Annotated in this window: 98 protein-coding genes, 3 pseudogenes and 1 riboswitch (2 of these 102 running past the window's edge); of the genes and pseudogenes, 71 read left to right on the top strand and 30 right to left on the bottom strand. The window is 73.6% G+C overall.

Features of this window, described 5'->3' with window-relative positions; translation table 11 throughout:
- On the top strand, positions 1-110 hold the end of the coding sequence (locus VM636_RS12950; RefSeq protein WP_030420606.1) for an FMN reductase. It extends 520 nt beyond the left edge of the window; the window shows 110 of its 630 coding nt (coding positions 521-630); its start codon lies beyond the left edge, outside the window; it ends in the stop codon at positions 108-110.
- An 813-nt stretch (positions 111-923) separates the two neighbouring features.
- Here the strand turns inward: VM636_RS12950 and VM636_RS12945 are convergent.
- Positions 924-2,057, bottom strand: coding sequence for a glutathione-independent formaldehyde dehydrogenase (locus VM636_RS12945; protein ID WP_030420605.1), 1,134 nt, complete (start codon positions 2,055-2,057; stop codon positions 924-926).
- A 372-nt stretch (positions 2,058-2,429) separates the two neighbouring features.
- Here VM636_RS12945 and VM636_RS12940 point away from each other — a divergent pair, with 372 nt between their 5' ends.
- The gene (locus VM636_RS12940; protein WP_030420604.1) at positions 2,430-2,621 is read left to right on the top strand and encodes a hypothetical protein; all 192 of its coding nucleotides are present in this window, start codon (positions 2,430-2,432) and stop codon (positions 2,619-2,621) included.
- Positions 2,622-2,645: 24 nt separating this feature from the next.
- Here the strand turns inward: VM636_RS12940 and glpK are convergent, their stop codons facing one another.
- From glpK to VM636_RS12925, 3 genes are all read right to left on the bottom strand, one after another.
- Positions 2,646-4,163, bottom strand: a complete 1,518-nt coding sequence (glpK, locus tag VM636_RS12935) for a glycerol kinase GlpK (protein WP_030420603.1) — start codon at positions 4,161-4,163, stop codon at positions 2,646-2,648.
- 78 nt (positions 4,164-4,241) lie between these two features.
- On the bottom strand, positions 4,242-5,078 hold the full coding sequence (locus tag VM636_RS12930; RefSeq protein ID WP_199809389.1) for an MIP/aquaporin family protein: 837 nt from the start codon (positions 5,076-5,078) through the stop codon (positions 4,242-4,244).
- A 591-nt stretch (positions 5,079-5,669) separates the two neighbouring features.
- A complete protein-coding gene (locus tag VM636_RS12925; RefSeq protein ID WP_030420601.1) occupies positions 5,670-6,431 on the bottom strand; it encodes a DeoR/GlpR family DNA-binding transcription regulator in 762 nt (253 codons plus the stop codon).
- Between the two features lie 458 nt (positions 6,432-6,889).
- On the opposite strand from VM636_RS12925, the gene VM636_RS12920 reads away from it, so the two are divergent.
- The 4 genes from VM636_RS12920 to VM636_RS12905 are packed head-to-tail and all read left to right on the top strand — an operon-like array spanning position 6,890 to position 12,622.
- Positions 6,890-8,458, top strand: coding sequence for an amino acid permease (locus VM636_RS12920; protein ID WP_051821354.1), 1,569 nt, complete (start codon positions 6,890-6,892; stop codon positions 8,456-8,458).
- Entirely contained in the window at positions 8,455-9,888 is a 1,434-nt protein-coding gene (locus VM636_RS12915; protein ID WP_338484478.1) for an FGGY family carbohydrate kinase, read from the top strand. Before VM636_RS12920 ends, VM636_RS12915 begins: the two co-directional genes overlap by 4 nt.
- Positions 9,885-11,375, top strand: a complete 1,491-nt coding sequence (locus VM636_RS12910) for an NAD(P)/FAD-dependent oxidoreductase (protein ID WP_051821353.1) — start codon at positions 9,885-9,887, stop codon at positions 11,373-11,375. Before VM636_RS12915 ends, VM636_RS12910 begins: the two co-directional genes overlap by 4 nt.
- On the top strand, positions 11,372-12,622 hold the full coding sequence (locus VM636_RS12905) for an FAD-dependent oxidoreductase (RefSeq protein WP_338484474.1): 1,251 nt from the start codon (positions 11,372-11,374) through the stop codon (positions 12,620-12,622). Before VM636_RS12910 ends, VM636_RS12905 begins: the two co-directional genes overlap by 4 nt.
- Positions 12,623-12,814: 192 nt before the next feature.
- Here VM636_RS12905 and VM636_RS12900 read toward each other — a convergent pair whose 3' ends face one another.
- A complete protein-coding gene (locus VM636_RS12900; RefSeq protein WP_338486365.1) occupies positions 12,815-13,228 on the bottom strand; it encodes an arsenate reductase ArsC in 414 nt (137 codons plus the stop codon).
- A 95-nt stretch (positions 13,229-13,323) separates the two neighbouring features.
- Between VM636_RS12900 and VM636_RS12895 the strand changes: the two genes are divergently transcribed.
- From VM636_RS12895 to VM636_RS12880, 4 genes and pseudogenes are all read left to right on the top strand, one after another.
- Positions 13,324-13,632: a metalloregulator ArsR/SmtB family transcription factor gene (locus VM636_RS12895; protein WP_030420595.1), complete on the top strand. Its 309-nt coding sequence runs from the start codon at positions 13,324-13,326 to the stop codon at positions 13,630-13,632.
- Positions 13,629-14,738 carry an ACR3 family arsenite efflux transporter gene (gene arsB / locus VM636_RS12890; protein ID WP_030420594.1) on the top strand — a complete coding sequence of 370 codons (1,110 nt, stop codon included), beginning with the start codon at positions 13,629-13,631 and terminating at the stop codon, positions 14,736-14,738. Before VM636_RS12895 ends, arsB begins: the two co-directional genes overlap by 4 nt.
- Positions 14,735-15,059, top strand: a pseudogene (locus tag VM636_RS12885) (FAD-dependent oxidoreductase); the annotation flags it as partial. The gene arsB and the pseudogene VM636_RS12885, both read left to right, overlap by 4 nt.
- Positions 15,055-15,272: pseudogene (locus VM636_RS12880) on the top strand (MFS transporter); the annotation flags it as partial. The pseudogenes VM636_RS12885 and VM636_RS12880, both read left to right, overlap by 5 nt.
- Before the next feature lie 449 nt (positions 15,273-15,721).
- Here the strand turns inward: VM636_RS12880 and VM636_RS12875 are convergent.
- A complete protein-coding gene (locus tag VM636_RS12875; RefSeq protein WP_016437540.1) occupies positions 15,722-16,159 on the bottom strand; it encodes a hypothetical protein in 438 nt (145 codons plus the stop codon).
- Between the two features lie 537 nt (positions 16,160-16,696).
- Between VM636_RS12875 and hemL the strand changes: the two genes are divergently transcribed.
- The 7 genes from hemL (at position 16,697) to ccsB (ending at position 24,604) form a co-directional block, all read left to right on the top strand.
- Positions 16,697-18,013 (top strand): glutamate-1-semialdehyde 2,1-aminomutase, encoded by a 1,317-nt coding sequence (gene hemL / locus VM636_RS12870; protein WP_030420593.1) that lies wholly within the window; start codon positions 16,697-16,699, stop codon positions 18,011-18,013.
- Positions 18,010-18,699, top strand: a complete 690-nt coding sequence (locus tag VM636_RS12865; RefSeq protein WP_030420592.1) for a histidine phosphatase family protein — start codon at positions 18,010-18,012, stop codon at positions 18,697-18,699. The genes hemL and VM636_RS12865 overlap by 4 nt, the downstream gene beginning before the upstream one ends.
- Positions 18,700-18,865: 166 nt before the next feature.
- Entirely contained in the window at positions 18,866-20,197 is a 1,332-nt protein-coding gene (locus tag VM636_RS12860; RefSeq protein ID WP_078855955.1) for a hypothetical protein, read from the top strand.
- Positions 20,198-20,325: 128 nt separating this feature from the next.
- On the top strand, positions 20,326-20,952 hold the full coding sequence (locus VM636_RS12855; protein ID WP_030420590.1) for a TlpA disulfide reductase family protein: 627 nt from the start codon (positions 20,326-20,328) through the stop codon (positions 20,950-20,952).
- Position 20,953: 1 nt separating this feature from the next.
- Positions 20,954-21,724 carry a cytochrome c biogenesis protein CcdA gene (locus VM636_RS12850; RefSeq protein WP_053913304.1) on the top strand — a complete coding sequence of 257 codons (771 nt, stop codon included), beginning with the start codon at positions 20,954-20,956 and terminating at the stop codon, positions 21,722-21,724.
- Between the two features lie 4 nt (positions 21,725-21,728).
- Positions 21,729-23,477 (top strand): cytochrome c biogenesis protein ResB, encoded by a 1,749-nt coding sequence (locus VM636_RS12845; RefSeq protein ID WP_030420588.1) that lies wholly within the window; start codon positions 21,729-21,731, stop codon positions 23,475-23,477.
- Complete coding sequence (gene ccsB / locus VM636_RS12840) at positions 23,474-24,604, top strand: c-type cytochrome biogenesis protein CcsB (protein ID WP_030420587.1); 1,131 nt, start codon at positions 23,474-23,476, stop codon at positions 24,602-24,604. Before VM636_RS12845 ends, ccsB begins: the two co-directional genes overlap by 4 nt.
- Positions 24,605-24,674: 70 nt before the next feature.
- On the opposite strand, the gene VM636_RS12835 is transcribed toward ccsB, so the two are convergent.
- The 4 genes from VM636_RS12835 to VM636_RS12820 form a co-directional block, all read right to left on the bottom strand.
- Complete coding sequence (locus tag VM636_RS12835) at positions 24,675-26,087, bottom strand: condensation domain-containing protein (RefSeq protein WP_030420586.1); 1,413 nt, start codon at positions 26,085-26,087, stop codon at positions 24,675-24,677.
- Between the two features lie 130 nt (positions 26,088-26,217).
- Positions 26,218-26,979, bottom strand: coding sequence for a MerR family transcriptional regulator (locus tag VM636_RS12830; RefSeq protein ID WP_338484466.1), 762 nt, complete (start codon positions 26,977-26,979; stop codon positions 26,218-26,220).
- Entirely contained in the window at positions 26,976-27,590 is a 615-nt protein-coding gene (locus tag VM636_RS12825; protein WP_030420584.1) for a TetR/AcrR family transcriptional regulator, read from the bottom strand. Before VM636_RS12825 ends, VM636_RS12830 begins: the two co-directional genes overlap by 4 nt.
- A 307-nt stretch (positions 27,591-27,897) precedes the next feature.
- Entirely contained in the window at positions 27,898-28,218 is a 321-nt protein-coding gene (locus VM636_RS12820) for a PLD nuclease N-terminal domain-containing protein (RefSeq protein ID WP_338484464.1), read from the bottom strand.
- Between the two features lie 99 nt (positions 28,219-28,317).
- On the opposite strand from VM636_RS12820, the gene VM636_RS12815 reads away from it, so the two are divergent.
- The 9 genes from VM636_RS12815 to VM636_RS12775 all read left to right on the top strand — a co-directional run bounded on the left by VM636_RS12815 (position 28,318) and on the right by VM636_RS12775 (position 36,169).
- On the top strand, positions 28,318-29,775 hold the full coding sequence (locus VM636_RS12815; RefSeq protein WP_030420582.1) for a menaquinone biosynthesis decarboxylase: 1,458 nt from the start codon (positions 28,318-28,320) through the stop codon (positions 29,773-29,775).
- 94 nt (positions 29,776-29,869) lie between these two features.
- Positions 29,870-30,772: a menaquinone biosynthesis prenyltransferase MqnP gene (gene mqnP / locus VM636_RS12810; RefSeq protein ID WP_030420581.1), complete on the top strand. Its 903-nt coding sequence runs from the start codon at positions 29,870-29,872 to the stop codon at positions 30,770-30,772.
- A gap of 115 nt (positions 30,773-30,887) precedes the next feature.
- On the top strand, positions 30,888-31,547 hold the full coding sequence (locus VM636_RS12805; RefSeq protein WP_030420580.1) for a UbiX family flavin prenyltransferase: 660 nt from the start codon (positions 30,888-30,890) through the stop codon (positions 31,545-31,547).
- A 173-nt stretch (positions 31,548-31,720) separates the two neighbouring features.
- The gene (locus tag VM636_RS12800; RefSeq protein WP_030420579.1) at positions 31,721-32,176 is read left to right on the top strand and encodes an Lrp/AsnC family transcriptional regulator; all 456 of its coding nucleotides are present in this window, start codon (positions 31,721-31,723) and stop codon (positions 32,174-32,176) included.
- Positions 32,177-32,247: 71 nt separating this feature from the next.
- Positions 32,248-33,411, top strand: coding sequence for an aminofutalosine synthase MqnE (gene mqnE, locus VM636_RS12795; protein ID WP_030420578.1), 1,164 nt, complete (start codon positions 32,248-32,250; stop codon positions 33,409-33,411).
- Positions 33,412-33,494: 83 nt separating this feature from the next.
- Entirely contained in the window at positions 33,495-34,019 is a 525-nt protein-coding gene (locus VM636_RS12790; protein WP_030420577.1) for a GNAT family N-acetyltransferase, read from the top strand.
- Between the two features lie 125 nt (positions 34,020-34,144).
- Entirely contained in the window at positions 34,145-34,450 is a 306-nt protein-coding gene (locus VM636_RS12785; protein ID WP_030420576.1) for a DUF4229 domain-containing protein, read from the top strand.
- A gap of 198 nt (positions 34,451-34,648) precedes the next feature.
- The gene (locus VM636_RS12780) at positions 34,649-34,750 is read left to right on the top strand and encodes a putative leader peptide (RefSeq protein WP_324616659.1); all 102 of its coding nucleotides are present in this window, start codon (positions 34,649-34,651) and stop codon (positions 34,748-34,750) included.
- Between the two features lie 72 nt (positions 34,751-34,822).
- The gene (locus VM636_RS12775; protein WP_030420575.1) at positions 34,823-36,169 is read left to right on the top strand and encodes a dicarboxylate/amino acid:cation symporter; all 1,347 of its coding nucleotides are present in this window, start codon (positions 34,823-34,825) and stop codon (positions 36,167-36,169) included.
- A 262-nt stretch (positions 36,170-36,431) separates the two neighbouring features.
- Here the strand turns inward: VM636_RS12775 and VM636_RS12770 are convergent, their stop codons facing one another.
- On the bottom strand, positions 36,432-37,298 hold the full coding sequence (locus VM636_RS12770) for a MaoC/PaaZ C-terminal domain-containing protein (RefSeq protein ID WP_037858314.1): 867 nt from the start codon (positions 37,296-37,298) through the stop codon (positions 36,432-36,434).
- A gap of 355 nt (positions 37,299-37,653) precedes the next feature.
- On the opposite strand from VM636_RS12770, the gene VM636_RS12765 reads away from it, so the two are divergent.
- The gene (locus VM636_RS12765) at positions 37,654-39,582 is read left to right on the top strand and encodes an AMP-dependent synthetase/ligase (protein ID WP_053913300.1); all 1,929 of its coding nucleotides are present in this window, start codon (positions 37,654-37,656) and stop codon (positions 39,580-39,582) included.
- Between the two features lie 146 nt (positions 39,583-39,728).
- On the opposite strand, the gene VM636_RS12760 is transcribed toward VM636_RS12765, so the two are convergent.
- The gene (locus VM636_RS12760) at positions 39,729-40,379 is read right to left on the bottom strand and encodes a class I SAM-dependent methyltransferase (RefSeq protein WP_030420572.1); all 651 of its coding nucleotides are present in this window, start codon (positions 40,377-40,379) and stop codon (positions 39,729-39,731) included.
- A 119-nt stretch (positions 40,380-40,498) separates the two neighbouring features.
- Positions 40,499-40,702: a cold-shock protein gene (locus VM636_RS12755; RefSeq protein WP_030420571.1), complete on the bottom strand. Its 204-nt coding sequence runs from the start codon at positions 40,700-40,702 to the stop codon at positions 40,499-40,501.
- Positions 40,703-40,991: 289 nt separating this feature from the next.
- On the opposite strand from VM636_RS12755, the gene VM636_RS12750 reads away from it, so the two are divergent.
- From VM636_RS12750 to VM636_RS12725, 6 genes are all read left to right on the top strand, one after another.
- Entirely contained in the window at positions 40,992-41,840 is an 849-nt protein-coding gene (locus tag VM636_RS12750) for a menaquinone biosynthesis protein (RefSeq protein WP_030420570.1), read from the top strand.
- A gap of 195 nt (positions 41,841-42,035) precedes the next feature.
- On the top strand, positions 42,036-42,932 hold the full coding sequence (locus tag VM636_RS12745; RefSeq protein ID WP_338484454.1) for a hypothetical protein: 897 nt from the start codon (positions 42,036-42,038) through the stop codon (positions 42,930-42,932).
- Between the two features lie 52 nt (positions 42,933-42,984).
- Positions 42,985-43,746, top strand: coding sequence for an A24 family peptidase (locus tag VM636_RS12740; RefSeq protein WP_338484452.1), 762 nt, complete (start codon positions 42,985-42,987; stop codon positions 43,744-43,746).
- Positions 43,747-43,929: 183 nt separating this feature from the next.
- A complete protein-coding gene (gene mqnC, locus VM636_RS12735; protein WP_030420567.1) occupies positions 43,930-45,129 on the top strand; it encodes a cyclic dehypoxanthinyl futalosine synthase in 1,200 nt (399 codons plus the stop codon).
- Positions 45,130-45,136: 7 nt separating this feature from the next.
- Positions 45,137-45,793: a hypothetical protein gene (locus tag VM636_RS12730; protein ID WP_030420566.1), complete on the top strand. Its 657-nt coding sequence runs from the start codon at positions 45,137-45,139 to the stop codon at positions 45,791-45,793.
- Positions 45,794-45,909: 116 nt separating this feature from the next.
- Positions 45,910-46,605: a demethylmenaquinone methyltransferase gene (locus tag VM636_RS12725; RefSeq protein WP_030420565.1), complete on the top strand. Its 696-nt coding sequence runs from the start codon at positions 45,910-45,912 to the stop codon at positions 46,603-46,605.
- A gap of 67 nt (positions 46,606-46,672) precedes the next feature.
- On the opposite strand, the gene VM636_RS12720 is transcribed toward VM636_RS12725, so the two are convergent.
- A complete protein-coding gene (locus VM636_RS12720) occupies positions 46,673-47,179 on the bottom strand; it encodes a GNAT family N-acetyltransferase (protein WP_030420564.1) in 507 nt (168 codons plus the stop codon).
- Positions 47,180-47,277: 98 nt separating this feature from the next.
- On the opposite strand from VM636_RS12720, the gene VM636_RS12715 reads away from it, so the two are divergent.
- Entirely contained in the window at positions 47,278-48,561 is a 1,284-nt protein-coding gene (locus VM636_RS12715; protein WP_030420563.1) for a geranylgeranyl reductase family protein, read from the top strand.
- Positions 48,562-48,721: 160 nt separating this feature from the next.
- On the opposite strand, the gene VM636_RS12710 is transcribed toward VM636_RS12715, so the two are convergent.
- A complete protein-coding gene (locus VM636_RS12710; RefSeq protein WP_030420562.1) occupies positions 48,722-49,564 on the bottom strand; it encodes a C40 family peptidase in 843 nt (280 codons plus the stop codon).
- A 941-nt stretch (positions 49,565-50,505) separates the two neighbouring features.
- Between VM636_RS12710 and VM636_RS12705 the strand changes: the two genes are divergently transcribed.
- From VM636_RS12705 to recQ, 15 genes are all read left to right on the top strand, one after another.
- Positions 50,506-50,865, top strand: a complete 360-nt coding sequence (locus tag VM636_RS12705; protein WP_030420561.1) for an NADH-quinone oxidoreductase subunit A — start codon at positions 50,506-50,508, stop codon at positions 50,863-50,865.
- Between the two features lie 10 nt (positions 50,866-50,875).
- Complete coding sequence (locus VM636_RS12700) at positions 50,876-51,430, top strand: NADH-quinone oxidoreductase subunit B (protein ID WP_030420560.1); 555 nt, start codon at positions 50,876-50,878, stop codon at positions 51,428-51,430.
- Positions 51,427-52,167, top strand: a complete 741-nt coding sequence (locus VM636_RS12695; RefSeq protein WP_030420559.1) for an NADH-quinone oxidoreductase subunit C — start codon at positions 51,427-51,429, stop codon at positions 52,165-52,167. Before VM636_RS12700 ends, VM636_RS12695 begins: the two co-directional genes overlap by 4 nt.
- A complete protein-coding gene (locus tag VM636_RS12690; protein ID WP_030420558.1) occupies positions 52,164-53,489 on the top strand; it encodes an NADH-quinone oxidoreductase subunit D in 1,326 nt (441 codons plus the stop codon). The genes VM636_RS12695 and VM636_RS12690 overlap by 4 nt, the downstream gene beginning before the upstream one ends.
- A complete protein-coding gene (gene nuoE / locus VM636_RS12685) occupies positions 53,486-54,355 on the top strand; it encodes an NADH-quinone oxidoreductase subunit NuoE (protein WP_030420557.1) in 870 nt (289 codons plus the stop codon). The genes VM636_RS12690 and nuoE overlap by 4 nt, the downstream gene beginning before the upstream one ends.
- On the top strand, positions 54,352-55,701 hold the full coding sequence (gene nuoF, locus VM636_RS12680; protein ID WP_199809388.1) for an NADH-quinone oxidoreductase subunit NuoF: 1,350 nt from the start codon (positions 54,352-54,354) through the stop codon (positions 55,699-55,701). Before nuoE ends, nuoF begins: the two co-directional genes overlap by 4 nt.
- Complete coding sequence (locus VM636_RS12675; protein WP_030420555.1) at positions 55,698-58,202, top strand: NADH-quinone oxidoreductase subunit G; 2,505 nt, start codon at positions 55,698-55,700, stop codon at positions 58,200-58,202. Before nuoF ends, VM636_RS12675 begins: the two co-directional genes overlap by 4 nt.
- Positions 58,199-59,575, top strand: coding sequence for an NADH-quinone oxidoreductase subunit NuoH (nuoH, locus tag VM636_RS12670; protein ID WP_030420554.1), 1,377 nt, complete (start codon positions 58,199-58,201; stop codon positions 59,573-59,575). The genes VM636_RS12675 and nuoH overlap by 4 nt, the downstream gene beginning before the upstream one ends.
- Positions 59,568-60,209, top strand: a complete 642-nt coding sequence (nuoI, locus tag VM636_RS12665) for an NADH-quinone oxidoreductase subunit NuoI (RefSeq protein ID WP_053913296.1) — start codon at positions 59,568-59,570, stop codon at positions 60,207-60,209. The genes nuoH and nuoI overlap by 8 nt, the downstream gene beginning before the upstream one ends.
- Positions 60,206-61,045, top strand: coding sequence for an NADH-quinone oxidoreductase subunit J (locus VM636_RS12660; RefSeq protein ID WP_053913295.1), 840 nt, complete (start codon positions 60,206-60,208; stop codon positions 61,043-61,045). The genes nuoI and VM636_RS12660 overlap by 4 nt, the downstream gene beginning before the upstream one ends.
- The gene (gene nuoK, locus VM636_RS12655) at positions 61,042-61,341 is read left to right on the top strand and encodes an NADH-quinone oxidoreductase subunit NuoK (protein ID WP_030420551.1); all 300 of its coding nucleotides are present in this window, start codon (positions 61,042-61,044) and stop codon (positions 61,339-61,341) included. The genes VM636_RS12660 and nuoK (VM636_RS12655) overlap by 4 nt, the downstream gene beginning before the upstream one ends.
- A 15-nt stretch (positions 61,342-61,356) precedes the next feature.
- Positions 61,357-63,321 carry an NADH-quinone oxidoreductase subunit L gene (gene nuoL / locus VM636_RS12650; RefSeq protein ID WP_030420550.1) on the top strand — a complete coding sequence of 655 codons (1,965 nt, stop codon included), beginning with the start codon at positions 61,357-61,359 and terminating at the stop codon, positions 63,319-63,321.
- 5 nt (positions 63,322-63,326) lie between these two features.
- Positions 63,327-64,898, top strand: coding sequence for an NADH-quinone oxidoreductase subunit M (locus tag VM636_RS12645; RefSeq protein ID WP_030420549.1), 1,572 nt, complete (start codon positions 63,327-63,329; stop codon positions 64,896-64,898).
- Positions 64,895-66,544, top strand: coding sequence for an NADH-quinone oxidoreductase subunit NuoN (gene nuoN, locus VM636_RS12640; RefSeq protein WP_030420548.1), 1,650 nt, complete (start codon positions 64,895-64,897; stop codon positions 66,542-66,544). The genes VM636_RS12645 and nuoN overlap by 4 nt, the downstream gene beginning before the upstream one ends.
- A gap of 462 nt (positions 66,545-67,006) precedes the next feature.
- Positions 67,007-69,043 carry a DNA helicase RecQ gene (gene recQ / locus VM636_RS12635; RefSeq protein WP_338484441.1) on the top strand — a complete coding sequence of 679 codons (2,037 nt, stop codon included), beginning with the start codon at positions 67,007-67,009 and terminating at the stop codon, positions 69,041-69,043.
- A gap of 28 nt (positions 69,044-69,071) precedes the next feature.
- Here the strand turns inward: recQ and VM636_RS12630 are convergent, their stop codons facing one another.
- Both VM636_RS12630 and fahA read right to left on the bottom strand, forming a co-directional pair.
- On the bottom strand, positions 69,072-70,010 hold the full coding sequence (locus VM636_RS12630) for a M56 family metallopeptidase (protein ID WP_053913294.1): 939 nt from the start codon (positions 70,008-70,010) through the stop codon (positions 69,072-69,074).
- A gap of 306 nt (positions 70,011-70,316) precedes the next feature.
- Entirely contained in the window at positions 70,317-71,537 is a 1,221-nt protein-coding gene (gene fahA / locus VM636_RS12625; RefSeq protein WP_053913293.1) for a fumarylacetoacetase, read from the bottom strand.
- Positions 71,538-71,867: 330 nt separating this feature from the next.
- Between fahA and VM636_RS12620 the strand changes: the two genes are divergently transcribed.
- From VM636_RS12620 to VM636_RS12600, 5 genes are all read left to right on the top strand, one after another.
- The gene (locus VM636_RS12620; RefSeq protein WP_078962606.1) at positions 71,868-73,118 is read left to right on the top strand and encodes a DegT/DnrJ/EryC1/StrS family aminotransferase; all 1,251 of its coding nucleotides are present in this window, start codon (positions 71,868-71,870) and stop codon (positions 73,116-73,118) included.
- 103 nt (positions 73,119-73,221) lie between these two features.
- A complete protein-coding gene (locus VM636_RS12615) occupies positions 73,222-75,654 on the top strand; it encodes a lipopolysaccharide biosynthesis protein (protein WP_338486363.1) in 2,433 nt (810 codons plus the stop codon).
- Between the two features lie 80 nt (positions 75,655-75,734).
- Entirely contained in the window at positions 75,735-77,960 is a 2,226-nt protein-coding gene (locus VM636_RS12610) for a glycosyltransferase (protein ID WP_234340400.1), read from the top strand.
- Complete coding sequence (locus VM636_RS12605; RefSeq protein ID WP_234312711.1) at positions 77,957-78,415, top strand: hypothetical protein; 459 nt, start codon at positions 77,957-77,959, stop codon at positions 78,413-78,415. The genes VM636_RS12610 and VM636_RS12605 overlap by 4 nt, the downstream gene beginning before the upstream one ends.
- A 137-nt stretch (positions 78,416-78,552) precedes the next feature.
- Positions 78,553-79,575, top strand: a complete 1,023-nt coding sequence (locus tag VM636_RS12600; protein WP_053913291.1) for a glycosyl hydrolase — start codon at positions 78,553-78,555, stop codon at positions 79,573-79,575.
- Positions 79,576-79,581: 6 nt separating this feature from the next.
- Here the strand turns inward: VM636_RS12600 and VM636_RS12595 are convergent, their stop codons facing one another.
- From VM636_RS12595 to VM636_RS12585, 3 genes are all read right to left on the bottom strand, one after another.
- Positions 79,582-80,337, bottom strand: coding sequence for a polysaccharide deacetylase family protein (locus VM636_RS12595; RefSeq protein WP_338484435.1), 756 nt, complete (start codon positions 80,335-80,337; stop codon positions 79,582-79,584).
- 65 nt (positions 80,338-80,402) lie between these two features.
- Positions 80,403-81,854: a glycosyltransferase gene (locus VM636_RS12590; RefSeq protein WP_338484433.1), complete on the bottom strand. Its 1,452-nt coding sequence runs from the start codon at positions 81,852-81,854 to the stop codon at positions 80,403-80,405.
- A gap of 159 nt (positions 81,855-82,013) precedes the next feature.
- Positions 82,014-83,099 carry a GNAT family N-acetyltransferase gene (locus VM636_RS12585; protein WP_053913289.1) on the bottom strand — a complete coding sequence of 362 codons (1,086 nt, stop codon included), beginning with the start codon at positions 83,097-83,099 and terminating at the stop codon, positions 82,014-82,016.
- A gap of 214 nt (positions 83,100-83,313) precedes the next feature.
- On the opposite strand from VM636_RS12585, the gene VM636_RS12580 reads away from it, so the two are divergent.
- Complete coding sequence (locus VM636_RS12580) at positions 83,314-84,123, top strand: HAD family hydrolase (RefSeq protein ID WP_053913288.1); 810 nt, start codon at positions 83,314-83,316, stop codon at positions 84,121-84,123.
- Between the two features lie 30 nt (positions 84,124-84,153).
- Here the strand turns inward: VM636_RS12580 and VM636_RS12575 are convergent, their stop codons facing one another.
- Entirely contained in the window at positions 84,154-84,654 is a 501-nt protein-coding gene (locus VM636_RS12575; RefSeq protein ID WP_338484430.1) for a transglycosylase SLT domain-containing protein, read from the bottom strand.
- A gap of 2 nt (positions 84,655-84,656) precedes the next feature.
- A riboswitch (cyclic di-AMP (ydaO/yuaA leader) is annotated at positions 84,657-84,815 on the bottom strand.
- A 967-nt stretch (positions 84,816-85,782) separates the two neighbouring features.
- Here VM636_RS12575 and VM636_RS12570 point away from each other — a divergent pair.
- From VM636_RS12570 to VM636_RS12550, 5 genes are all read left to right on the top strand, one after another.
- Positions 85,783-86,793: a polyprenyl synthetase family protein gene (locus tag VM636_RS12570; RefSeq protein WP_030421998.1), complete on the top strand. Its 1,011-nt coding sequence runs from the start codon at positions 85,783-85,785 to the stop codon at positions 86,791-86,793.
- A 702-nt stretch (positions 86,794-87,495) separates the two neighbouring features.
- Positions 87,496-88,737, top strand: a complete 1,242-nt coding sequence (locus VM636_RS12565; protein WP_053913287.1) for an outer membrane lipoprotein carrier protein LolA — start codon at positions 87,496-87,498, stop codon at positions 88,735-88,737.
- A gap of 254 nt (positions 88,738-88,991) precedes the next feature.
- Positions 88,992-90,023 carry an ABC transporter ATP-binding protein gene (locus VM636_RS12560; protein ID WP_338484426.1) on the top strand — a complete coding sequence of 344 codons (1,032 nt, stop codon included), beginning with the start codon at positions 88,992-88,994 and terminating at the stop codon, positions 90,021-90,023.
- Complete coding sequence (locus tag VM636_RS12555; protein ID WP_053913286.1) at positions 90,010-90,945, top strand: ABC transporter permease; 936 nt, start codon at positions 90,010-90,012, stop codon at positions 90,943-90,945. The genes VM636_RS12560 and VM636_RS12555 overlap by 14 nt, the downstream gene beginning before the upstream one ends.
- A gap of 216 nt (positions 90,946-91,161) precedes the next feature.
- Positions 91,162-92,616 carry a tetratricopeptide repeat protein gene (locus VM636_RS12550; RefSeq protein ID WP_030422002.1) on the top strand — a complete coding sequence of 485 codons (1,455 nt, stop codon included), beginning with the start codon at positions 91,162-91,164 and terminating at the stop codon, positions 92,614-92,616.
- A gap of 26 nt (positions 92,617-92,642) precedes the next feature.
- On the opposite strand, the gene VM636_RS12545 is transcribed toward VM636_RS12550, so the two are convergent.
- The 9 genes and pseudogenes from VM636_RS12545 to VM636_RS12505 all read right to left on the bottom strand — a co-directional run bounded on the left by VM636_RS12545 (position 92,643) and on the right by VM636_RS12505 (position 103,531).
- On the bottom strand, positions 92,643-93,599 hold the full coding sequence (locus VM636_RS12545) for a M28 family metallopeptidase (protein WP_053913284.1): 957 nt from the start codon (positions 93,597-93,599) through the stop codon (positions 92,643-92,645).
- 163 nt (positions 93,600-93,762) lie between these two features.
- Positions 93,763-94,239: a VOC family protein gene (locus VM636_RS12540; protein WP_030422004.1), complete on the bottom strand. Its 477-nt coding sequence runs from the start codon at positions 94,237-94,239 to the stop codon at positions 93,763-93,765.
- Between the two features lie 209 nt (positions 94,240-94,448).
- Positions 94,449-95,561, bottom strand: a complete 1,113-nt coding sequence (gene rarD, locus VM636_RS12535; RefSeq protein ID WP_338484422.1) for an EamA family transporter RarD — start codon at positions 95,559-95,561, stop codon at positions 94,449-94,451.
- Positions 95,562-95,741: 180 nt separating this feature from the next.
- Positions 95,742-96,133 (bottom strand): annotated as a pseudogene (locus VM636_RS12530) (KR domain-containing protein); the annotation flags it as partial.
- Positions 96,134-96,231: 98 nt separating this feature from the next.
- Positions 96,232-97,311 (bottom strand): 2-oxoacid:ferredoxin oxidoreductase subunit beta, encoded by a 1,080-nt coding sequence (locus tag VM636_RS12525; RefSeq protein ID WP_030422007.1) that lies wholly within the window; start codon positions 97,309-97,311, stop codon positions 96,232-96,234.
- The gene (locus VM636_RS12520) at positions 97,304-99,232 is read right to left on the bottom strand and encodes a 2-oxoacid:acceptor oxidoreductase subunit alpha (RefSeq protein ID WP_338484420.1); all 1,929 of its coding nucleotides are present in this window, start codon (positions 99,230-99,232) and stop codon (positions 97,304-97,306) included. The genes VM636_RS12525 and VM636_RS12520 overlap by 8 nt, the downstream gene beginning before the upstream one ends.
- 253 nt (positions 99,233-99,485) lie before the next feature.
- Positions 99,486-100,157 carry a response regulator transcription factor gene (locus VM636_RS12515; RefSeq protein ID WP_030422009.1) on the bottom strand — a complete coding sequence of 224 codons (672 nt, stop codon included), beginning with the start codon at positions 100,155-100,157 and terminating at the stop codon, positions 99,486-99,488.
- A 386-nt stretch (positions 100,158-100,543) separates the two neighbouring features.
- Positions 100,544-101,911: a sensor domain-containing protein gene (locus tag VM636_RS12510; protein WP_338484418.1), complete on the bottom strand. Its 1,368-nt coding sequence runs from the start codon at positions 101,909-101,911 to the stop codon at positions 100,544-100,546.
- Between the two features lie 402 nt (positions 101,912-102,313).
- Positions 102,314-103,531, bottom strand: a complete 1,218-nt coding sequence (locus VM636_RS12505; RefSeq protein WP_053913278.1) for a sensor histidine kinase — start codon at positions 103,529-103,531, stop codon at positions 102,314-102,316.
- A gap of 217 nt (positions 103,532-103,748) precedes the next feature.
- On the opposite strand from VM636_RS12505, the gene VM636_RS12500 reads away from it, so the two are divergent.
- From VM636_RS12500 to htpX, 11 genes are all read left to right on the top strand, one after another.
- Positions 103,749-104,174 carry an NADH-quinone oxidoreductase subunit A gene (locus VM636_RS12500; protein ID WP_030422010.1) on the top strand — a complete coding sequence of 142 codons (426 nt, stop codon included), beginning with the start codon at positions 103,749-103,751 and terminating at the stop codon, positions 104,172-104,174.
- Positions 104,165-104,926, top strand: a complete 762-nt coding sequence (locus VM636_RS12495; RefSeq protein WP_338484415.1) for an NADH-quinone oxidoreductase subunit B family protein — start codon at positions 104,165-104,167, stop codon at positions 104,924-104,926. The genes VM636_RS12500 and VM636_RS12495 overlap by 10 nt, the downstream gene beginning before the upstream one ends.
- A complete protein-coding gene (locus VM636_RS12490) occupies positions 104,923-106,257 on the top strand; it encodes an NADH-quinone oxidoreductase subunit C (RefSeq protein WP_053913276.1) in 1,335 nt (444 codons plus the stop codon). Before VM636_RS12495 ends, VM636_RS12490 begins: the two co-directional genes overlap by 4 nt.
- Positions 106,254-107,222, top strand: coding sequence for a complex I subunit 1 family protein (locus VM636_RS12485; RefSeq protein WP_030422013.1), 969 nt, complete (start codon positions 106,254-106,256; stop codon positions 107,220-107,222). Before VM636_RS12490 ends, VM636_RS12485 begins: the two co-directional genes overlap by 4 nt.
- Positions 107,222-108,001 carry a 4Fe-4S binding protein gene (locus VM636_RS12480; protein WP_338484411.1) on the top strand — a complete coding sequence of 260 codons (780 nt, stop codon included), beginning with the start codon at positions 107,222-107,224 and terminating at the stop codon, positions 107,999-108,001. The genes VM636_RS12485 and VM636_RS12480 overlap by 1 nt, the downstream gene beginning before the upstream one ends.
- Positions 107,998-108,855 (top strand): NADH-quinone oxidoreductase subunit J, encoded by an 858-nt coding sequence (locus VM636_RS12475; protein ID WP_078962604.1) that lies wholly within the window; start codon positions 107,998-108,000, stop codon positions 108,853-108,855. Before VM636_RS12480 ends, VM636_RS12475 begins: the two co-directional genes overlap by 4 nt.
- Positions 108,855-109,241, top strand: a complete 387-nt coding sequence (nuoK, locus tag VM636_RS12470) for an NADH-quinone oxidoreductase subunit NuoK (RefSeq protein WP_030422016.1) — start codon at positions 108,855-108,857, stop codon at positions 109,239-109,241. Before VM636_RS12475 ends, nuoK (VM636_RS12470) begins: the two co-directional genes overlap by 1 nt.
- Positions 109,238-111,232, top strand: a complete 1,995-nt coding sequence (locus VM636_RS12465) for an NADH-quinone oxidoreductase subunit L (protein ID WP_030422017.1) — start codon at positions 109,238-109,240, stop codon at positions 111,230-111,232. Before nuoK (VM636_RS12470) ends, VM636_RS12465 begins: the two co-directional genes overlap by 4 nt.
- Before the next feature lie 6 nt (positions 111,233-111,238).
- Positions 111,239-112,813 carry an NADH-quinone oxidoreductase subunit M gene (locus tag VM636_RS12460; protein ID WP_030422018.1) on the top strand — a complete coding sequence of 525 codons (1,575 nt, stop codon included), beginning with the start codon at positions 111,239-111,241 and terminating at the stop codon, positions 112,811-112,813.
- Positions 112,810-114,321, top strand: a complete 1,512-nt coding sequence (locus tag VM636_RS12455) for an NADH-quinone oxidoreductase subunit N (protein WP_338484406.1) — start codon at positions 112,810-112,812, stop codon at positions 114,319-114,321. The genes VM636_RS12460 and VM636_RS12455 overlap by 4 nt, the downstream gene beginning before the upstream one ends.
- A gap of 348 nt (positions 114,322-114,669) precedes the next feature.
- A protein-coding gene (gene htpX / locus VM636_RS12450) for a zinc metalloprotease HtpX (RefSeq protein ID WP_030422020.1) crosses the window boundary here: on the top strand, positions 114,670-115,343 show its 5' portion. It continues 190 nt past the right edge of the window; 674 of the gene's 864 nt are visible here — the first part of the coding sequence; its start codon is at positions 114,670-114,672; its stop codon lies off the right edge, out of view.

Genomic DNA, 115,343 nt, shown 5'->3' with positions numbered 1-115,343 from the left:
AGCTGGCCGCGCTGACCCGCGGGCGGGCGGCCACCCGGCCCGCCCCGGCCGACGACTTCGCGGTCGTGCCCTTCGCGGACCGGCTCGCCGCCCTGCGGCCCTCCGGCTGACCCCGGGCGGGCCGCCGGCCGGGCGGCCCCGCCAGGGGCCCGGAGCCGCCCGCCGTCCCCCGGACCGGCCCCGGCCGGAAGCGGACCGGAAGCGGTCCGCCGCTGGCGGCGGAAGCGGCCCCGCCGGTGTCCTCGGGGAATGACCTCACCAGCGACCGTCCGCCGCCCCGCCGACGTGCCGCGCGGGCGAAGGCGTCGTCGCTCGCCTCGGCCAGGGGGCGCCCGCGGACCAGGGCCAGCGCTGCGGCCAGCCGGTCGGCGGCGGAGGCGGGGGCGGCGAGCAGCGCCGAGTCGACCAGTTCGGTGAAGTCCGCGCAGTCCAGCTCGCCCGGCCCCAGCACCAGCCGGTACGCGGTCTCCGGCACGGGTGCCGCCATCACCTGCTCGGTGCGCAGCACCCGGGAGCCGGCGCCGCTCTGGCCGGGGTCGAGGGCGCGGCGCAGTTCGAGGACGCGCTTTTGCACCTCGTTGCGGCGGCGGTGGGCCTGGCTGTGGCGCTCGTCGCCGACCGCCCAGACGTCCCGTCGCAGCACCTGCACCGGCACCGGCTCACCCTCGGCGGCCACCAGGCGGACCAGCAGCCGTTTCGTCAGGGGGGGGCAACCGGACCGGCACGCCGTCGACGTGGGCCGGGCCGGTACGGCCTGAGCCCGGCGGCCGGTCCCGGCCGCCGGGCCCGCGCGGACAGCGGGCCGACGCCCGACGGCGGGGGCGGACGCCGCGGGACGGACGGCGGACGGTGCCGGCCCCGGGGGTGGGACCCGGGACCGGCACCGTCGTGCGCGCGCCCCGCGGCCCGCGCCTCGGGGGCCCTCAGGGGTGCAGGATCACCTTGGTGTAGCCCTCGATCCGCTTGTCGAACTTGTCGTACGCCGACGACGCCTGCGCGAGGGGCAGTTCGTGGGAGACGACGAAGCTCGGCGTCGCCCGCCCCTCGATGATCATGTCCCTGAGCTGGCGGTTGTAGCGCTTGACGTTGCACTGGCCGGTGCCGACCCGCAGGCCCTTCTCGAAGAGCTTGCCGATCGCCACGAGGAGCTTGCCCTGTTTGGCCTGCTCGTCCGGACCACCCGGGTCGGCCGGCACGTAGAGCCCCGGCACGCCGAGCGCGCCGGTGGGCCGCACCGTGCCGACGAGGGAGTTGAGGACGGTGGCGGGCTCCTCCTCGCCGCCGCTGCGGCCGGTCGCCTGGTAGCCCACGGCGTCCACGCCCTTGTCGGTGCCGACGCCGCCGGTCTGGTCCTTGATCTGCTCGATCGGGTCGCCCGCGGAGAAGTCGACGGGCACCGCGCCGATCTCCCGCGCCTTCTCCAGCCGCTCGGGGACGCGGTCGACGACGAACACCTTCTTCGCGCCGCGCAGGAGCGCCGAGTAGGCGGCCATGAGGCCCACGGGCCCGGCCCCGTACACCGCGACGCTCTCGCCGGGGCGGACCTGGGCGAGTTCGCAGCCGTGGTACCCGGTGGGGAAGATGTCCGCGAGGAGGATGAAGTCCGTCTCGTGCTCGGTTCCCTCGGGGAGTTTCAGGCAGTTGAAGTCGGCGTAGGGGACGCGCAGGTACTCGGCCTGGCCGCCCTGCCAGGGCCCCATGGCGACGTAGCCGTAGGCCCCGCCGGCGAAGCCCGGGTTCACGGTCGTGCAGTATCCGGTGAACCCCTCGGAGCAGTTCCGGCAGAAACCGCACGCCACGTTGAAGGGCATGACCACGCGGTCGCCCTGCTTGAGGGAGGTGACGCCGGAGCCGACGTCCTCGATGACGCCCATGTTCTCGTGGCCGAAGACGATGCCGGGCTCGGCCGCCGTGCGGCCCTCGTACATGTGCAGGTCGGAACCGCATATCGCGGTCGAGGTGACCTTCACGATCACGTCGTTGGGATGCTGGATGGCGGGCTTGTCCACGTCTTCGACCGCGACGGTGAACGGCCCCTTGTAGACGACGGCCTTCATGGCTGGCCCTTCCGTTCGACGACACACGTGCCGGCCACGCCGCCCTGCCCGTCCCCCGCGTGACCCATCTCTCATGGTTCTCCGGCCCACGGGATCGGGCAAGTCGGTATTGTCCGGTGAATACCCTGGTACGTGGCGTGAAAATTCACGAACATCACGAAATCGGGCGGCCTGCCCGAGGGGATGCCCGGAGAAGGCCGCCCGTCCGCAGCCGCCCGGGACGCCGGACCCGGCGTACCGGACCCCGGATCCCGGGAATCTGCCGGACGACGCCGGGGGAGCGCCGGGAGGTGCCGGGAAGGCGCCGGAAGGACACCGGGCAAGGACCGGGAAGGCGCCGGGGCGCCAGGAGAAGGTGAGCGAGGGAGAAGGATGTCCGCACAACGACTGGGGACGCTGCTGGTCCCCGTGCCGGGACTGTCCGGCACCACCTACCCGCCGGGGACGACCGTGACCGTCCGGGGCCGGGGCGCGACCGTCGACGCCTTCGTCGGCGGCGACTGGCTCCCGCTGTCCTGGTGGGAGTTCTCCGACGGGCTCCGCGAGGACATCGCGGACCGCTGAGCCCGTGGCCCCGGCCCCCGGCCCTCAGTCGACCTGCACCCAGTCCAGGGTGCGCTCGACGGCCCGCTTCCAGCCCGCGTAGCCGTTCTGCCGCTGGTCCTCGCTCCACTGCGGGCTCCAGCGCTTCGACTCCTGCCAGTGGGAGCGCAACTCGTCGGTGTCGCGCCAGAAGCCGGTGGCGAGGCCGGCCGCGTAGGCGGCGCCGAGCGCGGTGGTCTCGGCCACCACCGGCCGGCTGACCGGGACGCCCAGCACGTCCGCCTGGATCTGCATGCACAGGTCGTTCGCGGTGACCCCGCCGTCGACCTTGAGCACGTCCAGGTGCACCCCGGAGTCCTGCTCCATGGCGTCGACCACGTCCCGGCTCTGGTAGCAGATGGACTCCAGGGTGGCCCGTGCCACGTGTCCCTGCGTGTTGTAGCGGGCCAGGCCGACCATCGCGCCGCGGGCGTCGGAGCGCCAGTAGGGGGCGAAGAGGCCGGAGAAGGCCGGGACGAAGTACATGCCGCCGTTGTCCTCCACCGAGCGGGCGAGCTGCTCGCTCTCGGCGGCGGTACGGATGATCTTGAGCTGGTCGCGCAGCCACTGCACGGCCGCCCCGGTGACCGCGATCGACCCCTCCAGCGCGTACACCGGGGGGCTGCCCTCGAACTGGTACGCCAGCGTCGTGAGCAGCCCGTGCTGCGAACGCACCAGCTCCGTACCGGTGTTGAGGACCAGGAAGTTGCCGGTGCCGTAGGTGTTCTTGGCCTCGCCGGGGGAGAAGCAGACCTGACCGACGGTGGCGGCGTGCTGGTCGCCGAGGACCCCGGTGATCGGCACGGCGGCGTTCAGCGGCCGGGAGGTGCGGGCCTGCCCGAATGCCTCCGGGTGGGACGAGGGGTGGATCGAGGGGAGCATCGCCCGCGGGATGCGGAAGATCTCCAGCAGCTCGTCGTCCCAGTCCAGGGTCTCCAGGTTCATCAGCATGGTGCGGCTGGCGTTGGTGACGTCGGTGGCGTGGACGCCGCCGTTGGGGCCGCCGGTGAGGTTCCACAGCACCCAGGCGTCGGTGTTGCCGAACAGGGCGTGGCCCGCCTCGGCGGCCTCGCGCAGCCCGTCCACGTTCTCCAGCAGCCACTTGATCTTGCCGCCGGAGAAGTACGTGGCCGGCGGCAGCCCCGCCTTGTGGCGGATGGTGTCGCCGTGGCCCTCGCGCTCCAGCGCGGCGGCGATGCTGTCGGTGCGGGTGTCCTGCCAGACGACGGCGTTGTAGTACGGGCGCCCGGTGCGCGGGTCCCAGACCACGGTGGTCTCGCGCTGGTTGGTGATGCCGATCGCCCGGAGGTCGGAGGCGGTCAGCCCGCCGCTGCGCAGGGCGTTCTGGATCACCGTGTTGGTGCGCTCCCAGATCTCCACCGGGTCGTGCTCGACCCAGCCGGACCGCGGCAGGATCTGGTCGTGTTCGAGCTGGTGCCGGGCCACCTCGTTGCCGGCGTGATCGAAGATCATGAAGCGCGTACTGGTGGTTCCCTGGTCCACCGCGCCGACGAACTCGGGCATCGTTGCCGCCTCTTCTCGGGTTCCTGGTGTCGTTGCGCTCGCGGGGCGGCGCGGGGCCCGCGGGCCCCGCCGCCGGGCCTACGAGGGTTCTTCGGTGGCGGGACCCTCTTCCCGCTCCCCGTGCAGCATCCGGACCATCGGCGTGATGAGCGCGTCGTAGACGAGGGCGCCGATGACGCCGCCGATGAGCGGGCCGACGATGGGGATCCACCAGTAGCCGCTGAACCACTGGAAGGTGCCTGGCAGCGCGATGTCGCCCCAGCCCTCCATGAAGGTGAACAGGCGCGGGCCGAAGTCGCGGGCGGGGTTGATCGCGTACCCGGCGTTGGTGCCGAAGGCCAGGCCGATCGCGACGACCACCAGACCGATGAGGAACGGGCCGAGGTTGGACATCGGGGCCGTGTTGCGGGTGTCGGTGAGCGCGCAGATCAGCAGCAGCAGGAGTCCGGTGCCGATGATCTGGTCGAGCAGTGGTCCCCACCAGGAATTGCCGAAATACTCGGCCGGGAACGTGGCGAAGATCGAGTATGTCGCCAGTGACTGGTCGCGTGGTGCGCCGGATTTGGCGATGGCCGCGTCGATGGCCCACCGGTAACTCGAATAGACCACGGCGGCGGCGGTGAAGGCGCCCACGAGCTGGGCGAACCAGTACGGCAGGATCTTCCGCAGCGGGAATTGCCGCCGTACGGCGAAGGCGAGGGTCACCGCGGGGTTGAGATGGGCGCCGCTGATGCCGCCGGCGACGTAGACGCCGAAGACCACCGCCAGGCCCCAGCCCCAGGCGATGATCAGCCAGTTGGCCGGTCCGAACTCCCCGACCTGGCGGCCCGAACCGGGCAGACCGGCGACCGCGACGGCCACCGATCCGACGCCGAAGAGAATCAGGACGAACGTCCCGAGGAACTCGGCGATCATTTCGCCGCCGAGATGATCTCGTCGAATACCTCGTCGACGAACAACGCGTGCCGCCACCGGGCCTCCTCGTATCGGTATGGACCGCGAATTTGGCGATCTTCACCGAAACGTAGTGCAAAGGAAGATCATCGGCGGATGCGCACAGGGGACTCCAGGGAATTTCGCCTCCATGGAGTAGATCGGGCGTCCGTCCGCGCGGTGCGGTGTGCGCCGTTCGGCGCCATGGCGGCCCCCGTCGGCCCGAAGGGGCGCGGGCCGTTCGGGCCCGGACCGTCCGGGCCCCCGGTGCGGGTCCGGCGGTGGCCGGGCCCGGCGGTGGCCGGGAGGCCGGCCGGCCCGAGCGGGCCGTGTGTGCCATGTGCGTCGCCCGGTACGACCAGGGAGAGCGCTTCCGAAACCAGATTTCCGGACTTCCGATGCGCTTCCGATGCGCTTCCGATGCGCTTCCGATCGGCTTCCGGCGAGCGCCGGGCAGGCGGGTGCCGGGCGCCCCGGTGAGACGGCGGGGCACCGGCGCGGGCGGGTGGCGTGAGCAGGCGTCCGCGGGGCGGGGGAGGGCGCGGGCCGGCCCCGGGCGCGGGTCCGCGCGGGTCAGCCCAGGACGACGTCCACGCCGGCCCGGCCGAGCGCCTCGGCCAGCTCCGGCGGGCAGGCGGTGTCGGTGACGAGGGTGTCGAAGCCGTCCAGCTCGCACACCCGGTGCGCGGCGGTACGGCCGAACTTGCTGGAGTCGGCGAGGACGCACCGGCGGGAGGCGTTGGCCAGCATGGCGCGTTTGGTGGCGACCTCGTCGACGTGGAAGTCGGTCAGCCCGTAGGGGGCGATGCCGCCCGAGCCGAGGAAGACCGCGTCCGCGCGCAGGTTCCGGAAGAACTCCACGGTCTGGGCGTTGGAGCAGGCCAGGTCGCCGGCCCGGAGCCGGCCGCCGCTGACCAGCACCTCCACGCGCGGGCGGGTGCTGACCTCCGCGGCCACCAGCAGCGAGGGCGTGGCGATGACGCCGGTGTGGTCGGCGGGGAGCGCGCGGGCCACCTCCAGCGCGGTGGTGCCGACGTCGATCACGAGGGTCTGCCCCGGCTCGACGAGGGCCGCCGCCGCCCGGCCGATGGCCTGCTTCTCCGCCGCGAGGGTGCCGCTGCGCTCGGTGAAGGACGCCTCCTCGCCGACCGGCGCCTGCGTGCTGGTGGCGCCGCCGTGCACGCGGGTCAGCTCGCCGCTGCGCTCCAGCAGGGCGAGGTCGCGGCGTACCGTTTCGTGGGAGACGCCCAGCAGCGTGGTGAGGTCGTCCGTGGTGACGAACTTCGACCGGGCGATCTCGGCGACGATCCTGCGGTGACGCTCGGCGGCGAGCACGCGCCCACCCCCTTCGCTGTGACCGTTTCTGTGGATCGGTGACTGCATTCTACGGCGCCGGGGGCGATGGCCGGCCGCCGTCCGCTCCCGTGGGTGGGCGGGACCGGCCCGTCCGCCGCGTGCCGAGACCGCCTTCGGGCGTCCCCGACCTCTGGCGATGCCCCGCACGTCCGGTTCGCCCCGCCGTGACCGAGAGGAGACCCGCGTGCGAACTCTTGACGACATACGGGCAAGGGTCCACACTTCCAGGAAAGCACGGTCAATAATCCACAGCAACGGTCAGGCGGCGAGGCGCCCGGTCCCGGGAGACCGCGGACGGCGGACCCCCGCCCCGCCCGCCGCCACCGGCAGACAGGCCCCGGCAGACCCCGTACGGTGCGTGCCTGCGCGCCGGCCCGTCCCGTTCCTCCCATCCACCGGCCCCCGCTGACGGGGGGACACTCGAAGCAGGGAAAGTCATGGCACACGCAGACACAGGTCCCCGGGGCGCGAGAGCCGACGGCCACGACGCCGGGCCCCGGCAGGGAATGGCCCGCGAACTGGGCTGGTACGCCTCCTTCTCGGTGGCGTTCGGCTTCGTCTCCATCGCCACCGGCATCTTCACCGCGTACGGCTCGGTGCTCGCCACCTCCGGACCCCGGGGCATCTGGGCCTGGCCGATCACCGTGATCGGGCAGCTCTCCATCGCCCTCGTCTTCGGCGCCCTCGCGGCCCGCATCCCCATCAGCGGCTACTCGTACCAGTGGGTGTCGCGGATCCTCGGCCCCGTCTGGGGCTGGATCATGGGCTGGATCTCGTTCGCCTTCCTCGGCGTGGTCCTCGTCGCCGTGGACTACACGATCGCCTCCACGATCCTGCCCGAACTGTTCCGCTACGTCGGCACCACCCAGAACGCCTGGGTGATCACGGCCGCGGTCGTCCTGCTCCAGGCGATCCTGGTCGCCGCCTCCACCCGCACCACCCACCGGGTCAACAAGGTCGCCGTGACCGTGCAGCTCATCGGCATGATCACCCTGACCGTGCTGCTGTTCGCGGTCGGCGCCTTCACCGGCAAGCTGGACTTCGCCCACCTCTTCGACACCGCCACGATCCCCGAGAGCGGCTACTACGCGCTGGGCGGCGCCACCGAGGCCGGCCCCTTCGCCATGGCCTTCCTGCTGGGCGCCTTCACCATCGTCGGCTTCGAGTCGGCGGCCAACCTCGCCGAGGAGACCAAGAACCCGGCCCGGGTCATCCCCAAGGCCATGGTCCAGGCCGTCATCTCCCTCGGCGTCCTCGGCTTCCTCTTCCTCGTCGCGGTCACCGCGGCGGCCGGCCGCATCGACGGCGTCGCCTCCTCCGCGACCCCCGTGGCCACCGTGATCACCGCCGTGCTGGGCTCCGTCGTCGGCAAGATCCTGCTCGTCCTCGTGGTCGTCTCGATCTTCTCCTGCGGCCTCGTGATCACCCTGAGCGGCACCCGCCTGGTGTACGCGATGTCCCGCGACGAGCGCTTCCCCGGCTGGCGCCTGCTGCGCCGCGTCCACCGGCGCACCGCGACCCCGCTCAACGCCTCCGTCTTCATGATGCTGATCGCGCAGATCATCCTCATGGTCTTCTCCCGCTCCACCGACGCCCTCTTCGAGCTGTTCTCGGCCGGCACCCTGCTGCCCGCGCTGATCTACGCCGGCACCGTCGCCATGTACGCGGTCAAGCGGCGCTCGCTGCCCCCGTCCCAGGGCTTCTCGCTGGGCCGCTGGGAGGTCCCGGTCCTCGTCGTCGCCGGCATCTGGCTCGTCTACGAGCTGCTGATCTTCCGCGACGCGTCCTTCCGCGCCCCCTGGATCTACGTCCTGGTGCTCTTCGGCATCGGCGCGGTCTACTTCACCGGGCTGCTCGTCCGCCGCGGACGCGCCGGGCTGACCATGCCGGACCTGGCCGACGTCGACCGGGCGCTGGACGACGCGGACACCGAGGCCACGGGCGCGCCGGCCGCCCCCGCCACCGCCGGCACCGCCGACACCGCACCGGGAGGACCGCAGCGATGACCACGATCCTCGCCATCGACCAGGGCACTTCGGGTACGAAGGCCATCGTCGTGGACGACGCCGGGGGCACCGTCGCCATCGCCGAGGAGTCCATCCGCCCCGCCTACCTCCCCGGGGGTGCCGTCGAGCAGGACCCGCGCGAACTCCTCGCCTCCGTCCTCGACGCCGGCCGCCGCGCCGTCGCCGAGGCCGGCCGGCCGATCGACTGCGTCGCCCTGGCCAACCAGGGCGAGACGGTCCTCGCCTGGGACCCCGCCACCGGCACCCCCCTGACCCCGGCGATCGTCTGGCAGGACCGGCGCGCGGAGAGCGTCTGCGCCGGCCTGGCCGGCCACGCCGAGGACATCGCCCGGCGCACCGGCCTGGTCCTCGACCCGTACTTCTCCGCGCCCAAGATGGCCTGGCTGCGCCGCAACCTCACCCGCGAGGGCGTCGTCACCACCACCGACACCTGGCTCGTCCACCATCTGACCGGCGAGTTCGTCACCGACGCCGCCACCGCCAGCCGCTCGCTCCTGCTCGACCTGGACACCGCCGACTGGGACCCGGACCTCGCCGGCCTCTTCGGCCTCGGCGACGAGAGGCTGCCGCGCATCGTCGCCGGGGACGAGATCGTCGGCACCACCCGGGCCTTCGGCGGCGAGATCCCGGTGGCCGGCCTCATCGTCGACCAGCAGGCAGCCCTCATCGCCGAGGGCTGCCTCGACCCCGGCACCGCCAAGTGCACCTACGGCACCGGCGCCTTCCTGCTCGCCAACACCGGCACCGACCCGGTCCGCTCCTCCGCCGGCCTGACCACCTCGGTGGCCTGGCGGGCGGCGGGGCGGACCCCGTACTGCGTGGACGGGCAGGTCTACACCGTCGCCTCCGCGGTGCGCTGGCTCCAGGACCTCGGCCTGCTCACCGCCGCGACCGACCTCGACCGGCTCGCCGCCGCCGACGCCGAGGGCGTGCTGTGCGTGCCCGCGTTCGCCGGGCTCGCCGCGCCCTGGTGGGCGCCGGAGGCCACCGCCTCGTTCACCGGCATGACCCTGGCCACCCGGCGCGAACACCTCGTCCTCGCCGTGCTCCAGGGCATCGCCGCCCAGGTCGCCGAGCTGACCTCCCTGGTCGCCGCCGACCTCGGCCGGCCGCTGAGCCGGCTGCGCGCCGACGGCGGGCTGACCAACTCCGCCGCGCTCATGCAGGCGCAGGCCGACATCGCCCAGATCCCCATCGACATCTACCCCCACGCCCACGCCACCCCGCTCGGCGCCGCCGCGCTGGCCCGCTGCGCCCTCGACCCCGCGCTCGACCTGCGGGAGGCCGTCGGCGACTGGCGGCCGGCCACCGTCTACGAACCCCGCTGGTCCGCCGACCGGGCCGAGGAGTACCGCACCACCTGGGCACGGGCCGCAGCGGCCCGCGCCACCGAGGGAGAACACTCATGACCGCCACCCCCCACCGCCCCCACGACGGCGTCTTCGACGTCGCGGTGATCGGAGGAGGCATCGTCGGCGCGGCCATCGCGCGCGAACTGTCCGGACACGACGTCACCGTGGCCCTCCTGGAGGCCCGCGACGACGTCGGCGACGGCACCAGCAAGGCCAACACCGCGATCCTGCACACCGGTTTCGACGCCAAGCCCGGCACCCTCGAATCCCGCCTGGTCGCCCGCGGATACCACCTGCTGAGCGCCTACGCCAAAGAGACCGGCATCCCCGTCGAGCACACCGGCGCCGTCCTGGTCGCCTGGAACGACGAGGAACTGGCCGCGCTGCCCGCCCTCAAGGAGAAGGCCGAGGCCAACGGCTACGCCCACTGCCGCGTCGTCGGCGCCGACGAGGTCTACGACGTCCTGCCCCACCTCGGCGAGGGCGCGCTCGGCGGACTGACCGTGCCGGACGAGTCCATCATCTGCACCTGGACCACCAACCTCGCCCTCGCCACCGACGCGCAGCGGCGCGGCACCACGATCCTGCTCCGGCACGCGGTCACGGGCGTCGACCCGGGCGACGAGGGCGGCACGGGAGCCGGGGACGGCGGGGTGACCACCCTGCGCACCTCCGCCGGCGACGTCCGCGCCCGCTGGGTCGTCAACGCCGCCGGACTCGGCGCCGACCGCCTCGACCGGCTCTTCGGCCACGACCGCTTCACCGTCACCCCGCGCCGCGGCGAGCTGTTCGTCTTCGACAAGCTCACCCGCCCCCTCGTCGACAAGATCGTCCTGCCGGTGCCCACCTCCCGCGGCAAGGGCGTCCTCATCTCCCCGACCATCTACGGCAACGTGATGCTCGGCCCCACCGCCGAGGACCTCACCGACCGCACCGACACCGGCACCTCCGAGGACGGCTTCGACTTCCTCCTCACCAAGGGCGAGCGCCTCATGCCGCGCCTGCTCGCCGAGGAGGTCACCGCCAGCTACGCCGGACTGCGCGCCGCCATCGACCACCCCGACTACCTCATCGAGGCCGACCCGGCACAGCGCTACCTCCTGGTCGGCGGCATCCGCTCCACCGGCCTGACCGCGGGCATCGCCATCGCCGAACACGTCCGCACCCTGCTGGAGGAGGCCGGACTGGAGCTGCCCCCGCGCGGCGACGTCCCCGAGCCGCCGCGCATGCCCAACATCGGCGAGGCCGCCCCGCGCCCCTACCAGGACGCCGAACTGATCGCCCGCGACCCCGCCTACGGCACCGTGGTCTGCTTCTGCGAGCGCGTCACCGAGGGCGAGATCCGCGACGCCTGCCACGCCCCGCTGCCCGCCCGCACCCCGGAAGGGCTGCGCCGCCGCACCCGCGCGATGAACGGCCGCTGCCAGGGCTTCTTCTGCGGCGCCGCCGTCGCCGCCCTCAGCGCACAGCACCAGCCCGACGACGGCTGCGGCAGCCGGCCCGCCCCCTGCGGACGCCCCGCCCAGCACAAGGACAACCGATGACCCAGCCGCCCCTGATCACGCCCGACGTCCTCATCATCGGCGGCGGCCCCGCCGGCCTGACCGCCGCCGCCGAACTGGCCGAGCGCGGCGCCGGCCACGTCCTCGTCGCCGACCGGGAGCAGGACGCCGGCGGCATCCCCCGCCACAGCGACCACACCGGCTACGGCCTGCGCGACCTGCGACGCGTCATGACCGGCCCGGCCTACGCCCGCCGGCTCGTACGGCGGGCCACCGAGGCCGGGGCCGACATCCGCACCCGCACCATGGTCACCGGCTGGGCCGACGAGCACACCGCCGAGGTCACCAGCCCCGAGGGCCGCTACCAGGTCCGCGCCCGCGCCACCGTGCTCGCCACCGGCGCCCGCGAACGCCCCCGCACCGCCCGCCGCATCCCCGGCGACCGCCCCCACGGCGTGTACACCACCGGCCAGTTGCAGAACCTCGTCCACCTGCACCACCAGCCCGTCGGCAAGCGGGCCGTCATCGTCGGCGGCGAACTGGTGAGCTGGTCGGCGGCGGTCACCCTGCGCGAGGCCGGCTGCACCCCCGCCCTCATGGTCAGCCAGTACCCGAAGGCGGAGTCCTACGGCGCCTTCACCCTGGCCGGGCGCACCGTCCTCGGGGTGCCCGTCGCCACCCGCACCCGGGTCACCCGGGTCATCGGCAAGGGCCGCTGCCAGGCCGTCGAGATCGAGCACCTCGACACCGGCCGGCGCCGCACCGTCGCCTGCGACACGGTCGTCTTCACCGGCGACTGGATACCCGACCACGAACTCGCCCGCTCGGCCGGCCTCACCCTGGACGAGGGCACGCTCGGCCCGCTGACCGACACCGCGCTGCGCACCAGCCGACCCGGCGTCTTCGCCGCCGGCAACCTGCTGCACCCGGTCGACACCGCCGACGTCGCCGCCCTCGACGGCCGGCACGTCGCCGACCGGGTCCTCGCCCACCTCGACGGCGCCGACCGGCCCGGCCCGGGGGTCCGGCTGATCGCCGACGCGCCCTTCCGGTGGGTCGCCCCGCAGATCCTGCGCCCCTCGGACCCGGCGCCCGCACGCGGCCGACTCCTGCTGTGGACCGACGAGTTCACCCGCTTCCCGAAGGTGACGGTCCGTCAGGACGGGCGGATGGTGGCCCGCCGCACCCTGTCCTGGCCCGCCGCCCCGGGCCGCGTCTTCCGCATCCCCGCCACCCTTCTCGACGGCCTCTCCCCGACGGGCGGCCCGGCCCGCATCGGCCTCGGCTGAGGGGACCGGGCCGGGTCCTCGCCCGGCCGGACCTCCATGACCCCGGTGGGTGCGGCGGCGGGGACGCGCGGGCCCCCACGGCACGGGTGCGTGCCGTGGGGGCGGTGGATCACGGGTACGGGCGGGTGATCAAGCGAGGGCGCCCGGCAGGGAGCCCGGCAGCGCTTCACGCCTAACACGCTGTCCGCGCCGTCACGTCTCCCGCGTCATGGCGATCTCGGCGATGAGGGACTCGACGCGGGTCTTGATCTCGTCACGGATGGGGCGGACGGCCTCGACGCCCTGGCCGGCCGGGTCGTCGAGCTTCCAGTCGAGGTAACGCTTGCCAGGGAGGACGGGGCAGGTGTCACCGCAGCCCATGGTGATGCAGACGTCCGACTCCTTCACCGCGTCGACGGTGAGGATCTTCGGTACCTCGGCGGAGATGTCGATGCCGACCTCGGCCATGGCCTCGACGGCGGCCGGGTTGACCCGGTCGCCGGGGGCGGAGCCGGCGGAGCGGACCTCGACGCGGTCGCCGGCCAGGTGGGTCAGCCACGCGGCGGCCATCTGGGAGCGGCCGGCGTTGTGGACGCAGACGAACAGGACGGACGGCTTGTCGGCCATGGCGATCGTTCTCTCCCGTCGCATGGCGGAACCCGGCCGCCAATGACTTCAGTCCCCGCTGGTATCAGCGAGCGATGATGTGAAAGTATCAGCGTATGCTGACTTCAGTCGATCCTGATGTGATCCGGGTGCTGGGTGATCCGCTCCGCCTTCGGATCGTGACGCTGCTGGCGCGCGAGACGCTCTGCACGACGCACCTGGTCGAGGAGACCGGAGCCAAGCAGACCAACCTCTCCAACCACATGAAGGTGCTGCGCGAGGCCGGGATCGTGGATACCGAGCCCTGCGGCCGCTACACCTACTACAAGCTCAAGCCCGAGGTCCTGGCCGGCCTGTCCGAGCAGTTCGCCGAACTCGCCGCCTCCGCCCGCACTGCCGCCGAGAACAAGAGGGCCTGCCCGTGACCTCCACCGAGCCCACCACCTCCGCGCGGACTGGGGGCGGCGACGACTCGATCGTCAAGAGGCTCGCCACCCTCGACCGCTACCTCGCGGTCTGGATCCTGCTCGCCATGGCCGTCGGCCTCGGGCTCGGACGGGCCGTTCCAGGGCTGAACGACGTGCTGGCGAAGGTGGAGGTCGGCGGTGTCTCCCTGCCGATCGCGCTCGGCCTGCTCGTGATGATGTACCCGGTCCTTGCCAAGGTCCGTTACGACCGGCTGGACGCCGTCACCGGCGACCGGAAGCTGATGATCTCCTCCCTGGTCATCAACTGGATCCTCGGACCCGCGGTGATGTTCGCCCTGGCGTGGACCTTCCTGCCGGACCTCCCCGAGTACCGCACCGGGCTGATCATCGTGGGCCTGGCCCGCTGCATTGCCATGGTGATCATCTGGAACGACCTCGCTTGCGGCGACCGCGAGGCCGCGGCCGTGCTCGTCGCGCTGAACTCGGTCTTCCAGGTCCTGGCGTTCGGTCTGCTGGGCTGGTTCTACCTCGACCTGCTGCCCGGCTGGCTCGGTCTCGGCGACGGAGAGCACTTGGACATCTCGATGTGGAAGATCGCCCTGAACGTGGTCATCTTCCTCGGAGCGCCGCTGCTCGCCGGCTTCCTGACGCGCCGGATCGGTGAGCGGAAGATGGGCCGTGAGGGCTACGAACAGCGCTTCCTGCCGAAGACCGGGCCGTGGGCGCTGTACGGACTGCTGTTCACGATCGTCATCCTCTTCGCCCTGCAGGGCAAGACCATCACTTCGCAGCCCCTGGACGTCGCCCGCATCGCGCTGCCGCTGCTGGTGTACTTCGCGGTCATGTTCTTCGGCACCTTCCTCCTCGGCAAGGGCCTGGGGTTCGCCTACGACCGCACCACCACGCTGGCGTTCACCGCGGCGGGCAACAACTTCGAGCTGGCCATCGCGGTCGCCATCGCCACCTTCGGTGTCACCTCCGGCCAGGCCCTGTCCGGCGTGGTGGGCCCGCTCATTGAAGTCCCGGTGCTGGTCGGCCTGGTCTACGTCGCACTGGCCTGGCGTAAGAAGTTCGCCGCCGGCGCGGTGACGACGGCACCGTGACGCAGCACACGGACGTGGTGGTGGTCGGTGGCGGCCAGGCTGGGCTCGCCGCCGGCTGCCACCTGCGCCGCCAGGGGGCTCGACCACGTCATCCTGGAGGCCGACGCGGCACCGGGCGGGTCCTGGCAGCACATGTGGGACTCGCTGCGCCTCTCCTCGCCGGCGGATCACTCCTCCTTGCCTGGCCGCCTCATGCCCGACCAGCCCGGTGAGACCCACCCGGACGCCGGGCACGTGGTCGACTACCTCACCGACTACCAGAAGCGGTACGACCTGCCCGTCCCACACGGCACCCAGGTCGACGCCGTGCACCGTGACGGCCCGCACAACGACCCTGGCCGCTCTCGGCGGCCTCACCACCGTCGCTTTCGCCGCCGTCTCGGCCCCTATGCCTTGCTTGTCGCCGTGTCCGTCGCGGCCGGCATGGCCCGAGGCAATCTGACTCTGCTTCAGACCACCGCCGTCACCGGCCGGTGGGGCGCCACCCGCTACGGTCGGCACTCCGGACTCCTCGCGGCACCGGCAACCACTGCTCCTTGGCGATCACACCGCCTCGGCAGGCGGGAGCTGACGGCCCCGGGCGGGGAGCTGTTCGCCGTACTCGCGCACCGCCGGCCGGGACCGCCGAGGGGCTGCGCGCTCGTACAGGTCTCCGGAGCGTTGGCACACCGAGCTGATCGGCAGCGGGCCGGCCAGAGTGAATTGCCTGTTGCCCGAGGGCCATGGCGTGCTCCACGTCGGGTGCTCGTTGTTGAGGCACCGCGGTGGCCACGTCGAGGCGGACCAGCGAGCGACTCCACGCGGAATCGGAGTTCTCGACCAGGGGGTCGCCCATGGCGAGATCCCGGGGCACGTGCCGTACGGACCGTTCGGCCCGGTGCAGGACTGCCTCGACGCGCCCCAGCCCTCCTGAGAGCGGCGCCGGTCCCGGCACACGGCGGGGGCGGAGCCCGCAGGCTCCGCCCGGCGCCGTGTGGGCTGGGTCAGGGCCAGACCAGGCAGTACGGCTGGTGCCCCGCCTCGTGCAGCCGGTGGCTGAAGTCCTGCCACTCGTGGAGGAGTTGGTAGACGTTGAAGGCGTCGCGCGGGCCGCCGCGGTCGGGGACGGTGGACCAGATGAAGGCCGCCGCGCCGACGGCCTCCTCGCCGATGCCGCGCAGCGGGTCGACGACGGTGGTCGGCAGTTTCACGACCGCGTAGTCCGGGTGCAGGACGACCAGTTCGAGGGGCGGCACCTTGTGCAGGGGCACCCCCTCGATGCCGGTGAGGACCATCGCGGCCATCGTCTCCGGCTTGATCTTGGTGAACATGCCGTTCATGCCCAGCTCGTCGCCGCCGAGTTCCTCGGGCCGCATCGAGATCGGTACGCGGGCCGCGGTCGCGCCGTCCGGCGCGCCGAAGTACTTGTAGGTCACCCCCACCCGACCACCCTTCCCGCTCCCCGCCCCCAGCCGCTCGACCCGTCGGTCCAAGCGGTCCGGCTCGTCCGGGGCGCCGTGCGCCCTGTGTGCGTCCGCCGCTTCCTCCGCGTCGCGCCGGTGCCTTCCCCGCCGGGCACGTCGAGGACCCAGACCGTCGGTCCCCTCGCCCAGTCCGCCACCGCGATGCATATCTCCACCCGACTGCTTTTCCAGGACGCGTGACGCCCGCCGCGCAACCCGATCATCGTGTCAGTGACCTCCCCCACGGCCGCCCGCCGAAACGTACGGTGGGACGGATGTCCGCAGGATGCCGGTGGTCCGTCTCCACCCCGCCCGTGTGAGCTGCGTGGATGGCCCCCAGTCTGGCAGACGGCACGCCGTTCGGGAGGGTTGTCTACCCTGATGAGGTCACTTGGGGCCGGTCGTGTGGATCATGCCGGGCTCGCGGGGTTCGGCCCGGTCCGTACCGCGGACCCCCGGGGCAACCATCGTCCGGGAAGTCGGAGAAGGTCGAGAAGGTCGGAGACGTCGCAGGTCATGAGCGAACTGGCATACCCATACGAAGCACCGGCCTCACAGGCCCTGTTCGATCGTGCGGCGGCCGTCACGCCCGGAGGCGTGAACTCCCCGGTGCGGGCCTTCCGCGCCGTGGGCGGCACGCCCCGGTTCATGGTGTCGGGCCGTGGGCCCTACCTCACGGACGCGGACGGTCGTGAATACGTCGACCTGGTCTGCTCCTGGGGCCCGATGATCCTCGGGCACGCGCACCCCGAGGTCATCGCCGCCGTGCAGGAGGCCGTGGCCCGCGGCACCTCCTTCGGCACGCCCGCCGAGGGCGAGGTCGCGCTCGCGGAGGAGATGACCGCCCGGGTCGCGCCCCTGGAGCGGGTGCGCCTGGTCTCCAGCGGCACCGAGGCCACCATGTCCGCGATCCGGCTGGCCCGCGGCTTCACGCGGCGGACGAAGGTGATCAAGTTCGCCGGCTGCTACCACGGCCACGTCGACTCGCTGCTCGCCGCGGCCGGCTCCGGCGTCGCCACCTTCGCGCTGCCCGACACCCCCGGTGTCACCGGCGCCCAGGCGAGCGACACGATCGTGCTGCCGTACAACGACCTGGAGGCCGTGCACGCCGCCTTCGCCGCGCACCCGGGCGAGATCGCCTGCGTGATCACCGAGGCGTCCCCGGGCAACATGGGCGTCGTGCCGCCGCTGCCCGGCTTCAACCAGGGGCTGAAGGACGCCTGCGCGGCCGACGGCGCCCTGTTCGTCTCCGACGAGGTGATGACCGGCTTCCGCACCAGCCGGGCCGGGTGGTACGGGGTCGAGGGCGTCGTGCCCGACCTGATGACCTTCGGCAAGGTCATGGGCGGCGGCTTCCCCGCCGCGGCCTTCGGCGGCCGGGCCGACGTCATGGCGCACCTCGCGCCGGCCGGCCCCGTCTACCAGGCCGGCACCCTCTCCGGGAACCCGGTCGCCACCGCCGCCGGCCTCGCCCAGCTCCGGCTGCTCGACGACGCGGCGTACGCCCGGGTCGACGCGGTGTCGGAGCGCGTCCGGGGCCTGGTCACCGAGGCGCTGACCAAGGAGGGCGTCGCCCACCGGCTCCAGACGGCCGCCAACATGTTCTCCGTGTTCTTCACCGACCGCCCGGTGCGGGACTACGAGGACGCGAAGGCGCAGGAGTCCTTCCGCTACACCGCGTTCTTCCACTCCCTGCTGGCGAACGGCGTCTACCTGCCGCCGTCCTCCTTCGAGTCCTGGTTCGTCTCCGCCGCCCACGACGACGAGGCCCTCCAGCGCGTCGCGGACGCCCTCCCGGCGGCGGCCCGCGCGGCGGCGGAGGCGACGGCATGAGTGAGACGCGCGACGGGGAACTGACCGTCGTCCACGTGATGCGGCACGGCGAGGTGGAGAACCCGACCGGCGTCCTCTACGGCCGCCTGCCCGGCTACCACCTCTCCGAACTGGGCCGGCGGATGGCCGACCGGGTCGCCGAGCACCTCGCCCCCCGGGACGTGACGTACGTCGTGGCCTCCCCGCTGGAGCGGGCGCAGGAGACGGCGACGCCGGTCGCCAAGGCGCACGGGCTGGACCTGGACACCGACGCCCGGCTGATCGAGGCCGAGAACGTCTTCCAGGGCAAGACCTTCGGCATCGGCGACGGCGCCCTGCGCCGGCCCGCCAACTGGAAGCACGTGGTCAACCCGTTCAAGCCGTCCTGGGGCGAGCCGTACATCGACCAGGTGGTGCGGATGATGGGCGCGCTGACCACGGCCCGGGACCGGGCCCGCGGGCACGAGGCGGTCCTCGTCAGCCACCAGTTGCCGATCTGGATCCTGCGGTCCTACGTCGAGCGGCGGCGGCTGTGGCACGACCCGCGCAAGCGGCAGTGCACCCTGGCGTCCCTGACGACGTTCACCTTCCGGGGCGACCGGATCGTGTCCGTCGGCTACACGGAGCCCGCCCGGGACCTGGTCCCGCGCCACCTGCTCGCCGGGGCGAAGCCGGTCAAGGGGCAGGGCAAGGCGTTCGGCGCCTGAGCCGGCCCGGGGCGCCCGCACACCCCGGTCGGTCAGCGGCGGTCCCCCGGGGCGCCGCTGACCGACCGCGTGACCGTTACCGAACCCGTACACGCTTTCGGAACCCGATCGTTCGCCGCATCCTCTGAGGGAGTGACCCCCACAGGACGCGACGAACGAGGTTCCGATGCGCACCACCTCACGCCAGGTCACCCGCAGGCGGATGCTCGGGCTCGGCGCGGGCGCCGTCGGCGCGGTGGCCGCCGCCGGGCTCACCGGCTGTGCCGGCCGCTCCGGACCCGACGACGGGCCCGCCCCGGACGGTTCCGCCGGGACCGGCGCGCGGCCCTCGCCGTCGAAGGGCGAGAAGGCCGCCGAACGCCCGATCGGCGACGGCTCCACCGCGTACACCGGCGAGCAGCCCGGACAGCCCGACGCACCCGTGCCGCTGGAGCCGGGGGAGGAGCCGCCGCAGTTCGTGGTCTTCTCCTGGGACGGCGCGGGGGAGGTCGGCAACGGCCTCTTCCCCCGCTTCCTGGACCTCGCCCGCGACCACGGCGCGGCCATGACCTTCTTCCTCTCCGGGCTGTACCTGCTGCCGGAGTCCCAGAAGCGGCTCTACGACCCGCCGGGCAACCCGCGCGGCGCCTCCGACATCGGCTACCTCACCGACGACCACATCAAGGACACCCTCGCCGGTGTGCGCCGGGCCTGGCTGGAGGGCCACGAGATCGGCACGCACTTCAACGGCCACTTCTGCGGCGGCTCGGGCAGCGTCGGCAACTGGACGCCCCGGCAGTGGCGCAGCGAGATCGACCAGGCGAAGTCCTTCGTCCAGCGCTGGCGGACGCACACCGGCTGGACGGACCTGCCCCCGCTCCCGTTCGACTACGACAAGGAACTCGTCGGCGGGCGCACCCCCTGCCTGCTCGGCCAGGAGAACCTGCTGCCCACCGCCCGCGAGCTGGGCTGGCGCTACGACGCCTCCTCGCCCGGCGGCCGGCAGACCTGGCCGGTGAGGAGGCAGGGGCTGTGGGACCTCCCGCTCCAGCAGATACCGTTCCCGGGCCGGTCCTTCGAGGTGCTGTCGATGGACTACAACATGCTGGCCAACCAGTCGCTCCACACCACCCGGGCGCCCGCCCACAACCACCCGGGCTGGCGCAAGCAGTCCACCGAGGCGTACATCGCCGGCTTCCGGCGGGCCTACGAGACGAACCGGGCGCCCTTCTTCGTCGGCAACCACTTCGAGGAGTGGAACGGCGGCATCTACATGGACGCCGTCGAGGAGGCGCTGAAGCACATCGCGCGGGAGCGGGACAAGGGCGGGGACATACGGCTGGTCTCCTTCCGGCAGTTCACCGACTGGCTGGACGCGCAGCGGCCCGAGGTGCTCGCCCGCTACCGCACCCTCGACGTGGGGCAGCGTCCGGCGGGCGGCTGGAAGGCCCTCTTCGAGGACGCCGGGGGCGGCACGGGCGGCGGCTCCGGCGGCTCCGGGAGCGACGGGGCCAACTGAGGGGACATATCGCCCCAAAAGCCTCAACAGGCCCTGTGGGGAGCGTCGCAGACGCCGTTTGAGGCGCGGGTCCGTGCCGGTGAGGGGGGTGCGCAAGATCCCCGGAACGGACATGCGAAACTTTTCACATGAGTGCTGCCAGTCGCGCCACCCCGCGCTCGAACCGCACCACCGCCCGTCGCCGTGCCACCCTGGCCGCGGGCGTCGCCGTGACGGCGCTGCTCGCCACCGCGTGCGGCTCCGGAGGCACCTCCGGCGGCGGTGGACAAGCGGGCTTCGTCACCGGGCCGGACGGCATCGCCACCGTCGCCAGGGGGGAGCGCGCCGCCGCGCCCGACCTCTCCGGCGAGACCGTCGACGGCGGGCGTGCCGCCCTCGCCGACCACAAGGGCAAGGTCGTCGTCGTCAACGTGTGGGGCTCCTGGTGCCCGCCGTGCCGCGCCGAGGCCAAGAACTTCCAGAAGGTCTACGAGGACGTCAAGGACGACGGCGTCGCGTTCCTCGGCATCAACACCCGCGACACCTCGGTCGGCCCGGCCCGTGCCTTCGAGAAGGAGTTCGGCGTCGCCTACCCGAGCCTGTACGATCCGGCCGGCCGGCTGATGCTCCGCTTCGAGAAGGGCACGCTCAACCCGCAGGCCATCCCCTCCACCCTCGTCATCGACCGCGAGGGCAAGGTCGCCGCGCGCACCCTCCAGGCGCTCAGCGAGGAGAAGCTGCGCGAGATGCTCGACCCCGTGATGGCGGAGAAGTGACGTGAGCGCACTGTCCACGCTCGCCGTGGAGGGCCTCAACCGCACGGTGCTCGACGGCGCCCTCCTGCTGGCCCTGCCCATCGCGCTGCTCGGCGGCCTCGTCTCCTTCTTCTCGCCCTGCGTCCTGCCGCTCGTCCCCGGCTACCTCTCCTACGTGACCGGGGTCACCGGCACCGACCTCGCCGAGGCCCGGCGCGGCCGGATGGTCGCGGGCGCCTCCCTCTTCGTCCTCGGCTTCACCGCCGTCTTCGTCTCCAGCGGCGCGCTCTTCGGCTTCTTCGGCGAGACGCTCCAGGACAACCGGGGCGTCCTGACGAAGATCCTCGGCGGATTCATGATCGTCATGGGTGTCTTCTTCATGGGCCTGATGCCCTGGCTCACCCAGCGCGAGTTCCGCCTCCACCGGCGTCCGGTCGGCGGACTGGCCGGCGCCCCCGTGCTGGGCGCGCTGTTCGGCGTCGGCTGGACGCCCTGCATCGGGCCGACGCTCTCCTCCGTGCTGATCCTCTCTTCCGAACAGGGCACCGCCGGCCGCGGCGCGCTCCTCACCGTCGCCTACTGCCTCGGCCTCGGGCTGCCCTTCGTGCTCGCCGCGGTCGCCTTCCGCCGCGCGCTCGGCGCCTTCGGGTGGATCAAGCGCCACTACGTCTGGGTGCTCCGCGTCGGCGGCACCATGATGATCCTGACCGGGCTGCTGCTGCTGACCGGTGTGTGGGACACCCTCGTCCAGGACATGCAGACCTGGTCCAACGGCTTCACTGTGGGGATCTGATCCGATGAGCACTTCGAGAACGGCACCGGACGAGACCCCGAAGGCGGCACCGGACGAGACCCAGAAGCCCGGCGACCGGGACCTGGACGCGGCCGGCTCCCGGCTCTCCACCGCCCCCGGCGAGGACGCCCCCACGACGCCGTCCTTCGGTGTGGTCGGCTGGGCCCGCTGGTTCTGGCGCCAGCTCACCTCGATGCGGGTGGCGCTGCTGCTGCTCCTGCTGCTGTCGCTGGCCGCGATCCCCGGCTCGCTGATCCCGCAGACCGGCATCGACGCCCTGCAGGTCGACGACTTCCGCGAACGCCACGAGACGCTCTCGCGGGTCTACGACGCGCTCGGCCTCTTCAACGTCTACAGCTCGGTGTGGTTCTCCGCGATCTACATCCTGCTCTTCGTCTCCCTGATCGGCTGCATCGTCCCGCGCACCTGGCAGTTCGTCGGCCAGCTCCGCGGCCGGCCGCCCGGCGCCCCGCGCCGGCTGACCCGGCTGCCCGCGTACACCACCTGGCGCACCGAGACCGCCCCCGAGCTGGTCCACCAGCACGCGCTCGCCGCGCTGCGCAAGCGCCGCTTCCGCGTGCACGCCACCGGCGGCTCCGTCGCCGCCGAGAAGGGCTACCTGCGCGAGGCCGGCAACCTCGTCTTCCACATCGCGCTGATCGTGATGCTGATCGCCTTCGCCTGGGGCCAGCTCTTCCGGTACGAGGGCAACAAGCTGATCCTGGAGGGCGACGGCTTCGCCAACACCATCACCCAGTACGACGACTTCAAGTCCGGGAACCTCTTCGACCAGGACGAGCTGGACGCGTTCAGCTTCCACCTGAAGGACTTCCGCGGCACCTACGAGCCGACCGGCCCCAACCGCGGCACCCCCCGCACCTACGAGGCCCACGTCACCTACAGCGTCGGCGCGTACGGCGAGGAGAAGCCGGCCACCATCAAGGTGAACAAGCCGCTGGAGATCGACGGCACCAAGGTCTACCTGGTCAGCCACGGCTACGCCCCCGTCGTCACCGTCCGGGACGGCAAGGGCAACATCGTCAAGGACCGCGAGGCCGTCGCCCTGCTCCCGCTGGACGGCAACGTCACCTCCTCCGGCGCCATCAAGGTCATGGACGGCTACCGCAACGCCAAGGGCGAGCGCGAACAGCTCGGCTTCCAGGCGTTCTTCCTGCCGACCTACGGCGGCAAGGGGAGCACGATGCTCTCCACCTTCCCGGCACTGATCAACCCGATGCTGGCGCTCAACGCCTACCACGGGGACCTCGGCGTCGACGCGGGCCTCCTGCAGAACATCTACCAGCTCGACAAGACCAAGCTGAAGGAGTTCAAGGACTCCGACGGCGAGCTGTTCAAGCGGCAGCTCATGCCCGGCGAGACCATGACGCTCCCCGACGGCGCCGGCTCCGTCACCTTCGAGGGCGTCAAGGAGTGGGCCGGCTTCCAGATGGCCCAGCAGCCCGGCAGCGGCTGGGCGCTGGCCGGTTCGGTCGCCGCCATCCTGGGCCTCGCCGGCTCCCTCTTCGTCCAGCGCCGCCGCGTGTGGGTGCGCGCGGTCCGGGGCGCGGACGGGATCACCGTCGTCGAGATGGCGGGCCTGGGCCGCAGCGAGTCCGCGAAGGTCCCCGAGGAACTGGGCGACCTCGCCGCGGTCCTCTACGAGCGGGCGCCGGCCGCCCCCGACGACGACACCCCCGCATCCCCCGACCCCGACTCCCACGCCGTCTCTGCCGAAGGGGCTGAGCAGCAGTGACCCTCGCCGCCGCAACACTGGCCGCCGCGACCAACGAGAACCTCGCGAACATCAGCAACACGCTGATCTACTCCGCGATGGCGGTCTACACCCTGGCCTTCTTCGCCTACATCGCCGAGTGGCTCTTCGGCAGCCGCAGCAAGGTCGGCCGCACGGCCGCCGCGCTCACCGCCGGGGGCGGCGAGGCGGCGAAGGGCGCCCCGGCCGTCACCGTGCGCAAGGGCGGCGGCACCGCCGTGCTGGAGCGGCCGAAGGTCGTCGTGCGGGCCGCCACCGGCTCCCGGGACGTGCCCGACGGTCCGGGCGCGCACGGCGGCACCGAGAAGGGCGACCTCTACGGGCGCGTCGCCATCTCGCTCACCGTGCTCGCCTTCGTCCTGGAGTTCGGCGGCGTGCTCGCGCGGGCCCTGTCGGTGCAGCGGGCGCCGTGGGGCAACATGTACGAGTTCAACATCACCTTCACCACGGTCGGCGTCGGCGTCTACCTGGGCCTGCTCGCCTTCGGCAAGAAGGTCCGCTGGCTCGGCCTCCCGCTGATCACCACCGTCCTGCTCGACCTCGGCCTCGCCGTCACCGTCCTGTACACGGCGAGCGACCAGCTCGTGCCGGCCCTGCACTCGTACTGGCTCTACATCCACGTCTCCACGGCGATCTTCTGCGGCGCGGTCTTCTACGTCGGCGCGGTCTCCACGATCCTGTACCTGTTCAAGGACTCCTTCGAGAACAAGCTCGCCGGCGGCGGCACCCCCGGCCGGTTCGCCGGCTCGGTCCTGGACCGGCTGCCCTCGGCCGCCTCCCTGGACAAGTTCGCCTACCGGGTCAACGCCGCCGTCTTCCCGCTGTGGACCTTCACGATCATCGCCGGCGCGATCTGGGCGGGCGACGCCTGGGGCCGCTACTGGGGCTGGGACCCCAAGGAGACCTGGTCCTTCATCACCTGGGTCGCCTACGCCGGCTACCTGCACGCCCGCGCCACCGCCGGCTGGAAGGGCCGCAAGGCCGCCTACCTGGCCCTGGCCGCCTTCGCCTGCTGGCTCTTCAACTACTACGGGGTCAACATCTTCGTCTCCGGCAAGCACTCCTACGCCGACGTGGGCCTCGGCGCCCTCGCCGCCGTCGGCTTCTGACCCGGCGCCACCGAAGGCCGGTCCCCGCCACGGGTGTGGGGGACCGGCCTTCGCCGTGCCGGGACCCGCCTCAGGCGCCCCGCGCCACCGCGCCCTGCCGGGCGACGCCGGTGACGACGTCCCGCAGCCGCTCCACGTACAGGCGCAGGTTCTTCTGGGCGACGTCGGTGTCCGGGTGGCGGCTCGCGAACCACAGGCCCTCCGGGAGCCGGGTGACCCAGGCGCACACCTGGTCGCCGTAGGAGACCCGCAGCAGCCCGTACGCGTTCAGCTCGGTCCAGCGGTCGGCGCCGGGGACGGCGCGGGCGTCCACGTAGGAGACGATCGAGTACAGGTCGGGCGAGGTGGGGCGGAAGTCGGCGCCCAGCAGCCGCAGCACCCGGTCGAGGGGCATCCGGGCCATCCGCCGGTTGGCGTGCAGCGCCTCCCGTACGGCGGCCAGCGCGCTCGGGAAGTCGCGGGCCCGCTCCACCGGCACCTCCACCGGCGCCCCGCCCACGTACCAGCCCACCGACCGCGACCAGCGCGAGCGGGTGCGGGTGTGGAAGGGCACGACCGTGCGGTACACCGGCTCGCCGCCGATCTCGTGGACCACGAGGGCGGTGGCGGCCAGGACCCCGGCCAGACTGCCGCCGTAGGGCCGGCAGTACGCCTCGAAGGCGGCGGCGTCGGCCGCGTCCACCAGCGGCTCCCGCAGCAGCCGCTGCTCGGGCAGCGCGCCCCCGGGCTCCAGGCCGAGGTCGACCGGGAAGGACGGCAGCCGCCCGTCGCAGCGCTGGATGAACTCCCGCCACCGGCCCACGATCTCGTGCCCGCCGTCGATCCGGTCCGCGTCGGCGCGCTCGGCCTCGCAGAAGTCGACGTAGCTGCCGACCGGCGGGTGCTCGACGCACCGGCCCTCGACCGCCGCCGCGTACAACTCGTGGATCTCGGCGGGGATGCGGTAGAGGGAGTACGCGTCCACGTTGCTGTGGTCGAAGGCCATGTAGACGCCGGCGCCGTCCTCGCGCAGGACCGCCGTGTAGATGAGGTTCGGCCAGCGCAGCGCGTCCGCCACCGTGTCGAACCGCTGCTGGAGGTGGCGCACCAGCGCGTTCGCGTCGGTGAACTCGCCGGCGTCCTCCCGGTGCAGCGACACCTCGTCCGCGTCCAGCGTGAAGCGGCGCATCTCCCCGCCGGGCCCGGACCAGCGGAAACCGCTGCGCAGCGTCTCGTGCCGCAGCGTCCAGGCGCGCAGCGCCTCCTGGAGCGCGTCCACGTCGATCCGGCCCGGCAGGTCGAAGGCGGCGCCGAGCCAGGTGGGCACGAACAGCCCGTCCTCGCGCACCGACCGTGCGGTCCTGATGTGCGACTCCTGGATGTACGCCGGCGGCCTGGCGTCGTCCGGCAGCCCCGCCGCGGTGGCGACGGTCGCCGCACTGAGCGTCCATTCGACCAGCCGTCCGGGCCTGATGTCGCACCGCTGGATGTCGGTCATTCGCACGGGGCGTCTCCGTTCGCAGTTGGGTCAGACCCGACCAAGGGAATGCCGTCCTGGCGAGCGCATACCTGGCGTGTCGGCCGATTTCAATGAAACGGATGGTGCCTCGAACTGCTCTGCGAGCCCGGCCCGTTCACGTCACGGGGTCGCCGGGGCCGAGCAGCGCGTCGAGCGCGCCCGCGCCCGCCAGCAGGGCCCGGCCGCGGGCGAGCAGGGCCGCCTCGCGGGCCGCCAGCGCCTCCCGCAGGGCCGTGCCACCGCCCTCGCGGCGCACCTCCTCCAGCACCGGCCGGATGCGGTCGACGGGGTGGCGGCCCCGGCGCAGGGTGTGCGTGACGCGCGCGTCGCGGACGTCGGCGGGGCCGTAGCGGCGGTACCCGGTGGCCGGGTCCCGGCCGGGCGCGAGCAGCCCGGCCGCCTCCCACACCCGCAGCGCGGAGGCCCGTACGCCGAGGAGCGCGGCGACCTCGCCGATGCGCAGACCCGGGCGGGAGGGCGCCGCCCCCGCCCCGCAGGCTTCGCCGGACAGCTCCGCCAGCGTCCGCCGGGTCGCCGCCAGCGCGAGGCGTTCCTCGTGCAGGGCGGCGTGCGCGGCGTCCACCAGCGCCAGTGCCCGCGGTACCTCCCCCGTGTGCGCGGCCCGGACGATCCGCGCCGCCGGCCCCGCCCCGCACCCCTCGCGCAGCGCCCGGTAGGCGAGCAGGGCGTGCCGGTGCGCCTCCCCGAAGACCCGGTACCCGGCGTCCGTCCGCCTAGCCGGCGGCAGCACCCCGGCGGCCTCGTGGTTGCGCACTTGCTGCGCGGAGATCCCGGCGAGCCGCGCCAGGTCGACGGTGCGCAACCGGGGGCCGGGGCCGGCCGCGGACCCCGCGCCGGGTCCCGGGGCCTCCGTCACGGCGCCGGGCGGTGCGCGTCGCCCGCGACGGAGCGCCAGATGCGGTCGGGCAGGACGCGGGCGGCCTCGTCGAGGTCCACGTCGTCGAAGCCGGCCAGCCGCCGCCGGGCCACCGCGACCACCGGGCCCAGCACCAGCGCCTCCAGCACCGCCGGGGGCAGCGGGGCGATCTCGCCGGACGCCAGGTGCGCCGCCAGCCACCGGCCCAGCGGCTCCAGCCGGGCCTCCTGCGCCGCGCGCAGTTCCGGTCCCGCGGCCATCGCCTGCCGGTCGGCCCGGGGGGAGTGCAGCAGCCGGGCCGCCTCCCGGTGCTCCCCGACGAAGCCCAGGTACGCCCCCACCATCGCCTCGATGCCCTCGCGGGCGGTCGGGCGGCCGGCCACCGCCGTCGCCAGCGCGTCCAGCAGCCGTCGCAGCCAGCGCCGGGCGAGGGCGTCGAGCAGCCCGTCCAGGCTGCCGAAGTGGTGGTAGAGGCTGCCGAGGCTGACCCCGCTGGCCCGGGTGACGGCGCCGACGGTGACGCCCTGTTCGCCCGACTCCGCGTAAAGGCGCAGCGCGGCGTCGAGCAGGAGGTCGGCGGTGACCTCTCCGCGGTGCTGCTTGCGAGCCATCGGCGGGCCGTCCTCGGTCGTCTTGCGCGCGGGCGTCGTACGCGGGTGCCGTACGAGGGGCGTCGTACGGGCGGCCGGACGAGGCGCCGTGGTGCTCGTCCGTGGGCGGATCGTCGCGCGGCGTGGCGGACGGGTCCGCGCGGCGGTCGCTTCTAGAACCTTTTTCTAGAAAGTTCTTCCAATCCTGGGGCGGACTGCCGCAGACTGTGCTCGGCCGGACCGCGTGTCCGCCCGGCGCAGGAGGGGAACGGGCGGGCCGCGGGGGGCTCTGCCGTTCCCGTCCGCCCGGCGCTCCCGGCCGCCCGGGTCAGCCGTCCCCGTCCTTGCGGGGCCCCTGGTCCTTGTCGTCGTCGAGGGACTTCAGGAACTCCGGGTTGTCGTCCGGCGCCACCCAGCTCCGTCCCCCGCCGCGCGCGCCGCCGCCCCACGGGGCGCCCGCGCCGGCCGGGTGCCGCTTCTTGCCGGCGAGGATCCACGAGAGCGAGCCGACCAGCGGGAAGAGCAGCACGAGGATCGCCCACAAGGGCTTGGGCATGTGCCGGATGTCCTCGTCCGGCGTGCTGATGCAGTCGATGAACGCGTAGACGCTCAACGCCAGTGGCACGAGGAACATCAGCACCCGGAGCATGTGGCCTCTCCAGCGAAAGAGGGGGGCGGTGGAGCCCGGGGACGCGGTGGACGCCCCCAGGTACAGGCCCAGGGTAGCCGCTCGGGGATACTGGGCCCCATGGCTTACGACGATCTTCGCTCCCTGCTCAGGGCGCTGGAGCGCGAGGGAGACCTCAAGCGCATCAAGGCCGAGGTGGATCCGTACCTGGAGGTCGGGGAGATCGTCGACCGGGTGAACAAGTCCGGCGGCCCCGCCCTCCTCTTCGAGAACGTCAAGGGCTCGGCGATGCCGCTGGCGATGAACGTCTTCGGCACCGACCGGCGACTGCTGAAGGCGCTTGGCCTGAAGTCGTACGAGGAGATCTCCGAGAAGATCGGCGGGCTGCTCCGCCCCGAGCTGCCGCAGGGCTTCGTCGGGATGCGCGAGGCGTTCGGCAAGCTCGGCGCGATGACCCACGTCCCGCCGAGGAAGGTCAAGTCCGACAACGCGCCCGTGCAGGAGGTCGTCCTGCACGGCGACGAGGTCGACCTCGACCGGCTGCCGGCCCTGTTCACCTGGCCGGACGACGGCGGCTCCTTCTTCAACCTGGGGCTCACCCACACCAAGGACCCGGAGACGGGCATCCGCAACCTCGGCCTCTACCGGCTCCAGCGCCACGACAAGCGCACCATCGGCATGCACTGGCAGATCCACAAGGACAGCCGCAACCACTACCAGGTCGCCGCCCGGCGCGGCGAACGCCTCCCGGTCGCCATCGCCTTCGGCTGCCCGCCCGCCGTCACCTACGCCTCCACCGCCCCGCTGCCCGGCGACATCGACGAGTACCTCTTCGCCGGCTTCGTGCAGGGCAAGCGGATCGAGATGGTCGACTGCAAGACCGTGCCCCTCCAGGTCCCGGCCCAGGCCGAGGTGGTGCTGGAGGGCTGGCTGGAGCCCGGCGAGATGCTCCCCGAGGGCCCCTTCGGCGACCACACCGGCTTCTACACGCCCCAGGAGCCCTTCCCGGCGCTCACCATCGACTGCGTCACCATGCGCCGGCGGCCGCTGCTCCAGTCGATCGTCGTCGGCCGCCCCCCGACCGAGGACGGCCCCCTCGGCCGTGCCACCGAGCGGTTCTTCCTGCCGCTCCTGAAGATCATCGTCCCGGACATCGTCGACTACCACCTGCCCGAGGCGGGCGGCTTCCACAACTGCGCGATCGTCTCGATCGACAAGAAGTACCCCAAGCACGCGCAGAAGGTCATGCACGCCGTGTGGGGCGCGCACATGATGTCCCTGACCAAGCTGATCGTCGTCGTCGACTCCGACTGCGACGTGCACGACCTGCACGAGGTCGCCTGGCGCGCCCTCGGCAACACCGACTACGCCCGCGACCTGACCGTCGTCGAGGGACCCGTCGACCACCTCGACCACGCCTCCTACCAGCAGTTCTGGGGCGGCAAGGCGGGCATCGACGCGACCCGCAAGCTGCCCGGGGAGGGGTACACGCGCGACGGCGGCTGGCCGGAGATGGTCCTCTCCGATCCCGAGACGGCCGAACGGGTCACCCGCCGCTGGAAGGAATACGGGCTGTGACGGACATGCGAGCCGACGGCGGCGCGGCGGCGGGACGCGCCCGCCGCGGCGGGCACGCGGGGCCGGCCGGGCACCGCCGGACGGAGGCCGCCCGGTGAGCGCCTCCGCCGCCGCGGTCCCCCAGCCGGGACGCGCCCGCGCCTTCCTGCGCCTGGTGATGATCGAGCACTCGGTCTTCGCGCTCCCCTTCGCCTACATCGCCGCCCTGACCGCGATGTACGAGGGGGACCGCACCATCCACTGGGGCCGGCTCCTGCTGGTCACCGTGGCCATGGTCGGCCTGCGCACCTTCGCCATGGCCGTCAACCGGATCATCGACCGCGAGATCGACGCCCGGAACCCGCGCACCGCCCACCGCGAACTGGTCACCGGCGCCATGTCGGTCCGCCACGCCTGGACCGGCGCCCTGATCGCGCTCGTCGTCTTCCTCGGGGCGGCGGCCCTGCTCAACCCGCTCTGCCTCGCCCTCGCCCCCGTCGCGGTGATCCCGATGGTGGTCTATCCCTACGGGAAGCGGTTCACCAACTTCCCGCAGGCCATCCTCGGGCTCGCCCAGGCGATGGGCCCGGTCGGCGGATGGCTGGCGATCAGCGGCACCTGGTCCTGGGACGCGGTGATCCTCGGCCTCGCCGTGGGCGTCTGGATCGGCGGCTTCGACCTCATCTACGCCTGCCAGGACGTCGAGACCGACCGCGAGGTCGGCGTGAAGTCGGTGCCGGCCCGCTTCGGCATCCCGGCCGCCATCCGGGGCGCCCGGGTCTGCCACGCCGTGACCACGGCCCTGTTCGTCTGGTACGCGGTGGCCACCGGTGCCGGCGCCTTCTTCTGGCTCGGCCTGGTGATCGTCGCCGGCGCCTTCGTCTACGAGCACACCATCGTGCGGCCACACGACCTCAGCCGGCTCGACCGGGCCTTCTTCTCCACCAACGGGTTCATCGGCATCAGCCTCTTCGTCTGCGCCCTGATCGACCTCCTGGTGCGCGGGCTCACGCTCTGAGCGGGCCCGCGCCCCGATCCGCCCGGCGCACCGGAGCCCAGCGACCCGGCCGTGCGGCCCCGATGCCGGGCGGCCGGATAGGCTCGCCTTCATGAAGCCAGGAGAAACGCAGCGCGTGCCTTGGATCGTGGGGGTGTCGGGGGCATCCGGAACGCCGTACGCGGCGGCGGTCCTGCGGGCGCTGCTCGCTGCCGGGGAGAGCGTCGACCTGGTGGTCAGCCGGGCCTCGCGGCTCACCCTGCTCGACGAGACGGGCATCTCCTTCCGGGACGCCCACTGGCGCGAGGACCTCGGCGCCTGGCTCGCGCGGGGCGCGGACGGCAAGCCGGGCACCTTCGACGCCGGGCCCGACGCCCTCGCCGACGTGCGGTACTGGAGCGCGGGCGACCTCGCGGCCGGGCCCTCGTCCGGCTCGTACCCCGCCAAGGGCATGCTCATCGTGCCCGCCTCCACGGCCTGTGTGGCGGGTGTCGCGCTGGGGCTCTCGAAGGACCTGCTCCAACGGGCGGCGAGCGTCACCCTGAAGGAGGGGCGCACCCTGGTCGTCGCCGTACGGGAGACCCCGCTGGACGGCCGCACCCTGCGGCACCTGGTGGCCCTGGACGACGCGGGCGCCACCGTCCTGCCCGCCTCGCCCGCCTTCTACGCCGGGGCGACGCACATCCAGGACCTCGTCGACTTCGTCGCCGGGCGGGCCCTGGACGCGGCCGGCGTCGGACACGGCCTGTACCGCCGCTGGCGCGGCGAGCTGGGCGGCGGCTCCCGCGGCGCCTGAGCGCCGTCCGGGCACCGTGCCGGACCGGCGGCACCGGCGGACCGGCAGGACCAGGACCGGGCAGTACCGAGCATCACCGAGCACCACCGAGCACCACCGAGCACCACCCTTTCCCCCACCCTTCGGCACTCCGCCGGATCTTCAGAACCTCTTCAGTGGAAGGCTTCGATCGCATGGACGCGGTGGACAGGCAGCTCATCCAGGCCCTCCGGGAGAACGGCCGGGCCTCCTACGCGGAGCTGGGCCGCCTCGTGGGCCTGTCGGGACCCAGCGTCACCGACCGCATCAACCGGCTGGAGGCGGCCGGCGTCATCACCGGCTACCGGGCCACCGTCGACGCCGCCTCGCTCGGGCTCGGCGTGACCGCCCTGATCGGCATCTCCCTCTCCGACGCCGCCGACCACGAGGACGTCGCCCAGCGGCTGAAGGCCCAACGGGAGATCGAGGACTGCTGGTTCATCGCCGGCGAGGACTCCTTCATGCTCAAGATCCGCGCGACCGACGTGGACGGGCTGGAGCGCATCATCCGCCGGCTCTCCGGCACCAAGGGGGTCTCCCGGACCCGTACCACCATCGTGCTCTCCACCAAGTGGGAGAACCGCGTGGGCGAACTCCCGGACGAGGTCTGACCGCCGGGCACCGCCCGCCCGGAGGCGGGGGAGTACGGTTTACGGGGTCTGTCTGAGAAAGAGGTGTCGGCATGGACGTCGGGCTCAAGCGCGAGCTGGAGGAGAAGGTCGGGGAGGGTGTCCGCCTGACCCGTGAGGACGGCATCGCGCTCTACGAGTCGGACGACCTGGCCTGGCTGGGCGGTCTCGCGCACGAGGTGCGCACCCGCAAGAACGGCGACGTCGTGCACTTCAACGTCAACCGCCACCTCAACATGACGAACGTGTGCACCGCGTCCTGCGCCTACTGCTCCTTCCAGCGCAAGCCGGGCGAGAAGGACGCGTACACGATGCGCATCGAGGAGGCCGTGAAGCTCGCCCGCGCGATGGAGGCGGAGAACCTCACCGAGCTGCACATCGTCAACGGCCTCCACCCCAACCTGCCCTGGCGCTACTACCCGCGCTCGCTGCGGGAACTGAAGGCCGCGCTGCCGGACGTGTCGCTGAAGGCGTTCACGGCCACCGAGATCCACCACTTCGAGACGATCTCCGGCCTCGGCGCCTCCGAGATCCTCGACGAACTGATCGACGCCGGGCTGGAGTCCCTCACCGGCGGCGGCGCGGAGATCTTCGACTGGGAGGTGCGGCAGCACATCGTCGACCACCGCACCCACTGGGAGGACTGGTCGCGCATCCACCGGCTGGCGCACGAGAAGGGCCTCAAGACCCCGTGCACCATGCTCTACGGCCACATCGAGGAGCCCCGCCACCGCGTGGACCACGTGCTGCGGCTGCGCGAACTCCAGGACGAGACCGGCGGGTTCCAGGTCTTCATCCCCCTGCGCTACCAGCACGACTTCGTCGACATGCGGGACGGCAAGGTCCGCAACCGGCTCCAGGCCCGCACCCAGATGGCCACCGGCGCCGAGGCCCTGAAGACCTTCGCCGTCTCCCGGCTGCTCTTCGACAACGTCCCGCACGTCAAGGTCTTCTGGGTCATGCACGGCGTCCGGACCGCGCAGCTCGCCCTCCAGCACGGCGCGGACGACATGGACGGCTCGGTCGTCGAGTACAAGATCACGCACGACGCCGACAACTACGGCACCCCGGACAAGCTCACCCGCGAGGACCTGCTCGACCTGATCCGCGACGCCGGCTTCCGCCCGGTGGAGCGCAACACGCGCTACGAGGTCATCCGCGAGTACGACGGCCCGGACCCCGCGCGCCGCGAGTCCCCGCAGCCGATGCGGGTGTGACGCCCGGGGCGGCGGCGCGCCGCGCCGGGGTGACCGCCGCGGTCCCTGGACCGACGGTGTGAGGTAATGGTTAACATGGGGCGGTGCCGCTTACGTTCACTCTGGACCCCCCTCTCACCCCCGCGCTGCGCGACGGTGTCCTCGACCTGTGGGCCGACGTCTCCAACGCCGGCGGCTCGGTCGGCTTCGTCCCGCCGGTCACCCGCGAGGAGATCCGTCCCGAGCTGGTCAGGCACCTGGTGGCCATGGCCGAGGGGCGCACCCGCCTGCTGGTCGGCCACGACGCCGACGGGCGGGTGGCCGCCACCGCCTTCCTCACGCTCAACGGCCACCGGCTGATGACCCACTGGCTGTGGCTCTACACGGTGATGGTGCACCCGCGCCACCAGGGCCTCGGGTACGGCCGCGACCTGATGGCCGCCGCCGCGGACGCCGCCCGCGCCTGCGAGGGCGTCGAGGCGATCCGGCTGACCTGCCGGGGCGGCCTCGGCCTGGAGCGCTTCTACGCCTCCTGCGGGTACAAGGAGGTCGGCCGGGTGCCCGGCGCGATCCGGGTCGCCCCCGGCGACGACCGCGACGACGTCGTCATGCTGCTGACGCTGGACTGACCGGCGGTCCCGGTGCCGTCCGGGTCGCGGACCCCGGCTGCCGGGGCGGGGCCGCGGCGTGCTTCACTGGACGGTGCCCCTTTGGGGGTGTTCTGGCCCCTCACCCGACGGAAGAGTGGATTGAGATGCTCCGCTACACGCTGATGCGCCTCGGAGTCTTCGTGGGCTGCCTCCTCGCCGTCTGGGGCCTCGTCTACGCCGGCGTGTTCCCGCGCGGCCTCGGCGACTCCAACGGCGTGTGGATCATCCTGCTCGCCCTGCTGCTGTCCGCCCCGATCAGCTTCGTGGCGCTGCGCAAGGAGCGCGACCGCGCCTCGGTGCGGGTCGTCGAGAAGATGGAGCGCATGAAGGCCGGCCTGGACGCCAACCGCGGCCAGGAGGACGGCGCCGACGACGCCGCCCGCGCCCGCGCCCAGGGCCAGACCTCGTAGCCCCGCCCGGCCCGCGGCCCGCCGCCGCGCCGCCCGGCGCGTAAGAACCGCGTAAGGTTCCTCACAGCCTGCCCCCGCCCCGGTCTCCACGCCCCTGTGGAAACCGGGGCGTTCTGTGTTTCTCCGGGTCAAATCGCCCTTCGCCCTCTCAAAGTCAGGCTTTGAGGGGCTCAAAGGGCGGGTGTTAAGGTCGTGCCCATGATGCCCGCAGTCGCGACCCTCGCCACCCCGAGCCTCGTGCTCGTGGCGCGTCTGCACGTGGACCTCTGCCGGTGCGCGTCCGCGACCTGTCGCCCCTGACGTCCCCCACCCCACCGTCCGCCACGTCAGTACCGCGCGTCCTGCCCCCCGCGTCCCGTCCCTTACGGAGATATGTCCGTGTCCGCGAACACGCAGTCCGCGACGCCCTCGCCGGCGTCCGCCCCCTCCGCCCGGCCCCGGCTCCCCAGGGTGCCGTTCTGGGCCCAGATACTCGCCGGTCTCGTGCTCGGTGTCCTCCTCGGCTGGCTCGCCCGCAGCCAGGACCTCGCCTGGCTCGTGACCACCCTGGAGAAGGTCGGCGGCACCTTCGTCGGCCTGCTGAAGCTGGCCGTCGCCCCCCTCGTCTTCTTCGCCATCCTGGTGTCCGTCACCAACCTGCGGAAGGTGAACAACGCGGCCCGCCTCGCGTCGCGCACCCTCCTCTGGTTCATGATCACGTCGCTGATCGCGGTCGCCATCGGCATCGTCATCGGCCTGGTCACCAACCCCGGGGCCGGTACCGGCCTCTCGGCCAAGGACGGCGCCAAGCCGGAGAACACCGGCTCCTGGATCGACTTCCTCACCGGCATCGTGCCGACGGACGTGATCACGCCCTTCACCGAGCTGAACGTCCTCCAGATCGTCTTCATGGCCGCCGTGGCCGGTATCGCCGCCCTCCAGCTCGGCGAGCGCGCCAAGCCGGTCCTCGACGTCAGCGAGTCCGTCCTCGCACTCCTCCAGAAGGCCCTGTGGTGGGTCATCCGGCTGGCCCCGCTCGGCACCGTCGGCCTCATCGGCCGCGCCATCGCCACCTACGGCTGGGACCTGCTCGGCCAGTACGCGACCTTCACCGCCGACATCTACGTCGGCTGCGCGATCGTGCTCTTCGTCGTGTACCCGGTGCTGCTCGCCACCGTCGCCAAGGCCAACCCGCTGCACTTCTTCAAGGGTGCCTGGCCGGCGATCCAGCTCGGCTTCGTCTCCCGCTCCTCGGTCGGCACCATGCCGCTGACGCAGAAGGTCACCGAGCGGCTGGGCGTGCCGAAGGAGTACGCGTCCTTCGCCGTGCCGTTCGGCGCGACCACCAAGATGGACGGCTGCGCCGCGATCTACCCGGCCATCGCCGCGATCTTCGTCGCGCAGATCTTCGGCATCCAGCTCGGCGTCGGCGACTACCTGCTGATCGCCTTCGTCTCGGTGGTCGGCTCCGCCGCGACGGCCGGCCTCACCGGCGCCACCGTGATGCTGACCCTGACGCTGTCCACCCTGGGCCTGCCCATGGAGGGCGTCGGCCTCCTCCTCGCCATCGACCCCATCCTCGACATGATGCGCACGGCGACGAACGTCGCGGGCCAGGTCGTCGCCCCGGTGATCGTGGCGGCGCGGGAGAACATCCTCGACCGGGACAAGTACAACAGCGTGGCCTCCGCGCCCCTCGACGAGCCCGAGCCGCAGGCGGCCGTGGCCGTCCCCGCGTGAGCCGTCCCGTGGCCGCGTAGCGCCCCGGCGCTACACCGCCGGCGCCCGGGAGGCCCCGCCGCACCGCCCTCAACGCGGTCCGGCGGGGCCTCCCGCGTGTCCGGGGCGGCGTGTCGGCGGTGTGCGGCGCCTGCCGGCGGCCGGGCGCGTCGGCGGACGGCGTGTCGGCGGTGTGCGCGGGGCGCGTCCCCCCGGGCGTGTCGTGCCGTGCCGTCGTACGGGCCGCGGCCCGCGGGACGTCTCCCGGCGGAGCAGGTGACCCTCAGGCCGGGGTGACGGTGGCGGTCAGGTGGGTGGCGTGCGCGCCGGAGCCGGCGCGGAGGGCGATGCGGCCCCCGTCCGCCGTGTAGACGACGGTGCCCGGGAGGGGGACCGGGGCCCGGAAGCGGGCGTGGACCGTCGCCGCCTCCGGAGCGCCGTGCTCGGCCAGGCACCGCGCCACGGTCCACATGCCGTGGGCGACGGCGTGCGGGAAGCCGAAGGGGCGGGCGGTGAGGCGCGAGAGGTGGATCGGGTTGCGGTCGCCCGACGCGGCGCCGTAGCGCCTGCCGAGGTCCGCCGGGAGCCGCCACTCGGCGCGCACCGGCAGCGCGGGTTCCTCCGCCGGCCGGGGCCCGGGGGGCCGGTCCGCCACCCGGTGCCGGGCCAGGTACGTGCTCCGTGACTCCCAGACCGGGTCCGCGCCGTCCGCGCCCGGGCGCCGCATCTCGGTGACGACCGTGACCTCCGTGCCGCGCCGGTGCGGCGTCGGGCCCTCGGCCCACACGGCGAGGTCGTAGGCGCCGCCGGCGGGCAGCCCGGTCCGCCGGGTCAGGGTGATCGAGGTGTGCACGAGTCCCGGCAGCGGCAGCGGGAAGCCCCGCCCGCTCATCAGCCGCAGGGCCAGCGGGAAGGCCAGGACGTGCGGATAGGCCGGCGGCAGCGTGTCCGCCCCGGCCGGGAGGCCGCACACCCGCTCGTACGCCGCCAGCCGCGCGGCGTCGGCGCGCGCCCCGGGCAGGAGCAGCCGGACCCCGGGGACGCCGGCGTCCGGGCGGGGGCGCCGGAAGGGGGCCGACAGGGCGCCCCGGGCGAGCAGCGGCGGCACGGCGGGCGGCGCGGAGAGGACGAGGGTGCGTACGACGGTCACTCGGACCCCCCTGTCGGTCACGGGCATCCGGACCCGTTTACTTACCCTGGAGTAGGGTTACCGGCGGTAAGCCTACGTCACGGCAGAGAGGCACGTCGAGATGCGCCCCCGCGAACCGCCCCGCCCCGCGTCCCCCGACGGCGACCCGACCCGCCCGGGCGCCCCGGCAGGTTGCACAGACCCGGCGCCGGTCCCTCCCGGAACCGGCACGATCCCGCCACGGCCGCCCCGTACGATCCGGTTCCCGGCCCCCGGCAGTCCCGCCGCGCGGGGCCCGCGATGAACACCTCGGCGTGCGAGGTACGTATGTCCCGCAGTGAAGCGTGATCGCCGCTGCACGTCCCAGGAGTCGCCCGTGTCCACCCCGCTCCCCTCCTTCGCCGCCTCCGCCTCGTTCGCCGACGTCCCGCCGCCCCCCGTGACCGAGCCGGAGACCCGGCGGCTGGACGGCACCGTACGGGAGGCGTACGTCCCGCCCCTCGCGCCGCCCGCGCGCCGGGGCTCCCTCGCCGACCTGCCCTTCGACAACGCGGTCGCGGCCCCCGACGCCGTCGTCCTCGGCCGCCGCACCCCGGACGGGGAGTGGGCCGACGTGACCGCCGCGCAGTTCGCCGACGAGGTGCTCGCGCTGGCCAGGGGCATGATCGCCGAGGGGCTGGTGCCGGGCGACCGGCTGGCCATCATGGCGCGCACGACGTACGAGTGGACGCTGCTCGACTTCGCCGCTTGGGCCGCCGGGCTGGTCACCGTGCCCGTCTACCCGACCTCGTCCGTCTTCCAGACCCGCCTCCTCCTCCAGGACTCCGGCGCGGTCGCCCTGGCCACGGAGACCACCGCCCAGGCGGCCATGATCGGACCCGAACTGGACCACCTCCCCGACCTGGCCCACCTGTGGGTCGTCGAGAAGGGCCACATCGGGTCGCTGACCGAGCTGGGCGCGGGGATCCCGGACGCGGAGGTCTCCGTCCGGCGGGGCATGCTCGGCCCCGACAGCCTCGCCACCCTCGTCTACACCTCCGGCACCACCGGCCGGCCCAAGGGCTGCGCGCTGACCCACGGCAACTTCTTCGCCGAGGTGGACAACGCCATCGAGCTGCTCTACCCGGTCTTCCGCGCCACGACCGGCGTCGAGCCCTCCATCCTGCTCTTCCTGCCCATGTCCCACGTCTTCGGCCGCATGGTCGCCATCGCCTGCGTCCGGGCCCGGGTCCGCCTCGGCCACGCCCCGAGCCTCCAACCCGACGACCTGATACCCGACCTCGCCTCCTTCCGGCCGACCTGCCTGCTCGCCATCCCGTACATGCTGGAGAAGATCTTCCACGCCGCCCGCGCCAAGGCGGAGGCGGGCGGCCGGGCGGCGGTCTTCGACCGCGCGGTCTCCGTGGCCGTCCGCCACGCCGAGGCCGTGGAGGCCCGGCAGGCAGGCACCGGCCGCGGCCCGGGACGCGGCCTGCGGGCCTCCCGCGCCTTCCACGACCCGTTCGTCTACCGCAAGATCCGCAACGCGCTCGGCGGCCGGGTCCGGTACGCCATCTGCGGCGGCTCCCCGCTCGGCCACCACCTGGCCGCCTTCTACGCCGGTGCCGGCATCGACGTCTTCGAGGGCTACGGACTCACCGAGACGACCGCCGCGGTGACCGTCACCCCGCCGCAGCGGCCCCGCCTCGGCACCGTCGGCTGGCCGCTGCCGGGCACCCGCGTCCGGATCGCCGCCGACGGCGAGATCCTGGTCGCCGGCGGCCAGGTGCTGCACGGCTACTGGGACCGCCAGGCCGGCGGCGTCGTCCCGGCCGCCCCCGACGGCTTCCTGGCCACCGGCGACCTCGGCGCCCTGGACGACGAGGGGTACCTGACGATCACCGGCCGCAAGAAGGAACTCCTGATCACCGCGGGCGGCAAGAGCGTGGCCCCGGCCCCGCTGGAGAACTGGCTGCGCGCCCACCCCCTCGTCTCCCAGTGCCTGGTCCTCGGCGACCGCCGCCCCTACATCACCGCCCTGTTCACGCTCGACATGGCGGGCATCGACCACTGGCGCCGCATGAACGGCCGCCATCCGGTGCCGCCCGAGCAGCTCGTCGGCGACGAGGAGACCCGCGCCGTGCTCCAGCGCGCGGTCGACGAGGCCAACCGCATGGTCTCCCGCCCCGAGTCCATCCGGCGCTTCGCGATCCTGCCCCGGGACTTCACCGAGTGGGAGGGCCACGTGACCCCCTCGATGAAGCTGCGCCGCGAGGTCATCCTGCGGGACTTCGCGGAGGTGGTGGAGCGCCTCTACGCGGACTAGGGTTTTTCGTTGGGATCAGGCCGGACCCGCGAGCCCGGCGTGATCCCAGCGAAAGACCCTGGGTGTGCTGTCCGGACAGGTTGGTGACGCGGCCGGCGGGCGGCCGGCCCGTGCGGCGGGCCCGGTGGGCCCCGCGCCCGCCGCGCTCAGTCGCGCCGGGCGATCAGGTACGCCTGCGCCACCGGTTCGGCCAGCGCCTCGTCCGGCTCCCGCAGGGTCCGGACCCGCACCGAGAAGCCGGCTCCGGCGAGCAGGTCCGCCATCGGCCCGGGGCGGCGCCGCTCGAAGTCGAGGGTGACGGGGTGGCCGAAGGGCCGCTCGTGGCGGCGGGGCTCGTCGCCGCTCTGGAAGGCGAGGAGCAGGTGCCCGCCCGGCGCCAGCACCCGCCGGAACTCGCCGAAGAGGTCCGGCAGCCGCTCCCAGGGCGTGTGGATCGAGGAGTACCAGGACACCACCCCGTCGAGCGCGGCGTCCGGCAGGTCCAGCTCCAGCATGGAGCCCTGCTCGAAGCGGAGGCCGGGGTTCTCGCGGCGGGCGACGGCGAGCATCGCGGCGGACAGGTCGAGGCCGGAGACCGACAGGCCGAGGGAGGCGAGGTGCGCGGTGATCCGGCCGGGCCCGCAGCCCAGGTCCGCGACCCGCCCGCCGGGCCCCACCGTCTCCGCGAAGGCCGCCAGCATCGCCCGGTCCACGGGCTGGGCGACATGCACGTCACGGAAGCGGTCGGCGTAGTCCTCGGCGATGGCGTCGTAGAAGACGCGGGTGGCGGTCAGGAAGGGCGCTGTGTCGTCGGTCATGTCGTCGGTCATGCGGGGGACCGTAGCGCCGGGCACAGACAGCGGCGGGCGGGGCGGCCCCGGACAGGGCAGGAGCCCCGTCGCCGGACGGCGCGGGGCTCCTTGGGTACTGCTCTCGGTCAGGCAGGGGTGACGTTCTCCGCCTGCGGGCCCTTCGGGCCCTGCGTCACGTCGAAGGACACCTGCTGGTTCTCCTCGAGGGACCGGAAGCCGGTCGCGTTGATCGCGGAGTAGTGAACGAAGACGTCGGGGCCGCCGCCTTCCTGGGCGATGAAACCGAAGCCCTTTTCGGCGTTGAACCACTTCACGGTTCCGGTAGCCATAAGCCCTCCTTGGGCTCAAAAGGGTTGCCCTGCTCCAGAACCAGCACGTGTGAAGAGCAATTCCACAGCACGCATATGTCCGAGAATGACGAGAGCCCGCGGTCACATGCTCCGCAGGCTCTGTACTGCAAGGGAAACCAAACTGCAACTTGCTGTGAGCGTAGCACGCAGCGACCCGAGCGCAACAGAGGTCAAGATCACTTCACCCGAATGTTTGAAGGCCGTCGCCATCCGGCTGACAGCGGGGGTCGGGACCCGGCCGACCTGCGGGGAGGGCTAGCCTCGCCGCGTGGACAATTCTCGCACCCGGCCGCGCGTCGGCCACATCCAGTTCCTGAACTGCCTGCCCCTGTACTGGGGGCTCGCGAGAACGGGCACTCTCCTCGACTTCGAGCTGACGAAGGACACCCCGGAGCGGCTCAGCGAGCAGCTCGTGCGCGGAGACCTCGACATCGGGCCGATCACCCTGGTCGAATTCCTCAAGCACTCCGACGAGCTCGTGGCCTTTCCCGACATCGCCGTGGGCTGCGACGGTCCGGTGATGTCGTGTGTGATCGTCTCGCAGGTTCCGCTGGACCGGCTGGACGGCGCCCGGGTGGCCCTCGGCTCGACCTCGCGGACGTCGGTCCGGCTCGCCCAGTTGCTGCTCGCCGAGCGCATCGGCGTGCGGCCCGACTACTACACGTGCCCGCCGGACCTGAGCCTGATGATGCAGGAGGCCGAGGCGGCCGTGCTCATCGGCGACGCGGCGCTGCGCGCCAACATGGTCGACGGCCCCCGCTTCGGCCTCGACGTGCACGACCTGGGCACGCTGTGGAAGGAGTGGACGGGGCTGCCGTTCGTCTTCGCGGTGTGGGCCGCCCGGCGCGACTACCTGGAGCGCGAGCCGGTCATCACCCGCAAGGTGCACGAGGCGTTCCTCGCCTCCCGCAACCTCTCCCTGGAAGAGGTCGGCAAGGTCGCCGAACAGGCCGCCCGCTGGGAGGACTTCGACGAGGCGACGCTGGAGCAGTACTTCACCACCCTCGACTTCCGCTTCGGCGCCCCCCAGCTGGAGGCGGTCTCGGAGTTCGCCCGCCGCGTCGGCCCCACCACCGGCTTCCCGGCGGACGTCCGGGTGGACCTGCTCGGGCCCTGACGCCCGGCGGCGGCCCGCGGTGTGGGGGGGCCGGGGCGGGGCGGTATCGCCGGGCCCGGAGCCCGGCCCCGCGGCGCCGGCTGACCCGCCCGTCAGCCACCGGCCCGCCCCTCCCCCGTTCCGCTGATCCGCCCTCCTCGGCGGCAACCCGCGACGAGAGCCCTCGTTGATCCCTTCGTACAGGAGGGAGAGCTGATGGTCGGCTCGTCGCACGAAGCGCTGCACCGGGTGTTCCAGAAGGACCCCGCGCTGCTGACGCGGGCGTTTCAGAAGGTGCTCCACGTCGCCTTCCCGGAGCCCCGCGACTTCGCGGTGCTGAACGCGGACCTGACGGAGGTCGAGCCCGTCGAGCGGCGGGTGGACACGCTGATGCGGGTGGAGACGGATGAGGGGGCGTACCTCCTCGTCATCGAGGCGCAGGGCAAGAAGGACGAGGACAAGCGCGGCAGTTGGCCGTACTACCTCTCATACCTGTACGCGAAGTACCGCTGCGAGCCGGTGCTCGTGGTGATCACCCAGAACAGCGCCACCGCGCGCTGGGCCGCCCGGCCCATCCGGCTGGGGCTGCCGGGGTGGCATGCCTTGACGGTACGGCCCCTGGTGATCGGCCCGGACAACGTGCCGGTCATCGCGGGTGAGCGGGAGGCGGAGCGGGACGTCCCGCTGGCCGTGCTGTCGGCCATGACCCATGGCCGGGGGCGAGGGGCCACCGCCATACTGGAGCCGCTGGCCACCGCTCTGCGAACGATCGACGCGGAGAGCGCGGCGGTCTTCGGACAGTTCGTCGACTCGTGTCTGGCCGATGCCGAGGCCAGGGAGATCTGGAGGGATCTGATGGCGGAGACGCACTACTTCTTCCGGCATCCGGTGGCCGAGAAGGTCCGGGAAGAGGGCCGTGAGGAGGGCCGGGTCGAGGATCGTGGCGAGATGACGCTGCGCATCCTGGAGTGGCGCCGCATCCCCGTGCCCGAGTCCGTCCGGGAGCGGGTGCTGGCCTGCGACAGTCTGGAGCGGCTGGAAACCTGGGCGCAGCGGGCCGTGCACGCCGTGCGGGCCGAGGACCTGTTCCTCGGCGAAGACGACGAGGGGTGAGGCGCGGGCCCGCCCGGGTGCGGAGGCAGGGCGACGGGGCCGGGGCGGCGGGGTGAGTGCCGGCCTCGCCGACGCCCTGGTCCCCGTCGTGGCCGGGCTCTGGGGTGCCACGGCGGGGGCGTTGTCGCCCCGGGCGGCCTATCGCTTCTCCGTACCGCCGGACGAGCCCTGGCGCCGGTACTGCCCGGCGGGGCACCCGGTACGGGGATGGGTGGGGCCGGCTCCCTGCGCCCCGTGCGCCCGCCGGCCCGCCCCGGCGCCCCGCGCCCGCCCCGGACCGGGCCCCCTTCCCCTCGCCCTGCTCACAGCGGGCGTCTGCGCCGTGCTCGCCGGAGCGACCGGGCTCCGGCCCGAGGCGGTGGTGTGGCTCGTGCTGGCGCCGGCCTGGGTGCTGCTGGCCGTCGTCGATCTGCGGGTGCGGCGGCTGCCCGACCCGCTGACCCTGCCCTCGGCCGCCGCCGCGCTCGCGCTGCTCGGCCTCGCCGCCCTCGTGCCCGGCCACGCCGGACAGTGGAGCACCGCCCTGCTGGGCGCCCTCGGGCTGAGCGCCGGCTACTACGCCCTGTACCGCCTCAACCCGGCCGGCATGGGCTTCGGCGACGTGAAGCTCGCCCTCGGCGCGGGCGGCGTCCTCGGCTGGTACGGCTGGCCGGCGGTGCTGCTGGGCACCCTCGCCGGGTTCCTGCTCGGCGCGGTGTACGGCGGCGTCCTCGTCCTCACCCGCCGGGCGGACCGCACGACCGCGATCGCCTTCGGGCCCTTCCTGATCACGGGCGCCCTCCTCGGCCTCCTGGCCGCCGCCCGGAGCGCGTAGCCCCGGTGTCCGGGCGGTGGGCGCGCCCGGCCCCGTTCGGGCGGGCCCGGTCCCCGGGCGGTGTGGGCCCGCCCGGGGCGGGGGAGGGGGCTGGCGTAGGCTGGGCGGGTCCGACCGCCCGCCGGGCCGGCCGTCGCGGGCCGGGCGGCGACCAGCTCCACGAACCCTGCGAAAGGGACACCGGTGACCGAGAAGGCCGACCTTCAGCCCATCCTCGACCGTGCCGCCGCCGGTGGTCGGATCACCCCCGACGAGGCGCTCGTCCTCTACCGCGACGCGCCGCTGCACGCGCTGGGCGCCGCCGCCGACGCCGTGCGCCGCCGCCGGTACGCGGGCACCGAGCACATCGCCACGTACATCATCGAGCGGAACATCAACTACACCAACGTCTGCGTCACGGCCTGCCGGTTCTGCGCCTTCTACGCGGCGCCCAAGGACACGGCCAAGGGCTGGACCCGCGACCTCGACGACATCCTGCGCCGCTGCGCGGAGACCGTGGAACTGGGCGGCACGCAGATCATGTTCCAGGGCGGCCACCACCCGGACTACGGCGTCGAGTACTACGAGAAGCACTTCTCGGCGATCAAGAAGGAGTTCCCCGAGCTGGTCATCCACAGCCTGGGGGCGAGCGAGGTCGAGCACATGGCCCGCATCTCCAAGGTGTCGGTCGAGGAGGCCGTCACCCGCATCCACGCGGCCGGGCTGGACTCCTTCGCGGGCGCCGGGGCGGAGTTGCTGCCCGAGCGTCCCCGCAAGGCGATCGCGCCGCTGAAGGAGTCGGGCGAACGCTGGCTGGAGATCATGGAGATCGCCCACGGCCTCGGCGTCGAGTCCACCTCCACCATGCTGATGGGCACCGGCGAGACCAACGCCGAGCGGATCGAACACCTGCGGATGATCCGGGACGTGCAGGACCGCACGGGCGGCTTCCGCGCCTTCATCCCGTACACCTACCAGCCCGAGAACAACCACCTGAAGGGCCGTACGCAGGCCACCCTCTTCGAGTACCTGCGGATGATCGCGATCGCCCGGGTCTTCCTCGACAACGTGGCCCACATCCAGGGCTCCTGGCTGACCACGGGCAAGGAGGTCGGCCAGCTCTCCCTGCACTACGGCGCCGACGACCTCGGCTCGATCATGCTGGAGGAGAACGTCGTCTCCTCGGCCGGCGCCAAGCACCGCTCCAACCGGCTGGAGATCATCGACCTGATCCGCAAGGCGGGCCGGGTCCCGGCGCAGCGCTCCACGACGTACGAACACCTCGTCGTGCACGACGACCCGGCGGACGACCCGGTCGACGAGCGCGTCGTGTCCCACATCTCGTCCACCGCGATCGAGGGCGGCACCGCCCACCCCGAGCTGAAGCTGCTCACCTCCAACTGACCGGCCCGTGCTGACGATCCACGCCGCCGACCTCCTCCTCACCGGGGACCGGCGCCCCTCGCTGCCCGGCGGCGCCGTGCTCGTCGACGGCCGTACGCTCGCCGCCGCGGGTCCGTACGAGGAACTGGCCGCCGCCCACCCGGCCGCGCGCACCCGGCGCTGGCCCGGCGTGCTCATGCCGGGGCTGCTCCACCCGTACGGGCCGGAGGTGCTGGAGGGCGCCTACCACCCTGACCCGCGCGAGGCGGACGAACTGGGCACCGAGCCGCTGACCGGCGACCGGCTCGCCGCGCTGCCGATGACCGGTGCCCGCTGGGGCGCCGGTGCCCGGCGCGGGGTGCGGCTGCTGCTGGCGCACGGGGTCGTGGCGGTGGCCGGACGGCCGCGCCGCCCCGCCGTCCTGGACGCGGTGCAGCGCGCCGGACTCGCCCTCGCCGACCGGCCGGACCGGCCCGACGCCCCCGAGCCCTTCACCGGCTTCGACGTGCTGGCCGGGCGGGACCCCGCCGAGGCGGTCCACCGGCCGCTCCCGGCGCCCGGGACCGGCGCGGACGCCACGTTCGCCGTGTTCGACGTGCCCGACGAGGCCGCGCTCACCGTCCGCGGCGCCGGCTCGTGCGTCGCCACGGTGCTCGCCGGACGCCTCCTCCACCGCGCCCGCTGACCCGCGCCGCGACGAACCGGCCCCGGCGGTCCCGTCCCGGCGCCCCCGCTCCGCCGGCCCCGCCGACACCCCCCGCCGCCCGCCGTGAGGGCGGAGCGGCCTGCCACAATGGGGGGGTGACCCGCGCTTCCCTGAACAAGCAGCCGCACGAAGTCGCCTCGATGTTCGACCACGTCGCGGAACGGTACGACCTGACCAACGACGTGCTCTCGCTCGGCCAGGACCGGGTGTGGCGCAAGGAGGTCGCCAGAGCCGTCGACGCGCGGCCCGCGCAGAAGGTCCTCGACCTCGCCGCCGGCACGGCCACCTCCTCCCTGCCCTTCGCCCGCACCGGCGCCTACGTGGTCCCGTGCGACTTCTCGCTCGGCATGCTCCAGGTCGGCAAGCGGCGCCACCCCTGGCTGCCGCTGACCGCCGGCGACGCCACCCGGCTGCCCTTCCGGGACGACGCCTTCGACGCGGTCACCATCTCCTTCGGTCTGCGCAACGTGCAGGACACCGACGCGGCGCTGCGCGAGCTGTACCGGGTGACGCGGCCCGGCGGCCGGGTCGTCATCTGCGAGTTCTCGCACCCGACCTGGGCGCCGTTCCGGACGGTGTACACCGAGTACCTGATGCGCGCGCTGCCGCCGGTGGCCCGCGCGGTCTCCTCCAACCCGGAGGCGTACGTCTACCTCGCGGAGTCCATCCGGGACTGGCCCGACCAGCCGGCGCTGGCCGGGCGGCTGGTGAAGGCCGGCTGGTCGAAGGTGGCCTGGCGGAACCTGAGCGGCGGCATCGTCGCCCTGCACCGGGGCTTCAAGGAGCGCTGAGCCGCCCCGGCGGGTGCCGGGGCGGCTCCGGGGGAGCGGGGCGGGCCCGGTGGGCGTGGCGCTCCCCTCACAGCTCCAGCCGGTAGCAGTTCCCCCGGCGGCGGGACGTGGGGGTCGTGAAGACCTCCGTCAGGCGCATGCCGAGCCGTTCGGTGACGGCGATGGAGCGGGCGTTGTCCGCGTCGACCATCGCCACCACCGCGGGCACCCCCGCCGTCCGCAGCCGCTCCAGGGTCTGCCGGGCGGCGGCGGTCACGTACCCCCGGCCCCAGTGGGCGCGGCCCAGCCGCCAGCCGATCTCGATCTCGCCGCGCGGACCCCAGGCGTGCGGCCACGGCTGGGCGCCGGTGAAGCCGATGACCCGGCCGGCGCCGTCCACCATCGACCAGAGGCAGAAGCCGCGTTCGGCGTCGTGGCGGCGCTGGCGGGCGGTCAGTTCCTCGTACACGGAGAGTTCCGCGGGACGCCCGCCGTGGAACTCCATGACGTCCGGGTCGGCGAAGACACGGTGCCAGGCGACGGCGTCCTCGTCGGTGGGGACGCGGAGCCGTACTGCGGGAACGGGTCGGTTCACGGGGCAGCCCTTCAGCCTGGTGATCGGTGACGCTGAATAGACTGCCCCTGTCCAGTGCCCGTCGGCACGCAGAATCCGAACCCTGGGGAGATCCCGCCGTGACCGAGCCCCTCTCCGACAACACCGCCGATGTGATCGTCGTGGGCGCGGGGCCAGCCGGCTCCGCCACCGCGTACCACCTGGCCAGGGCCGGGCTCGACGTCCTGCTGCTGGAGAAGACCGCCTTCCCCCGGGAGAAGGTCTGCGGCGACGGTCTGACGCCCCGCGCGGTCAAGCAGCTCGTCGCCATGGGCATCGACATCTCCGAGGAGGCCGGCTGGCTGCGCAACAAGGGCCTGCGCATCATCGGCGGCGGCACCCGGCTCCAGCTCGACTGGCCGGATCTGGCCTCCTACCCGGACTACGGACTGGTCCGCAGGCGCGACGACTTCGACGAACAGCTCGCCCGGCAGGCCCAGAAGGCCGGCGCCCGCCTGTACGAGCGCTGCAACGTCGGCGCCCCGCTCCTCGACGACCGCACCGGCCGCATCACCGGTGTCCGCGCCAAGCTGGGCGAGGACAAGCGGGAGGTCACCTTCCACGCGCCGCTGGTCGTGGCCGCCGACGGCAACTCCACACGGCTGTCCCTGGCGATGGGCCTGCACCGCCGCGACGACCGGCCGATGGGCGTCGCCGTGCGCACGTACTTCACCAGCCCGCGCCACGACGACGACTACCTGGAGTCCTGGCTGGAGCTGTGGGACCGGCGCGGCCCCCAGGACCGCCTGCTGCCGGGCTACGGCTGGATCTTCGGCATGGGCGACGGGACGAGCAACGTCGGCCTGGGCGTGCTGAACACGTCCGCGTCCTTCAAGGAACTGGACTGGCGCGAGATCCTGAAGGCGTGGTGCGCCTCCACGCCCGCCGAGTGGGGCTACACCCCGGAGAACATGACCGGGCCGATCCGCGGTGCCGCCCTGCCCATGGCCTTCAACCGGCAGCCGCACTACACCCGCGGGCTGTTGCTCGTCGGTGACGCGGGCGGACTGGTGAACCCGTTCAACGGCGAGGGCATCGCCTACGCCATGGAGTCCGGTCAGCTCGCCGCCGAGATCATCGCCCAGGCGCAGGTGCGGGCGACCCCCGCGCAACGGGAGATGGCGCTCCAGCGCTACCCGCGCGTGCTGAAGGACACCTACGGCGGCTACTACACGCTGGGCCGCGCCTTCGTGAAGCTCATCGGCAACCCGAAGGTCATGCAACTCGCCACGCAGCGCGGGCTCACCCACCCGCTGCTGATGAAGTTCACGCTGAAGATGCTCGCCAACCTCACCGACCCGACCGGCGGCGACGCGATGGACCGCATCATCAACGGCCTGAGCAAGGTGGCGCCCAGCGCCTGACCGGCCCGTGCCCCGGGTGTACGCACACCGAAGGGCCGCAGCCCCCGAGCGGCTGCGGCCCTTTTCGGTGGGGAGACGTCCCGGACGCCCCGTACGCGGCGTCCCGGACGTACCGGTCGTTCCCGGGCAAGCGGTGCTGCGCACCCGGGCGTTCGGTGCCTCAGAGCACGCGCACCGCGCCGCTCGGCGGGTCGTAGGAGAGCGACCTGAGGACGACGCCGGTGGACGGGTTCTGCGCGCCGACGAACATGCCGTCGCCGACGTAGACGCCCACGTGGTAGGCGCTGCCCGCGCCGCCCCAGTAGAGGATGTCGCCGGGCTGCAGGCTGCCGAGGGAGACCTGGGTGCCGGCGGTGGACTGGGCCTGGGAGACGCGCGGCAGGTCGACGCCGACCTGCTTGAAGGCGGCCTGCACGAGGCCGGAGCAGTCCCAGGAGTTGGGGCCGGTGCCGCCGGAGACGTAGGCGTCGCCGACCTGGGCCTTGACGAAGGAGACGACCGCGGCGGCGGAGCCGGTGGCCGTGGAGGTGCTGACGCTGCCGCTGCTGCTCGCGCTGACGGCGGTGCCGGCGCCGCTGCCCGACGGGGCGGTCAGGGTGGCGCGTTCGGCGGTGCGCGAGGCGCGCTCGGCGGCGGCCTTGCGGGCGGCCTCCTCGGCCTTCTTCTTGGCCTCGGCCGCCTTCTTCTTGGCGGTGGCGAGGTCGGCCTTGGCGGTCTTGGCCGCCTTGGTGGCGGCGGCGTCGCGTTCGGCGCGCAGTTCGTAGTGGGCGGCGGCCTGCTGCGTGGCGTCGGCCGACTGGGCGACCTGAGCGGCCAGGCCGGCCGTCAGGGTGGGCAGTTCGAGCGTCTGCGCCACGGGCTCGGCGGCGTTCGCCGAACCGGACGCACCGGCCACTGCCAGGGTGCTGAGGACGCCACCGGCAACTCCGGCCCGCATCGCGAGGGTCGTCGGCGCGGTACGCCGGGGCTTCCGGTGGCTGCGTATGTGAGCGGTGTGGGACATGGGTACAACCGGTATCAGGAGCTCCTCCATACCTACAAGGAACGTGTGCTGCGCCACAGTTGTTCAACGCAGCCCCCAAATCCCGGGCGTGTCGCCCTTTATTGACGCCGTAACGGACATTGCGGGCGGTCCGTAACCGGCCTGTGATCACGGCGTTTGATCGTTTCGCCCGGATTGCCCCGCGCTTACCACCGCGTGAGGCGATTGGCCAAGCCCGCTTTCCGGACACCCCGTCAGGGTGTGGCGGAGGTCACGGAACGGTCACCCCGCCGGTCGCGTCCGCCGCGCGAACGTCCCGTCCGCCCCAACTGCCGCGTTCGCCCCGTCTGTCCGCCCCGTGCGCATGTCCCCCTCGCCCTCCTCCCGTCACTCCTTCCCCGGCCCCTCCCGTCACTCCCTCCCCGGGGCGCTCGTCCGCCCTCCGGTCGCCGCCGGCCGTCCCCGCCCGCCGGTGCGCCCCGCTCGTGAACGCGCGCACGCGTTCACATCGCGCCCCGCATCTCCCCCACGGGTGTGAACGCGCCTCTATCAAGCGATCCGGTCCAAGGCGAATTTGCATGCACAGGAAGCCTCTTGATAGGGAGACGCACCTTCCGGCACGCCTCTGACCAGCGATGTCGATCGAATATGTCACCTATGGTGATCGGCTGGACGCTTCCTGTGCGAAGATCACCGCTCATCCGGCTTCATGATCCTTCGTCAGGTGGCAAAGATCACAAAGCTGGAGCGATACCCCGTGTCGCAGATCACAGAGCGGCGGGCATAGGATGCGAGGCAGTTGGGCTTGTGACCTGCTTCACATGTTCTCGATCTTCGTCGCAACAGGCGGAGTTCGTGGGGCCGGTGAGGCGGCCGTGAGTCCAGGCAAACCTCCCCCGGGGCGGCTCCGCGGCCCGGGGGGACCGCCAGCAGTCAGTGCCGACTGAGAGGAGCGAGGAGCGGTGAACGCGTATGCGCCCATCCTCGTACTGGGAGCCCTCGGGGCAGGCTTTGCGATCTTCTCCGTGGTCATGGCCACGCTGATCGGTCCGAAGCGGTACAACCGGGCCCGGCTAGAGGCCTACGAGTGCGGCATCGAGCCGACCCCCACGCCGGCCGGCGGTGGGCGCTTCCCCATCAAGTACTACCTGACGGCGATGCTCTTCATCGTCTTCGACATCGAGATCGTCTTCCTCTACCCCTGGGCCGTCACCTTCGACGCCCTGGGGATCTTCGGGCTCGTGGAGATGCTGCTCTTCGTGCTCACCGTCTTCGTCGCGTACGCGTACGTATGGCGGCGCGGCGGCCTGGAATGGGACTGAGGGGCTAGTCATGGGACTCGAAGAAAAGCTTCCGAGCGGATTCCTCCTGACCACCGTCGAGCAGGCCGCGGGCTGGGTGCGCAAGTCGTCCGTCTTCCCCGCCACCTTCGGCCTCGCCTGCTGCGCCATCGAGATGATGACCACCGGCGCCGGCCGCTACGACCTGGCGCGCTTCGGCATGGAGGTCTTCCGCGGCTCGCCGCGCCAGGCCGACCTGATGATCGTGGCCGGCCGGGTCAGCCAGAAGATGGCGCCGGTGCTGCGGCAGGTCTACGACCAGATGCCGAACCCGAAGTGGGTGATCTCCATGGGGGTCTGCGCCTCCTCGGGCGGCATGTTCAACAACTACGCGATCGTCCAGGGCGTCGACCACATCGTCCCCGTCGACATCTACCTCCCCGGCTGCCCGCCCCGCCCCGAGATGCTGATCGACGCCATCCTCAAGCTCCACCAGAAGATCCAGGGCACCAAGCTCGGCGTCAACGCCGAGGAGGCGGCCCGCGAGGCGGAGGAGGCGGCGCTCAAGGCCCTGCCCACGATCGAGATGAAGGGGCTGCTGCGATGAGCGAGGCGAACGGCAACGGGGTCAACCCCGAGAAGGACCTCTCCGCCGAGAACCTCCCGGGCCGGCGAGGCGAGGGCGGCGAGGAGATCCGCGTCCAGCGCGGCATGTTCGGCGCCGACAACGGCGGCGACACCTCCGGGTACGGCGGGCTGGTCCGCTCGGTCCGCCTGCCCGGCCCGGCGAGCAGGCCCTACGGGGGCTGGTTCGACGAGGTCGCCGACGAGCTGGAGGGCGCCCTGGAGGAACAGGGCCTGCTGCCGGACAACGCGATCGAGAAGACGGTCGTCGACCGCGACGAACTGACCTTCCACATCGAGCGCGAGCACCTGGTCCGCGTCGCCCGCACCCTGCGCGACGACCCGGCGCTCCGCTTCGAACTGTGCACCGGCGTCAGCGGCGTCCACTACCCGAACGACACTGGCCGCGAGCTGCACGCCGTCTACCACCTGCGCTCGATCACCCACAACCGGATGATCCGGCTGGAGGTCAGCGCCCCCGACGCCGACCCCCGCATCCCGTCGCTGTTCGCGGTGTACCCGACCAACGACTGGCACGAGCGGGAGACCTACGACTTCTTCGGCATCCTCTTCGACGGTCACCCGGCCCTGACCCGGATCATGATGCCGGACGACTGGCAGGGCCACCCGCAGCGCAAGGACTACCCGCTCGGCGGCATCCCCGTCGAGTACAAGGGCGCCCAGATCCCGGCTCCGGACCAGCGGAGGTCGTACTCGTGAGCACCACCCCGTCCGCGTCGGCACGCGAGACCACCGAAGGCCCCGTCTACACCGTCACCGGAGGTGACTGGGACGAGGTCGTGCAGACCGCGGCCCGTACCGACGACGAGCGCATCGTCGTCAACATGGGCCCCCAGCACCCCTCCACCCACGGGGTGCTCCGCCTGATCCTGGAGATCGACGGCGAGACCGTCACCGAGGCCCGCTGCGGCATCGGCTACCTCCACACCGGCATCGAGAAGAACCTCGAGTACCGGACCTGGACCCAGGGCACCACGTTCGTGACGCGTATGGACTACCTGACGCCGTTCTTCAACGAGACGGCGTACTGCCTGGGCGTCGAGCGGCTGCTCGGCATCCAGGACGACATCCCGGACCGCGCCTCGATCATCCGGGTCCTCCTCATGGAGCTGAACCGGCTCTCCTCCCACCTGGTGTGCATCGCCACCGGCGGCATGGAGCTGGGCGCCACCACGATCATGATCTACGGCTTCCGTGACCGCGAACTGGTCCTCGACATCTTCGAGCTGATCACCGGCCTGCGGATGAACCACGCGTACGTCCGCCCCGGCGGGCTCGCCCAGGACCTGCCGCCCGGCGCCGTGGACCAGATCCGCGCCTTCGTGAAGAAGATGAACAAGAACCTCCCCGAGTACGACAAGCTCGCCACCGGGAACCCCATCTTCAAGGCCCGCATGCAGGACGTCGGCTACCTCGACCTGGCCGGCTGCATGGCCCTCGGCGCCACCGGCCCGGTCCTGCGCTCCACCGGCCTGCCGCACGACCTGCGCAAGGCACAGCCGTACTGCGGTTACGAGACCTACGACTTCGACGTGCCGACCGCCGACACCTGCGACTCCTACGGCCGCTTCCTGATCCGGCTGGAGGAGATGCGCCAGTCGCTGCGCATCGTCGAGCAGTGCCTGGACCGGCTGGAGCCGGGGCCGGTCATGGTCGCCGACAAGAAGATCGCCTGGCCCGCCCAGCTCGCCCTGGGACCGGACGGACTGGGCAACTCCCTCGACCACATCAAGAAGATCATGGGCACTTCCATGGAGGCCCTGATCCACCACTTCAAACTGGTCACCGAGGGCTTCCGCGTCCCGCCCGGACAGGCGTACGCGGCCGTCGAGTCGCCCAAGGGCGAACTCGGCGTGCACGTCGTCTCCGACGGCGGCACCCGCCCCTTCCGGGTCCACTTCCGCGACCCGTCCTTCACCAACCTTCAGGCCATGGCGGCACTGTGCGAGGGCGGCCAGGTCGCCGACGTCATCGTCGCCGTGGCGTCCCTCGACCCCGTGATGGGAGGCGTCGACCGGTGACCACCTCACCCTCGGAGCGGGGCGTCAGCCTGGGCATGCCCGAACTCCCCGCGCCCGACTACCCGGACGACGTCCGCGCCCGGCTGGAGGCCGACGCGCGCGAGGTCGTCGCCCGCTACCCCGACTCCCGGTCCGCCCTCCTGCCGCTGCTGCACCTCGTGCAGTCCGAGGAGGGCCACGTCACCCGCACCGGCATGCGGTTCTGCGCGGACGTGCTCGGCCTGACCACGGCGGAGGTCACCGCCGTCGCCACCTTCTACTCCATGTACCGGCGCCGGGCCGGCGGCGACTACCAGGTCGGCGTCTGCACCAACACCCTGTGCGCGGTCATGGGCGGCGACGCCCTCTTCGAGTCGCTCCAGGAGCACCTGGGCGTCGGCGACGGCGAGACCACCGAGGACGGCACGATCACGCTGGAGCACATCGAGTGCAACGCGGCCTGCGACTACGCGCCGGTCGTGATGATCAACTGGGAGTTCTTCGACAACCAGACGCCGGAGAGCATCCGGCGCGTCGTCGACGACCTGCGGGCCGGCCGCGAGGTCACGCCGACCCGGGGCGCGCCCCTGTGCACCTTCAAGGAGACCTCCCGCATCCTGGCCGGCTTCCCCGACGAGCGGGAGGGCGCCGTCGCGGGCGGGGGCAGCGGGGGCCCCGCCTCCCTCGCCGGACTGAAGCTGGCCAAGGGCGAGGCGCCCGCCGCGCGCGTGGTGCACCCCCGCGACGGCGGCCCCGCCGACACCCCGAAGGGCCCCGTGCACGACCCGTCGCCGACGGAACACCTCAGCTCGCACGACGCGCCGCAGGAGACATCGGCATCCGACCCGGCCCACCCGGCCGGGCCCACCGCCGAGGAGGGGGAGTGATGACCTTGGCAGCGGAGATCAAGGACACCAGCCCGGAGAAGCTGCTCGCACCGGTGCTGTCGGCCTTCTGGGACCAGGACGAGTCGTGGACGCTCGACGTCTACCGCCGGCACGAGGGGTACGAGGGGCTGCGCAAGGCCCTCGCGATGGACCCCGACGACCTGATCGCGTACGTCAAGGACTCCGGTCTGCGCGGACGCGGCGGCGCCGGCTTCCCCACCGGGATGAAGTGGCAGTTCATCCCGCAGGGCGACGGCAAGCCCCACTACCTCGTGGTCAACGCGGACGAGTCGGAGCCCGGGACCTGCAAGGACATCCCGCTCCTGTTCGCCAACCCGCACGCCCTCATCGAGGGCATCGTCATCGCCTGCCACGCCATCCGCTCCTCGCACGCCTTCGTCTACCTGCGCGGCGAGGTCGTCCCCGTGCTGCGCCGGCTCCAGGAGGCGGTCCGCGAGGCGTACGCGGCCGGCTACCTCGGCGAGAACGTCCTCGGCAGCGGACTCGACCTCGACCTCACGGTGCACGCGGGCGCGGGCGCGTACATCTGCGGGGAGGAGACGGCGCTGCTCGACTCCCTCGAAGGGCGCCGTGGCCAGCCCCGGCTGCGTCCCCCCTTCCCCGCCGTCGCCGGTCTGTACGCCTGCCCCACCGTGGTGAACAACGTCGAGTCCATCGCGTCGGTTCCCTCGATCCTCAACCGGGGCAAGGACTGGTTCCGTTCGATGGGCAGCGAGAAGTCCCCGGGCTTCACGCTCTACTCGCTCAGCGGCCACGTCGCCCGCCCCGGCCAGTACGAGGCACCCCTCGGCATCACCCTGCGCCAGCTCCTCGACATGAGCGGCGGGATGCGCCCCGGCCACCGGCTGAAGTTCTGGACGCCGGGCGGCTCCTCCACGCCGATGCTCACCGACGAACACCTCGACGTCCCCCTCGACTACGAGGGCGTCGGCGCCGCCGGCTCCATGCTCGGCACCAAGGCGCTCCAGTGCTTCGACGAGACGACCTGCGTGGTGCGGGCCGTCACCCGCTGGACCGAGTTCTACGCCCACGAGTCCTGCGGCAAGTGCACGCCCTGCCGCGAGGGCACGTACTGGCTGGTCCAGCTCATGCGGGACCTGGAGGCCGGCAAGGGCCGCATGAGCGACCTCGACAAGCTGTACGACATCGCCGACAACATCAACGGCAAGGCGTTCTGCGCCCTCGGCGACGGCGCCGCCGCGCCGATCTTCTCCTCGCTGAAGTACTTCCGCGAGGAGTACGAGCAGCACATCACCGGCCGGGGCTGCCCCTTCGACCCCGCCAGGTCGACGGCCTGGGCCGACCGTACGGAGGTGCACGCATGACCGTGACCACCAACGCCGCCTCCGGTGGGGGGCAGGCGGCCCTCCCGCCCGAGGACCTGGTCACGCTGACCATCGACGGCATCGAGATCAGCGTGCCCAAGGGCACCCTCGTGATCCGGGCCGCCGAGCAGCTCGGCATCGAGATCCCGCGCTTTTGCGACCACCCCCTCCTCGACCCGGTCGGCGCCTGCCGCCAGTGCATCGTCGAGGTGGAGGGCCAGCGCAAGCCGATGGCCTCCTGCACCATCACCTGCACCGACGGGATGGTGGTGAAGACGCAGCTCACCTCGCAGGTCGCGGAGAAGGCCCAGAAGGGTGTGATGGAGCTGCTGCTCATCAACCACCCGCTGGACTGCCCTGTCTGCGACAAGGGCGGCGAGTGCCCGCTGCAGAACCAGGCCATGTCGCACGGCCAGGCCGACTCGCGCTTCGACGGCCGCAAGCGGACCTTCGCCAAGCCCGTGCCGATCTCCACGCAGGTGCTGCTGGACCGCGAGCGGTGCGTGCTGTGCGCCCGCTGCACCCGGTTCTCCAACCAGGTCGCCGGCGACCCGATGATCGAGCTGCTGGAACGCGGCGCGCTCCAGCAGGTCGGCACCGGCGAGGGCGACCCGTTCGAGTCGTACTTCTCCGGCAACACCATCCAGATCTGCCCGGTCGGCGCGCTCACCTCCGCCGCCTACCGGTTCCGCTCCCGCCCCTTCGACCTCATCTCCTCGCCGTCCGTGTGCGAGCACTGCTCGGGCGGCTGCGCCACCCGCACCGACCACCGGCGCGGCCGGGTCATGCGGCGGCTCGCCGCCGACGATCCCGAGGTCAACGAGGAGTGGCTCTGCGACAAGGGCCGCTTCGGCTTCCGGTACGCGCAGCAGCGCGACCGGCTCACCACACCGCTGGTGCGCAACGCCGAGGGCGAACTGGAGGCCGCCTCCTGGCCGGACGCGCTGCGGATCGCCGCGCAGGGCCTGCTGGCCTCCCGGGGACGCACCGGCGTCCTGGCCGGCGGCCGGCTCACCGTCGAGGACGCCTACGCCTACAGCAAGTTCGCGCGGGTGGCGCTCGACACCAACGACGTCGACTTCCGGGCCCGCCCGCACAGCGCCGAGGAGGCCGACTTCCTCGCCGCCCACGTCGCCGGACACGGCCGGGACCTGGACGGCGGCGGCGTCACCCACACCGCCCTGGAGCAGGCGCCGGCCGTGCTCCTGGTCGGTTTCGAGGCGGAGGAGGAGGCGCCCGGCGTCTTCCTGCGGCTGCGCAAGGCGTGGCGCCGGCACGGCCAGCAGGTGTACGCCCTGGCCACCCACGCCACCCGCGGCCTCACCAAGGCCGGCGGCACCCTGCTCCCCGCCGCGCCCGGCACCGAGACCGAGTGGCTGGACGCGCTGGCCGGCGGGGTCGGCCTGGAGGAGGACGGCGGCCGGGCCGCCGAGGCCCTGCGCGCCGAGGGCGCGGTGATCGTCGTCGGCGAGCGGCTGGCCGGCGTGGCCGGCGGGCTCACCGCCGCCGTGCGCACCGCGACGGCGACCGGCGCCCGGCTGGTGTGGATCCCGCGCCGGGCCGGCGAGCGCGGCGCCGTCGAGACGGGCGCGCTGCCGGGGCTGCTGCCGGGCGGCCGCCCGGCCACCGACCCGCGGGCGAGGCAGGAGGTCGCCGCCGCCTGGGGCCTGGCCGAACTGCCGCACCGCCACGGCCGCGACACCGGCCAGATCGTCGAGGCCGCCGCCGCGGGCGAGTTGCAGGCGCTGCTGGTGGCGGGCGTGGAGGTCGCGGACCTGCCCGATCCGGCGCGCGCCCGCGAGGCGCTCGACGAGGTCGGCTTCCTGGTCTCGCTGGAGCTGCGGCCCGGCGAGGTCACCGACCGGGCCGACGTGGTCCTGCCGGTCGCCGCGGTCGCCGAGAAGGCGGGCACCTTCCTCAACTGGGAGGGCCGGGTCCGCTCCTTCGAGGCCGCGCTCAAGCCCGAGCAGATGACCCGGCGCCTGGCCCCGACCGACGGCCGGGTGCTCCAGATGCTGGCCGACGCCATGGACGTCCACCTCGGCCTGCCCGACCTCGCCACCACCCGCGCGGAGATCGACCGGCTCGGCCCCTGGGACGGCGCGCGCCCCGAGGGGGCCCGGCACACGGCGGGCGCGCTGCCGCGCCCGGCCGCCGGGGAGGCGGTGCTCGCCGGGCACCGGCTCCTGCTCGACCTGGGCCTGCTCCAGCAGGGCGACGAGGCGCTGGCCGGCACCCGGCACGCCGCCCTCGCCCGGGTGTCGTCCGCCACGGCCGCCGAGGCCGGCGTCAAGGACGGCGACCGGCTGGCCGTCACCGGTCCCGCCGGGACCGTCGCACTCCCGCTCAGCGTCACCGACATGCCCGACCGGGTGGTGTGGCTCCCGCTGAACTCGGCCGGCGCCGGCGTCGCCTCCGACGCCGGGGCGCTGCCCGGCTCCCTCGTCCGCATCGGCCCGGCCACGCTCGCCGGTGAGGCCCCCAAGGAGGTGGAGGGATGAGCCCGTACCTCGCCGCTGAAGACCTCTCCATGTTCGGCACCGACCCGTGGTGGCTGGTGGCCGTCAAGGCGGTCTTCTGCTTCGCCTTCCTGATGGTGACCGTGCTCTTCTCCATCGTGTGGGAGCGCAAGGTCGTCGCCTGGATGCAGCTCCGCATCGGCCCGAACCGGAACGGCCCCTGGGGCATGCTCCAGTCGCTGGCCGACGGCGTGAAGCTGATGCTCAAGGAAGACGTCGTCGTCAAGCGCGCCGACAAGGTGGTGTACATCCTCGCGCCGATCGTCGCGGCCGTGCCGGCCTTCATGGCGATCGCGGTGATCCCCTTCGGGCCGCCCGGCAACGAGGTGTCCATCTTCGGTCAGCGCACCGCGATGCAGCTCACCGACCTGCCGATCGCCATGCTCTACATCCTGGCGGTCGCCTCCATCGGCATCTACGGCATCGTGCTCGCCGGCTGGAGCTCCGGCTCCACGTACCCGCTGCTCGGCGGGTTGCGCTCCTGCGCGCAGATGATCTCGTACGAGATCGCGATGGGTGCCGCGTTCGCCTCGGTGTTCCTCTACTCCGGGTCGATGTCGACCTCGGAGATCGTCGCTCAGCAGACCGACCGCTGGTACGTGCTGCTGCTGCCGGTCTCCTTCGTGCTGTACATCATCACGATGGTCGGCGAGACCAACCGGGCCCCCTTCGACATGCCGGAGTCCGAGGGCGACCTCGTGGGCGGCTTCAACACCGAGTACTCGTCGATCAAGTTCGCGATGTTCATGCTCGCCGAGTACGTGAACATGGTGACGGTCTCGGCGGTCGCGGTCACGCTCTTCCTGGGCGGCTGGCGGGCGCCCTGGCCGGTCAGCACCTTCTGGGAGGGCGCGAACCACGGCTGGTGGCCGATGCTCTGGTTCGTCCTCAAGGTGCAGTTGCTGCTGTTCTTCTTCATCTGGCTGCGCGGCACCCTGCCCCGGGTCCGCTACGACCAGCTCATGAAGCTCGGCTGGAAGGTCCTCATCCCGGTCGCGCTGGTGTGGCTGATGCTCGTGGCCACCGTGCGCGCCCTGAAGAACGAGAACTACGGCTTCGCGGACATCGCCCTCTACATCGCCGGCGGCGTCCTGGTCCTGCTGCTCGTCTCCTTCGTCGTCGACCTGTACCGCGACCGGGCGGGACGCTCCGCCCCGCCCGCCGAGGAACCGCCCGCCTTCGACCCGATGGCCGGCGGCTTCCCCGTACCGCCGCTGCCCGGCCAGCAGTTGCCGCCCGTGCCGCGGCGCCGGCCGGGCCGGGAGCGGGAGCTGATCGCCAGCGGCGGACCCGACACCCAGGGTGATGGACCTCTGGGCGGACCCACGGAGGGAAAGGAGGCGTCCGATGGCTGAGGAACCCAAGGAGACCGCACCCGGTTTCCTGAACCCCGTGGCCGGCTTCGGCGTGACCTTCAAGGCCATGTTCAAGAAGCGGCTCACCGAGCAGTACCCGGAGCAGCGCAAGACCACCGCTCCGCGCTTCCACGGGCGGCACCAGCTCAACCGCCATCCGGACGGCCTGGAGAAGTGCGTCGGCTGCGAACTGTGCGCGTGGGCCTGCCCGGCCGACGCGATCTACGTGGAGGGCGCCGACAACACCGACGAGGAACGCTACTCGCCGGGCGAGCGCTACGGCCGCGTCTACCAGATCAACTACGCCCGCTGCATCCTGTGCGGGCTGTGCATCGAGGCGTGCCCGACCCGGGCGCTGACGATGACCAACGAGTTCGAACTGGCCGACTCCAGCCGCGCCGACCTCATCTACACCAAGGAGCAACTGCTCGCCGGGCTGGAGGAGGGCATGGTGGACACGCCGCACGCCATCTACCCGGGCACCGACGAGCAGGACTACTACCGGGGTCTGGTGACGGAGGCGGCGCCCGGCACCGAGCAGCAGGTCGCCCACTCCCGGGGCGAGGTGCCGCAGGAGGGCGAGTCCACCTTCGGCGAAGAGGAACCGGCCTCGGAGAAGGTGATCCGCCCATGACCGCGCTCGCCGCCTACACGACCTCCACCGGGGAGGCCGTGCAGTTCTGGATCCTGGGCACCGTCGCGGTGATCGGCGCCCTGTGCACCGTCTTCATGCGGCGGGCGGTGCACAGCGCGCTGTGCCTCGCCGCGACCATGATCATCCTGGCGGTGTTCTACCTCGCCAACGGCGCCTACTTCCTGGGCATCGTGCAGATCGTCGTCTACACCGGCGCTGTCATGATGCTCTTCCTGTTCGTGGTGATGCTGGTCGGCGTCACCGCGGCGGACTCCCTGAAGGAGACCATCCGGGGCCAGCGCTGGCTGGCCCTGCTCTGCGGGGCGGGCTTCGGCGTCCTGCTCGTCGGCGGCATCGGCAACGCCTCGATCACGCAGTTCGACGGGCTCGCCGTGGCCAACGCCCACGGCAACGTGGAGGGCATCGCCGCCCTCGTCTTCACCCGCTACGTCTTCGCCTTCGAGCTGACCGGCGCGCTGCTCATCACGGCGGCCGTCGGTGCCATGGTGCTCACCCACCGGGAGCGCACGGAGCGGGCCCGGACCCAGCGCGAACTGTCCGAGCAGCGGCTGCGCGAGGGCAGGTACCTGCCGCCGCTGCCCGCCCCCGGCGTCTACGCCCGGCACAACGCGGTCGACATCGCGGGCCTGCTGCCCGACGGCACCCCGTCCGAGCTGACGGTGAGCAAGACGCTGCGCGAGCGCGGCCAGATCCGGGACGTGTCCATGGAGGCGCTCAACGACCTCAAGGCCCTGGAACAGCGCTCCGAGGAGCGGCTGGAGCGCAGGGAGATCGGTCCGGCCACCTTCAAGGGGTCCGAGGAGGCGTCGAAGTGAACCCGGTCAACTACCTCTACCTGGCGGCGCTGTTGTTCACGATCGGCGCCACCGGCGTCCTGGTCCGGCGCAACGCGATCGTGGTCTTCATGTGCGTGGAGCTGATGCTCAACGCCTGCAACCTCGCCTTCGTCGCCTTCTCCCGGCTGCACGGCAACCTCGACGGCCAGATCATCGCCTTCTTCACGATGGTGGTCGCCGCCGCGGAGGTCGTGGTGGGGCTCGCGATCATCGTGTCCCTGTTCCGTTCCCGCCACTCGGCCTCGGTCGACGACGCCAGCCTGATGAAGCTGTGAGGGGTCGGTAGAACCGTGAGTAACGCAGAGAATCTGATCGCGCTGCTGGTGGCGGCGCCCTTGCTCGGAGCGGTGGTCCTGCTGTGCGGGGGCCGCCGGCTGGACGCCGTCGGCCACTGGGTCGGCACGGCGCTGGCCGGACTGTCCTTCCTGATCGGGCTGGTCCTCTTCTCCGACCTGCTCGGCAGCGCCGCCGCCGACCGCACCCTGACGCAGCACCTGTTCACCTGGGTCCCGGTGGAGGGGTTCCAGGCCGACGTGGCCTTCCGGCTCGACCAGTTGTCGATGACGTTCGTGCTGCTGATCACCGGCGTCGGCTCGCTCATCCACCTGTACTCGGTGGGGTACATGGAGCACGACGAGCGGCGCCGCCGCTTCTTCGGCTACCTGAACCTCTTCCTGGCGGCGATGCTGATCCTGGTCCTCGCCGACAACTACCTGCTGCTGTACCTGGGCTGGGAGGGCGTCGGCCTCGCCTCCTACCTGCTGATCGGCTTCTGGCAGCACAAGCCCAGCGCGGCCACCGCGGCGAAGAAGGCGTTCCTGGTCAACCGGGTCGGCGACGTCGGCCTGGCGATCGCGATCATGCTGATGTTCCTGTGGTTCGGCACGTTCGCCTTCGGGCCGGTGCTCGGCGAGGGCGGCCAGGCCGGCCTGGCCGGCGGCGCCGGGGAGGGCAAGCTCACCGCGATCGCGCTGATGCTGCTCCTCGCCGCCTGCGGCAAGTCGGCGCAGGTGCCGCTCCAGTCCTGGCTCGGGGACGCGATGGAGGGCCCGACCCCGGTCTCGGCCCTGATCCACGCCGCGACGATGGTCACCGCGGGCGTCTACCTGATCGTCCGCTCCGGCGCGATCTTCAACGGCGCCCCGGACGCCCAGGTCGTCGTCACCGTCGTCGGCGCGGTCACGCTGCTCTTCGGTGCGATCGTCGGTTGCGCGAAGGACGACATCAAGAAGGCGCTGGCCGGCTCGACCATGTCGCAGATCGGCTACATGGTGCTCGCCGCGGGCCTCGGCCCCATCGGCTACGTCTTCGCCATCATGCACCTGGTGACGCACGGCTTCTTCAAGGCCGGGCTCTTCCTCGGCGCCGGCTCCGTCATGCACGGCATGAACGACGAGGTCGACATGCGCCGCTACGGCGGCCTCAGGAAGTACATGCCGGTCACCTTCGTCACCTTCGGCCTCGGCTACCTCGCCATCATCGGCTTCCCGGGCCTGTCCGGCTTCTTCTCCAAGGACAAGATCATCGAGGCGGCGTTCGCCAAGGGCGGCACCGAGGGCTGGATCCTCGGCGCCTGCGCCCTGCTCGGCGCGGCCCTGACCGCGTACTACATGACGCGCGTGATGCTGATGACCTTCTTCGGCGAGGAACGCTGGCGCAACGCGCCGGCGCCGTCCCCGGACTCGCCGGACGTGGAGCCGGCCGCGCGGACCGGCGCCGAGCCGCAGCCGCACGAGTCGCCGCGGATCATGACGATCCCGATGATCGTGCTGGCCGTCGGATCGGTGGCGGGCGGTGCCTTCTTCAGCATCGGCGACCGCTTCCTGCACTGGCTGGAGCCCGTCACCGGGCACTCCCACGGCAACGCGCCGCTCAGCGCCCTGACGGTCACGGCGGCCACGGTGGCCGTGATGATCGCCGGTGTCGCGGTCGCCTGGGCCCAGTACGGGCGCCGTCCGGTCCCGGCCGTCGCCCCGCGCGGCTCGCTGCTCACCCGGGCCGCCCGGCGCGACCTGTACCAGGACGATTTCAACCACGTCGTGCTGGTGCGCGGCGGTGAGCACCTGACCCGCTCGCTGGTCTACGTCGACCACACGCTGGTCGACGGGGTCGTCAACGGCACGGCGGCCTCGTTCGGCGGCCTGTCCGGGCGGATGCGCAAGCTGCAGAACGGCTTCGCGCGCTCGTACGCGGTCTCGATGTTCGGCGGTGCGGCGGTCCTGGTCGCCGCGACCCTGCTGATGAGGGCGGTCTGATACCGATGTCCTTTCCCCTGCTGACAGCGACGGCGGCCCTCCCGGCCGTCGGGGCGATCGCCACCGCCGCCGTACCGGCCGCGAAACGCACCGCCGCCAAGTGGCTGGCGCTGCTGTTCTCGCTCGCCACGTTCGGGCTGGCGGTCGCGATCCTGGTCCGCTTCGACCCGGGCGGCGACCGGTACCAGCTCACCGAGTCCCACTCCTGGATCGCCGACTTCGGCGTCCGCTACGACCTGGGCGTGGACGGCATCGCGGTGGCGCTGATCGCGCTGACCGCGCTGCTGATCCCGTTCATCATGCTGGCGGGCTGGCACGACGCCGACCCCGAGGAGACCGGCAGCCGCCGGTGGCGGCCGACCCAGGGCTACTTCGCCCTGATCCTGGCCGTCGAGGCGATGGTGATCCTCTCCTTCGAGGCCACCGACGTCTTCCTCTTCTACATCTTCTTCGAAGCCATGCTGATCCCGCTGTACTTCCTGATCGGCGGCTTCGGGGACCGGGCGCACGAGCACGGCGAGGAGACGGCCCGGACCCAGCGGTCCTACGCCGCGGTGAAGTTCCTCCTCTACAACCTGGCCGGCGGGCTGATCATGCTGGCCGCGGTGATCGGCCTCTACGTGGTCGCCGGCAACTTCTCGCTCACCGAGATCGCCGCCGCGCGGGCCGACGGCTCGCTCACGATGGCGGCCTCCACCGAGCGCTGGCTCTTCCTCGGCTTCTTCTTCGCCTTCGCGGTGAAGGCGCCGCTGTGGCCGCTGCACACCTGGCTGCCCAACGCCATGGGGGAGTCGACCGCGCCGGTCGCGGTGATGATCACGGCGGTCGTCGACAAGGTCGGCACCTTCGCCATGCTCCGCTTCTGCCTCCAGCTCTTCCCCGAGGCGAGCAAGTGGGCGACGCCGGTCGTCCTGGTCCTCGCGGTGATCAGCGTGATCTACGGCGCGCTGCTCGCCGTCGGCCAGCGCGACATCAAGCGGCTGATCGCGTACGCGTCGATCTCGCACTTCGGCTTCATCATCATGGGCATCTTCGCCATGACGAGCCAGGGTCAGTCCGGGGCGACGCTGTACATGGTCAACCACGGCATCTCGACCGCCGCGCTGCTGCTGGTGGCGGGCTTCCTCATCTCCCGGCGCGGCTCCCGGCTCATCGCCGACTACGGCGGGGTGCAGAAGGTCGCCCCGGTGCTGGCCGGCACCTTCCTGATCGGTTCGCTGGCGACGCTGTCCCTGCCGGGGCTCGCGCCGTTCGTCAGCGAGTTCCTGGTGCTGGTCGGCACGTTCACGCGCTATCCGGTGATCGGCGTCATCGCCACCCTCGGCATCGTGCTCGCCGCCCTGTACACCCTCGTCCTGTACCAGCGGACGATGACGGGACCGGTGCGGCCCGAGGTGTCGGCCATGCCCGACCTGCGGGTGCGTGAGCTGGCGGTGGTCGCCCCGCTGGTGGTGCTGCTGGTCTTCCTCGGCGTCTATCCCAAACCGGTGGCCGACATCGTCAACCCGGCGGTGCGGCAGACCATGTCCGACGTACACAAGCAGGACCCCCGGCCCGAGGTGGAGGCGGCCAAGTGAGCGCATCAGCCGTCCACAGCCTGTGGACAACGGCGGTCGATCCGATCGCGAAGATCGAAGCGCCGAAGATCGAATTCGGGCAGCTCTCGCCCATCCTGATCGTCATCGGCGCGGCCGTGCTCGGGGTGCTGATCGAGGCGTTCGTCCCGCGCCGGCACCGCTACCACGCCCAGCTCTTCACGGCCGTGGTCGCCCTGGTCTCCGGCTTCGCCGCGATCGTCGCCCTGGCGGCGAGCGGCTACGCCACGACCCGCTCGGGCATCGCCGCGATGGGCGCCCTCGCCGTCGACGGACCGGCCCTGTTCCTCCAGGGCACGATCCTGCTGGCGGCCCTGGTCGGCCTGTTCACCTTCGCCGAACGCCGCCTCGACCCCGAGGCGCACGGCAACCGCGTCGACTCCTTCGCCGCGCAGGCCGCGGCCGTACCCGGCTCGGAGAACGAGCAGAAGGCGGTCAAGGCCGGGTTCACCACCACCGAGGTCTTCCCGCTGCTGATGTTCGCGGTCGTCGGCATGCTGGTCTTCCCGGCCGCCAACGACCTGCTGACGCTCTTCGTGGCGCTGGAGGTCCTCTCCCTCCCGCTGTACCTGCTCTGCGCGCTGGCCCGCCGCAAGCGGCTGCTCTCGCAGGAGGCCGCCGTCAAGTACTTCCTGCTCGGCGCCTTCGCCTCGGCGTTCACCCTGTTCGGCATCGCCCTGGTCTACGGCTACGCGGGCTCCATGTCGTACGGCGTCATCGCCCGGGTCGTCGACGGCTCCGCGCCGAGCGTCACCCCGGCGCTCGCGGGCACCACGGCCAACGACGCGCTGCTGCTCGTCGGCGGCGCCCTGATCGTCATGGGCCTGCTCTTCAAGGTGGGCGCGGTGCCGTTCCACATGTGGACCCCCGACGTGTACCAGGGTGCCCCGACGCCGGTCACCGGCTTCATGGCGGCGGCCACCAAGGTCGCGGCCTTCGGCGCGCTGCTGCGCCTGCTCTACGTCGTCCTGCCGGGCCTGCGCTGGGACTGGCGGCCGGTGATGTGGGGCGTGGCCATCGTCACCATGCTGGCCGGCGCGATCGTGGCGATCACGCAGACCGACATCAAGCGGCTGCTGGCGTACTCCTCGATCGCGCACGCGGGCTTCATCCTCGCGGGCGTCATCGCGGCCAACCCGGAGGGCGTCTCGTCGGTCCTCTTCTACCTGGCCACGTACTCCTTCGTCACCATCGGCGCCTTCGCCGTGGTGACCCTGGTGCGCGACGCGGGCGGCGAGGCCACGCACCTGTCCAAGTGGGCGGGGCTCGGCCGCCGCTCGCCGCTGGTGGCGGGGGTCTTCGCGGTCTTCCTGCTGGCGTTCGCCGGCATTCCGCTGACCTCCGGCTTCGCGGGGAAGTTCGCCGTGTTCAAGGCGGCGGCGCAGGGCGGCGCGGTGCCGCTGGTGGTCATCGGTGTGCTCTCGTCGGCGATCGCGGCCTTCTTCTACATCCGCGTGATCGTCCTGATGTTCTTCAGCGAGCCGCGGCCGGAGGGCCCGACCGTCGCCGTGCCGTCGCCGCTGACCATGACGGCCATCGCGGTCGGCGTGGTGGTCACGGTGGTCCTGGGCGTGGCCCCGCAGTACTTCCTGGACCTGGCGGGACAGGCGGGCGTCTTCGTCCGCTGACACCGCCTCCGGTCCGCCGCCGGCCCGGCCCCTCCCCGGAGGCGCCGGGCCGACGGCGTTCCCGGGGGCCGGCGCCGTCCCCGGGAGGGTGCTGCCCGCGTGCCGTCGCCCCGCGCCCGGCGGCGGTCGGGCCCGGGTCCACCGGGAGGCGCACGCCCGCCTTCCCGCGTCCGCGGCCCGGCCGCCCTCCGGAAGGGGGCGGCCGGGCGGGCGTGGACGCCCCGGGTGCGCCGCTCGCCGGCGCTCCCACGGGAGGGGGTCTCGCGGGTGCGCGACAGGCGGTCCGCCGGGACCGGGGCAGTCCCGCGCGAACGCGTGGGCGAGTGGGCGTGTGCCCGGCGTCGCCCGGGACCGGCGGGCTGTGGACAAGTCGGGGGGTGTCCGCGCGGACCCCTATCGTGGAGTCGTGGCCGGGACAGGACGGCCCGGGGCGGACGCGGCAGGACGGGCGGGGGACGAGCGATGGGCGGGACGGTTGTGACCGGCGAGACGACAGGGACGAGCGGTGTGGACGGCGAGGCGCTGGCGACACTGCGGCGGGTCTTCGGGTACGAGGCGTTCCGCGGCGAGCAGGAAGCCGTCGTCGACCACGTGATCGCCGGTGGCGACGCGGTCGTGCTCATGCCGACCGGCGGCGGCAAGTCGCTGTGCTACCAGGTCCCGGCCCTGGTCCGGCCCGGCACCGGCGTCGTCGTCTCCCCGCTGATCGCCCTCATGCAGGACCAGGTGGACGCGCTGCGGGCGCTCGGCGTGCGCGCCGGGTTCGTCAACTCCACGCAGGACTTCGACGAGCGGCGCCTGGTGGAGGCCGAGTTCGCCGCGGGCGAGCTGGACCTGCTGTACCTGGCCCCCGAGCGGCTGCGCCTGGAGGCCACCCTCGACCTGCTCTCCCGCGGCAAGGTCTCCCTCTTCGCCATCGACGAGGCGCACTGCGTCTCCCAGTGGGGCCACGACTTCCGCCCCGACTACCTGGCCCTGTCGCTGCTCGGCGAGCGCTGGCCCGACGTGCCCCGCCTGGCGCTCACCGCGACGGCCACCCACGCCACGCACCAGGAGATCACCCAGCGGCTGGGCATGCCGGACGCCCGGCACTTCGTGGCCAGCTTCGACCGGCCGAACATCCAGTACCGGATCGTGCCCAAGTCGGACCCGCGCAAGCAGCTCCTCTCCTTCCTGCGCGAGGAGCACCCCGGGGACGCGGGCATCGTCTACTGCCTCTCGCGCAACTCGGTCGACAAGACCGCCGAGTTCCTCACCCGCAACGGGGTCGAGGCCATCCCGTACCACGCGGGTCTGGACGCGGGCACCCGCGCCGCCCACCAGTCCCGGTTCCTGCGGGAGGAGGGTCTCGTCGTGGTGGCGACGATCGCCTTCGGCATGGGCATCGACAAGCCCGACGTGCGGTTCGTCGCCCACCTCGACCTGCCCAAGTCGGTCGAGGGCTACTACCAGGAGACCGGCCGCGCCGGCCGCGACGGACTGCCCTCGACCGCCTGGATGGCCTACGGGCTCAACGACGTCGTCCAGCAGCGCAAGCTGATCCAGTCCGGCGAGGGCGACGAGGCGTTCCGCCGCCGCGCCCAGTCCCATCTGGACGCGATGCTGGCGCTGTGCGAGACGGTCCACTGCCGGCGCGGCCGGCTCCTCGCCTACTTCGGCCAGGACCCGGACCCGGCCGGCTGCGGCAACTGCGACACCTGCCTCACCCCGCCCGAGACCTGGGACGGCACGGTGGCCGCGCAGAAGGCGCTGTCGACGGTGGTCCGGCTCAAGCGGGAGCGCGGCCAGAAGTTCGGCGCCGGGCAGATCGTCGACATCCTGCTGGGCAAGCGCACCGCCAAGGTGATCCAGTTCGACCACGACCAGCTCTCCGTCTTCGGCATCGGCCAGGAGCTGACGGAGGCCGAGTGGCGCGGTGTCGTACGGCAGTTGCTCGCCCAGGGACTGCTGGCCGTCGAGGGCGAGTACGGCACGCTGGTGCTGACCGACGACAGCGGCGCGGTGCTGCGGCGCGAGCGGGAGGTGCCGCTGCGCAAGGAGCCCGAGCGGCCCGCCGCCGCCCGCGCGGCGGGCGGGCGCTCCGCCCGCAAGGCCAAGCCCGCCGCGGCCGACCTGCCCGAGGAACTGGTGCCCGCCTTCGAGGCGTTGCGCGCCTGGCGCGCGGAGCAGGCCCGCGAGCAGGGCGTGCCCGCGTACGTCATCTTCCACGACGCCACGCTCCGCGAGATCGCCACCGCCTGGCCCACGTCGCTCGGGCAGCTCGGCGGGATCGGCGGGGTGGGTGAGAAGAAGCTCGCCACGTATGGGGAGGGTGTGCTGGAGGTGCTGGCCGGGCTCGGCGGGCCGGGCGCGGCTCCGGCCTCCCGGGAGGGCGCGGGGCCGGGGGCCGGCGCGGGCGGCGGGCCGGCGTCCGCCGCGGTGGCGGTGCCGGCCGGGGGACCGGACCCCTTCGACTGGCCGGACGTCGAGCCCGGCCCGGAGCACGACGACTGGGCGTAGGCACGGGCCGGACCCGGGGCGGCGGCGGTCAGGTCAGGGCCGTCAGCCCCGGGGCGAAGGTGATCAGCAGTGGCAGGAGGGGGACCAGCGCGGCGGTCGCCGTGGTGAGCGCCCGGTGCCGGCGGTCCAGCCGGGGCGGCGGCTCCAGCAGCCGGTCGACCCGCTCGCCCAGCAGACGGCTGCTGGAGGCGCAGGAGAGCACGCCCCGGTGCTGGTTGAGCTGGATCAGCGCGAGCGCGGTGGTGAGGTGGCCGCAGCGCCGGGAAGCGGCGTCGTCGGCGGCCAGTTCGACCAGGCGGTGCGTCTGGTCGCAGAAGTGCGCGAAGAGCGGCACGCGGGGGAAGCCGGTGGCCAGCGCCGTGGACAGGTGCAGCAGCCAGTCGTGCCGGGCGCGGGCGTGGCCCCGCTCGTGGGTGAGGACGGCGTCGAGCTGGTGGTCGGTGAGCCGCTGGAGCGCGCCGGTGGTGACGATGAGCTGCGGCGGACTGCCCGGCATCCACCAGGCGTCCGGGTACTCGTCCTCCAGCACCAGCAGCGGACCGCGCGCCGTGGGCAGCCCGGCGGGCAGATCGGGGGCGCGTTCGCGCAGGTGGGCGCGGGAGACGGCACGGCGCCTGCGGGCCTCGACGAGTTCCCGGAGCAGCACGGCCGCCGTCCAGGCGGCCCCGCAGGCCAGGAAGACGGTGAGGACGGCCGCCCAGAGGGGACCGGCGGAGAGGTTGTAGGCGGCGGCCACGGCGGGCGGCGCCGGGGCGAAGAGCTGGGCACGGACGGTGCCGAAGACGGCGGCGGCCCCGAGGGCGAGCGCGGTCAGACAGCACAGCAGCACGGTGGCGACCAGGCACTGCCACACCCACAGGCCGACCACCGGCTCCCGCTCGGGCCACACGGACCGCGTCAGCAGACGCGGCACCGGGACGGCCGCCGTCACGGCGACGACGGACAGCAGGACCAGGCAGACGGTCATGCCACGGACTCCGGTTCCTCGGGGAGGGCGGCTTCGGGCGGGGCGGGGTGCCGCGCGGCGCCGCGGGAGGGACCCGGGGGCCGGGCGGACGTGCCGCGCACCGCCCGCCGCCAGTATGACGGTGACGGGCGGTGCGAGGCAGGGGCCGCGCGCGACGGATGTGCGGCGGACGGGGGACCGTACGCCCCGCGGCCGGGGCGCGCGGGCGCGGGCGTGGGCGCCGGTTCGGGCGCGGTGGCCGGGCCTTCGCCCCGGGCGGGTCGGCCGGCGCGGCGGGACCGGCCGGGCGGGGCCCCGGCGCGCCGCCTAGCCGGCGACCACGCGGCCGGTGACCTCGCCGAGCCCGACCCGGGTGCCGTCCGGTCCCGGAGCCCACCCGGTCAGCGTCACGACGTCCCCGTCCTCCAGGAACGTCCGCTTCCCGCCGGGCAGTTCGAGCGCGTCCCGGCCGTTCCAGGTCAGCTCCAGCAGCGAACCGCGCTCCCGCTCGGCGGGGCCGCTGACGGTGCCGGAGGCGAAGAGGTCGCCGGTGCGCAGCGACGCGCCGTTGACGGTCAGGTGGGCCAGTTGCTGGGCGGCCGTCCAGTACATGGTGGAGAAGGGCGGCTCGGAGACGACGTGGCCGTTGACGGCGACCGTAAGGCGCAGGTCGTAGCCGCCCGGCTCGACGCGCTCGGCGTCGGTGTCGTCCAGGTAGGGCAGCAGCGGGTGGGTCCGCTCCGGGGGCACCGTCCGCGCCGTGTCCAGGGCCTCCAGCGGAGTGATCCACGCCGACACCGAGGTGGCGAAGGACTTTCCGAGGAAGGGGCCGAGCGGCACGTACTCCCAGGACTGGATGTCCCGCGCCGACCAGTCGTTGAGCAGGCAGAGCCCGAAGACGTGCTCGCGGAAGTCGCCGAGCGGCACCGGCCGCCCCCGCGTGGAGGGCGTGCCCACCACGAAGCCGACCTCCGCCTCGATGTCCAGGCGGACCGACGGGCCGAAGACCGGCGCCGGGTCGGCGGGGGACTTGCGCTGCCCCGACGGGCGCACCACGTCCGTGCCGGAGACGACGACCGTGCCCGCCCGGCCGTGGTAACCGATCGGCAGGTGCTTCCAGTTGGGCGTGAGCGAGTCGGCGGCGTCGGGCCGGAACATCTTCCCGACGTTGCGGGCGTGGTTCTCCGAGGCGTAGAAGTCGACGTAGTCGGCGACCTCGAAGGGCAGGTGCAGGGTCACCGCCGACAGGGGGTGCAGCAGCGGCCGGAGCGTCTCGCGGTGGGAGGGCACCGTCAGCCAGGCGGTCAGCGCGCGCCGCACGTCCGACCAGGTGGTGCGGCCCGCCGCCAGCAGCGGGTCGAGGCTGGGCCGCGCGAGCAGGGAGGCGTACGGGGAGCCGAGCGCGTGCGCCGCGGCGCCGGCGTCCAGGACGTGGTCGCCGAACCGGACGCCGACCGTCCGCCCTTGGGTGCCGGGGATCGAGAACACGCCGTACGGAAGGTTGTGCGTACCGAAGGGATCGCCCTCGGGGACGTCGAACGGGGGCATCGGATGCTGCCTCGCTTTCGTGCGCGCCGTGCGCCACGTGATCCGTGGCCGCGCCACACGTTACGGGGGGCGGCGCGCTCTGGGGAGGGGCGACCGTCGGGGCGTTGACCGGGAAGACCGTCCCGGCGGTGTGGGCGGAGCCCTTCCCGAGGGTGGCGGAGGCGTACGCCCGCGTGTGCCCCGGGGTGTGGCGCTCCGCTGCCGGGCGGGCGCCGGAAGTTGTCCCCAGGCCGGGACGCATTCTTGACGGAGCGGTGCGAACGGGGCGACTCTGAGCGGGTGCCGGACGGCCTCGGGGAGGGGGCGGTCCGACGGCACACAGGGGGGCGGATGGCCACAGGGGAGGCCGGTCCGGGTGCGGCGCGCGGGGAGTCCCGGCCGGGCAGACGGCTGGAGGAGACGCTGCGCGCCCGTCTCGGCCAGGAATGCGTGTACGTACCGTCGTGCCGTTTCGGCCTGTACGCGGCGCTGCGGCACTGGTGCGCGCCGGGCGGCCGGGTGCTCATGTCGCCGGTCAACGACGACGTCATCCTCTTCGTCGTCCTCGCGGCCGGGCTGCGTCCCGTCCAGGCGCCGTTACGCGCCCGCGACGGCTCGATCGACGTCGACGCCGTGCCCGAGGAGACCTGGGGCACGCTCTCGGCCGTCCTCACGACCAACCTCTACGGGAACCCGGACCCGGCACCCGCCCTGCGGGCCCGCTGCGACGCCGCGGGCATCCCGCTCCTGGAGGACGCGGCCCACGCCCTCGGCAGCGAGGTGGGCGGGCGGCCCGTCGGCGCCTGGGGCGACGCCGCCGTCTTCAGCCTCTCCAAGCACGTCGGCGCCAAGGCCGGCGGCTTCCTCGCCGTCGCCGACCCGGCCCGGCGCGCCGCCCTGGAGCGGGCCTGCGAGGACCTGCTCGCCCCGCCCAGCACCCGCGCCGAACTCGCCTACGCGTTACGCCCCCACGCCGAGGCCGCCGTGCGCGCCCTGGGGCTGCGCCGGGCCGCCTGGGCCACGCTGCGCCTGCTCGGGCTCACCGAACGCGAGGGCATCCGGATGCCGCTGCGCCCCGCCGAGCTGGCGCGGGCCGCGGACGCCGCCCCGGACCTGACGGCGTACGACTCCTGGGTCCGCGTCGACCTGCACGACTACCGGCTGCGCAGCGGCCGGCTCCGCCTCGGCCGGGTCGCGCGTCACCTGGACCGGCTCGACGAGGTGCTGGAACGCTGCCGCGAAGGCACCGAACTGCTGCTCGCCACCCCCTGGGCGCCGCCCCCGGACCCCGGGCGCCGGCCGGCCGGCGGCGGAGTGCAGCCGCTGTTCCGGGTGCCACTGCTGGTCGAGGACCGGGACGCCGCCCGCCGCGCCCTGGACCGGCGCGGCCTGCCCGTCGGCTACCTCTACGACCCGCCGCTCGACGACTACGCGGGCCCCGGCTTCACCGACCCCTCGCCCGCGCCCGGGGCGGCGCGCTGGTTCGCCCGGCACGCGCTCCCCGTGGACCCGCTGCGCGCCCGGCGCGTGCTGCGCGTGCTGGAGGAGTGCGGGGCACGGCCCGCCCGCGCCCCGGAAGGGCCGGGTCCGTCCGGTGGCTGAGACGCGGGTGCAGGAGACCGCCGCGCCGGCCCCGGACGGTGGCACCACCCCGCCCGAGGGCGGGCGCGGCGCCGACTCGCTGTTCAAGAACGCCTACTTCCTCATGCTCAGCACCGGGGTCTCGGCCGTCCTCGGCCTCGGCTTCTGGCTCGTCGCCGCCCGCTACTACGCGGAGGAGGCCGTCGGCCAGGGCTCCGCCGCCATCGCCGCGATGCGGCTGCTCGCCGGCATCACGGCGACCACGATGATCGGCGCCGTGGTCCGCTTCGTGCCGCGCGCCGGCCGCGCGACCGGCGCGCTGGTCCTGCGCGCGTACGCGGCCAGTTCGGCCGTGGTCGTCCTCGCCGCCCTCGTCTTCCTCCTCACCCTCGACCTGTGGGGCGACTCCTACGCGCCCCTCGGCACGCCCGCCGCCGGCGCCCTGTTCGTCGCGGCCTGCGTCGCCTGGGCGCTGCTCACCCTCCAGGACGGGGTGCTGACCGGACTGCGCCGGGCCGAATGGGTGCCCGTCGGGAACGCGGTCTTCTCCGTCGGCAAGCTGGTCCTGCTCGCCGTCTTCGCCTCCGCGCTGCCGGTGCTCGGCATCTTCGTCTCGTGGGCCGTGGCCATCGCGTTCTCCACGCTGCCGCTGGGCTGGCTGGTCTTCCGCCGGCTGATCCCGCGCCAGGCCGCCGCCGACGGCGACGTCGTACCGCCCCGGCTGGGCGAGATGGGCCGCTTCCTGGCCGGGGACTCGCTGGGCGCCCTGTTCAGCCTCGCCATGATCAACCTGCTGCCGGTGATGGTCGCGGTCCGCTTCAGCGCCGCCGAGAACGGCTACTTCTACGTGGCCTACACCGTCGGCGGCACGATGGAGTTCATGGCCATCAACATGGCCTCCTCGCTCACCGCCCACGCCTCGCACGATCCGCGCCGCCTCGCCGACGGGGTCCGCGGGGCGCTGCGCCGGATGACGCTGCTGCTGGTGCCGGTCGTCGCCTTCCTCGTGGTCTTCGCCCCGCAGATCCTCACACCCTTCGACGCGGACTACGCCGCGCACGGGGCGGCCGTCCTCCGGCTGCTCGCCCTCGGCGCGCTGCCGCGGATCGTGGTCGAGCTGTACATCGGCGTCCTGCGCGTCCAGGGGCGCACGGGCGCGCTCGCGGCGGTGCAGGGCACGATGTGCGCCCTCGTCCTGGGCAGCGCGCTGGCCCTGTTCACCCCGGCGGGGATCGCGGGCGCGGGCTGGGCGGTCCTGCTCAGCATGTCGGCGGTGGCGGTGGGGTGCGCGCCGGGCCTGCGCGGGGCGTTGCGGGGCGGGGACGGCGGTGGTGGGGGTGGGGGTGCGGGTGCTGGTGCTGGTGGTGCTGGTGGTGCGGGGGAGTCGGGTGGTGCGGGTGCGGGTGCGGGTGCGGGTGCGGGTGCGGGCGAGGCCGTGGCGGATGGCGCGGGTGCGGCCGTGGCCGCCGGTGCCGGGCAGCCGGCCGAGGCCGGCGATGCGGGCGCCGCGGGGCACGGCACCCGTGGGGCCCGGCCGAACCCCACCGCCGGATACGGCACCTCCTGGGCCCGGCGGGCCGCCCGGGAAAGGGAGCGGGCCGCCGGCTCGCCGGGCGCCCTCGCCACCGGGCGGCCCGGGTACGAGCGCGGGGCCCCGGAGGCCGATACCCACACCGTGATCGTCCGGCCGCGGGGGGACGGGGCGGGTGCGGGGACGGGCGCCGGCACCGGCGGGGACGGTCCGGCTGGTGCTGGTGCTGGTGCTGGTGCTGGTGCTGGTGCTGGTGGTGCTGGTGCTGGTGCCGGTGCTGGTGCGGTCGCGGGTGGTCCGGCCGGTACCGGGACGGGGCGGGACGCGGGGGAGGCCGTCGCCGGGGCGGGTGATGCCGGCGAGCGGCGGCTGAGGGGCGCGCTGTGGGCGCTGCTCGGCGCGGGCACCGTGGTCTTCTGGGCGGCCCTGCGGGACCTGCCCTGGGCCGGCGGCGCCGGGGGAGGCGCGGGCGGGGGCGGCGGCCCGGACGGCCGGGACCTGCTCCGGGGACTGCCCTGGCCCGCCCTGCTCGCCGGGGCCCTGCTGCTCGTGGTGTTCGTGGCCGCCGTGACCCTGTGCGCCCGCCCCGAACCCCGCCTTGCCGGGGCCGCGTTCGCCGCCGCCGTCCTCGCGCTGTACGCGGTGCCCCTCGCCCTCGGCCGCGCACCGGCCCCGGTGGACGGACCCGGGTACGCGCGGGCGGCCGGTCTCCTCGCGGACGCCGTCGGGCTCGACGGGCCGGGGGCGCTGCTGCGCTGGGGGCCGCCCGTGCTGCACCTGCTCTGCCTCGCCGCCCTGTGGCCGCCGCTCGCGCGGGCCGGCGACCGGCTGCCGTGGGCGGGGCGCTGGGGCGTCCTGTACCTCGCCGCGGTGGCCGGCTGGGTCTGGCAGGCGGCGCTCGCCCCGTTCACTGCGGTCCTGCTTGTGCCGCTCGGCCTCGCCGCCCTGGCCCTCACCCGGCTCCGCCCGGCCGCGACCGGGCCACCGCACCGCGCCAGACCGAACGGCAGCACGTCCAGCGACTGACCCAACGCAGAGCCGACCGTCAGGGGGAACCCGCCGTGCGTCCGCCAGCAACACCCCGGGAGAGATCCGCACCGGAGCCGGTGCCCGAGCCGGACACCCCGGCGGCGCCGCCGACGCCGGACACGTGCGGCGAGGCACGCGGCGACACGCGCGAAGGGGGCGAGGTGCCGCGCCGCGGCGCGGACACGTCCCGGGGCGACACGCCCGGGGACGACGCGGCGTACCCCCGTGCCGACACGGCGCGCGGGGACACGCCCAGGGCAGCCCCGGGGCGCCGTGGCGCCGACACGCCGCACGGCGACACGCCCGAGGCCGCTCCGGCGTACCGCCACGCCGACACGTCCCCCTGGGACACGCCCGGGGCCGCCCCCGCCCGCCGGCGTGCCGCCGAACCCCGGCGTGCCGCCGAACCCGGTACCGGCCCCGCCCGCCGTGACACGCCCGGCCCCGTCCTCCCGTACGAGCGGGCCGACACGCCCCGCCGGGCCGCCGCCGAACCGCCCGTGACGGACCTGTCCGATCTGCCGCCCGTCTCCTGGGCGGCGCGGATCGCCGCCGTGCGCCCGGCGCTCGCCCTGTCGGCCGCGCTCGCGCTGTGGGCGTACGCGGTGCGGCACACGGACGTCTCCCGGCTCGACGACCTCGGCCTCGTCACGGCCCTGCACCCGGCGTTCTGGGCGGGGCTCGCCGTCCTCACCGTGGGCTTCTGGTGCACCGTCCGGGGCGGTCGCCGGGGGGACCTGTGGCCGGCGGCGTACGTCCTCGGGCTGCTCGTGATGGAGCGGGCCACGCAGGCCGTGCTGTACCCGACCCCGCTCTACGCCTGGGCGTGGAAGCACGACGCGGTCGTCGGCCACCTGTTGACGGCGGGCCGGCTCCAGGGCGCCGACCGGCTCGGCGACATGGCCGTCTACGACCAGTGGCCCGGCTTCTTCGCCGCCCAGGCCGCGCTGGTGCGGCTGCTGGGCGTGCAGGACTCGGCGATGTACATGGCCTGGTGGCCGCTGGCCTCCAGCGTCCTGCTGCTGCTCCCGCTGCTGCTGGTCTACCGCACGTTCACCGAGGACCGGCGGCTGATCTGGACCGCCGTGTGGGTGTTCTGCGTCGCCAACTGGGTGGGCCAGGACTACTTCTCGCCGCAGTCCGTGGCCTTCGCCCTGCACCTGGGCGTCCTCGCCGTCGTCCTGCGCCGCTACGCCCGCACGGGGGGCCACCCCGCGCGCCGGGGGCAGGCGCTGTGGACGGTGCTGATCACGGTGCTGGTCGCGGCGATCGTCGTCTCGCACCAGCTCACCCCGGCGATGCTGGTCGTCTCCCTGATCGCCCTGGCCGTCACCCGCCGCCACCGCGACTGGACCCCGTCGGCCACCGCGGTCGTCGTCTTCCTGGCCTGGTGCCTCACCGCGGCGCTGCCCTTCCTGTCCGCCGCGATGCCGGAACTGATCCGTGCCGTCGGCGACATCGGCGGCAACGTCGAGGCCGGTTACGGCACCACCCCCACCGGCACCGGGGCGCTGGTGAGTTCCTGGACGGCCCGGCTGCTGACGGCGTCGGTACTGCTGCTCGCGCTGGCCGGCGCGGTGCGCCGGAAGGCACTGCGGCACCGGGCGCGGCCCCTGCTGCTGCTCGCCGCGGCCCCGCTGCCGATGTTCGCGGCGGGCAGCTACGGCAGCGAAATGATCTTCCGGGTGCTGATGTTCATGCTGCCCGGTGCGGCGTTCTTCGCCGCCGCCGCGCTGCTGCCCCCGGTGCCCGCCCCGGCCGCCGCCGGCACCACCGCCCCGCGGGCGACGCCCCCGCGCGGCGCGCGCCCCGCCCTCTGGGTCCCCCTCACCGCCCTGCTCGCCGGGACGCTCGCCTTCGTGCCGAGCTACTCCGGCAAGGACCGCGTCAGCTACTTCCCGCCCCGCGAAGTCGCCCTCGTACGGCAGCTCTTCGACCAGGCACCGGACGGTTCGCTGGTCGTGGCCGCCAACCGGAACTATCCGCTGGCGCTGGAGGCGTACTGGCGGACGGACCACTACTGGTTCCTGGACGACGACCGGCGCCACGTCGACGAGATCCTGCGCGACCCGGCCACGGTCCTCGCCCGCGACATGGCCGCCGTTCGGCCGCCCGCGCGCGCGTACTTCCTGCTCACCCGGGGGCAGATGGCCCACTCGGCGATGAACGGCCCCCTGGACGAGCCGGCCCTGCGGCGCGTCCGCGACGCCGTAGCCGCCTCCCCCCGCTTCGCACCCGTCGCCGAGAACGACGCCGGGGTCCTCTACGTCCTGAAGCCCGCGAGCCGTGAGGGGGACCGGTGACGACACCGCAGGCACTCGTGGTCCGGATGCTGCCGCCCTTCGCCGGCTGGCTGGCGCTCGCGGCGCTCGCCCTGCCGGGCGGTTCCCCGCTGCGCGGCGCGGCCGTCTGCGTGTTCCTCGCCGCCGGTCCGGGCGCCGCGCTGACCGGGCTGTGCGGCCCGGCGCTGGCGGCCCGCCCCGCCGAAGGGCCCGCGGCGGACCCGGACGCCGGTTTCGCGCGCGGCTCGGACCGGCTGGAACGGCTCATGCTGGCCGTCCTGCTGAGCATCGCCGCCGTCCTGCTCGCCGGGACCGTACTGATCGCCGCGGGCGTCTTCAGCGGCTACCGGGTGCTGCTCGCGCTGACCCTGCTCACCACCGTCCTCGCGCTCTGTCCGCGCCTGCGCGCCGCGCCCGCGCGCAGGACCCCGCCGACGGCCTCGCCGCCGACGACACGGAAGGGTTCCGCCCCGTGAGGTTCGCCCGTCCCCGGCGCCGCGCACCGCTGTGGCGCGCACCGCTTCGCCGCCTCCGGCCCGCCGCCCGCCGCACCCCGCCAAACACGCCCGGGGAGGCCCGCCGGGGCGGGCCTCCCCGGGCGGGGCGGCGCCGGATGCTGCTCACGGCGGCGGCGACGTGCGCCGTGCTCGTCGCCGTCCTGGCCCTGCGCGACGCCTCCGGCCCGTCCGGGGACGCGGAGCGGTGCCGCCCCACCGCCCTGCTCGAACCGCCCTGCGGCGCCTGGTTCGGCGCCTTCGTGCCGCACGACAAGGCGAACCTGGAGGAGAAGGTCCACGCCTACGAGAAACGCGCCGGGCGCACGCTCGACATCGTGTACACGTACCACGACATGTCCGCGGTGACCGGCCGCCGGCTGGAGGGACAGCTCCTCACCGAGCAGGAACAGCGTGTCGGCAAGGACCGGATGCTGCTGCTCTCCTGGGAGAGCAAGTGGTGGGGCGGCACCCGGGACCAGCAGCCCACCTGGCGGCAGATCGCCGACGGCGACCTGGACGCCTCCGTGATCGACGCCCAGGCGCGGCGCGTGCGGGAGTACGGGGAGCGCACCGGCCGCAAGGTGTTCCTCTCCTTCGACCTGGAGATGGACACCCGCACGCCGCAGAACGGCACGCCGGAGGAGTACGTGCGCGCCTACCGGCACATCCACGACCGCTTCCGCGCCCTCGGCGTCGACAACGTGGTGTGGACGTGGGTCATCACCGGCTACCTGGACCACGCCGACCTGTTCCGGCGGATGTATCCCGGCGACGGCTACGTCGACTGGATCGGCTACAACCAGTACAACTACTACCGCTGCCACAGCGCGCCGTGGCTGAGCTTCGCCCAGACGCAGCGCGCCACCCACGACTGGGTCCGCGGCCACCTCTCCCGCGACAAGCCGCTGATGCTGTCGGAGTTCGGCACCGCCGACGATCCGGAACGGCCCGGCCGGCAGGCCGACTGGTACGCGCGCGTACCGGGCGTGCTCAGGGAACTGGACGGGGTGAAGGCCGCCCTCCAGTGGAACCACCGGGACCCGGGACCGCACTGCGACCTGTCCGTGGCCGGCGAGCGCGCCTGGGCGGGCCTGCGCGGCGCGGTCGCCGACCCCTACCTCCACCAGCCCCGCCCGTAGCCGGCCTCAGCCCGCGAACTCGGGTCCCCGCAGCAGGGCGCGGCCCCGCCGGTACCAGCGCCAGGCCACGGTCTTCGGCCCGTCGCGGTACGGCGCGGTCCGGGCACCGCGCCCGGCGAGCCACGCCTCGACGTCCGCGAGGGTGTGGCCGCGCCGCACGATGAGCCGGGCGATGCGGTACCGCTCGTCGCGTCCGGAGCTGAGGGCGTGCCGCACGGCGGTCGCGGTCACGTACCCGGCGCGGGCCGAGGCCGCGCGCACCCGGGGGCTGTTGTAGCCGTGCGGGTAGGCCAGGTGGTGCACCGGGTGGCCGAGGACGTCCTCCAGGACGGCCTTGCTGGTGCGCAGCTCCCAGGCGAGGTCCCTGGCGGAGAGGGTGTCCAGCTGGGCGTGGGTGACCGTGTGGCTGCCGATCTCCAGGCCGGCCCGTTCCAGCGCGGGCGCCTGCCCCAGGGTCATCATCGGGGCGGGCGGCAGCAGGCTGGGCCCGTCCGGGGTGAGCGCGCCGGTGGTGAGGTAGGCGGTGGCCGGCAGGGAGCGCCTGGCCAGGGCCTCGGCCGTGGGGCCGGGCAGGTCCGCGAACCCGTCGTCGAAGGTGATCAGCACCGGCCGGGGCGGCAGCGGCGCCAGCCCGGCCAGGTGGTCGGCGAGGGCGCCGATGGTGACGGGCGTCCAGCCGCTCCCGGCGATCGCGTCCAGGTGCGCCGCGAACTGCCGTGGCGTGACGGTGAACTCCGCGATCCAGGACGGCGGTTCGTCCATCACGGCGTGGTACAGCAGGACGGGTACGCGAGCGGCGGCGCCGCCTCCCGCTCCCGGGTACCCGCTCACCGGCCCGCCTCCCGCCGGGCCGTGCGCAGGACGTGGCGGGCGCGCAGGTAGCCGACGGGGCCGTACAGCATGCCGCGGCGCTGCAACCGCGACAGCCGCCGGGGCCAGGGGTGCGTCCGGTCACCGTGCCCCCCGGGGGCACCGGCCGGCACGCCGTCCGGGACACCCCCGCGCACGCGGTCCGGCACGCCGTCCCGGGCACGTCCGCGCACGCGGTCCGGCACGCCGTCGGGGGCGTTCTCGTACCCGTCGGCCGACACGCCGTCCGCGCTCCGCACGGCGGTCAGGGAGCGGGCGTGGGCGAGTCCCCGGGGCAGCCGGGCGAGGAGGGCGGGCAACAGGGCGGGACGGTTCACCAGGATCGCGGTGAGGTAGGCCGTGAGCCCCGCCCCGTAGCCGTACGCTTGTGTCTCCAGGTCCCGCCAGCTCTCCCGGTGGTGGTGCCAGACCAGCGCGGCCGGGGTGTAGCGCAGCCGGTGGCCCTGGGCGAGGACGCGGACGAAGCCGTAGAGGTCGTCGCCGCCCCGCGCGGGCGTGCCGGCCCCGGTCGCCGGGTCGAAACCGCCGACGGAGCGCAGGACCGCCGTACGGAAGGCCATGTTCGCCCCCGAGCCGAACCGCCCCGCGGTGAACGGGAACAGCGGGTCGTCGGCCGGTGGGCGCGCGGGGTCGTAGGTGCGCGGGGCGAAGCCCTTGGCGAAACCGCCGTGGCTCTCCAGCAGCACCTGTGCCGGGGTGCGCAGCCGGGCCGGGAGGATCAGGCCCGTGGCGCAGCCGAGGCCCGGGTCGGCGGCGAAGGGAGCGGTGAGTTCGGTGAGCCAGCGCGGGTCGGCCAGCACGTCGTCGTCGGTGAAGGCGACCACCTCGCCGCGGGCGGCGGCCAGGCCGGTGTTGTGCGCGACGGCCAGCCCCGGCACGGGTTCGCGCACGTACCGCACCCGGTCGCCGTACCCGCCCTCGACGAGTTTCCGGGTGGCCGCGGTCCGGGGCGCGTTGTCGACCACGACGAGGTCGGCGGCCGGGTGGTCCTGGGCGAGCAGCGAGTCCAGCGCGCGGGCGAGCTGGTCGGCGCGTTCCCGGGTGGCGACGACGACGGTGACGGACGGCGGCCGGGGCACGGGGGACAGGCCCGCCGCCGGTTCCGGTGCGGCAGGCCACGCCACCGCCGGTTCCGGGGCGGGTACGGGCGTGTGCCGGGCCTGCGCGGCCAGGGCCTTCGCCGGGTCCGCTCCGTCCGGCACCCGGCCGAGGAACGTTCCGGCGGGCCGCCCTTCCCGCCGGACCAGGACGAACACCGGCCCCGGGCCCACCGGGGGACCGCCCGGACCGGGTCCGAGGACCGGCCCCGCGGCCCGCAGGTCCACCTCGGCGACCTGCACCGGCCCGATGCCCTGGAACTCCGCGATCTCCCGGCGGGTCTCCCGCCGCGCGCGTGCCGTACGGGACATGCGCCCGCCCCCTCCACTCGTCGCCCCACCGGGCCCGCGCCCGCGCGGGCCCCTCTCGGTCACGCCGGTCACGCCCGCCGGGCCGGCCATGCCGGTCGCGCGAACCACACCAGCCACGCGGATCACGCCTGCCACACCGGTGACACGGCTGCCATGCCGTCACGTCCGGCGCAGGCGGGCCGCCCCCCGCAGCGTGCGGGCCGCCAGCGACGCCAGCCGGGGCCGGGCGCGGACGAACCCCTGGGCGCGGCGGGCCGGTTCGCGACGCAGCCAGTGCAGCGCGGCCCCCGGCCCCGGACGGGTCACCGCCCCCTCGTACACCGGCAGTTCGCCGGTCTTCAGCGAGTCCTTGTACTCGGCCGCGCCCCGCCCCAGGTCGAGCAGGCCCACCCCGTGTGCCGCGGCGGCCTCCGCCATCCGCAGGTGCAGCACCAGCCCCGGCGAGAACTTCGCGTAGGCCGGGTCGTAGGCGGGGAACCAGCACGCCAGGACCGTCGACGACCGCAGTCCGAAGTGGGCGGCCACCGGCCGGCCGCCCGCGTAGAGCACGGACAGCGTGCCGGTGCACTCCGGCGCGCGGGTCTCGGCGAGCCGGGCCACCAGGAGGCTGATCCACTCCTGGGCGAACCGGTCCCGGCGCCCCGTCCTGCGGTACTGCGCCGACTTCCACTCCATGAGGGTGCGCAGCGCGGCCGGATCGCGCTCGTCGAAGACGAAGCGCGTCTGCCCGGCCTGGCGGCCGAGCCGCCGTTCCTTGGCGAGGGTGGTCTTCAGGAACTTGGGGGACTGGGCGCGCAGCACGTTCTCGTACGCCTCGTACCCCTTCTCCACGTCGATGACGTAGCTGGTGTGCTCCTCGGCGGCGTGCGGCACGAACAGGTCCTGGTCGGCCGCGAGGTTGTCGAAGGCGTAGCCCGACAGGCCGCAGGCGCGCAGCAGCCGCCGGGTGTCGGGGACCAGGCCGGGGCGGAGCACCGCCCCCTGGCTGTCCGAGACGCCGAGCCCGATCGCCCGGCCGAGTCCCAGCGCTCCCCTCTCGTAGGGGAGGAAGCCGGCCGCCTCGCCGTCCTCGTAGAGCACCGCGACCCGGGCGCCGGGCCGCACGCGTCCCACGGCCTCGGTGAACTCCGGTTCCATGAAGGGGCTGCGAGGCGCCGTCGACGCGGACCGCAGCGCGCGCCAGCGGTCCTTCTCCCCCTCGCCCAGCTCCCGCGGCAGGAGCACACGCAGACGTCCGCCGTTCAACCCGACCCCCCGATCAAGTCCCCCCTGGACAAAGGGAAGGTACCGCCCGCGGACCGGCGCCCGGTAGGCCGCAGAGCATGTTGTTGCCAACCGGTGCACAGGGCTTTAACTGCCTTTAGCCGATGATGCGTCAGCTTTCGGACACCTACGAACGTCCTCGTACGCATGTGATCGCGGCTGAGTCGTACGGGCGTCGTGTCCGTATTCTCTGATCATGAACCGCACCGCATACGGACTCGTCGCCACCGACCTCGACGGAACGCTGTTGCGCCGCGACGACACCGTCTCCCCCCGGTCGCTGGCCGTGCTCGCGCGGGCGGCGCGGGCGGGTGTGCGGCACCTGGTGGTGACGGGGCGGCCCGCGCCGCGGATCCGCTCCCTGCTCGACGTCCTCGGCTGCACCGGCCTCGCGGTGTGCGGGCAGGGCGCGCAGGTCTACGACGCCGGGGAGCACCGGCTGCTGTGGTCGGTCACCCTGGACCGGGAGCTGGCGGAGACCGCGCTCGGCAAGATAGAGGCCGAGGTGGGGGACGTGTACGCGGCCGTCGACCAGGACGGCGTCGAGGGGATGACCCTGATCGAGCCGGGCTACCGGATGCCGCACCCGACGCTGCCCGCGGTGCGGGTCGGCCGGCGCGACGACCTGTGGCACCGGCCGATCACCAAGGTCCTGCTGCGCCACCCGCGGCTCTCCGACGACGAGCTGGCGGCGACGGCGCGCGCGGTGGTCGGCTCGCTGGCGACGGTCACGATGTCGGGGCCCGGCACGGTCGAGCTCCAGCCGTGCGGCATCACGAAGGCGACCGGGCTGGCGCTGGCCGCCGAGCACCTCGGGGTGAGCCGGGGGCGGACCATCGCCTTCGGCGACATGCCGAACGACGTCCCCATGTTCCACTGGGCCGCCCACGGCGTGGCGATGGCGAACGCCCACCCCGAACTCCGGGCGGTCGCCGACGAGGTCACGCTCACGAACGAGGACGACGGCGTCGCCGTCGTCCTCGAACGTCATTTCGGCCGGGACTGATGCCGGCCGGCCGCGCCGGTGGGAACCGGATCAGTACGGGCCGAAGACGTTGTCGATCGAGCCGTACCGGTCGGCCGCGTAGTTGCAGGCGGCGGTGATGTTGGCGACCGGGTCGTACGGGTCCATGGCGGTGCCCGGCACGTGGTAGGCGCGGAAGGTCGGGTCGATCACCTGGAGCAGGCCCTTGGACGGGATGCCCATGGCGGCGTTGGAGTCCCAGTTGTTGATCGCCAGCGGGTTGCCGGACGACTCGCGCATGATGTTGCGGTGGATGGCGTCGTAGCTGCCGGGGATCCCGTGCCGCGCCATGATGTCGAGCGACTCGCGGATCCAGCCGTCGAGGTTGTTCGGGTAGGCAGTGGTCGCCGTGACCGCCGTGGTGACGGTCGTCGCGGCGGCGGGGGTGGCCGCGGAGGCGCTGCCGGCGCCGATGAGCGGCAGGGCCAGGACGGCGGCGCCGGTGCCGGCGACGGCGAGCTTGCGGGCGACGCGGGCGGTTCTGGTGCGACGGTTCAGACCGTTGGCAGGCATGGTGAGTCCCTCTCCTACGCCTGCGAGGTGAGCTGTCGGGTTCGGGCGGGGAGGTGCCCGGCCGTGCCCTCACGGGTGACGGCTTCACCCCGAGCCGCACCGGGTGGTGCCCGGTGCGGCGACTTACCTGGGTCCCCCGCTCCTGCCGGCGAGTGTCGAGTGAATGGGTGTGCGCCGGGGCGGTGGCAGGATTCGGCGTCCGCCCGACAGGCCGGGAAGCTATGCGAGAGCACATGTCCGAAACAAGTGCAGGAATCACCCGACGTGCTTGTTGACCTTGATACGGGGTATTTGGGGTGCTTGATCCTTTACGGGTGCAACGGCCAACTCGCCTGCGGCGCAACGGTCCCGCACCCCTCCCGGGGGCGCGCCGGAAGGTTGAGCGGGGTGAGTCAAATCACGGCCCTCAATAAGTGCGGCAAAACGGGCATTCATGCCAAGGGGGCGTCAATCGGCCTTCGTTGGGGTGGTGGTGGGGGAGGGCCGGGATGGGGCGCGTCGCGGTGTCGGGGGGTTCGGCGGGGGCCCGGGTGGGCGGCGGCTGCTTCCGGGCGTCCCGCGCGGGGCGTGGGGGTACCTGCGGGAAGGGGTGGGCGGCGGTGTCGCGCGGGGGTCTGCGGGGGCGCCGGGGTGGCCGGGGTGGCCGGACCGGCCGGGCGGCCCGGCGGAGCGGAGCGCTCCGGTCAGGGGTTTCGGGGCTCCGGTGCCGGTGGCTCGCTCCGGCGGGCTTCGGGGTTGTCGCCGCGCCGGGCGGGCGTCCGCGCCGTACCCGCGGTGCGGGCCCGGAGCCGGGAGGGGGCGCGTACCGAATGGGTGAGGTCCTCCGGGTGCGCCCGGTGGGGAGGAGTGGTGGGATCTTCGGTGACGGCTTCCCGGTCCTCGGTGACGGCTTCCCGGCGTGTCGCGGCCCGTCGCCCCCCGGCTTCCACCCTCCCCGTCAAATCGCTCAATATCTGTTCATATCACCTGATCAAAAACATACCGTTCGTGATCGGATATCGACCGGCCTGTAACGGTGGGCGCGAGCGGTGATCGAAACATGACCGGATACGCTGACTTGAGTGGTGGCAGCGACCTATCGACAGACCAGGTAATCGCCAGTAGACACCAGCAGACAGGAGACCCCTCGTGACCGTCGTCGGGCCATTCGGGCTGAGCGTGCGGGACCAGGCTCTCGAAGCCGATGTCCAGGCCGGGATGACGGCTGTCGAGGAAGGGTTGCTCGAGGCAACCAAGAGTGAGGTGCCCTTCATCACCGAGGCCGCCCAGCACCTGGTGCGGGCCGGCGGCAAGCGGTTCCGGCCGCTGCTGGTGATGCTCGCCGCCCAGTTCGGTGACCCCTACGCCCCCGGCATCGTGCCCTCGGCCGTGGTCGTCGAGCTGACCCACCTCGCCACGCTCTACCACGACGACGTGATGGACGAGGCCGCCGTGCGGCGCGGGGTGCCCAGCGCCAACACCCGCTGGGGCAACTCGGTCGCCGTCCTCACCGGCGACTTCCTGTTCGCCCGCGCCTCGCAGATCCTCGCCGACCTCGGACCCGAGGCGGTCCGCGTGCAGGCCCTCGCCTTCGAGCGGCTGGTCACCGGCCAGATCCTGGAGACCGCGGGGCCGCAGGACGGACGAGACCCCGTCGACCACTACCTCGACGTGCTCGGCGGCAAGACCGGATCGCTGGTCGCGGTCTCCTGCCGCTTCGGCGCGATGATGTCCGGCGCCGACGAGCGGGTCGTCGACGTGCTCACCCAGTACGGGGAACGGCTCGGCGTCGCCTTCCAGCTCGCCGACGACGTCCTGGACATCGCCTCCGACTCCCACGAGTCCGGCAAGACGCCCGGCACCGACCTGCGCGAGGGCATCCCCACCCTCCCGGTGCTGCGGCTGCGCGAGCGCGCCGAACGCCTCGGACTCGCCGAGGACCGCGCCCTGTGCGACCTGCTCGACTCCGACCTGGCCGACGACGCCCGCCTCGCCGAGGCGCTGCGCCTGCTCCGCGCCCACCCGGCCCTCGAACAGGCCCGGCGCGACACCGTCCGCTACGCCAAGGACGCCCGCGCCGCGCTCGCCCCGCTCCAGGAGTGCGAGGCGAAGGCAGCGCTCGTGGAACTGTGCGACGCCGTCGTCCACCGCGCCGGCTGAACGACCCCCGCCACGCCCGGTCGGCGTGTCGTACGCCCCACGGTCCGCGCCACGCCCGGTCGGCGTGTCGCGCGCACCGGGGCGGACACGGCACGGCCTGCGGAGACGCCGACGACACGCCCGCCCCGGCGTGTCGCACGCCCCGCTGAGCGCGCCGCGCCCGGGTCCGCGTGTCGCGCGCACCCTTGGGGGCCGCGCCGCGCCCGGGTCCGCGTGTCGTACGCCCTGCGGCACCCGACATTCGCACCTCCGCGTGTCGCGCGCACGCTGAGGGTCCGGGCCGTGCCGGGCCCGGTGTGTCGTACGCCGCACGGTTTCCGACACGCCGCTTCCGCGTGTCGCACGCACGCTTGGGGCCCGCGACACGCCCACCCCGCGTGTCGCACGCCCCGCGGTCCCTGACACGCCACCTCCGCGTGTCGCACGCACCCGTGCCGACGCGCCCCCGCCTCCCCGGCGCCTCCCCGGCACACCGACGGAGGTACGCGTCCCCTACGGGGTGCGGAGGGCATGGCCCCGGCGTGTCATCCCGCAGGAGTACGCGGAGTTGGACCCGGGGTCTGACGCTTCCGCCCGGCTGATTTGGTCGGATGGAGACAACGGAAAACACCTCTCCTCGCCGCTTCGGGGGGAGAATGGCGGCTGACGGGTGGACACGTGCGCGTCGAGCAGGCCGCCGCCGACGACGGAGGTAGGGCACACATGGCACCGTTCGATTCCGAGGACAGCACGACGGCCGCCGCGGCGGCCGGGGACGTGCGGGAGCCGCGGCGCAGGTTCGCGCGGTACGGCGTCCCGGTCACCGTGATGGGCGTGGCGGCGGCGGCCATCGGCCTCGTCCCGGCGCTCGCCGACTCCGGCGACCCGGACCTGCCGAAGCTGACGGCCGCGCAACTCGTGCAGAAGATCGCCGAGTCGGACGTGGAACAGCTCTCCGGCACGGTCAAGATCACCACCGACCTGGGGCTCCCGGACCTCGGCGGGCTGGAGAGCGGCCTGCTCTCCGGTGCCGTGGGCGGGGCGGGCGGCGGCTCCTCGGCCGACCCCTCGGCCAAGCTCACCGAACTGGCCACCGGCACGCACACCCTGCGGGTCGCCGCCGACGGCCCCGACCGGCAGAAGGTGTCGCTGCTGGAGGACGCCGCCGAGTACAGCCTCGTCCACGACGGCCAGGACGTGTGGGGCTACGACAGCCGGTCGAACGAGGTCTACCACGCGACCGTCGACGAGGGTGCCGAGCGCCCCGGGAAGGACGTGCCCGCCACGCCGAAGGACTTCGCCGAGGAGGCCCTGAAGGCGGTCGACGACACCACCTCCGTGACGGTGGACGGCACCGCCCGGGTGGCCGGCCGGGACGCCTACCGGCTGGTGGTCAAGCCGCGCCAGTCCGGTTCGACGGTCGGCGCGATCAGCGTGGCCGTGGACGCGAAGACCGGGTTGCCGCTGAAGTTCACGCTGACCCCGGCGAGCGGCGGCGCGGCCGTCGTGGACGTCGGCTTCACCCAGGTCGGTTTCGCCAAGCCGGACGCGTCCACGTTCGACTTCACGCCGCCCAAGGGCGCCAAGGTCACCGAGGCCGACCAGGCCGCCGAAGCCGCCGGGAAGGGCAAGCCCGGCAAGGACGGCACGCCGGCCGAGGACGGGCGCGCGGGCCACGGGGCGGACGGACCGGCCGGTGAACTCGACGGCATGACCGTGATCGGCGAGGGCTGGAACACGATCGCCACCTTCGGCACCGGCGGTGAGGGTCTGCCCGCGCCGACCGGCGGCGGTGACCTCGACGGCTTCCTGGGCTCCTTCGGCGACCAGGTCAAGGGCGGCTTCGGCAAGGGCACGGTCTTCTCGACCCGCCTGATCAACGCCCTGGTCACCGAGGACGGCACCGTCTACGTCGGCGCGGTCACCAAGGACGCGCTGGTCAAGGCGGCCGAGTCGGCCCGCTAGGACGGACCGACGACGGGACCGGCAACGGGACCGCGGCGGCCCGGCAACGGGCCGAGGCGGACCCGCGACGGACCCCCGACGGACCCGCGGCGGCCGGACAGCCCCCGGCCGCCGCACACGGCACAGGGCACTCGGCACAGGGCGGCGGCACCGCGGGGCGGCAGGCCGGCGGGGCACAGCAGGGCAGGGGGGCGACAGGGAGTGGGCCGGACGTCCCGGCCCCACGAGGGCAGCGCGCGACGAGGAGAGAGCCGATGGGCGAACCGTCCGGCACCGAAGCGGAGAGTCCGCCAGAACCGGCCCCCGGCCCGACCCCTGGCCCGGCCCCCGGCCCGGCAGCCTCCGCCCCGGAGGACGGCGCCGTCATCACCACCCGCGCCCTCACCAAGCGCTACCGCGGCGGGCAACCGGCCGTCGACGGCCTGGACCTGACCGTCCCGGCGGGCAGTGTCTTCGGCTTCCTCGGCCCGAACGGCTCCGGCAAGACCACCACCATCCGCATGCTGATGGGGCTGATCGCACCGACCTCGGGCACCGCCCACGTCCTGGGCCGCCCCATGCCGCGCGCCGCCCGCAGCGTCCTGCCGCGGGTCGGCGCGCTCATCGAGGGCCCGGCCGCCTACGGCTTCCTGTCCGGCCGGGACAACCTGCTCCGGTACGACGCCGCCGACCCGACCGCCGATCCCCGCACCCGGCGCCAGCGGGTCGCGGCGGCGCTCGACCGGGTCGGCCTCGCCGCCGCGGCCGGCAAACGGGCGGGGGCGTACTCGCTCGGCATGAAGCAGCGGCTCGGGCTCGCCGCGGCCCTGCTGCGCCCGCGCAGCCTGCTCGTGCTGGACGAGCCGACCAACGGGCTCGACCCGCAGGGCATGCGCGAGATCCGTGCGCTGGTGCGCGAACTGGCCGCCGACGGCACCACCGTCTTCCTCTCCTCCCACCTGCTCGACGAGATCGAGCACGTGTGCACCCACGCCGCCGTGATGGCCCGCGGCCGGCTCCTCGCGCAGGGCGCGGTGGCCGATCTGGCGGCCGGGATGCGCGGGCGGCTGGTGGTGACCACGCCGGACCCGGGGGACGCCGCCCGGGTGCTCAAGGAGCGCGGCGCCGGGGACGTGGCGGTGGACGGGGACCGGGTCACCGCCCAGCCGCCGGACGGCGACCTCGCCGACCTGAACGCGGCGCTGGTCGCGGGCGGCGTCCGGGTCCGCGGCTTCGCGGTGGAACGGGCCTCGCTGGAGGACGCGTTCGTGGCACTGACCGGGGAGGGTTTCGATGTCGCGGGCTGACACGGCGGACGCCGCCGAGCGGGGCGGGGAGTGGGAGACCACACCGGTCCCGGCCGGGACCGGCGCGCCGGCGGGGCGGTGGTTCCCTGCCTCCCTCGGGCTGTTCCGGAGCGAACTGCTGATCACGTTCCGGCGGGGCCGCACCCTCGTACTGCTGGGCGTGCTGGCCGCCGTGCCGGTGCTGGTCGGCATCGCCGTGCGCATCGAGACGGGCGGCGGTCCCTCGCGCGGCCCCGGCGGGGGCCCCGGCGGACCGGCGTTCCTCGCGCAGGTGAGCAACAACGGGCTGTTCCTGGTCTTCACGGCGCTGGCGGTGACCCTGCCGTTCTTCCTGCCGATGGCCGTCGGCGTCGTCGCGGGCGACGCCCTCGCCGGCGAGTCGGCGGCCGGGACGCTCCGCTACCTCCTGGTCGCCCCGGCCGGCCGCACCCGGCTGCTGCTCACCAAGTACGCGACCGTGGTCGTCTTCTGCCTGGCGGCCACCTTCGTGGTCGCCGGCTCCGCGCTCGCGGTGGGGGCGCTGCTGTTCCCGCTCGGCGATCTGACCACGATCTCCGGCACCCGTATCGGCTACGGCGAGGGCCTTCTGCGGGCGCTGCTGATCGCGCTCGTCGTCGCCGCCTCGCTGACCGGCCTCGCGGCGCTCGGCCTGTTCGTCTCCACGCTGACCGGCAGCGGCATCGCGGCGATGGCGGCCACCGTCGGCCTGCTGATCACGGTGCAGATCCTCGACCAGATCCCGCAGCTCCACGCCCTCCACCCGTACCTCTTCTCGCACCACTGGCTGTCCTTCGCGGACCTGATGCGCGAGCCGGTCCACTGGGACGCGCTGGTGCGCAACCTCGGCCTCCAGGCCCTGTACGCGGCCGTGTTCGGCTCGGCGGCCTGGGCGCGGTTCGCGGGGAAGGACATCACCGCGTAGGGCGCGGAACGGCACCCGCGCGGAACGTCCCGCCCCGGCTCCCCCGGCCTCGCGGCACCGCCCCGGCAGGCGCGGTGCCCGCTGGAACGAGGCTGTGACAGGGCGGTGACCCAAGGACCGGGAGGGACCGGGGAGACTCGGGGCAAGAAGGACGACCGGCACGACCGGGCCGCGCCGGGGACGCGGCCGGGACCGCCGGGGAAGCAGGGGGGAACCATGACTCGACCCGACCGCGACGAGCGGCCCGGCCCGCGGGCCGCCGGGCGCGCGCAGACCGCCGGGGCACTGCCGATCGACGTCCGCGTACCGGCCGGCGCGGCCGGAGTCCGGGGCGCGTCGGTGGACGGCGCCCTGATCGTCGCGGCCCCCGGCCAGGAGATACAGCACGCCGTCCTGGAACGGCTGCACCGGCTGGCGCTCGCCGCCGACCGGCCCGTCCTCGCCACCGTGCGCGACGAGCGGGTGGGCTGCGCCGTACCGCTCCGCGTCGACCCGGACGGTTCCAGCCACCTCGCCGCGGACCCCACGCCCCTGACCCCGGACGCCTCCGGGGTCCCGGACACCGGCGACACCGGCGGCGACGCCGCGGCGCCGGCGCCCGAGCGGGGGAGTACGGACCCGGACGCCACCGCGTGGGACCGGGCCACGCAGGTGCTGCGCCTGGTGGAGCCGGTACGGGAGGCCGCGGCGTCGCGCACGGCGCAGGCTCCCGGCGTCCCCCCGCCCGCCACGCAGGCACCCGCCCAGGCCGCCCCGCACCCCGGTGCCGCGGCCCCCGCCCAGGTGGCCCCGCGTTCCGCCGCGCAGGCCGCCGCGCACCCCGGTGCCCCGGCCCGCCCCCCGTACGCCCCGCGCTCGGCAGCCCCCGGCACCCCGCTGCCCGGCTCCCTGGCCGTCGCGCCGCCCGGCACCGTCGTGCCGCCGACGGGCAGTTTCGGCCCGCCCCCGAGGATGGAGGCGGCCCCCGGGCCCGCCGTCACCCCCCTCTCCCCGTACTCCCCGCTCACCGGCGCCCCGCGCCCCGCCCCGGCGACCGGGGCCCACGGGCACGGCGCGCCGCGTCCCACCCCGGTAGCGGCGACGTCCCCGCGCGGCCCCCGGGCCGTTCCGCCGCCCGGGGAGGAGGTCGTGCGGCACACCCCCGCCCGGGGCTTCGACGCCGTGGCCGAGGCGGTGCTCGGGGACGGTCCGCCCGACCCGCCGGGCACCGGGCCCGCCGTCCTCGCGGAGCCGACGGCGCGGGTCGGCGAGGCGGTCCGGGAGGGGCGGACCGAGGAGGCGGCCCGGCTCGCGGAACGGACCGTCGAGACCGCCTCCGCGAGCCTCGGCCCGGACCACCCCGAGGTGCTGCGGCTGCGGGAGCTGACCGCGTACATCGCCTACCTCTCCGGCGACGTGGAGCGGGCGTTCCGCCTCTCCCTGGACCTGGCCGGCGTGCACCGCCGGGCGGGTGACGCGGAGGCCGCCTACGGCAACGTGCGCAGTGCGGTCACCGCCTGGCGGGGCGTACGGGACCCGGAACGGGGGCTGGAGCTGGGGCGCGCGGTGCTCGGCCTGTGGGACGAGCTGGCGGCCGAGGGCGGTCCGGCCGCCGAGGACGCCGAGGAGCGCGAGTCGGCCCACGCCCGCCAGGCCCGCCTCACCGCCCGGCTGCGCGACCGGCGGGGCTGACCCGCGCTTCCCCGCCGCCGGTGCGGCTACGCGGTGAGCTTCCAGACCGCGTGGGCGATGGCGTCGCTGTTGCGGTCCAGGGCGGTGTCGTCGATGTTGGCGACGGTGTCGCAGGAGGAGTGGTAGCAGGGGTCGAAGGCCCGGCCGGCCGTACCGCCCCACTTGGCGGCCTGGGCGGCCGTCTTGCGGTAGTCGGCACCGCTGAAGAGGCCGCCGACGGGGACGCCCGCGTTCTTGAAGGGGGCGTGGTCGGAGCGGCCGTCCCCCTCGGTCTCGATCTCGGTGGGGACGCCGAGGCCGGCGTAGTAGTCCTTGAAGGTCTTCTCGATCACGGGGTCGTCGTCGTAGACGAAGTACCCGGGGTTGGGCGAGCCGATCATGTCGAAGTTCAGGTAGCCGGCGATCTTCGCGCGCTCGGTGGCGGAGAGCGTGGAGACGTAGTGGCGGGAGCCGACCATGCCCAGTTCCTCGGCGTCCCACCAGGCGAAGCGCAGGTGTTTGGCGGGGTGGTGGCCGGTGCGGGCCACGGTGAGGGCGGTCTCCAGGATGGCGGCCGACCCGGAGCCGTTGTCGTTGATGCCGGGTCCGGCGGCGACGCTGTCCAGGTGTGACCCGAGCATGACAACCTTGTTGGTGTCGCCGCCGGGCCAGTCCGCGACGAGGTTGTAGCCGGTGCGCCCGGACGACGTGAACTGCTGGACGGTGGTGGTGAAGCCGGCCGCGTCGAGCTGGGCCTTCACGTAGTCGAGCGAGGCCCGGTAGCCGGTGCGGCCGTGGGCGCGGTTGCCGCCGTTGGCCGTCGCGATGGACTGGAACCGGGTCAGGTGCGCCTTGACGGCGGTCACGGATATGTCGGGCGCGGCGGCGGCCGGTGCGGCGGGCTCGGGGGCCGTGGCCGCGTCGGCCGCGGTGGTGCCGGCCAGCAGTGTGGCGGCGGCGACGGCACCGGCCGTCAGCGCGCGGCCGGAGAGGGAGAGCTTCATGTGGGGGGCTCCGGATTCCTGGGGAGTCCCGGACGGGACTCGCGTGGAAGGGACGCGAGGATGGTGTGGCCACGGCTGACGTCCCGTCAAGACCGCGGACCGGCCATCGTGTCCCGGATATCGGAGACCGCCGGAGAACCCCCAGGTCGTGCCCGGACGGGTTTCAGTGGACGCAGAACTCGTTCCCCTCCGGGTCGGCCATCACCACCCACTGGCCGCCCGGCTCCCGCACGTGCCGCACGATCGTCGCGCCCAGTTCCTCCAGGCGGGCGGTCTCCTCGGCGCGGCGGTCCGCGCCGGGGTGCAGGTCGAGGTGGATCCGGTTCTTGCCCGTCTTGGGCTCGGGCACCCGCTGGAAGAGCAGCCGCCGCCCCAGTCCGGTGCCGCTCGCCTGGTCGAAGGGGTCCTCGGGGTGGCGTACGGCGATCAGGTCGCGCCAGGCGAGCCGGCCGTCCGACTCGACGGTCGCCTCCCGCGGCACGGCGCCGGACTCCAGCAGCCCGGCGATGAGGGCGCTGTTGTCCTCGGCCTCGTAGTGCAGGGCGGCGGCCCAGAAGGCGGCCTGGGCGTGCGGGTCCGCGGCGTCGACGACGACCTTGAAGTGCACGGGGGCGGGCGCGGACGGAGGCGTGGATGTCATGGGCGCCACTCAACTGGTCCGCCCCGGGGGCGGGCAAGGGGAACACGGCGATCCGCCCGCCCGCCCCCTCTCGCGCCGGAGCCGCCGCGGCTTCCACAGCCACAGCTTTCACGGCGCCACGGCTTCTACGGCGCCACGGCTTCCACACCACCGTCACCCAGGCCGGGTCCGACGGCTCACGGCCGGGTCCGACGGCCCCCGGCCGGGTCCTACGGCTTCACGGCCGGGGCGTCGAGCGGGTCGGGTCCGGGGCAGCCGTCCGGCGCGGGCTCGCCCGTGGCCGTCCCCGGCGCCGCCCTCGTTCCGGGAGCGGCCGTCGCCGTCCCCGACGCCACGATCCCCGCCTCGCGGGCCGCGCCGGCCGGCCCCGTCGGCAGCACCGCCCCGCCGGTCTCCGCCAGGTCCTCCAGCCGCTTGGCCAGCGCCCGCGCCGAACGGCGGGCGGTGCGCAGCGCGTCCCAGGTCAGCATCGTCAGCGCCACCCAGACCAGCGCGAACCCGGCCCAGCGCTCGGTGGGCATCGCCTCGCGGAAGTAGAGGACGCCGAGCAGGAACTGGAAGACGGGCGCCAGGTACTGGAGCAGGCCCAGCGTGGACAGCGGCACCCGGATCGCCGCCGCGCCGAAGCAGGCCAGCGGCAGGGCGGTGACCACGCCGGTGGCGACGAGCAGCGTCGCGTGCCCCGCGCCCGCGGCGCCGAAGGTGGACCCGCCGTGCGCGCCCAGCCAGAGCAGGTAGCCGAGCGCGGGGAGGAACTGGATCGCGGCCTCGGCGGCCAGCGACTCGATCCCGCCGAGGTTGACCTTCTTCTTGGCCAGCCCGTAGGTGGCGAAGGAGAAGGCGAGGCAGAGCGAGACCCAGGGCGGGCGGCCGACGCCGACCGTGAGGACGACCACGGCCGCGAAGCCGGTCCCGACCGCCGCCCACTGCACGGGGCGCAGCCGCTCCTTCAGCAGCAGCACGCCTATGGCTATCGTCACCAGCGGGTTGATGAAGTAGCCGAGCGACGCCTCGACGACGTGGCCGCTGTTCACCGCCCAGATGTAGACGCCCCAGTTGACGGTGATGACGGCGGCGGCGACGGTGACCAGGCCCAGCTTCCGCGGCTGCCGCAGCAGCTCGCCGAGCCAGGCCCAGCGCCGGACGACGAGCAGGGCGACGGCCACGAAACCGAGGGACCACACCATCCGGTGGGCCAGGATCTCCCCGGCGCCGGAGGGCTTGAGCAGGGGCCAGAAGAGGGGGACGAGCCCCCACATCCCGTACGCCGCGACGCCGTTCAGCAGACCGATCCGCTGTTCACTCCTCGACGACCCGGCCACGGGCACCTCCCTCTCACCACCGGCACACGGTACGGACGCATGCCACGAACGAAGGTAGCGCCGTTCCCGGCCCCCTGTCATACCCGTGGTGCCCTACGGTCATGACAGGGGGCGGTGGGAGCGCGCGGGGGCGCCCCGGACGCACGCGGGGGCGCTCAGCGGGCGGGCGGGGGCCTCCCGGACCGTCTGCGCGAGCGGGGTGGTGGGGCGGCGGCCCGCCGGCCGGGAGAGGCCGCCGGTGGCGACGACCGGCTCGCCCTGCTCGATGGACGCCCCGACGCCCGCGAGGGACGGCATCCTGGCGGCCCGGACAGCCCGGCGCCCGCCAGGATGCCGGTGTACGCCCCGACGGAGACGGGGGTGGCGGCGATCTCGCGGCCGGTCAGCCGGCTCAGTCCGGCGGCGCACTCGGCGAAGCCCCCGCGGTGTCGCCGCCCGGCGCGCAGGCGCGGTTCTCGTGGCCCTCGCCGGTGAGCGCGGCGACGGCCACCCGCGCGGGAGGCGGAGGAGACCCGGCCCTCGCCGGCCGCGTGCACCGAGGTGCCGTGCTCCAGGACCGGGGCGAGGCGCTGGAGGACCGAGCGGCGGATGGCCGACGTGGACCGGGCCCGCCGGGCCTACGACGAGGCCCGGGACGTGACGCCCCGGGCCTCGTGCACCGCCGCCGCGCTCAGCCGACGACCGTCCAGGTGTCGTTGCCGGAGAGCAGCGCCGACAGGTCGCCCTTGCCGTGCCGCTCCACGGCCGCGTCGAGCTGGTCGGCCATGAGCGTGTCGTAGACCGGCCGTGCGACGGAGCGGAACACGCCGATCGGCGTGTGGTGCAGCGTGTCCGGGTCGGCGAGCCGGGAGAGGGCGAAGGCCGTGGTCGGCGTGGCCGCGCCGACGTCGTGGACCAGCACGTCCGCCTCGTTCTCCGGGGTGACGGCGACCACCCGCAGGTCACCGGTGTCCCGGTCGCGGACGACGCCCTTGGCACCGTCGGCGCCGAAGCGGACCGGCTGCCCGTGCTCCAGCCGGATCACCGCCTCCTCGGCCCGCTCGCGGTCCTTGAGCACCTCGAAGGCGCCGTCGTTGAAGATGTTGCAGTTCTGGTAGATCTCCACCAGGGCCGTGCCGGGGTGCTCGGCGGCCTGGCGCAGCACCTCGGTGAGGTGCTTGCGGTCGGAGTCCACGGTGCGGGCGACGAAGGACGCCTCCGCTCCCAGCGCCAGCGACACCGGGTTGAAGGGCGCGTCCAGGGAGCCCATCGGCGTCGACTTGGTGATCTTGCCGGTCTCCGAGGTGGGGGAGTACTGGCCCTTGGTCAGCCCGTAGATCCGGTTGTTGAACAGCAGGATCTTCAGGTTCACGTTGCGGCGCAGGGCGTGGATGAGGTGGTTGCCGCCGATGGAGAGCGCGTCGCCGTCCCCGGTGACCACCCACACCGACAGGTCCCGGCGCGAGGTGGCGAGCCCGGTCGCGATGGCGGGGGCCCGGCCGTGGATCGAGTGCATCCCGTAGGTGTTCATGTAGTACGGGAAGCGGGAGGAGCAGCCGATGCCCGAGACGAAGACGATGTTCTCCCGGGCCAGGCCGAGGCTGGGCAGGAAGCCCTGGACGGCGGCGAGGACCGCGTAGTCCCCGCAGCCGGGGCACCAGCGCACCTCCTGGTCCGACTTGAACTCCTTCATGGACTGCCGTCCCTCGGCCTTCGGCACGAGGGAGAGCGCCTCGGCCGCGACCGGGGCGGTGGTGGACGTCTCAGCCATCGATGGCCTCCTTCAGGACCGTGGCGAGCTGCTCCGCCTTGAACGGCATCCCGTTCACCTGGTGGTACGCGCGCGCGTCGACCAGGTACTTCGCCCGGACGAGGGCGGTGAGCTGGCCGAGGTTCATCTCCGGGACCACCACCTTGTCGTACCGGCGCAGGACCTCGCCGAGGTTGCGCGGGAAGGGGTTGAGGTGGCGCAGGTGGGCCTGGGCGATCGGCTCGCCGGCGGCGCGCAGCCGGCGCACGGCGGCGGTGACCGGGCCGTAGGTCGAGCCCCAGCCCAGCACGAGGGTACGGGCGCCGTCCGGGTCGTCGACCTCGATGTCGGGGACGGCGACGCCGTCCACCTTGGCCTGCCGGGTGCGGACCATGAAGTCGTGGTTGGCCGGGTCGTAGGAGATGTTCCCCGTGCCGTCCTGCTTCTCGATGCCGCCGATGCGGTGCTCCAGGCCCGCCGTGCCGGGCACCGCCCAGGGACGGGCCAGCGTCTCGGGGTCGCGCTTGTACGGCCAGAAGACCTCGGTGCCGTCCTCCAGGGTGTGGTTCGGCGTCCGCGCGAACCGCACCGAGAGGTCCGGCAGTTCGTCCGGCTCGGGCACGCGCCACGGCTCGGAGCCGTTGGCCAGGTAGCCGTCGGAGAGCAGGAAGACCGGGGTCCGGTACGTCAGGGCGATCCGGGCCGCCTCCAGCGCCGCGTCGAAGCAGTCGGCCGGGGTGCGCGGCGCGACGACGGGGACCGGCGCCTCGCCGTTGCGCCCGTACATCGCCTGGAGCAGGTCGGCCTGCTCGGTCTTGGTGGGCAGGCCGGTGGAGGGGCCGCCGCGCTGGATGTCCACGACCAGCAGCGGCAGCTCCAGCGAGACGGCGAGCCCGATCGTCTCGCTCTTGAGCGCGACCCCCGGACCGGACGTGGTCGTCACCGCCAGCGACCCCCCGAACGCCGCCCCCAGCGCCGCGCCGATGCCCGCGATCTCGTCCTCGGCCTGGAAGGTGCGCACGCCGAAGTTCTTGTGCCGGGACAGCTCGTGCAGGATGTCCGAGGCCGGGGTGATCGGGTACGAGCCGAGGAACAGCGGCAGTCCGGCCTGGTGGGACGCGGCGATCAGGCCGTAGGCCAGCGCCAGGTTGCCGGAGATGTTGCGGTACACGCCGGGCGGGAAGGCCGTCGACGCCGGCGCCACCTCGTAGGAGACGGCGAAGTCCTCCGTGGTCTCCCCGAAGTTCCAGCCGGCCCGGTAGGCGGCGATGTTCGCGGCGGCGATGTCCGGCTTCTTGGCGAACTTCGTCCGCAGGAACCGCTCGGTCCCCTCGGTCGGCCGGTGGTACATCCAGCTCAGCAGGCCCAGCGCGAACATGTTCTTGCTGCGCTCGGCCTCCTTGCGGCTGAGGTCGAACTCCTTGAGCGCCTCCACCGTCAGGGTGGTCAGCGGCACCGGGTGCAGCCGGTACCCCTCCAGCGAACCGTCCTCCAGCGGGGAGGCCGCGTAGCCCACCTTCTGAAGTGCCCGCTTGGTGAACTCGTCCGTGTTGACGATGATCTCCGCGCCGCTCGGCATGTCGCCGATGTTCGCCTTGAGCGCGGCCGGGTTCATGGCGACCAGCACGTTCGGCGCGTCGCCCGGGGTGAGGATGTCGTGGTCGGCGAAGTGGAGCTGGAAGGACGAGACCCCCGGCAGGGTGCCGGCCGGGGCCCGGATCTCGGCCGGGAAGTTCGGCAGCGTCGACAGGTCGTTCCCGAAGGACGCCGTGTCCGAGGTGAAGCGGTCGCCGGTGAGCTGCATGCCGTCGCCCGAGTCGCCCGCGAACCTGATGATCACCCGGTCCAGCCGGCGGACGTCCTTCGTCCCCACCGGTTTGCGCTGCTCTCCCACGACGGTTCCGTCGGCCTGCTCCGCTGGGCTGCTGACCTGGCTGGTCACTGAAGTGGACCTCCCTAGAGGCGGCTGTCCCGGACCGGCCTCCACGACCGGCCCGGATCAACCCTACGTCCGAGGGGCCCGGCTTCCGGTGGACATTCGCGGGAATGGACGCGGCGCGCGGGCCCCCGGCCCCGCCGCCCCGCCCCGGCCCCGGCGGGGCGGGGCCCGTCACGCTCACGGACGCCGCCCCGGGACCCCGCCGCCCCGCGCGGGCCCGCAGAGCCGGGGCGGCGGCGGGGACCCGGAGGACGGGTCAGGACCTGAGGTAGGTGAGGACGGCCAGCACCCGCCGGTGGTCGCCGTCGCTCGGGGACAGGCCCAGCTTCAGGAAGATGTTGCTGACGTGCTTCTCCACGGCGCCGTCGCTCACCACGAGCTGCCGGGCCACCGCCGAGTTGGTCCGGCCCTCCGCCATCAGCCCCAGCACCTCCCGCTCCCGGGGGGTCAGACCGGCCAGCACGTCCTGCTTGCGGCTGCGGCCCAGGAGCTGCGCCACCACCTCCGGGTCGAGCGCCGTGCCGCCCCGCGCCACCCGCACCACCGCGTCCACGAACTCGCGCACCTCGGCCACCCGGTCCTTGAGCAGGTAGCCGACCCCGCGGCTGGACCCGGCGAGCAGTTCGGTGGCGTAACGCTCCTCCACGTACTGGGACAGCACCAGTACGCCCAGCTCCGGGTGGGCCTTGCGGAGCTGCACCGAGGCCCGTACGCCCTCGTCGGTGTGGGTCGGCGGCATCCGCACGTCCGCCACCACCACGTCGGGCAGCTTGCCGTCGGCGTCCAGCTCCGTGATCGTCTTGACCAGCGCCTCGCCGTCCCCGACCCCGGCCACCACCTCGTGCCCCCGGTCGGTCAGCAACCGGGTCAGCCCCTCCCTGAGCAGCACCGAGTCCTCGGCGATGACCACCCGCACCCTGTCCTCCACGATCACGTCCCCCACAGCCCGGTCCCCTCCGCCCGGCGGCCGACGCGGCCCGCGCCGCGTCCACCCACCGCCGGGGCCACGGGGTCCAGCATTCCAGCATCGCCGGTCGGGCGCCGCGAGGACAACGGGCGGGGGCGGGCGCGGGCGCGGAGGGGACGCGGGTCCGGTGGCTTGCGTCCCCTGCCCGGTGTCCGGCGGCCGGTTTCCGCCCCCGGCATCTGCCGTCCGTCGCCCGGCGTCCGCCGCCCGGCGTCTGCCGTCTGCCGTTCGCCGTCCGGCGTCCGTCGGGCCCCGCCGCGTGGCATCCGCAGGCGTCGTCCGTCGCCCGCCGTCCGCGCGGTCCGACCGGTCCGACCGGTCCGACCGGTCCGACCGGTCAAACGGCGTCAGCGCGGCAGCGGCTCGGTCCGCCAGGGCAGCTCCGCCGTGACCCGGGTCGGCCCGCCGGCCGGAGAGTCCACCACGAGGACGCCGTCCACCGCCCCGAGCCGCTCGGCCAGCCCCGCGAGCCCCGATCCCGGGGAGACGCGCGCCCCGCCGACGCCGTTGTCCACGACCTGGAGCAGCAGCCGGTCCTCCGCGCGCCACACGTCCACGGCGGCCGACGCGGCCCGCGCGTGCTTGCTGATGTTCTGGAGGAGTTCGGAGACGGTGAAGTAGGCGATGCCCTCGATGGCCGCGGCGGGGCGTTCGGTGAGGTCGACGGTGACCGTGACGGGGACGGTGCAGCGGGAGGCGACCGAGGAGAGGGCCGCGTCGAGGCCGCGGTCGGTGAGGACGGCGGGGTGGATGCCCCGGGCCAGGTCCCGCAACTCCTGGAGGGCGGTCTTCACCTCGCCGTGCGCCTCGTCGACCATGCGGGCGGCGGCACCCGGGTCCTCCCGCAGCTTCTCCTTGGCCAGGCCGAGGTCCATCGCGAGCCCGACCAGGCGGGCCTGCGCGCCGTCGTGCAGGTCGCGTTCGATGCGGCGCAGGTCGGCGGCGGCGGTGTCGACCACCACGCCCCGGTCCGACTCCAGCTCCACCACGCGGGTGGCCAGCGGCGAGGGGCCGAGCAGCCCGTACACCAGCAGCCCGTCCACCGCTGTCAGGGCCCGCACGATCCAGGGCGTCGCCAGCGTGATCAGCAGGCCGGCCGCCGCGGTGACGGTGATCTCGAACGGGTTGTCCAGGTACACCTGGTGCGTCCCGTCGCCGAAGAGCTGGATGCCGCCCTGGCCGACGTAGGCGGGGAAGACCCAGAACCACAGCGGATAGGTGAACATCGTCCACCCCACCGACCAGAAGGTCACCGCGACGCAGAACGAGAACACCGCCCACGGGAACTGCACCACCGCGTACAGCAGGCTCCGCCAGGACGCGCCGCTCTTGAGGACCGCCCCCATCCAGGCCATCAGGCCCGGCTTGCGCACCCGCAGCGGCTCCGGCTCGTCCACCCGCAGCCCCAGCAGTGCCCGCGCCCGCGCCCGCTCCACCGCCCCGAGCATCCGGCAGCCGGCCAGCCCCGCCGCCAGCACCGGCACGCCCAGGAAGGTCACCAGCAGTCCCGCCCCGAGGGACACCATCGTGACGGCGTACGTGAAGAAGAAGACGCCGAGCGGCAGGCTCAGCAGCACGTACCCGTACTCCCGCCAGCTCCGCCCCTCGAACGGCGCCCGCAGCCAGGCGGGGAGCAGGTGCCGGCCCGCGCCGGGGCCCCCGGCGCGGCCGGACCCGCTCCCGAGCCCGTAACCCTGTCCGTACTCCGTGGCCATCGGCGCCGTCCCTCTTCCCTGTCCTCGGTCCTCGTCGTCGTTCCGGCGGTACTGCCGTGGTCTCCACCCTCCTCTCCCGGCGGCCCGCGGGCCATGGAGCCCGTCGGCGTCTGCGGAGGGGGGTTTTCCCCACCTCGCGCGCCGGGCACCGTCCGGGGTGCCTGCCGCGGTGCCGGGCGGGGCGGCGGGCACGCGCGCGTGAGACCCCGGTCCCGGGCGGGACGGGGGTCTCACGGGTGGGTGGGTGGGGTGGGTACGGACCGGGGCCCGGACCGGCGCCGGTGCCGGGTGGGCCGGGGCTCGGGCTGGGCGGGGGTGCGCGGGGCCGGCCCCGGGGTTGCGGGGCCGGGGTCTCACGGGGCTCGGGTCGGAGCGCCCCCGGCGGGGCGCGGTGACCGGTGGTCAGCGTCCGGCGGGCGCCTCGGCCTCCACGCGGTCGCGCCAGGGCAGCTCGGCCGTCACCACCGTCGGACCGCCCTCCGGCGAGCTGACGACGAACATCCCGTCGACCGCGCCCAGCCGGTCCGCGAGCCCCTTCATCCCCGTACCGTCCTCCAGCCGCGCGCCCCCGCGCCCGTCGTCGCCCACCTGGAGCAGCAGCCGGTCCTCCGCGCGCCACACCTCCACCGTGGCCGACATCGCCCCGCTGTGCTTGCTGACGTTCTGGAGGAGTTCGGAGACGGTGAAGTAGGCGATGCCCTCGATGGCCGCGGCGGGGCGTTCGGTGAGGTCGACGGTGACCGTGACGGGGACGGTGCAGCGGGAGGCGACCGAGGAGAGGGCCGCGTCGAGGCCGCGGTCGGTGAGGACGGCGGGGTGGATGCCCCGGGCCAGGTCCCGCAACTCCTGGAGGGCCAGCTTCACCTCGCCGTGCGCCTCGTCCACCATGCGGGCCGCGGCGTCCGGGTCCTCCAGCAGCTTCTCCTTCGCCAGGCCCAGCCCCATCGCCAGGTTCACCAGGCGGGCCTGCGCGCCGTCGTGCAGGTCGCGTTCGATGCGGCGCAGGTCGGCGGCGGCCGTGTCGACCACCACCCCCCGGTCCGACTCCAGCTCGGCGATCCGTCGCTCCAGCTCGTCCGACGGCGACAGCAGCGCCCGCACCATCGCCCGGTCCACGTTGGCCATGCCCCGCGCCAGGAACGGCAGCACCGGCCAGAGCACGAACAGCGAGGTCAGCGTCACCGTGAAGGTGAGGATGCCCCACGGCAGCCGCGCCAGGTCGTACAGCACCGTGCGCCACCCCACCGGGTCCTTCAGCGCCAGCCACAGCCGGGGCAGGAAGCCGCCCGCCCGCCGCAACGGCACCGGACTCGGCTCCTCCACCCGCACCCCGAGCATCGACCGGGCCCGCGCCCGCTCCAGCTTGCCCAGTTGCCGCGACCCCAGCAGCCCCGCCGCCAGCAGCGGCAGACCGATCACCGTGAACGTCATCCCGAAGCCCACCAGCACCACGGTGACGGTGTAGACGAAACCGATCAGCGCCATCGGGAGGTTCACCAGCAGATGCGCGATCTCCCTCCAGGTGTGCGCGTCGTAGGCGAACCGGGCCGGCGGCAGCGCGCCACCGTCCGCGTCACCGGCGGACTCGGCGTAGGGAGGGGTCGAGTGGCGTTCGGTCATACGTGCCAGCGTGCCGTGCCGGGCTCCACCGCGCCATGAGGTGGTCCGCCGGGCTTCCCTGAGGAAAACCCCACCCCGGCCCCGAAGGGTTGCGACGGGCTGCTTACCGGCCCTTTAACAGGCTCTAGACTCCCGTGTCGGACAGATCGTCGACACGGCGGCGTTCGCCCCCGCCACACGGCCGGGCGACACGCCTCCGGGACAGGGAGGGACGGACGTGCCGCAACCGACCGCCGGCGACGGGCCCGCCGGCGCCGCGAGCACCGTGCTCGCGGCGGACTACTTCCCGTCCTACTCGGTCGTCGGACTGCTCGCCGTCCTCGGCGTGCTCTTCGTCGCCGTCGCCTTCGGGGCCGGCCGCCTGCTGCGGCCCGTGGTCCCCACCCCGGAGAAGCTCCTCACCTACGAGTGCGGCGTCGACCCGGTCGGCGAGGGCTGGGCCCACACCCAGGTCCGCTACTACGTCTACGCCTTCCTCTACGTCGTCTTCGCCGTCGACTCGATCTTCCTCTTCCCCTGGGCCACGGTCTTCGCCGATCCCGGGTACGGGGCGACGACGCTCGTGGAGATGTTCGTCTTCCTCGGTTTCCTGACCGTGGGCCTGCTGTACGCATACAAGAAGGGCGTCCTGTCGTGGACGTGAACCCCGGGGCCGCGCGGCCCGATCCCGCCGGTCCTGTGCCGCTGCCGGAGCCCAAGCGGCTCGGCGTGCTCTCCCGCCTGGCCCCCGAGCCGATGAAGGTCGTCCTCAACTGGGGCCGCCGCTACTCGCTCTGGGTCTTCAACTTCGGCCTCGCCTGCTGCGCCATCGAGTTCATCGCCGCGTCGATGGCCCGGCACGACTTCATCCGCCTCGGCGTCATCCCCTTCGCGCCGGGTCCCCGGCAGGCCGACCTGATGGTCGTCTCCGGCACGGTCACCGACAAGATGGCCCCCGCGATCAAACGGCTCTACGAGCAGATGCCCGAGCCGAAGTACGTCATCTCCTTCGGCGCCTGCTCCAACTGCGGCGGCCCGTACTGGGACTCGTACTCCGTCACCAAGGGCGTCGACCAGATCCTCCCCGTCGACGTCTACGTCCCCGGCTGCCCGCCCCGGCCCGAGGCGCTGCTCCAGGGCATCCTGAAACTCCAGGAGAAGATCGCTCGGGAGTCGCTGGGGGAGCGCTACGGCACCTCGTCGCCCGGCCCGTCGGCAGCGGCCCTCCAGAGCGGACTGGTCACGCCTCCGGGTGCGGGGCCGGGCGGGCCGGGCCCCGCGACGGGACCCGGCGGGACGGGCCCGGGTGATCAGGGTCCGGGCGGTTCGGCTTCGGACGGTCCGGGTTCGGGTGGTCCGGGTTCGGGTGGTCCGGGTTCGGGTGGTCCGGGTTCCGGCTCGGGGGAGGCGCGATGAGCGCGGCCGGCTGGCTGCCCGAGGCCGTCACGGCCCTCTTCGGCCCGGAGGCCGTGGCCGAGGAGTCGTACGACGTGCTGTGCGTGGACGTCCCCGCGGCGGACTGGATCACCGCCCTGGAGACCGCCCGCGACCGGCTGGGCTGCACCTACTTCGACTGGCTGAGCGCGGTAGACGAACCGGGCACGGGCCTGCGCGTCGCCGCGCACGTCGCCGCCCTCGCCCCGGTGCGCCGGCTGCTGCTGCGCACCACCGTGCCGCACGAGGCGCCCGTCCTGCCCACCGCCGTCGGCGTGTACGCGGGCGCCGGCTGGCACGAGCGCGAGACCCACGAGATGTTCGGCGTCGTCTTCGAAGGCCACCCCGGGCTGGACCACCTGCTCCTCCCCGAGAGCTTCGAGGGACACCCGCTGCGCAAGGACTTCGTCCTCGCCGCCCGCGTCGCCAAGGCGTGGCCCGGCGCGAAGGAACCCGGCGAGTCCGAGCACGGTGGCCCACGGCGCCGCCAGATGCTCCCCCCGGGCGTGCCCGACCCCAACGAATGGGGCCCGCTCAAGGGCCGGCTCCCCGCCGCCCCGGCCCGCGGCGCCGGGCGTACGGCAGGGGAGCGCCCCGCCCGGCGTACCCGCTCGGCGGCGGAGGGCTCCACCGGCCAGACGCCCCCGGCGGCGACTGCCCCCCGCCGCTCCCGCAGCGCCTCCGAGGGCTCGGCGAGCCAGACGCCCCGCCGCTCCCGCAGCGCAGGCGAGGGCTCGGCGAGCCAGCGGGCGGCCGGTGCGGGGGCCGGGGACGGTGGCGCGGCCGGTGCCGCCGGCACCGGTGCCGGCGGCCCGCGGCGGGCGCGGAGCGCGTCGGAGGGCTCGGCGAGCCAGCGGGCCACGAAGACGGCGAAACCGGAGGGAACGGCGAAACCGGAGGGGACGGAGGCGACGGCGGAGGCCGGCACGCAGGCGGCGGCCGGTACCGGCACGGGAGGCCCCGCCCCCCGCACCACCCCCGCCGTCCCCCGCAGCGCGGACGCCCCCTGGCACCACGCCCGCCCCGCCTTCGACGAACCGGAGACCGGACCCGGGACCCCCTCGGACGACAAGCCCGAGGCCGGACCCGGGACCGCGTCGGACGACGGGCCCGAGGTCGGTCCCGGGACTCCTTCCGACGACAAGCCCGAGGCCGGTCCCGACCCCGACCCCGTACCCGGTCCCGACCCCGCGCCCGAGGCGCCGCCCGAGCGCACCGACGCTGCGGCCGGGGAGCCCGACGCGGCCGACGACACCGGCACCACCCCGCCCCCCGACGAGAACCGGCCGAACCCCCCTGGAGGCCCGCGGTGAACGACGTACTGGACGTCACCCTGCGCCTCCTGGCCGTCTTCGTGGTCTTCCTCACCTTCCCCCTGCTCGTCGGCCAGACCGAGCACAAGGTGATGGCCCACATGCAGGGCCGCCTCGGCCCGATGTACGCGGGAGGCTTCCACGGCTGGGCCCAGCTCGTCGCGGACGGCGTGAAGTTCGCGCAGAAGGAGGACGTCGTCCCCGCCGAGGCGGACCGGCGCGTCTTCCAGCTCGCCCCCGCCGTCGCGCTGCTGCCCTACCTCCTCGTCCTCCTCGTCATCCCCGTCGGCCCCGGCGAAGGCGCCGTCGGCCAGGTGGTCGACGCGGGCGTCTTCTTCGTCCTCGCGGTCATGGGCGTCGGCGTCCTCGGCTCGCTCATGGCCGGTTGGGCCTCCGCCAACAAGTTCTCCCTGCTCGGCGCCCTGCGCACCGCCGCCCAGCTCCTCGCCTACGAACTCCCGATGCTGCTCGCCGCCGCCTCCGTGGCCATGGCGGCCGGCACCGTCTCGCTCCCGGGCATCCTGGACGCCTTCACCTGGTGGTGGCTGCCCTGGCAGCTCGTCGGCGCGATCGTCTTCTTCGTCGCCGGACTGGCCGAACTCCAGCGCCCGCCGTTCGACATGCCGGTCGCCGACTCCGAGATCATCTTCGGCGCGTACACCGAGTACACCGGGCTGCGCTTCGCCCTCTTCCTGCTGGCCGAGTACGCCGGGATCGTCGTCCTGTGCGGCCTGACCACCGTCCTCTTCCTGGGCGGCTGGCACGGCCCCTGGGGCGCCGACGGCCTCGGCTGGGTGTGGACCCTGCTGAAGGCGGCCCTCCTCGCCTTCGTCGTCATCTGGCTGCGCGTCACCTACCCGCGGCTGCGCGAGGACCAGCTCCAGAAGCTCTCCTGGACCGTCCTCGTCCCCCTCGCCCTCGCCCAGATCGCTCTCACCGGCGTCGTCAAGGTGGTGTTCCTCTGATGGCCCCGATCCCCGGCTCAGGCCTGGCCAAGGGCCTGGCCGTCACCCTGCGCACGATGACCCGCAAGACGGTCACCGAGCAGTACCCGGACGTCCAGCCCGGCCTGCCGCCGCGCACCCGCGGCGTGATCGGCCTGTTCGAGGAGAACTGCACGGTCTGCATGCTCTGCGCCCGCGAGTGCCCCGACTGGTGCATCTACATCGACTCCCACAAGGAGACCGTCCCCGCGGCCACGCCGGGCGGACGCGAGCGCAGCCGCAACGTCCTCGACCGCTTCGCCATCGACTTCTCCCTCTGCATGTACTGCGGTATCTGCATCGAGGTCTGCCCGTTCGACGCGCTGTTCTGGTCCCCGGAGTTCGAGTACGCCGAGACGGACATCCGCGACCTCACCCACGAGCGGGACACGCTCCGCGAGTGGATGTGGACCGTCCCGGCGCCGCCCGCCCTCGACCCCGGCGCGGAGGAGCCGAAGGAACTCGCCGCCGCCCGCAAGACGGCCGACAAGCTCGCCGCCCGGCAGGAGACCGAACGGCAGGAGACCGCACGGCAGGAGGCCGAGGGGCGGGAGGCCGAGGGGCGGGAGCCCACCGGGCCGGAGACCGAAGCGCCGAGCACCGGCCGGCCGGAGACCGGAAGGCCGGGAACCGACCGGCCGGGAACCGACCGGCCGGGAACCGACCGGCCGGGAACCGACCGGCCGGGAACCGACCGGCCGGGAACCGACCGGCCGGGAACCGACCGGCCGGAGACCGACCGGCAGGAGGGCCGGGAATGACCACCGCAGCGACCGTCGCGCGCCTCACGGCGGACACCGCGGCCACGGCCGCCGAAGCCCCCGGCTTCCTCTCCCCGACCGGCGTCGAGATCACCTTCCTCCTGGTCGGGCTCGTCACCTTCGGGGCAGCCGTCGTCACCGTCACCACCCGGCAACTCGTCCACGCGGCCCTGTGGCTGGTCGTGGCCCTCGGTGGTCTCGCGGTCGAGTACCTGCTGCTCACCGCCGAGTTCATCGCCTGGGTGCAGGTCCTCATCTACGTCGGTTCCGTCGTCGTCCTCCTCCTGTTCGGCCTGATGCTCACCAAGGCGCCCGTCGGGCACTCGCCCGACGCCGACTCCGGCAACCGCCCGGTCGCCCTCGCCGTGGCCCTCGCCGCCGCGGCGGCCCTGGTCTGGGTGGTCGTGGACGCCTTCCGCACGGTCTGGATAGACCTGGACGGACCGGCCGCCGGCTCCACCCGGGTCACCGGGGCGAGCCTCTTCCAGCACTGGGTGCTCCCCTTCGAGGCCCTCTCCGTCCTCCTCCTCGCCGCCCTCGTCGGCGCCATCGTCCTCTCCCGCCGCACCGCCGCGGCGGGAACCCGGACCGGGCCCCCGTCGCCGACGGCCCCCGGCCCCTCGGGAACCGGCCCCGCCGCACCCCCCGCCCAGGCCCCCGGCGACCCGGCCGCCGTCGGCCGCGCTGCGGGTGACCCCGCCCCCGGCGACCCGGCCGCCGGCGATACCGCTCCTCGCGATACCGCTCCTCGCGATCCCGCTGCCGGTGGTCCGGCCGCCGGGGATACCGCTCCTCGCCATCCCGCCCCCGGCGGCCCCGCCCCCCGTGACACCGGCAAGGGCGGTGCCCGCTGATGCACCTCGCCTATCCCGCCGTCCTCTCCGCCCTCCTCTTCTGCACCGGCCTCTACGGCGTCCTCGCCCGGCGCAACGCGATCCTCGTCCTCATGTCGGTCGAGCTGATGCTCAACGCCGTCAACCTCAACCTCGTCGCCTTCGACGTCTGGCTCGCCAAGGCGGCCGAGGACACCCTGCACTCCGGACAGGCCCTCGCCCTGTTCACCATCGCCATCGCCGCCGCCGAGGTCGGCATCGGCCTGGCCATCGTCCTCGCCGTCCACCGCAACCGCGGCACCGCGGACATCGACCGCCTCCGCGACACCGCCGAGGGCCCGGACCCCACCGACCCCGACGCCCCCACGGCCGGGACGGCCGACGAGAAGGCTGAGGCCACCGCGTGACCACGACCACCCTCGCCGTCCTCGTCCCGCTGCTGCCCTTCCTCGGGGCCGCCGCGGGCCTGCTGATCGGCCGCACCGCGCCCGGGTTCGTCCGGCCGCTCGCCGTCCTGCCGACCCTCGCCTCCCTGGTCCTCGCCGCCCTCGTCGCCGCCCGCCAGGGCGGCGGCCCCGCCGTCGACGCCGCCACCGAACTGACCCCCACCGGGTCCGTCCCGATCGCCCTCGCCCTGCACGTCGACGGCTTCGCCGCCCTCGTCGCCGTACTGGTCGCCTGCGTGGCCACCTGCGTGCAGGTCTACTCGACCGGTTACCTCCGCGACGACCCCCGCTACCCCTCCTACGCGGCCCTCGTCTCCCTCTTCACCTCCGCGATGCTCCTCGTCGTCTACACCGGCGACCTGATGGTGCTGCTCGTCGGCTGGGAGGTCATGGGCATCTGCTCCTACTTCCTGGTCGGCCACTACTGGGAGACCCCCGAGGCCCGCGCCGCCTCCCTCAAGGCGTTCCTCGTCACCAAGCTCGGCGACGTCCCCTTCCTCATCGGCCTGTTCGCGCTGGCCACCGAAGCGGGCTCGTTCCGGATCACCACGATCCTCGGCGCCGTCGCGCACGGCTCGATCGACCACCCCACCCTCATCGCGCTGCTGCTCCTGGCCGGCGTGGCGGGCAAGTCGGCGCAGTTCCCGCTGCACACCTGGCTGCCCGACGCGATGGCCGGCCCCACCCCCGTCTCCGCGCTGATCCACGCCGCGACGATGGTCGCCGCCGGCGTCTACTTCGTCGCCCGCCTCCTCCCGCTCTTCGAGGCGTCCCCGGCCGCGATGCTCGTCCTCGCGGTCATGGCCGCCGTCACGATGGCCGGATCGGCCCTCGCCGCCCTCGCCCAGGACGACATCAAACGCGTCCTCGCCTACTCGACCATCGGCCAGCTCGGCTACATGACCGGCGCCCTCGCCACCGGCGACCGCGGAGCCGCCGTCTTCCACCTCCTCACCCACGGCGCCTTCAAGGCGCTGCTCTTCCTCGCCGCCGGCGTGATCATCCACGCCGCCGGCACCAACTCCCTGGCCGCCATGTCCCGCATGCGGAACCTGCGCGAACGCGTCCCGGACGCCTACTGGACGACGACCGTGGCGCTCCTCGCACTCGCCGCGATCCCGCCCTTCAGCGGCTTCTTCTCCAAGGAGTCCGTCCTCGTCGCCGCCGAACGCGCGGCCACCGGCCACACCGCGCACGCACCCGGCGCCGCGGGCTGGACCGTCCTCGTCGCCGGCCTGCTCACCGCCGTGCTCACCGCCGGCTACGCGATGCGCCTGTGGCTGCTCGCCTTCCGCGGACGGGGCACCGAAGCCCCCGGCCACGGCCGGCAGCCGGTCGTCATGAACGCCGTCCTGTGGGTCCTCGCCGTCCCCTCCCTCGCCCTCGGCGGACTCGCCTTCCGCGTCCTGCCCGACTGGTTCGACGGCCGCGACCTCACCCCGGCCCTCACCACCTCCGTCCTCGGCACCGGCCTCGCCCTGGTCGGCGGGATCGTCACCTACGCAGCCTGGCGGCACACCACCGCCCTCGCCTCCCGCGTACCGCTGGGCGCCGTCGCCGCCCACCCCGAGGGCGACGCCGCCCTGGTGGAGGCCGAGGCCATCGCCAGCCACGCCCCCGCCTACGGCGACATCGCCTCCGCCGCCGACCCCTCCGACCCCGGACGCCTGCTGCTCGGCCCGCTGCACCGGCACGCCGCCGCCGGCTTCCACCTGGACGCCGTCCAGACAACGCTGTTCGTCCGCCCGGTGCTGGCCGGAGCGAGCCTCGTCCGCTTCCTCGACCGCGAGGTCGTCGACACCTACGTCCGCGGGGCCGGCCTCCTGCCCCGCCTGCTCGGCGCCGCCGTACGCCGGGCCCAGACCGGCAATGTGCAGACCTATGTGAGCGCGCTGCTCGCCGGCACCGTCGTCCTCACGGTCGCCGTCGTCCTCGTCGCCACGGGAGCGTGAGCAGGCGTGATCGATATCAACGAGTCCGTGATGCGGTTCCTCCTCGCGTTCGTGGTCGTCGGACCGCTCCTGGGCGCCGTGGCGGCCCTCCTGCCCGCCCCGCCCGGACTGAGGGGCACCTCACCCGGGCAGGCCGTCCGGCGCCACGGCGTCACCGTCACCGGCGCCGTCCTGCTCGCCGCCCTCGTCCTCGTCGCCGGCTTCGACCACGACCAGCCCGCGAGGATGCAGGCCACCACGGACATCGCCTGGATCCCCGCACTCGACGTGCGCGTCCACCTCGGCGTCGACGGCATCTCGCTCCCCCTCCTCGTGCTGAGCGCGCTGCTCACCTTCCTGTGCGCGCTGTACTCCTACTTCGCGCCGCCCGCGGGCCCCTCCCCGAAGGCGTTCGTCGCCCTGCTGCTCGTCCTGGAGTCCGGCACCCTCGCCACCTTCGCCGTCCTCGACCTGGTCCTCTTCTTCCTCGCCTTCGAGACGGTCCTGATCCCGATGTACTTCCTCATCGCCCGCTGGGGCGGCGAGAACCGGGTGAGGTCCGCCTGGACCTTCATCCTCTACACGCTGCTCGGCTCCGTGATCATGCTGCTCGGCCTGCTCCTCATCGGAATCAAGGCGGGCACGTTCGACATGGTGGCACTCGCCACTGACAACGGACGGTCACTGACCGCATCCGTGCAGGTCACCGCCGTTCTGGCGATCGGACTCGGGCTCGCCGTGAAGACCCCGGTGTGGCCGCTGCACAGCTGGCTGCCCGACGCCCACACCGCCGCGCCGACCGTCGGCTCGGTCCTGCTCGCCGGCGTCCTGCTGAAGATGGGCACGTACGGCTTCGTCCGCATCCTGCTGCCCGCCGCCCCCGACGGCTTCCGCGTCTTCGCGCCCTACCTCGGCGCACTCGCCGTCGTCGGCATCGTCTACGGCTCCCTCGCCTGCCTCGCCCTCGCCCGGCGGGGCGCCAAGGGCGACCTGAAACGGCTCATCGCGTACTCCTCCGTCGGCCACATGGGCTTCGTCCTGCTCGGCATCGCCTCGATGACCCCCACCGGCGTGAACGGCGCCCTGTTCGCCAACATCGCCCACGGCCTCGTCACCGGCCTGCTCTTCTTCCTGGTCGGCGGGGTCAAGGACCGCACCGGCACGACCGACCTCGACACCCTCGCCGAGGGGACCGGCGGCGCCCTCTACGGCAGGGCGCCCCGCCTCGGCGGACTGCTCGCCTTCGCCGCGGTCGCCTCGCTCGGACTGCCGGGACTCGCCGGGTTCTGGGGCGAGATGCTGGCCCTCTTCGGCGCCTTCGACCCGCACCAGGGCCTGAGCCGCCCCGCGTTCCTCGTCTTCACGGCCGTCGGCGCCCTCGGCACCCTGCTGACCGCCGCGTACCTGCTGATCGTGGTCCGCCGCGTCTGCATGGGCGCCGTCCCGCGCGAGGCGCCCCGGCTGGCCGACGTCCGCGGCCACGAGTTCGCCGCCTGGGTGCCGCTGGCCGCCCTCACCGTCGTCGCCGGGCTGTGGCCGAGGACCCTCCTCGGGCTGACCGACCCCGCCGTGCAGCAACTCCTCGCAGGAGGCACCCGATGAGCCCGGTGGCCCAGAGCCTCGTCCAGTCCGTCGACTGGCTCGCCATCGCCCCGCCCACCGTCGTGGCCCTGGCCGCGCTCGCCGTGCTGGTCGCCGACCTGTTCGTGCCCGAGTCCCGCAAACCGCTGCTCGGCCTCGGCGCCGTCGGCGCGCTCGCCGCCGGCCTGCTCCTGCTGCTGCCGCTGGTGGGCGCCGGCCGCGCGACGTTCTGCCTCACCGGCGACCCGGCCGTGTGCAGCTACAGCGCGGACACGTTCACCCTCGCCATCCAGTTCCTCGTCCTCGGCGGCGCCCTGGTGGCCGCCCTGCTGTCCGTCACCGCGCTGCGGGACTCCGGCCCGCGCCTGCCCGACGGCGAGTTCTGGTTCCTGCTGCTCTCCTCGGCGGCCGGCGCCGCGCTGCTGCCCGCCTCCCGCGACCTCGCCACCCTCGTCGTCGCCCTGGAGGTGGCCTCCCTGCCCGCCTTCGCCCTGGTGGGCCTGCGCCACGGCGACCGGCGCTCCTCCGAGGCCGCCCTGAAGTTCTTCCTCTCCTCGGTCACCGCGACCGCCGTCAGCCTCCTGGGCGTCAGCTTCGTCTACGCCGCCACCGGCACCCTCCACCTGACCCGGGTGGCCGAGCGCGTCCAGCACGTCGACGGCCAGTTCACCACCCTCGTACGGACCGGCGTCGTCGTCCTCCTCGTCGGCTTCGCCTTCAAGACGGCCGCCGTGCCCTTCCACTTCTGGGTCCCCGACACCTACGTCGGCGCCCCCCTGCCGGTCGCCGCGTACCTCTCGGTCGTCGGCAAGGCGGTCGGCTTCAGCGGCCTCGTCCTCGTCACCGTCGTCGCCCTCCCCTCGTACGCCGACGTGTGGGGGCCCGCCCTCGCCGTACTGGCCGCGCTCACCATGACCGTCGGCAACCTCGGCGCCCTGCGGCAGAGCGCCACGCGCGCGTACGGCGCGGTACGGCTCCTCGCCTGGTCGTCCGTCGGCCAGGCCGGCTACCTCCTGGTGCCGATCGCCGCCGCCGCGTACGCCGACGACCCCGGACGGCCGATCGGCTCCACCGTCGCCTACGCCCTCGTGTACGCCGCCGTGAACCTCGGCGCCTTCGCGGTGGCCGCCCTCGTCGGCCGGACCAGGACCCTCAACCGGGTCGACGACTACCGGGGCCTGTACGCCGCCAACCCGCTGACCGCGCTGCTCCTCGCGTTCTTCCTGCTGTGCCTCGCCGGGCTGCCGCCCGGGATCATCGGCCTCTTCGCCAAGGTCACCGTCTTCGCCGCCGCCGTCGACGCGGGCCTCGGCTGGCTCGCCGTGGTCATGGCCGTCAACGTCGTGATCGCCCTCTTCTACTACCTCCGGTGGACGGCCCTGCTCTTCCGCGCCCCCGAGGGCGAGACCGCCGCCCACCGCCTCCCGGCCCCGCTCACCGCCGCCCTCGCCGCCACCGGCGCCCTCGGCCTCGCCCTCTCCGGAGCCCCCCAGCTCGTCCTGCGCTTCGCCGGCACCGCCCTCTTCTGAGCCTGGCAGCGCCTTGTAGCGCCCGGGTACGCCCCGGTACGGCCCCTGCCCGGCACCACCCGGAACCGCCGTCCACACCGGGGCGGCACCCGAAGGGCGCGTGGGCTAACTCCACACGCCCCCGAGCGCGAGCAGCGCACCCGGGGCGGGCCCCCGCCACCCGGACGGACCGCGCGCCACCGTACGCGTCGGGGAACCGGCGGCATTCGCCTGGCGTTGACCAGTACGGAAGGGTCCACTGGACGGGACGAGACACCACGACCAGGGGCATCCCGGACAGCGACCACGCACAGCGAGCGAGACCAGCAACCAGAGGGTTCCCCTGCTGCACGATTTGGAGGGCGTACCGTGCACCGCCGGCACAACGGGCTCAGGACCGCAGTTCTCCTCGGGGGACTGTCCGCGCTCATCATCGTCATCGGCGGCTTCTTCGGCCGAGCCGGGCTCGTCGTCGCCGTCCTCGTCGCCCTCGGCACCAACGCGTACGCGTACTGGAACAGCGACAAGCTCGCCCTGCGCGCGATGCGCGCCCGCCCGGTCAGCGAGTTCGAGGCACCCGCCCTCTACCGCATGGTCCGCGAGCTCTCCACCCAGGCCCGCCAGCCCATGCCCCGCCTGTACATCTCCCCGACGGAGGCGCCCAACGCCTTCGCCACCGGCCGCAACCCGCGCAACGCCGCCGTTTGCTGCACCGACGGCATCCTGCGCCTGCTCGACGAACGCGAGCTGCGCGGCGTCATCGGCCACGAACTGAGCCACGTCTACAACCGCGACATCCTGATCTCCTCGGTCGCCGGAGCCCTCGCCTCCGTGATCATGTTCCTGGTGAACTTCGCCTGGCTGATCCCCATCGGGCGGTCCGACGACGACGACGGCCCCGGCCTGCTCGGCATGCTGCTGATCATGATCCTGGGCCCACTCGCCGCCACCCTGATCCAACTCGCCATCAGCCGCTCCCGGGAGTACGAGGCCGACGCCTCCGGGGCCCAGCTCACCGGCGACCCGCTCGCGCTCGCCGGCGC

This window comes from Streptomyces sp. SCSIO 75703 (genome assembly GCF_036607905.1).
Taxonomy (GTDB): Bacteria; Actinomycetota; Actinomycetes; order Streptomycetales; family Streptomycetaceae; genus Streptomyces.
This window is presented reverse-complemented; position numbering and strand designations above follow the sequence as displayed.

What these genes read in the sequence shown, in the direction of transcription:
- VM636_RS12945 (WP_030420605.1), bottom strand. Translation starts at nt 2,057, where the DNA reads ATGAAGGCCGTCGTCTACAAGGGGCCGTTCACCGTCGCGGTCGAAGAC.
- VM636_RS12940 (WP_030420604.1), top strand. Translation starts at nt 2,430, where the DNA reads ATGTCCGCACAACGACTGGGGACGCTGCTGGTCCCCGTGCCGGGACTG.
- glpK (WP_030420603.1), bottom strand. Translation starts at nt 4,163, where the DNA reads ATGCCCGAGTTCGTCGGCGCGGTGGACCAGGGAACCACCAGTACGCGC.
- VM636_RS12930 (WP_199809389.1), bottom strand. Translation starts at nt 5,078, where the DNA reads ATGATCGCCGAGTTCCTCGGGACGTTCGTCCTGATTCTCTTCGGCGTC.
- VM636_RS12920 (WP_051821354.1), top strand. Translation starts at nt 6,890, where the DNA reads ATGGCACACGCAGACACAGGTCCCCGGGGCGCGAGAGCCGACGGCCAC.
- VM636_RS12915 (WP_338484478.1), top strand. Translation starts at nt 8,455, where the DNA reads ATGACCACGATCCTCGCCATCGACCAGGGCACTTCGGGTACGAAGGCC.
- VM636_RS12910 (WP_051821353.1), top strand. Translation starts at nt 9,885, where the DNA reads ATGACCGCCACCCCCCACCGCCCCCACGACGGCGTCTTCGACGTCGCG.
- VM636_RS12905 (WP_338484474.1), top strand. Translation starts at nt 11,372, where the DNA reads ATGACCCAGCCGCCCCTGATCACGCCCGACGTCCTCATCATCGGCGGC.
- VM636_RS12900 (WP_338486365.1), bottom strand. Translation starts at nt 13,228, where the DNA reads ATGGCCGACAAGCCGTCCGTCCTGTTCGTCTGCGTCCACAACGCCGGC.
- VM636_RS12895 (WP_030420595.1), top strand. Translation starts at nt 13,324, where the DNA reads ATGCTGACTTCAGTCGATCCTGATGTGATCCGGGTGCTGGGTGATCCG.
- hemL (WP_030420593.1), top strand. Translation starts at nt 16,697, where the DNA reads ATGAGCGAACTGGCATACCCATACGAAGCACCGGCCTCACAGGCCCTG.
- VM636_RS12865 (WP_030420592.1), top strand. Translation starts at nt 18,010, where the DNA reads ATGAGTGAGACGCGCGACGGGGAACTGACCGTCGTCCACGTGATGCGG.
- VM636_RS12860 (WP_078855955.1), top strand. Translation starts at nt 18,866, where the DNA reads ATGCGCACCACCTCACGCCAGGTCACCCGCAGGCGGATGCTCGGGCTC.
- VM636_RS12855 (WP_030420590.1), top strand. Translation starts at nt 20,326, where the DNA reads ATGAGTGCTGCCAGTCGCGCCACCCCGCGCTCGAACCGCACCACCGCC.
- VM636_RS12845 (WP_030420588.1), top strand. Translation starts at nt 21,729, where the DNA reads ATGAGCACTTCGAGAACGGCACCGGACGAGACCCCGAAGGCGGCACCG.
- VM636_RS12825 (WP_030420584.1), bottom strand. Translation starts at nt 27,590, where the DNA reads ATGGCTCGCAAGCAGCACCGCGGAGAGGTCACCGCCGACCTCCTGCTC.
- VM636_RS12820 (WP_338484464.1), bottom strand. Translation starts at nt 28,218, where the DNA reads ATGCTCCGGGTGCTGATGTTCCTCGTGCCACTGGCGTTGAGCGTCTAC.
- VM636_RS12815 (WP_030420582.1), top strand. Translation starts at nt 28,318, where the DNA reads ATGGCTTACGACGATCTTCGCTCCCTGCTCAGGGCGCTGGAGCGCGAG.
- VM636_RS12800 (WP_030420579.1), top strand. Translation starts at nt 31,721, where the DNA reads ATGGACGCGGTGGACAGGCAGCTCATCCAGGCCCTCCGGGAGAACGGC.
- mqnE (WP_030420578.1), top strand. Translation starts at nt 32,248, where the DNA reads ATGGACGTCGGGCTCAAGCGCGAGCTGGAGGAGAAGGTCGGGGAGGGT.
- VM636_RS12785 (WP_030420576.1), top strand. Translation starts at nt 34,145, where the DNA reads ATGCTCCGCTACACGCTGATGCGCCTCGGAGTCTTCGTGGGCTGCCTC.
- VM636_RS12780 (WP_324616659.1), top strand. Translation starts at nt 34,649, where the DNA reads ATGATGCCCGCAGTCGCGACCCTCGCCACCCCGAGCCTCGTGCTCGTG.
- VM636_RS12775 (WP_030420575.1), top strand. Translation starts at nt 34,823, where the DNA reads ATGTCCGTGTCCGCGAACACGCAGTCCGCGACGCCCTCGCCGGCGTCC.
- VM636_RS12760 (WP_030420572.1), bottom strand. Translation starts at nt 40,379, where the DNA reads ATGACCGACGACACAGCGCCCTTCCTGACCGCCACCCGCGTCTTCTAC.
- VM636_RS12755 (WP_030420571.1), bottom strand. Translation starts at nt 40,702, where the DNA reads ATGGCTACCGGAACCGTGAAGTGGTTCAACGCCGAAAAGGGCTTCGGT.
- VM636_RS12745 (WP_338484454.1), top strand. Translation starts at nt 42,036, where the DNA reads ATGGTCGGCTCGTCGCACGAAGCGCTGCACCGGGTGTTCCAGAAGGAC.
- VM636_RS12710 (WP_030420562.1), bottom strand. Translation starts at nt 49,564, where the DNA reads ATGTCCCACACCGCTCACATACGCAGCCACCGGAAGCCCCGGCGTACC.
- VM636_RS12700 (WP_030420560.1), top strand. Translation starts at nt 50,876, where the DNA reads ATGGGACTCGAAGAAAAGCTTCCGAGCGGATTCCTCCTGACCACCGTC.
- VM636_RS12695 (WP_030420559.1), top strand. Translation starts at nt 51,427, where the DNA reads ATGAGCGAGGCGAACGGCAACGGGGTCAACCCCGAGAAGGACCTCTCC.
- VM636_RS12675 (WP_030420555.1), top strand. Translation starts at nt 55,698, where the DNA reads ATGACCGTGACCACCAACGCCGCCTCCGGTGGGGGGCAGGCGGCCCTC.
- nuoH (WP_030420554.1), top strand. Translation starts at nt 58,199, where the DNA reads ATGAGCCCGTACCTCGCCGCTGAAGACCTCTCCATGTTCGGCACCGAC.
- nuoI (WP_053913296.1), top strand. Translation starts at nt 59,568, where the DNA reads ATGGCTGAGGAACCCAAGGAGACCGCACCCGGTTTCCTGAACCCCGTG.
- VM636_RS12660 (WP_053913295.1), top strand. Translation starts at nt 60,206, where the DNA reads ATGACCGCGCTCGCCGCCTACACGACCTCCACCGGGGAGGCCGTGCAG.
- VM636_RS12645 (WP_030420549.1), top strand. Translation starts at nt 63,327, where the DNA reads ATGTCCTTTCCCCTGCTGACAGCGACGGCGGCCCTCCCGGCCGTCGGG.
- recQ (WP_338484441.1), top strand. Translation starts at nt 67,007, where the DNA reads ATGGGCGGGACGGTTGTGACCGGCGAGACGACAGGGACGAGCGGTGTG.
- VM636_RS12630 (WP_053913294.1), bottom strand. Translation starts at nt 70,010, where the DNA reads ATGACCGTCTGCCTGGTCCTGCTGTCCGTCGTCGCCGTGACGGCGGCC.
- fahA (WP_053913293.1), bottom strand. Translation starts at nt 71,537, where the DNA reads ATGCCCCCGTTCGACGTCCCCGAGGGCGATCCCTTCGGTACGCACAAC.
- VM636_RS12620 (WP_078962606.1), top strand. Translation starts at nt 71,868, where the DNA reads ATGGCCACAGGGGAGGCCGGTCCGGGTGCGGCGCGCGGGGAGTCCCGG.
- VM636_RS12615 (WP_338486363.1), top strand. Translation starts at nt 73,222, where the DNA reads ATGCTCAGCACCGGGGTCTCGGCCGTCCTCGGCCTCGGCTTCTGGCTC.
- VM636_RS12600 (WP_053913291.1), top strand. Translation starts at nt 78,553, where the DNA reads ATGCTGCTCACGGCGGCGGCGACGTGCGCCGTGCTCGTCGCCGTCCTG.
- VM636_RS12595 (WP_338484435.1), bottom strand. Translation starts at nt 80,337, where the DNA reads ATGGACGAACCGCCGTCCTGGATCGCGGAGTTCACCGTCACGCCACGG.
- VM636_RS12590 (WP_338484433.1), bottom strand. Translation starts at nt 81,854, where the DNA reads ATGTCCCGTACGGCACGCGCGCGGCGGGAGACCCGCCGGGAGATCGCG.
- VM636_RS12580 (WP_053913288.1), top strand. Translation starts at nt 83,314, where the DNA reads ATGAACCGCACCGCATACGGACTCGTCGCCACCGACCTCGACGGAACG.
- VM636_RS12575 (WP_338484430.1), bottom strand. Translation starts at nt 84,654, where the DNA reads ATGCCTGCCAACGGTCTGAACCGTCGCACCAGAACCGCCCGCGTCGCC.
- VM636_RS12565 (WP_053913287.1), top strand. Translation starts at nt 87,496, where the DNA reads ATGGCACCGTTCGATTCCGAGGACAGCACGACGGCCGCCGCGGCGGCC.
- VM636_RS12560 (WP_338484426.1), top strand. Translation starts at nt 88,992, where the DNA reads ATGGGCGAACCGTCCGGCACCGAAGCGGAGAGTCCGCCAGAACCGGCC.
- VM636_RS12555 (WP_053913286.1), top strand. Translation starts at nt 90,010, where the DNA reads ATGTCGCGGGCTGACACGGCGGACGCCGCCGAGCGGGGCGGGGAGTGG.
- VM636_RS12550 (WP_030422002.1), top strand. Translation starts at nt 91,162, where the DNA reads ATGACTCGACCCGACCGCGACGAGCGGCCCGGCCCGCGGGCCGCCGGG.
- VM636_RS12545 (WP_053913284.1), bottom strand. Translation starts at nt 93,599, where the DNA reads ATGAAGCTCTCCCTCTCCGGCCGCGCGCTGACGGCCGGTGCCGTCGCC.
- VM636_RS12540 (WP_030422004.1), bottom strand. Translation starts at nt 94,239, where the DNA reads ATGACATCCACGCCTCCGTCCGCGCCCGCCCCCGTGCACTTCAAGGTC.
- VM636_RS12525 (WP_030422007.1), bottom strand. Translation starts at nt 97,311, where the DNA reads ATGGCTGAGACGTCCACCACCGCCCCGGTCGCGGCCGAGGCGCTCTCC.
- VM636_RS12510 (WP_338484418.1), bottom strand. Translation starts at nt 101,911, where the DNA reads ATGGCCACGGAGTACGGACAGGGTTACGGGCTCGGGAGCGGGTCCGGC.
- VM636_RS12505 (WP_053913278.1), bottom strand. Translation starts at nt 103,531, where the DNA reads ATGACCGAACGCCACTCGACCCCTCCCTACGCCGAGTCCGCCGGTGAC.
- VM636_RS12490 (WP_053913276.1), top strand. Translation starts at nt 104,923, where the DNA reads ATGAGCGCGGCCGGCTGGCTGCCCGAGGCCGTCACGGCCCTCTTCGGC.
- VM636_RS12480 (WP_338484411.1), top strand. Translation starts at nt 107,222, where the DNA reads ATGGCCCCGATCCCCGGCTCAGGCCTGGCCAAGGGCCTGGCCGTCACC.
- VM636_RS12475 (WP_078962604.1), top strand. Translation starts at nt 107,998, where the DNA reads ATGACCACCGCAGCGACCGTCGCGCGCCTCACGGCGGACACCGCGGCC.
- nuoK (WP_030422016.1), top strand. Translation starts at nt 108,855, where the DNA reads ATGCACCTCGCCTATCCCGCCGTCCTCTCCGCCCTCCTCTTCTGCACC.
- VM636_RS12455 (WP_338484406.1), top strand. Translation starts at nt 112,810, where the DNA reads ATGAGCCCGGTGGCCCAGAGCCTCGTCCAGTCCGTCGACTGGCTCGCC.